Origin of the sequence: Mucilaginibacter kameinonensis (genome assembly GCF_003675385.1) — a bacterium.
Taxonomy (GTDB): Bacteria; Bacteroidota; Bacteroidia; order Sphingobacteriales; family Sphingobacteriaceae; genus Mucilaginibacter; species Mucilaginibacter kameinonensis.
Genome location: NZ_RCWZ01000001.1, coordinates 1 through 115,343, shown reverse-complemented (window position 1 = coordinate 115,343; position 115,343 = coordinate 1). Strand labels below are relative to the sequence as shown.

The 115,343-nt window shown below is 42.6% G+C and carries 100 protein-coding genes, 1 tRNA gene and 1 riboswitch (1 of these 102 running past the window's edge); of the genes, 54 read left to right on the top strand and 47 right to left on the bottom strand.

Translation table 11 applies throughout. From position 1 onward, the window contains the following. The 5 genes from EAH55_RS00485 to EAH55_RS00465 form a co-directional block, all read left to right on the top strand. On the top strand, positions 1-155 hold the final stretch of the coding sequence (locus EAH55_RS00485; RefSeq protein WP_121808043.1) for a helix-turn-helix domain-containing protein. Its footprint begins 724 nt before the window's first position; 155 of the gene's 879 nt are visible here — the last part of the coding sequence; its start codon lies beyond the left edge, outside the window; its stop codon occupies positions 153-155. Between the two features lie 93 nt (positions 156-248). Further along, entirely contained in the window at positions 249-1,292 is a 1,044-nt protein-coding gene (locus EAH55_RS00480; protein ID WP_121808042.1) for an NAD(P)-dependent alcohol dehydrogenase, read from the top strand. Between the two features lie 389 nt (positions 1,293-1,681). Next, positions 1,682-2,857 carry an ROK family transcriptional regulator gene (locus EAH55_RS00475; protein ID WP_244228065.1) on the top strand — a complete coding sequence of 392 codons (1,176 nt, stop codon included), beginning with the start codon at positions 1,682-1,684 and terminating at the stop codon, positions 2,855-2,857. A gap of 111 nt (positions 2,858-2,968) precedes the next feature. After that, on the top strand, positions 2,969-6,028 hold the full coding sequence (locus EAH55_RS00470) for a SusC/RagA family TonB-linked outer membrane protein (RefSeq protein WP_244228064.1): 3,060 nt from the start codon (positions 2,969-2,971) through the stop codon (positions 6,026-6,028). A gap of 31 nt (positions 6,029-6,059) precedes the next feature. Then, positions 6,060-7,976, top strand: a complete 1,917-nt coding sequence (locus tag EAH55_RS00465; RefSeq protein ID WP_121808039.1) for a SusD/RagB family nutrient-binding outer membrane lipoprotein — start codon at positions 6,060-6,062, stop codon at positions 7,974-7,976. A gap of 125 nt (positions 7,977-8,101) precedes the next feature. On the opposite strand, the gene EAH55_RS31475 is transcribed toward EAH55_RS00465, so the two are convergent. The 5 genes from EAH55_RS31475 to EAH55_RS00440 all read right to left on the bottom strand — a co-directional run bounded on the left by EAH55_RS31475 (position 8,102) and on the right by EAH55_RS00440 (position 12,518). Continuing rightward, positions 8,102-8,365, bottom strand: a complete 264-nt coding sequence (locus tag EAH55_RS31475; RefSeq protein ID WP_394339729.1) for a 3'-5' exonuclease — start codon at positions 8,363-8,365, stop codon at positions 8,102-8,104. 62 nt (positions 8,366-8,427) lie between these two features. Then, positions 8,428-9,561 carry an SIR2 family protein gene (locus EAH55_RS00455; RefSeq protein ID WP_121808037.1) on the bottom strand — a complete coding sequence of 378 codons (1,134 nt, stop codon included), beginning with the start codon at positions 9,559-9,561 and terminating at the stop codon, positions 8,428-8,430. Between the two features lie 36 nt (positions 9,562-9,597). Further along, positions 9,598-10,680, bottom strand: coding sequence for a hypothetical protein (locus EAH55_RS00450; RefSeq protein ID WP_121808036.1), 1,083 nt, complete (start codon positions 10,678-10,680; stop codon positions 9,598-9,600). 170 nt (positions 10,681-10,850) lie between these two features. After that, positions 10,851-10,924, bottom strand: a tRNA-Ala gene (locus EAH55_RS00445). A gap of 79 nt (positions 10,925-11,003) precedes the next feature. Next, on the bottom strand, positions 11,004-12,518 hold the full coding sequence (locus tag EAH55_RS00440; protein ID WP_121808035.1) for a cryptochrome/photolyase family protein: 1,515 nt from the start codon (positions 12,516-12,518) through the stop codon (positions 11,004-11,006). 122 nt (positions 12,519-12,640) lie between these two features. Continuing rightward, positions 12,641-12,840: riboswitch (cobalamin riboswitch) on the top strand. Between the two features lie 102 nt (positions 12,841-12,942). Here EAH55_RS00440 and EAH55_RS00435 point away from each other — a divergent pair. From EAH55_RS00435 to EAH55_RS00420, 4 genes are read left to right on the top strand one after another with little or no spacing between them, the layout of a single operon-like run. Continuing rightward, entirely contained in the window at positions 12,943-15,027 is a 2,085-nt protein-coding gene (locus EAH55_RS00435) for a TonB-dependent receptor plug domain-containing protein (protein ID WP_121808034.1), read from the top strand. Positions 15,028-15,029: 2 nt separating this feature from the next. Further along, positions 15,030-16,172: a YncE family protein gene (locus EAH55_RS30770; protein WP_162996700.1), complete on the top strand. Its 1,143-nt coding sequence runs from the start codon at positions 15,030-15,032 to the stop codon at positions 16,170-16,172. 33 nt (positions 16,173-16,205) lie between these two features. Next, a complete protein-coding gene (locus EAH55_RS00425; RefSeq protein ID WP_121808033.1) occupies positions 16,206-17,093 on the top strand; it encodes a cell surface protein in 888 nt (295 codons plus the stop codon). 45 nt (positions 17,094-17,138) lie between these two features. Then, complete coding sequence (locus EAH55_RS00420; RefSeq protein ID WP_121808032.1) at positions 17,139-18,251, top strand: DUF5074 domain-containing protein; 1,113 nt, start codon at positions 17,139-17,141, stop codon at positions 18,249-18,251. 61 nt (positions 18,252-18,312) lie between these two features. Here EAH55_RS00420 and EAH55_RS00415 read toward each other — a convergent pair whose 3' ends face one another. Continuing rightward, the gene (locus EAH55_RS00415) at positions 18,313-18,561 is read right to left on the bottom strand and encodes a hypothetical protein (protein WP_112575717.1); all 249 of its coding nucleotides are present in this window, start codon (positions 18,559-18,561) and stop codon (positions 18,313-18,315) included. 697 nt (positions 18,562-19,258) lie between these two features. On the opposite strand from EAH55_RS00415, the gene EAH55_RS00410 reads away from it, so the two are divergent. The 7 genes from EAH55_RS00410 (at position 19,259) to EAH55_RS30755 (ending at position 23,985) form a co-directional block, all read left to right on the top strand. Further along, positions 19,259-20,470, top strand: a complete 1,212-nt coding sequence (locus EAH55_RS00410) for an MFS transporter (protein ID WP_208644764.1) — start codon at positions 19,259-19,261, stop codon at positions 20,468-20,470. 200 nt (positions 20,471-20,670) lie between these two features. Continuing rightward, entirely contained in the window at positions 20,671-20,847 is a 177-nt protein-coding gene (locus tag EAH55_RS30765) for a hypothetical protein (RefSeq protein WP_162996699.1), read from the top strand. Positions 20,848-20,889: 42 nt separating this feature from the next. Then, a complete protein-coding gene (locus EAH55_RS31385; RefSeq protein ID WP_262707295.1) occupies positions 20,890-21,018 on the top strand; it encodes a hypothetical protein in 129 nt (42 codons plus the stop codon). A gap of 41 nt (positions 21,019-21,059) precedes the next feature. Next, complete coding sequence (locus tag EAH55_RS30760) at positions 21,060-21,224, top strand: hypothetical protein (protein WP_162996698.1); 165 nt, start codon at positions 21,060-21,062, stop codon at positions 21,222-21,224. A gap of 242 nt (positions 21,225-21,466) precedes the next feature. Beyond that, on the top strand, positions 21,467-22,891 hold the full coding sequence (locus tag EAH55_RS00405; RefSeq protein WP_121808031.1) for an inorganic phosphate transporter: 1,425 nt from the start codon (positions 21,467-21,469) through the stop codon (positions 22,889-22,891). 9 nt (positions 22,892-22,900) lie between these two features. Continuing rightward, the gene (locus EAH55_RS00400; protein WP_121808030.1) at positions 22,901-23,722 is read left to right on the top strand and encodes a universal stress protein; all 822 of its coding nucleotides are present in this window, start codon (positions 22,901-22,903) and stop codon (positions 23,720-23,722) included. Positions 23,723-23,817: 95 nt separating this feature from the next. Then, the gene (locus EAH55_RS30755; protein ID WP_162996697.1) at positions 23,818-23,985 is read left to right on the top strand and encodes a hypothetical protein; all 168 of its coding nucleotides are present in this window, start codon (positions 23,818-23,820) and stop codon (positions 23,983-23,985) included. A gap of 135 nt (positions 23,986-24,120) precedes the next feature. On the opposite strand, the gene lpxB is transcribed toward EAH55_RS30755, so the two are convergent. From lpxB to acs, 7 genes are all read right to left on the bottom strand, one after another. Continuing rightward, positions 24,121-25,242 (bottom strand): lipid-A-disaccharide synthase, encoded by a 1,122-nt coding sequence (lpxB, locus tag EAH55_RS00395; RefSeq protein WP_121808029.1) that lies wholly within the window; start codon positions 25,240-25,242, stop codon positions 24,121-24,123. After that, positions 25,242-25,508: a hypothetical protein gene (locus EAH55_RS00390; protein ID WP_112575721.1), complete on the bottom strand. Its 267-nt coding sequence runs from the start codon at positions 25,506-25,508 to the stop codon at positions 25,242-25,244. The genes lpxB and EAH55_RS00390 overlap by 1 nt, the downstream gene beginning before the upstream one ends. 4 nt (positions 25,509-25,512) lie before the next feature. After that, positions 25,513-26,289, bottom strand: coding sequence for a 5'/3'-nucleotidase SurE (gene surE, locus EAH55_RS00385; RefSeq protein WP_121808028.1), 777 nt, complete (start codon positions 26,287-26,289; stop codon positions 25,513-25,515). Between the two features lie 53 nt (positions 26,290-26,342). Continuing rightward, on the bottom strand, positions 26,343-27,683 hold the full coding sequence (locus EAH55_RS00380) for a dienelactone hydrolase family protein (protein ID WP_121808027.1): 1,341 nt from the start codon (positions 27,681-27,683) through the stop codon (positions 26,343-26,345). Positions 27,684-27,769: 86 nt separating this feature from the next. Then, positions 27,770-27,955: a CsbD family protein gene (locus EAH55_RS00375; protein WP_091208858.1), complete on the bottom strand. Its 186-nt coding sequence runs from the start codon at positions 27,953-27,955 to the stop codon at positions 27,770-27,772. A gap of 118 nt (positions 27,956-28,073) precedes the next feature. Continuing rightward, the gene (locus tag EAH55_RS00370) at positions 28,074-28,574 is read right to left on the bottom strand and encodes a hypothetical protein (RefSeq protein ID WP_162996696.1); all 501 of its coding nucleotides are present in this window, start codon (positions 28,572-28,574) and stop codon (positions 28,074-28,076) included. Positions 28,575-28,709: 135 nt separating this feature from the next. Beyond that, positions 28,710-30,611, bottom strand: a complete 1,902-nt coding sequence (gene acs / locus EAH55_RS00365) for an acetate--CoA ligase (RefSeq protein WP_121808025.1) — start codon at positions 30,609-30,611, stop codon at positions 28,710-28,712. Positions 30,612-31,236: 625 nt separating this feature from the next. Here acs and rpmB point away from each other — a divergent pair. The 6 genes from rpmB to bshC all read left to right on the top strand — a co-directional run bounded on the left by rpmB (position 31,237) and on the right by bshC (position 36,351). Further along, positions 31,237-31,470 carry a 50S ribosomal protein L28 gene (rpmB, locus tag EAH55_RS00360; protein ID WP_022830076.1) on the top strand — a complete coding sequence of 78 codons (234 nt, stop codon included), beginning with the start codon at positions 31,237-31,239 and terminating at the stop codon, positions 31,468-31,470. 82 nt (positions 31,471-31,552) lie between these two features. Then, positions 31,553-31,735 (top strand): 50S ribosomal protein L33, encoded by a 183-nt coding sequence (rpmG, locus tag EAH55_RS00355; protein WP_022830075.1) that lies wholly within the window; start codon positions 31,553-31,555, stop codon positions 31,733-31,735. Positions 31,736-31,830: 95 nt separating this feature from the next. Beyond that, a complete protein-coding gene (locus EAH55_RS00350; RefSeq protein ID WP_022830074.1) occupies positions 31,831-31,995 on the top strand; it encodes a DUF4295 domain-containing protein in 165 nt (54 codons plus the stop codon). A 194-nt stretch (positions 31,996-32,189) separates the two neighbouring features. Further along, entirely contained in the window at positions 32,190-33,155 is a 966-nt protein-coding gene (gene ftsY, locus EAH55_RS00345; RefSeq protein ID WP_114939285.1) for a signal recognition particle-docking protein FtsY, read from the top strand. 111 nt (positions 33,156-33,266) lie between these two features. Continuing rightward, a complete protein-coding gene (gene rimO / locus EAH55_RS00340) occupies positions 33,267-34,601 on the top strand; it encodes a 30S ribosomal protein S12 methylthiotransferase RimO (protein ID WP_121808024.1) in 1,335 nt (444 codons plus the stop codon). Positions 34,602-34,734: 133 nt separating this feature from the next. Next, positions 34,735-36,351 (top strand): bacillithiol biosynthesis cysteine-adding enzyme BshC, encoded by a 1,617-nt coding sequence (gene bshC / locus EAH55_RS00335; protein ID WP_121808023.1) that lies wholly within the window; start codon positions 34,735-34,737, stop codon positions 36,349-36,351. Positions 36,352-36,609: 258 nt separating this feature from the next. Here bshC and EAH55_RS00330 read toward each other — a convergent pair whose 3' ends face one another. From EAH55_RS00330 to EAH55_RS00295, 8 genes are all read right to left on the bottom strand, one after another. Beyond that, a complete protein-coding gene (locus EAH55_RS00330; protein WP_121808022.1) occupies positions 36,610-36,927 on the bottom strand; it encodes a 2Fe-2S iron-sulfur cluster-binding protein in 318 nt (105 codons plus the stop codon). Positions 36,928-36,929: 2 nt separating this feature from the next. Beyond that, a complete protein-coding gene (locus EAH55_RS00325; protein ID WP_121808021.1) occupies positions 36,930-37,940 on the bottom strand; it encodes an NAD(P)/FAD-dependent oxidoreductase in 1,011 nt (336 codons plus the stop codon). 77 nt (positions 37,941-38,017) lie between these two features. Then, entirely contained in the window at positions 38,018-38,917 is a 900-nt protein-coding gene (locus tag EAH55_RS00320; protein WP_223818033.1) for a LysR substrate-binding domain-containing protein, read from the bottom strand. Positions 38,918-39,021: 104 nt separating this feature from the next. Then, positions 39,022-39,561 (bottom strand): DUF4199 domain-containing protein, encoded by a 540-nt coding sequence (locus EAH55_RS00315; protein WP_121808020.1) that lies wholly within the window; start codon positions 39,559-39,561, stop codon positions 39,022-39,024. Positions 39,562-39,672: 111 nt separating this feature from the next. Then, entirely contained in the window at positions 39,673-40,140 is a 468-nt protein-coding gene (locus EAH55_RS00310; RefSeq protein WP_121808019.1) for a response regulator transcription factor, read from the bottom strand. Between the two features lie 341 nt (positions 40,141-40,481). After that, positions 40,482-41,483 (bottom strand): STELLO glycosyltransferase family protein, encoded by a 1,002-nt coding sequence (locus EAH55_RS00305; protein ID WP_114939277.1) that lies wholly within the window; start codon positions 41,481-41,483, stop codon positions 40,482-40,484. Continuing rightward, positions 41,471-42,388 (bottom strand): hypothetical protein, encoded by a 918-nt coding sequence (locus EAH55_RS00300; protein ID WP_114939276.1) that lies wholly within the window; start codon positions 42,386-42,388, stop codon positions 41,471-41,473. The genes EAH55_RS00305 and EAH55_RS00300 overlap by 13 nt, the downstream gene beginning before the upstream one ends. A 454-nt stretch (positions 42,389-42,842) precedes the next feature. After that, positions 42,843-43,214, bottom strand: coding sequence for a hypothetical protein (locus EAH55_RS00295; RefSeq protein WP_121808018.1), 372 nt, complete (start codon positions 43,212-43,214; stop codon positions 42,843-42,845). A gap of 166 nt (positions 43,215-43,380) precedes the next feature. Between EAH55_RS00295 and EAH55_RS00290 the strand changes: the two genes are divergently transcribed. Further along, positions 43,381-45,324: a DUF1800 domain-containing protein gene (locus EAH55_RS00290; protein WP_121808017.1), complete on the top strand. Its 1,944-nt coding sequence runs from the start codon at positions 43,381-43,383 to the stop codon at positions 45,322-45,324. Between the two features lie 18 nt (positions 45,325-45,342). Next, a complete protein-coding gene (locus EAH55_RS00285) occupies positions 45,343-46,614 on the top strand; it encodes a DUF1501 domain-containing protein (RefSeq protein ID WP_121808016.1) in 1,272 nt (423 codons plus the stop codon). A gap of 107 nt (positions 46,615-46,721) precedes the next feature. Here EAH55_RS00285 and EAH55_RS00280 read toward each other — a convergent pair whose 3' ends face one another. Next, positions 46,722-49,295: a TonB-dependent receptor gene (locus EAH55_RS00280; RefSeq protein WP_121808015.1), complete on the bottom strand. Its 2,574-nt coding sequence runs from the start codon at positions 49,293-49,295 to the stop codon at positions 46,722-46,724. Between the two features lie 253 nt (positions 49,296-49,548). Between EAH55_RS00280 and EAH55_RS00275 the strand changes: the two genes are divergently transcribed. The 3 genes from EAH55_RS00275 to EAH55_RS00265 all read left to right on the top strand — a co-directional run bounded on the left by EAH55_RS00275 (position 49,549) and on the right by EAH55_RS00265 (position 52,712). Next, positions 49,549-50,049 (top strand): RICIN domain-containing protein, encoded by a 501-nt coding sequence (locus tag EAH55_RS00275; RefSeq protein WP_121808014.1) that lies wholly within the window; start codon positions 49,549-49,551, stop codon positions 50,047-50,049. Positions 50,050-50,065: 16 nt separating this feature from the next. Continuing rightward, positions 50,066-51,493 carry a PQQ-dependent sugar dehydrogenase gene (locus EAH55_RS00270; RefSeq protein WP_121808013.1) on the top strand — a complete coding sequence of 476 codons (1,428 nt, stop codon included), beginning with the start codon at positions 50,066-50,068 and terminating at the stop codon, positions 51,491-51,493. Positions 51,494-51,890: 397 nt separating this feature from the next. After that, positions 51,891-52,712 carry an alpha/beta fold hydrolase gene (locus EAH55_RS00265; RefSeq protein ID WP_121808012.1) on the top strand — a complete coding sequence of 274 codons (822 nt, stop codon included), beginning with the start codon at positions 51,891-51,893 and terminating at the stop codon, positions 52,710-52,712. A gap of 93 nt (positions 52,713-52,805) precedes the next feature. On the opposite strand, the gene EAH55_RS00260 is transcribed toward EAH55_RS00265, so the two are convergent. From EAH55_RS00260 to EAH55_RS00250, 3 genes are all read right to left on the bottom strand, one after another. After that, positions 52,806-53,642, bottom strand: coding sequence for a glycosyltransferase family 92 protein (locus EAH55_RS00260; RefSeq protein ID WP_121808011.1), 837 nt, complete (start codon positions 53,640-53,642; stop codon positions 52,806-52,808). 63 nt (positions 53,643-53,705) lie between these two features. Then, positions 53,706-54,614, bottom strand: coding sequence for a glycosyltransferase family 2 protein (locus EAH55_RS00255; protein WP_121808010.1), 909 nt, complete (start codon positions 54,612-54,614; stop codon positions 53,706-53,708). A 29-nt stretch (positions 54,615-54,643) separates the two neighbouring features. After that, positions 54,644-55,471: an acyl esterase gene (locus tag EAH55_RS00250; protein WP_121808009.1), complete on the bottom strand. Its 828-nt coding sequence runs from the start codon at positions 55,469-55,471 to the stop codon at positions 54,644-54,646. 408 nt (positions 55,472-55,879) lie between these two features. Between EAH55_RS00250 and EAH55_RS00245 the strand changes: the two genes are divergently transcribed. From EAH55_RS00245 to ftcD, 8 genes are all read left to right on the top strand, one after another. Beyond that, positions 55,880-56,881, top strand: a complete 1,002-nt coding sequence (locus EAH55_RS00245; RefSeq protein WP_121808008.1) for a glycosyltransferase family 2 protein — start codon at positions 55,880-55,882, stop codon at positions 56,879-56,881. A 56-nt stretch (positions 56,882-56,937) separates the two neighbouring features. Then, positions 56,938-57,513: a Crp/Fnr family transcriptional regulator gene (locus tag EAH55_RS00240; protein WP_121808007.1), complete on the top strand. Its 576-nt coding sequence runs from the start codon at positions 56,938-56,940 to the stop codon at positions 57,511-57,513. A gap of 74 nt (positions 57,514-57,587) precedes the next feature. Next, positions 57,588-58,481, top strand: coding sequence for an SDR family oxidoreductase (locus EAH55_RS00235; RefSeq protein WP_121808006.1), 894 nt, complete (start codon positions 57,588-57,590; stop codon positions 58,479-58,481). Between the two features lie 516 nt (positions 58,482-58,997). Beyond that, positions 58,998-59,507 carry a MarR family winged helix-turn-helix transcriptional regulator gene (locus EAH55_RS00230; protein WP_121808005.1) on the top strand — a complete coding sequence of 170 codons (510 nt, stop codon included), beginning with the start codon at positions 58,998-59,000 and terminating at the stop codon, positions 59,505-59,507. Next, complete coding sequence (gene hutH / locus EAH55_RS00225) at positions 59,500-61,059, top strand: histidine ammonia-lyase (protein WP_121808004.1); 1,560 nt, start codon at positions 59,500-59,502, stop codon at positions 61,057-61,059. Before EAH55_RS00230 ends, hutH begins: the two co-directional genes overlap by 8 nt. After that, positions 61,037-62,710 carry a urocanate hydratase gene (locus EAH55_RS00220; RefSeq protein ID WP_121808003.1) on the top strand — a complete coding sequence of 558 codons (1,674 nt, stop codon included), beginning with the start codon at positions 61,037-61,039 and terminating at the stop codon, positions 62,708-62,710. Before hutH ends, EAH55_RS00220 begins: the two co-directional genes overlap by 23 nt. 142 nt (positions 62,711-62,852) lie before the next feature. After that, positions 62,853-64,073: an imidazolonepropionase gene (gene hutI, locus EAH55_RS00215; RefSeq protein WP_121808002.1), complete on the top strand. Its 1,221-nt coding sequence runs from the start codon at positions 62,853-62,855 to the stop codon at positions 64,071-64,073. A gap of 68 nt (positions 64,074-64,141) precedes the next feature. Further along, positions 64,142-65,830 carry a glutamate formimidoyltransferase gene (gene ftcD, locus EAH55_RS00210; RefSeq protein ID WP_121808001.1) on the top strand — a complete coding sequence of 563 codons (1,689 nt, stop codon included), beginning with the start codon at positions 64,142-64,144 and terminating at the stop codon, positions 65,828-65,830. Positions 65,831-66,044: 214 nt separating this feature from the next. On the opposite strand, the gene EAH55_RS00205 is transcribed toward ftcD, so the two are convergent. From EAH55_RS00205 to EAH55_RS00180, 6 genes are all read right to left on the bottom strand, one after another. Then, the gene (locus EAH55_RS00205; RefSeq protein ID WP_162996695.1) at positions 66,045-66,974 is read right to left on the bottom strand and encodes a hypothetical protein; all 930 of its coding nucleotides are present in this window, start codon (positions 66,972-66,974) and stop codon (positions 66,045-66,047) included. Positions 66,975-67,036: 62 nt separating this feature from the next. Beyond that, positions 67,037-67,963: a hypothetical protein gene (locus tag EAH55_RS00200; RefSeq protein ID WP_121807999.1), complete on the bottom strand. Its 927-nt coding sequence runs from the start codon at positions 67,961-67,963 to the stop codon at positions 67,037-67,039. Between the two features lie 83 nt (positions 67,964-68,046). Next, the gene (locus EAH55_RS00195) at positions 68,047-69,237 is read right to left on the bottom strand and encodes a M20 metallopeptidase family protein (protein ID WP_121807998.1); all 1,191 of its coding nucleotides are present in this window, start codon (positions 69,235-69,237) and stop codon (positions 68,047-68,049) included. Then, complete coding sequence (locus EAH55_RS00190; protein WP_121807997.1) at positions 69,230-69,691, bottom strand: SPOR domain-containing protein; 462 nt, start codon at positions 69,689-69,691, stop codon at positions 69,230-69,232. The genes EAH55_RS00195 and EAH55_RS00190 overlap by 8 nt, the downstream gene beginning before the upstream one ends. Positions 69,692-69,817: 126 nt before the next feature. Further along, complete coding sequence (gene secA / locus EAH55_RS00185; RefSeq protein ID WP_121807996.1) at positions 69,818-73,126, bottom strand: preprotein translocase subunit SecA; 3,309 nt, start codon at positions 73,124-73,126, stop codon at positions 69,818-69,820. Between the two features lie 327 nt (positions 73,127-73,453). Next, positions 73,454-74,026: a hypothetical protein gene (locus EAH55_RS00180; protein ID WP_121807995.1), complete on the bottom strand. Its 573-nt coding sequence runs from the start codon at positions 74,024-74,026 to the stop codon at positions 73,454-73,456. A gap of 78 nt (positions 74,027-74,104) precedes the next feature. On the opposite strand from EAH55_RS00180, the gene purD reads away from it, so the two are divergent. After that, positions 74,105-75,379 carry a phosphoribosylamine--glycine ligase gene (gene purD, locus EAH55_RS00175; RefSeq protein WP_121807994.1) on the top strand — a complete coding sequence of 425 codons (1,275 nt, stop codon included), beginning with the start codon at positions 74,105-74,107 and terminating at the stop codon, positions 75,377-75,379. 192 nt (positions 75,380-75,571) lie between these two features. Here purD and EAH55_RS00170 read toward each other — a convergent pair whose 3' ends face one another. Then, positions 75,572-77,209: an ABC transporter substrate-binding protein gene (locus tag EAH55_RS00170; RefSeq protein WP_121807993.1), complete on the bottom strand. Its 1,638-nt coding sequence runs from the start codon at positions 77,207-77,209 to the stop codon at positions 75,572-75,574. A gap of 136 nt (positions 77,210-77,345) precedes the next feature. Between EAH55_RS00170 and EAH55_RS00165 the strand changes: the two genes are divergently transcribed. After that, entirely contained in the window at positions 77,346-77,906 is a 561-nt protein-coding gene (locus tag EAH55_RS00165) for a hypothetical protein (protein ID WP_121807992.1), read from the top strand. Positions 77,907-77,988: 82 nt separating this feature from the next. Here the strand turns inward: EAH55_RS00165 and EAH55_RS00160 are convergent, their stop codons facing one another. Continuing rightward, on the bottom strand, positions 77,989-78,582 hold the full coding sequence (locus EAH55_RS00160) for a glycoside hydrolase family 19 protein (RefSeq protein ID WP_121807991.1): 594 nt from the start codon (positions 78,580-78,582) through the stop codon (positions 77,989-77,991). A 216-nt stretch (positions 78,583-78,798) separates the two neighbouring features. Further along, entirely contained in the window at positions 78,799-81,687 is a 2,889-nt protein-coding gene (gene uvrA, locus EAH55_RS00155) for an excinuclease ABC subunit UvrA (RefSeq protein WP_121807990.1), read from the bottom strand. 505 nt (positions 81,688-82,192) lie between these two features. Between uvrA and EAH55_RS00150 the strand changes: the two genes are divergently transcribed. The 8 genes from EAH55_RS00150 to EAH55_RS00115 all read left to right on the top strand — a co-directional run bounded on the left by EAH55_RS00150 (position 82,193) and on the right by EAH55_RS00115 (position 90,073). After that, positions 82,193-82,777 (top strand): RNA polymerase sigma factor, encoded by a 585-nt coding sequence (locus EAH55_RS00150; protein ID WP_112575763.1) that lies wholly within the window; start codon positions 82,193-82,195, stop codon positions 82,775-82,777. A gap of 263 nt (positions 82,778-83,040) precedes the next feature. Further along, positions 83,041-83,235, top strand: coding sequence for a hypothetical protein (locus EAH55_RS00145; protein ID WP_091174692.1), 195 nt, complete (start codon positions 83,041-83,043; stop codon positions 83,233-83,235). A gap of 251 nt (positions 83,236-83,486) precedes the next feature. Further along, positions 83,487-84,242, top strand: coding sequence for an endonuclease III (gene nth, locus EAH55_RS00140; RefSeq protein WP_121807989.1), 756 nt, complete (start codon positions 83,487-83,489; stop codon positions 84,240-84,242). Between the two features lie 164 nt (positions 84,243-84,406). Then, positions 84,407-85,426, top strand: coding sequence for a recombinase RecA (gene recA, locus EAH55_RS00135; protein ID WP_112575765.1), 1,020 nt, complete (start codon positions 84,407-84,409; stop codon positions 85,424-85,426). Between the two features lie 203 nt (positions 85,427-85,629). Beyond that, on the top strand, positions 85,630-86,745 hold the full coding sequence (gene cfa / locus EAH55_RS00130; protein WP_121807988.1) for a cyclopropane fatty acyl phospholipid synthase: 1,116 nt from the start codon (positions 85,630-85,632) through the stop codon (positions 86,743-86,745). Between the two features lie 128 nt (positions 86,746-86,873). Next, the gene (locus EAH55_RS00125) at positions 86,874-87,230 is read left to right on the top strand and encodes a Bor/Iss family lipoprotein (protein ID WP_121807987.1); all 357 of its coding nucleotides are present in this window, start codon (positions 86,874-86,876) and stop codon (positions 87,228-87,230) included. Between the two features lie 6 nt (positions 87,231-87,236). Further along, positions 87,237-88,745, top strand: a complete 1,509-nt coding sequence (locus tag EAH55_RS00120; RefSeq protein WP_121807986.1) for an FAD-binding protein — start codon at positions 87,237-87,239, stop codon at positions 88,743-88,745. Continuing rightward, on the top strand, positions 88,730-90,073 hold the full coding sequence (locus tag EAH55_RS00115) for a hypothetical protein (protein ID WP_121807985.1): 1,344 nt from the start codon (positions 88,730-88,732) through the stop codon (positions 90,071-90,073). The genes EAH55_RS00120 and EAH55_RS00115 overlap by 16 nt, the downstream gene beginning before the upstream one ends. Here EAH55_RS00115 and EAH55_RS00110 read toward each other — a convergent pair. After that, positions 90,070-90,549 (bottom strand): DinB family protein, encoded by a 480-nt coding sequence (locus EAH55_RS00110; RefSeq protein ID WP_121807984.1) that lies wholly within the window; start codon positions 90,547-90,549, stop codon positions 90,070-90,072. The genes EAH55_RS00115 and EAH55_RS00110 overlap by 4 nt on opposite strands. 151 nt (positions 90,550-90,700) lie before the next feature. On the opposite strand from EAH55_RS00110, the gene EAH55_RS00105 reads away from it, so the two are divergent. From EAH55_RS00105 to EAH55_RS00095, 3 genes are all read left to right on the top strand, one after another. After that, positions 90,701-92,425 carry an ArnT family glycosyltransferase gene (locus EAH55_RS00105; RefSeq protein WP_121807983.1) on the top strand — a complete coding sequence of 575 codons (1,725 nt, stop codon included), beginning with the start codon at positions 90,701-90,703 and terminating at the stop codon, positions 92,423-92,425. An 11-nt stretch (positions 92,426-92,436) separates the two neighbouring features. After that, a complete protein-coding gene (locus tag EAH55_RS00100) occupies positions 92,437-93,462 on the top strand; it encodes a hypothetical protein (protein ID WP_121807982.1) in 1,026 nt (341 codons plus the stop codon). A gap of 157 nt (positions 93,463-93,619) precedes the next feature. Beyond that, the gene (locus tag EAH55_RS00095; RefSeq protein ID WP_121807981.1) at positions 93,620-94,345 is read left to right on the top strand and encodes a DUF2490 domain-containing protein; all 726 of its coding nucleotides are present in this window, start codon (positions 93,620-93,622) and stop codon (positions 94,343-94,345) included. Between the two features lie 220 nt (positions 94,346-94,565). On the opposite strand, the gene EAH55_RS00090 is transcribed toward EAH55_RS00095, so the two are convergent. From EAH55_RS00090 to EAH55_RS00060, 7 genes are all read right to left on the bottom strand, one after another. Beyond that, a complete protein-coding gene (locus EAH55_RS00090; protein ID WP_121807980.1) occupies positions 94,566-95,405 on the bottom strand; it encodes a DUF2911 domain-containing protein in 840 nt (279 codons plus the stop codon). Positions 95,406-95,455: 50 nt separating this feature from the next. Beyond that, on the bottom strand, positions 95,456-96,478 hold the full coding sequence (locus tag EAH55_RS00085) for a proline iminopeptidase-family hydrolase (RefSeq protein ID WP_208644763.1): 1,023 nt from the start codon (positions 96,476-96,478) through the stop codon (positions 95,456-95,458). Between the two features lie 216 nt (positions 96,479-96,694). Next, positions 96,695-97,438 carry a head GIN domain-containing protein gene (locus EAH55_RS00080; protein WP_121807978.1) on the bottom strand — a complete coding sequence of 248 codons (744 nt, stop codon included), beginning with the start codon at positions 97,436-97,438 and terminating at the stop codon, positions 96,695-96,697. 213 nt (positions 97,439-97,651) lie between these two features. Continuing rightward, on the bottom strand, positions 97,652-99,316 hold the full coding sequence (locus tag EAH55_RS00075; protein WP_121807977.1) for a M1 family metallopeptidase: 1,665 nt from the start codon (positions 99,314-99,316) through the stop codon (positions 97,652-97,654). 12 nt (positions 99,317-99,328) lie between these two features. Then, entirely contained in the window at positions 99,329-100,999 is a 1,671-nt protein-coding gene (locus EAH55_RS00070) for a M1 family metallopeptidase (RefSeq protein WP_121807976.1), read from the bottom strand. Positions 101,000-101,017: 18 nt separating this feature from the next. Further along, the gene (locus tag EAH55_RS00065) at positions 101,018-101,641 is read right to left on the bottom strand and encodes a M949_RS01915 family surface polysaccharide biosynthesis protein (protein ID WP_121807975.1); all 624 of its coding nucleotides are present in this window, start codon (positions 101,639-101,641) and stop codon (positions 101,018-101,020) included. 203 nt (positions 101,642-101,844) lie between these two features. Further along, entirely contained in the window at positions 101,845-103,701 is a 1,857-nt protein-coding gene (locus tag EAH55_RS00060; RefSeq protein ID WP_121807974.1) for a CocE/NonD family hydrolase, read from the bottom strand. A 273-nt stretch (positions 103,702-103,974) separates the two neighbouring features. Between EAH55_RS00060 and lpdA the strand changes: the two genes are divergently transcribed. The 3 genes from lpdA to EAH55_RS00045 all read left to right on the top strand — a co-directional run bounded on the left by lpdA (position 103,975) and on the right by EAH55_RS00045 (position 106,546). Next, the gene (gene lpdA, locus EAH55_RS00055) at positions 103,975-105,378 is read left to right on the top strand and encodes a dihydrolipoyl dehydrogenase (RefSeq protein WP_121807973.1); all 1,404 of its coding nucleotides are present in this window, start codon (positions 103,975-103,977) and stop codon (positions 105,376-105,378) included. A gap of 105 nt (positions 105,379-105,483) precedes the next feature. Next, positions 105,484-106,104 (top strand): TlpA family protein disulfide reductase, encoded by a 621-nt coding sequence (locus EAH55_RS00050; RefSeq protein WP_121807972.1) that lies wholly within the window; start codon positions 105,484-105,486, stop codon positions 106,102-106,104. 1 nt (position 106,105) lies between these two features. Beyond that, a complete protein-coding gene (locus EAH55_RS00045) occupies positions 106,106-106,546 on the top strand; it encodes a sterol desaturase family protein (protein WP_121807971.1) in 441 nt (146 codons plus the stop codon). Between the two features lie 2 nt (positions 106,547-106,548). Here EAH55_RS00045 and EAH55_RS00040 read toward each other — a convergent pair whose 3' ends face one another. Then, complete coding sequence (locus EAH55_RS00040) at positions 106,549-107,448, bottom strand: tetratricopeptide repeat protein (protein WP_162996694.1); 900 nt, start codon at positions 107,446-107,448, stop codon at positions 106,549-106,551. A gap of 111 nt (positions 107,449-107,559) precedes the next feature. Here EAH55_RS00040 and EAH55_RS00035 point away from each other — a divergent pair, with 111 nt between their 5' ends. Together EAH55_RS00035 and EAH55_RS00030 are read left to right on the top strand one after the other, a co-directional pair. Beyond that, positions 107,560-108,540 (top strand): glycosyltransferase, encoded by a 981-nt coding sequence (locus EAH55_RS00035; RefSeq protein ID WP_121807969.1) that lies wholly within the window; start codon positions 107,560-107,562, stop codon positions 108,538-108,540. Between the two features lie 32 nt (positions 108,541-108,572). After that, entirely contained in the window at positions 108,573-110,240 is a 1,668-nt protein-coding gene (locus EAH55_RS00030) for a glycosyltransferase family 39 protein (RefSeq protein ID WP_121807968.1), read from the top strand. Positions 110,241-110,505: 265 nt separating this feature from the next. Here EAH55_RS00030 and porD read toward each other — a convergent pair whose 3' ends face one another. The 4 genes from porD to EAH55_RS00010 form a co-directional block, all read right to left on the bottom strand. Then, entirely contained in the window at positions 110,506-111,399 is an 894-nt protein-coding gene (porD, locus tag EAH55_RS00025) for a type IX secretion system protein PorD (RefSeq protein WP_121807967.1), read from the bottom strand. Beyond that, the gene (coaBC, locus tag EAH55_RS00020) at positions 111,396-112,598 is read right to left on the bottom strand and encodes a bifunctional phosphopantothenoylcysteine decarboxylase/phosphopantothenate--cysteine ligase CoaBC (RefSeq protein WP_121807966.1); all 1,203 of its coding nucleotides are present in this window, start codon (positions 112,596-112,598) and stop codon (positions 111,396-111,398) included. The genes porD and coaBC overlap by 4 nt, the downstream gene beginning before the upstream one ends. Before the next feature lie 120 nt (positions 112,599-112,718). Continuing rightward, positions 112,719-113,051, bottom strand: a complete 333-nt coding sequence (locus tag EAH55_RS00015) for a DNA-directed RNA polymerase subunit omega (protein WP_112575789.1) — start codon at positions 113,049-113,051, stop codon at positions 112,719-112,721. A 30-nt stretch (positions 113,052-113,081) separates the two neighbouring features. Next, on the bottom strand, positions 113,082-114,008 hold the full coding sequence (locus tag EAH55_RS00010; protein WP_112575790.1) for an outer membrane protein assembly factor BamD: 927 nt from the start codon (positions 114,006-114,008) through the stop codon (positions 113,082-113,084). A gap of 870 nt (positions 114,009-114,878) precedes the next feature. Between EAH55_RS00010 and EAH55_RS30750 the strand changes: the two genes are divergently transcribed. Continuing rightward, positions 114,879-115,061 (top strand): hypothetical protein, encoded by a 183-nt coding sequence (locus EAH55_RS30750; protein ID WP_162996693.1) that lies wholly within the window; start codon positions 114,879-114,881, stop codon positions 115,059-115,061. The last annotated feature ends 282 nt before the right edge of the window (positions 115,062-115,343 follow it).

Sequence of the window (115,343 nt, the reverse complement as noted above, 5' to 3'; positions counted from 1 at the left end):
TGGCTAAGGCAAAAGAAATGTTAACGGCCGATATGGCGGTAACGGATGTTTGCTATTCGCTTGGATTTGAAAACCTTGCTCATTTTTCGCGCCTTTATAAAGCCCACCACGGTTGTTCTCCATCGGCACATCGCCCAACCGTACAAATGCAGTAAAGTGATTTGGACAGAATAGTCAAATAACTTGAACTTTATAAAATAACGCCCGCTTATTATAGTCCGCATCTTTGTATCATAAAACATTTTAATATGATACAAACAAAAGCATACGCTGCACAAACCAAAGACACAGACCTTGCACCATGGACTTTTGATCGCCGCGAAGTTGGCCCTCATGATGTTCAATTCGATATTTTATTTTGCGGTGTTTGCCACTCCGACCTGCACCAGATTAAAGACGAATGGGGTGGTTCAATATTTCCGATGGTTCCCGGACACGAAATTGTGGGCCGTGTAGTTAAAGTAGGCGATCATGTAAAGAAATTCAAAGTAGGCGATTTGGCCGGTACCGGTTGCCTTGTTGACTCTTGCCGTGTTTGTGATAACTGTAAAGATGGCCTGGAGCAATATTGCACCAACGGTCACTCTCAAACTTACAATGGTTATGAGCAAGACCATAAAACACCAACTTATGGTGGTTATTCAAACACTATCGTAGTTCACGAAGATTTTGTTCTCCGTATATCTGATAAGCTTGATCTGGCTTCAGTTGCGCCATTGCTATGCGCCGGTATTACCACTTACTCGCCACTACGTCACTGGAATATTGGCAAAGGCCATAAAATAGCTGTTGTAGGTTTGGGTGGTTTAGGCCACATGGGTGTTAAATTTGGCGTAGCCTTTGGCGCAGAGGTAACTGTATTAAGTACTTCAGCTAAAAAAGAAGAAGACGCTAAAAAATTAGGCGCTCATCACTTCGTAGTAACTTCAGATCCTGAACAAATGAAAGCTGTTGCCGGTACTTTTGATTTTATCCTGGATACAGTTTCTGCCGAACATGACCTGAACGTATATCTTGGCCTGTTAAAAACCAATGGTACACACGTATGTGTTGGCGTACCTACCAAGCCAGCCGAAATTGCTGCATTCAGCATTATTGGCGGCCGTAAAAGCCTTGCTGGTTCTATGATTGGCGGCTTGCCCGAAACTCAGGAAATGCTTGATTTCTGCGCAGAGCATAACATTGTTTCGGATATCGAACTAATTGATATGAAAGATATCCACGCAGCTTATGACCGTATGCTTAAAGGCGATGTGCGTTACCGTTTCGTAATTGATATGGCAACTATCTAATTCGATAGTGTAAGGTTTAACAAAAGGCGATGGCATGATGTCATCGCCTTTTTTATGTTTTTTACTGTCTGAAAAGGGGCTTTGCGGAATTTCGCAGGGCTTTTCCGTTTTCAAAACTCTCCATAAATCATCCAGCTCAATTAAATTCTGGCTGTTTGTAATTGTTTTGCCCTTATTTCTTGTCTTGCTTCAGGGTTGAATCAATTTTTATCCCAATTGTGTTTAATGTGTTGATTTTAAGTGTTATATGTTTTTAAATGCTTTTAAAAAGGTGTTTAATCTTTGATATTAAAAAATTAACTCTTTAAATCTTTTTAAAAAAATTATAAAGTTTTAAGTTTTTTTTCAAAAATATATTTAAGTTTAGCCAATCAATTATGAGCGTTCAAATGAAGCAGCAATTACTGCGCAACGAACTGATCAAGTTTTTTTATTACGACAACAGGCTTACGTTGGCCGAATTAAGTCGTAGGTCGCACAAGAGTTTGCCCTTAGTAACCAGCACGGTTAACGGGCTTATTGAAGATGGTTATATACAGGATAATGGCCTGGCAGCTTCTACGGGAGGACGAAGGGCTTCATCATTCCAGTTAAATGCTGACAAACAGCGCTATATAGTTGCGGTGGCGGTAGATCAGATGGTAACCCAGGTGGTTATTTATGATCTGATGAACAATGTTAAGGTTGGGCTTCAAAAAAAGGAACTTGTGTTGCATGATAACCCGGCCCTGACGGAAACGTTCATTGACTTTTTAAAGGATTATATATCCGGTTCGGGGATTCCGCCGAGCCAGATACTGGGGATAGGGATTGGTATGCCGGGCTTTGTAAGCGCTATAAAAGGTGTAAACCACACTTTTTTTAAGCTTGGGGGCAGTATAACTTTAAAAGACCACCTGAGCAAAGAGCTGGGTTTGCCGGTTTTTATCGACAACGACTCCAGCTTAATTGCTTTGGCCGAGCTGAAGTTTGGCGCAGGGAAGGACCTAAAAGATGTGCTTGTTGTTAACATTGGCTGGGGCATTGGTTTAGGGATGATTGTTAACGGCGGCCTGTTTAGGGGACATAGCGGGTATGCAGGTGAGTTTAGCCATATCCCTTTATCGCAAAGTAATAAAATGTGCTCATGCGGAAAAAGAGGGTGTTTGGAGGTGGATAGCTCGCTGGTGTTTATGATTGAGCGGGCCAAAGCCGAGATGGACTCGGGCGCAAGTTCAAGCATGGAGCAGGTTTATAAAACAACCGGGAAGTTACCGGCCGATCTGTTTCTAAACGCGGCAAAATCGGGTGATCCGCTGGCTGTTTCTGTTCTTTCTGATGCTGCTTTTTTGGTTGGTAAAGGGATCTCAACTTTGATCCACATTATGAACCCAATGCTTATCGTGTTAAGCGGGAGAGGAGCTGTGGCCGGAAAGATACTAATGGCACCCATTCAGCAGGCGATCAATGAGTTTTGTATTCCCTGGCTGGCAGAGCAGACAGAGATCCAGGTATCAACAGTAGCAACAAACGCAGAGCTTTTAGGAGCGGCTACCCTTGTAATAGAGAACTGCGACTTTAATTAGGATTTAAAACAAAATCAACATAAAACCAACACAATTTCTATACTTAAAACAAAACAAATGAGACAAATCTACTTAAGGTGTTTCGCTTTCTTGTTGTTTAGTGTGATCACAATGACAGCGTACGCACAAAAAACAGTTACAGGGACAGTAACTGAAAAATCCGGCCAGGTATTACCCGGTGTAAGTGTTGCCGAAAAAGGCACCGCTAACGGAACAACCACCAATGCCGATGGTAAGTACAGTATTAGAGTTAAGCAAGGCGCGGTACTTACTTTTTCATTCATCGGTTTCAAATCAACCGAAGTAACTGTAGGCACGCAAGGCGCAATTAATGTTACGCTTGATGAAAAAGAAAATGCCCTTACCGAAGTTGTAGTAACGGCCCTCGGTATCAAAAGAGAGAAAAAATCTTTGGGTTATGCCGTTCAGGAGGTTAAAGGTGAAACTTTAGCAGCCACAAAAGAATCCAACTTTGTAAACGCATTATCAGGTAAAGTTGCCGGTTTGCAAATTACCCGCTCAGGTAATGGTCCGGGTGGTTCTTCAAAAATTACATTGCGTGGTAACAACTCGTTAGGTGGTTCAAACCAGCCGCTGATTGTAGTTGACGGTATTCCGTTGGATAACTTTACAGGCGCAGCAAATAATGATTACTACAATCCGTCGCTGGATATGGGTAACGGTTTGTCGGATATCAATGCTGAGGATATTGAAAGCATGAGCGTTTTGAAAGGCCCTTCGGCAGCGGCTTTGTATGGTTCAAGGGCAGGTAACGGTGCCATTTTGATCACTACAAAAACAGGTAAATCACAAAAAGGCCTGGGCATTACCATTTCATCATCAATAGGTGTTGAAAGCATTTTTGCGCGTCCGGGTTTACAACAAGACTTTGGGCAGGGAACCAACAATGCTTATCAAAGCACCTTAGCCAGCAGCTGGGGCCCTAAGGCTACCGGTCAGGAGGTAAAGAAATGGGACGGTACTACAGCGCCATTGCATACTTATGATAACATTGCAAACTATTTTTCTAAAGGTTTAAGCTCAAACCAAAGCATTTCGTTCCAGCAGCAATATAAATCAACATCTGTTTATACCTCGTACAACAGGCTTGATGATAAAAGCATTATCCCCGGTGCTAAACTGATCAGGAACAACTTAACAGGCCGTACCGTAAGTAAATTTGGTGAAGGTGATAAATGGACTGTTGATACTAAAATACAGTACATTAACGCTACTGCCCTTAACCGCCCGCAGGGAGGTGCAAACAATAGCAATACCTTTAATGCATTATCATTATTGCCAACATCTATTGATGTAAGGGATTTTAAAGGCCGTACCGATAACGCCGGTAACATGCTTTGGTGGCGTCAAAACAACGAAATTAACCCGTACTGGGCTGCTAAATATAACCTCAACCAGGATATCAGGAACAGGTTTTTACTTAACGCGTCTATCAAATACCAGTTCAACAGCTGGTTAAACGCTGAGTTAAAAGGTGGTGCTGATACTTATACCACCAATACCGAAAGCCGTACTTATGCAGGTATTACACCAACATCAACGGGCTCTTATGGCTTAGGCAAAAGCAACTTTACCGAAACTAACTACAGCGGTTTATTAACAGCTAAAAAAGATAACATTTTTGGTAAATGGGGTGGTACAGCTACATTGGGTGGTAACTTGATGAACCGTCAGGCATCTTCACTGAGCGCAAATGCAAACCCGCTTCAGGTTCCTAATTTGTTTTCTATCAACAACGGCACAACCAGCCCTACTGTTAGCCAGAGTGTATCTAATCATGATATTTATTCAGTTTACGGTTCGTTAGGTTTAAATTATGATGGATACTTCTTTCTTGACGGAACATTCAGAAACGACTGGTCATCGGTATTAAATGCTGCTAACCGCTCTTATTTCTACCCGTCAGTTAGTACCTCCTTCCTGTTTACCGAGCTGATGACCAAAAATGGCAGTACATTGCCGTCATGGTTAACCTATGGTAAAATCAGGGGATCATTTGCTTCTGTAGGTAATGACATGGATCCTTACCAGTTATATAATTCTTATACCATTGGTAAAGATCCTAACGGAAATACAACCGCAAGTCGTGGCGATGTGCTTTTTGATCCTAATGTACGCAGCGAGCTGATCAAATCATACGAAGCTGGTTTGGAAATGCGCTTCTTTAACAGCCGTTTAGGTTTTGACTTTGCTGTATACAAATCAAACGCTACAAGGCAGTTAATTAACTTGCCAATGGATGGTTTAAGTGGTTACACATCCAGGAAAATCAATGCTGGTGATATCCAAAACAAAGGTTTAGAGTTAATGGTTGACGGCAAGATACTTACTGGGCCGGGCTTCAACTGGAATACCACTGTCAATTTCTCTATCAACAGAAATACTATTAAATCTCTTACCGCGGATGTTAATCAATATGCTTTGGGTGGCTTTGATGATTTGTCTGTAGTTGCTCAAACTGGTGAACTTTACGGCGAAATAATTGGCTCGCGTTTATTGAGGGTAAAAGATGCAAGCAGCCCTTACAATGGTCAATTGTTATTGGATGCTAATGGCTTACCACAGGTAGATCCGGTAAAAACCAAATTAGGCAATCAGCAGGCATCAAGCTTATTGGGTGTTACCAACACATTCTCTTACAAAAACTTTGACCTTTCATTCCTGGTAGATGCCCGTTTTGGTGGTCAGATATTTTCTGGAACAATAGCACATATGGAGGCTACCGGTACATCTAACAAAACAGTTGTAAACGGCGACAGGCCGGAAATGTTAGTTGATGGTGTTGTGTTAAATTCAACTACCAATCAGTACGAAAAGAATACTGTTAAAACTTCTGCGCAAAACTACTGGGCAGTAGTAGCGGGTCATGGCAACATGGGTGTATCTGAAGCTAACCTTTATGATGCATCTAACATCCGCCTCAGAAACGTACAATTAAATTACAACCTGCCACAAAAATTTGCGCATAGTATCGGCATGCAAAGGGCAAGAGTAGGTATATCTGCCAATAACGTATGGCTTATTTCAAGTCACATGAACGGCATGGACCCTGAGTCCTCATACGCAACCGGTACCAATGCAACCGGTTTTGAAAACGGTAGTTTCCCTACAACCCGTACCATTTTATTCAATTTAACGGTAGGTTTTTAATTTAACAGGTAAGAATAATTCATAACAAAATATGAAAACGATATTAAAAAAATCAAGCCTGATGGTTGCAGCTGCACTGCTTGCCGCGTCATCATGCAAAAAATTTGATGATCTTAATACTGATCCGCTCAAAGCAAATGGTGATCAGGTACAAACCGAATACTTTATCAATAATTCCATCATAGGCGCACAGCAGGATCCGGGATTATCCGAGCGTGTATTTATCTTGTATTGGATAGTTGGTGGTCACGGTTTACAGGATGAGGATGGCGAAACATTTTCGCGCGGTTCATACAGCGACGATTGGACATCTGAATACTACAGGCAATCATCACAATGGATGAATGCCGCTAATAGCGCTATTCAAATTGGTAACGATCAGATAGCTAAAGGAACGTCTAAAGCTTATACTAAAAACCTGATCCAGGTTGCAAGGATCTGGAGAGCTTATTTAATGAGCGAGTTCTCTGACAGCTTTGGCCCTATGCCTACTGATGGTTTTCAGGGTGTAAATCCGGAGTTTAAGGATGTTAAAACAGTTTATTACTTTTTGCTTGACGAGTTAAAAGACGCAAGTGCAAAGCTTGATCTATCAATAGTAAACCCGGCAAATGTAATTAATGAGGATCCTGCATATAAATACGATTATGCAAAATGGCGTAAGTATGCTAATGCTATGCGTATGCGCTTGGCTATGCGTTTGTCTGAAGTTGATCCGGCTAAAGCTAAAGCCGAATTTGAGGCTGCTGCCGCTACCAATGATTTCATTACCGATGCTTCCCAAACCTTCAGCGTACAGGAATCACACGGATGGGACCCGTTGGCAAGTGTGTTCAGGAAAGAATCATCATGGATGGGCCTGCCTATGTCAGCAACCTATAACAACCTAGTATTTGGTTTAGGTAGTGTAAAGTCTGCCGATCAGCTTGATGCATCATTCGCTTCAGCTATTAAACCAGCCGATTGGATGGGACAGCGTTTCTTCGATCAGTTTGCAACCAAGACCAATGATCCGGCTGCCGGATACTGGTTTAATGGTTTGCCAAACACCATCGACCCTCGTGCCTACAAAATATTTAGTATCCCGGGCAACATTACCGATCCTAATTATCCGGCCATAGGTGGAGCCTTTACCGCAACACAAGAAGATTTGAAGGATGCATCTGGTAAAGTAGTTAAAACACTTACTTCAACCAACACCTGGAACACCAAGGCTGATGGTAACTGGGGTGCCAAAGCATCTATGAATGATGCTATAACTACCAATGGCTTTAAGCCGCTGTTGAACCTGGTGTATAGGAACGGTAATAACAAACGTGTATTCTTTGGTCCGTGGGAAACTTATTTCCTTTTGGCAGAAGCTGCAGTACGTGGCTGGACAGTACCTGTTGACGGCAAAACGGCTTATGAAACCGGTATTGCAAAAAGCTTTGAATACTTTGGTACTACAGCAAATTTAGCCACATACCTTGCTTCAACCGATTATAACAGGGTTGGTACCTCGGTTAATTGGGGGCATACCACTGAGCCGGCTGCGTCACATACTATGAACTATGAAGATGGTTTGACCGGTGCGGCAGGAACTGTAGCGATTAACTACCCTAAAAATGATCTTTATAAATCAGGTACCGTAAGGAACGATCAGCTGACCAAAATCATCACTCAAAAATACCTTGCGCAGTTGCCATGGTTGCCATTGGAAACCTGGAATGATCACAGAAGGCTTGGTTTGCCATTCTTTGAAAATCCTGCGGTTGAAGATATCATGCCAGACCTTCCTGCTTTAACCAGCGGAAATTACATGACCAGCAGCGTTAAGTTCTTCCCTCAGCGTTTGAAATATCCATCAACCCTGAGCAATAGCAATATTACCGGTTACAACCAGGCAATATCAGCCCTTGGTGGTGCCGACGCTGTGTTGACCCCGCTTTGGTGGGCTAAGCACTAAAATGTGGAAGCCGATTAAATAATTGGTTCTAATTGTAAAAGGGAATGAGTTTATTGCTCATTCCCTTTTTTGGATAAAGTCTAAAAATTTAAGTCCAGGACAATAGGATAAGGAGATCTTTTATACTATTGTTTGCTACCACAATAAGGACAAAAGGAAAAAAGCTTTTCTAATTGACTATCACAATTCAGGCAAATAATGCTCTCGTTCCTGACCGATTTACCGTGCATAAAGGTTTTCATGGTAAAGCTTTCCGGAATCTCTTTTAAAAAGCTGGACTCATTGCCTTTTTCTGTGATTAAAAATAGCTTATCCCTTGCTCTCGTTATTGCAACGTAAAATAGCCTTCTTTCTTCCTCCATTAATAAGTCATGGTCGGCTTTTTTTATTGTTTGAAAAACTCTGTCTTCGAGCCATATATCCGGAAACCCTCCATTACCAGTAAAATTTGCTACAATTGGATCGCTTCAGTTTTAGGATTAAGTTGGCGAATATGCTTATGTTCAAAAGGAAATTCCAAACTAGGGTTGATATGGATGACCTCCGAGATATGAGGTAGAGAACTTTCAATAACCCGATTGATGTGCTCGTCTTGAAAAGAATACCCGACTACGATTAACTGATCTGATGCTGGTAGATTTTGCTCTAAATTTTGATAAATGGTTTGGTACATCTTATCATTTTGGATAATATCAAATTTATTATCGCCAGTAATGAAACGAGGTAAAATACTCGGTGTTATTTTTTGAACCGGGTTGCCTTTTTCGTCCACATCTATTGCACCATGTTTCGTATGGTAATCCATCGTTTTGAAATAATCATAGCCCTTGTGCCTATTGCTTTCTTCTATATAGGTGTATTTATAAACATCGATAGAGCCGTGTAACTTCAAGAGATTGATACGCCCGCCAAAGCTCCCGTCAAAAACGGGAACGCGTTCTTTATTATCGTAATCCATTAAAAAGTTGAGTTTAACGGAAAATCCATCGTCGTAATTGATATCACACTTGTTAAATATACGCTCTAGCAAAAGATCATGATTCAGGGTATAGATATTAAAACTGTGATCTTGATTAAGAAAGTAATCAAGATACGGTCGGTATGATTTGTAGATCTCTTCGAAAGACTTTCTTACCCAAAGCATATCATCGACCAAATGATAAAAGCATGAGAATATCCAACCATCAGTCATTCCCTCGAAATTGTAATCCCTAAATTGAAACCGATCTTCGTAATCTTTTTGTACGGATAGCTTTATTGCCCGAAAACGGTCGTAATCGTTATTGCACATATCTACCAAATACTGGTAGAATTTCTCGTAGTTTAATTCATCTTTATGTGTTTCAGATAAGTATAGACGGATAAACTTTTCCAATACCATCGCAACAGGTATGTGCTCATTCGGTAAAATGCCGTTTTGCAAATCGGGTGTAGATGCCCACTCTTTCCATTTCCATTCTGTTGAACCAAAACAAAGAACCTGCTCAAACAATGGCGATTTCAAAAATCTCGCAGATACGCCTGAAACCACAGGCAGTCCAGCACTGTAAGAAAATCCTGCACCTAAAATAAGGGACACACGCATCGCAAAAGATATAGAAGATTAAATATAAGCAGTAAATCAAATTCGACCAGTATGATAGTCTTCCATTTTTTCAAATCCCAGCACACTCAAATTAAGCCCGCCTTCTTCTGTATGAGTTAAGTTAACCCAGTATAGGGTAACCTGTTCACTGTCTTCAAAATCATGTAGACCATGCTGCTGATTGATAAACCAACTACGACCGGTCCAAAATTCACGATCTTCCAGCATATCGATTTCATGAGGCCTTAGTTCAGCGTAACCTGAGCCATCTTGCCCGTATATTTTTACCAAAGAATCAACCAATTGAATTGCATCGGCTATATCCCAGGATCTAGTAGTTTGATAAGTAACTAATAGTGATTTTACGCTACCTAATGAACGTTTTTCGCCCATCGTGCGAATCTTGATGACATCGAATAGGCGCAGTTCCGGGGGATCTACCTTAAACCCATAATCCGTGAACTTTACCAAGCCATCTTCAGTAATGACGGTAGCAAAATCTTCAGTCCGCTCAAAAACCTCATTAATGTTATGTTGTAACAAGTTGATCAAGGTGCCGTTATTGCGAGTTTTCGTATCAGGCTCTTTTTCCGCTCTATTTGTTACGATAAATACTAGTTGCCCTAATGGTTCTAACTTATAATTCAAAGTAAAGCTGAACCCATCGTTACCCCAATAGTGCAATATCTCGTCATTCAAATTATCATATCGGCCTTGCGATAACGATCTAATTTTTCCAAAATCTTCAAACGAGGAAAATTTGGGTTGGTGATGAATGCCCGTGCCAAGTTTGGATTTGATTTGCCCGTAAAATTCGGCTACTTTATTTGCGTCGGTTACTGTTTCGTTGAACATTAATCTAACTTCCCCGTCATCATGATGCTTAACTACCAGGCTTCTGAATAAATCGAAAAATAAGTGATCCAATATTACCTCCACTTGATTTACGCCGATGGCGACATCTCCTGGATTATCTAAAATTTGCTGCTGAGTAGCATAATGTACCTCATTAGACTTGATTTGCAAAGTCCCCAAATAGTCCCATGGCTTGCTATTGGTAGAATTTAGAAAGGTTTCTAAAGTTGTCGGATGTTGACTTTTGAAAAAACGCTCGAACATGATAAAGGTGCAGATTAATGTTTATGTAAAATTAAACAATAATTCTCAGGCACTTAAAAAATAAACGATGTGATTTGGTTATAGGTAATTTCGAACCCTTTTTAACTATTTTATGTTTTACTTGAAATAAAAAAGGCTTTACAAATTTTTGTAAAGCCTTTTTTATCAAGTGGAGAATATCGGAGTCGAACCGATGACCTCTTGCATGCCATGCAAGCGCTCTAGCCAGCTGAGCTAATCCCCCGTATCGGGTCGCAAATATATCATAAGTTGCAAACATTTAAAATATATTTTTGGAAAAAGTGAACAAGGTATGTAACTGATCATCTGGAATCTTGTTTGTCAAGCTGATGCAGATACTTTTCGGCATTATTTAAATGTATGTTTTGCTTTTCTGCGGGCATTTTGTCGAATGTTTTTACCAGCATACCTAAACGCGGATTTTGTAAAAAGAAATTTCGGTGCACATGCATAAATCGCCAGAATAAACCGTCCCAGGTTTCCTGCCACGGGCCCTTTGCCCAATCGCCCATTTTTAATAGATAGTTGCTGCCACTAATGTAGGGTTTGGTCATCATTAGGCCGCCATCGGCAAATTGGGTCATGCCGTAAGTGTTGGGTACCATTACCCAGTCGTAAGCATCTACATACATTTCCATAAACCATTGGTAAACGCCATCGGGATGGAATTCGCACAGTAAGAAAAAGTTGCCCATAACCATTAAGCGCTCAATATGATGCGTATAGCCAGTGGCTAAAACTTTTTTTATTACAACATCAACCGGGGTTATACCTGTATTGCCTTTCCAAAAAGATGCGGGTATCCGGCGTTTAAAACCCCAGTAATTTTTCGTTCGTTGCGTTACGCCTTCACGTTCATAAACAATGTGGATAAACTCGCGCCAGCCCATGATCTGCCGTATAAAACCTTCTAATGAGTTTAGGGGGATTTCAGAATCTGTAGCTACATCCAGCGCTTTATTAATTATCTGCTGTGGATTAAGTAATCCAATATTCAGCATTGGAGTCAATACCGAATGATATAGAAAGCTTTCATTGGCAACCATGGCATCTTCATAAATGCCAAAATCATAAAGGCGTTGCTTCAAAAAATCTTCGAGCCAATGTTCTGCTTCGTCATAAGTAATTGGATAAAAGCCACCAAGGTTGCCAAACGGAGATGCGGTATTGCCGTAATTATTGGTAAAATATTTATCTACGTAAGAACGCGCTTCTTTTAAATACTCATTTTCCTCCGGAACATTTAGCAAAGGTACAACCGCGCCCTTAGGAAATTTAAGGCGGTTTTCACTATCATAAGTCCATTTACCACCTATGGGCTTTCCATCGCGTTCAAGTAAAATATTGCGTTGTTTGCGCTGATCTATGTAAAAATCTGTTTGAAAATAAGTTTTCTTTTTGTCGAAGAAATCGGCCACTTCTTCAATATTGTTAAGAAAATTAGGGCTACGATGCTTGTTGAGTTGTATTTGGTGTTTTTTAGCATTGTGTGTCAGTCTTTTTTCTAACCAGTTATCGGCAGTATCCGTGTAGTAAATATGTTTGATACCTTGTTTTGCTAATGTTGTTACCAGTTGTCGCACATCTGCATCAGGGTCTTTGGCCTCTATATAGTCTACTTCTATTTTATGGGTGGATAAGTGATGGGCATAAAACTTCATCGAAGCCCTGTGCAATACCAGTTTCTTTTTATTGAAATTGTATTGGTTAAAAAATAACGTTTCTTCCACGAGATAAGCTTTACGGGATTGCTTTACCGATGGATGGTGTTTAAATAGCTGATGCGGGAAAATAAGTGTTACGCAGTCTTGTTCCATACATAAACAATAAAATATGATTAACTATGTTTGAAGTTTCCTCGTCTCAGTTTTATCTATCTCATTAGCGGTGTATTATTTGTTTTACAAACTATCACTTGATTAATTAAACTTTTAATACATAAATTTGCCTCGCTTTTGGTTCACGGATAATTAACGCCCGTGATTAAAAGGGAACCCGGTGTAAATCCGGGACTGTCCCGCAGCTGTAAGCTCCATAACGCCGAAGCCCATTCTTATTGTCACTGTTAGTCGTTTGACTGGCGGGAAGACAGGGCCGGGGGGAGTAAGTCAGAAGACCTGCCACCAGCACATATTAATTCATAGCTTTCGGGGATTGAAGCTGGAATGAGGATACCTTTCGTGTATTTCATTTTTTGTAATTCGTTCTGTTTGCTGTGAGGTTTTTTAACCCACAACACTCATGAAATTAACGGTGCGCCATGCGTTCGCAACGCGTTATGGCTGTATTAAAGGTTTTCTGTGGCTTGTTTCCTTTGGGATAACAACTGCTTGCTGTTGCTTACAGGTTTCAGCGCAATCTCCGGTTCGTAAGAAAGATACTACCCAAACAGATTCTACCAGGATCACGCATCTTAATCAGGTAGATATTCGTGCTGCCAAAACGGATCTTCCCAATACCTCGCCAACACCGGTACAAATATTGAAAGGCGAGCAATTACAGCGCCTCAACAGTTTTTCGGTGGCTGATGCCTTGCGCTTTTTTACTGGCGTACAGCTTAAAGATTATGGAGGAGTTGGTGGCTTAAAAACGGTTAATGTACGCAGTTTGGGTGCCAATCATGTTGCTGTATTTTATGATGGCATACAATTGGGCAATGCGCAAAATGGGCAGGTTGATCTTGGCCGGTTCTCGTTAGATAACATTGAAGAGATAGATCTTTATAACGGCCAGCGAAGCGAGATTTTTCAATCTGCCAAATCATTTTCGGCGGCAAGCACTATATATCTTCAATCGGCCAAACCTAAATTTGAGCCGGGCGAACATACACACATTCGCCTTAATTATAAAACCGGCTCAATGGGGTTGGTGAACCCATCAATGCTTTGGCAGCAGAAGTTAAGCGATAAAATAAACAGTACTGTTAGTGCTGAATATATCCAATCAAATGGTCGCTATAAATTCAGGTATACTAATGGCGTGTATGATACAACCGCGGTACGCAATAACGGCGATATTGAAGCTTACCGGATAGAGGCCGGGCTTAGAGGAAGTACGGTCGACAGCGCCGCGTGGTCGGTTAAGGGATATAGTTACATTTCAAACCGTGGTTTGCCGGGAGCCATCGTAGCCAATAAATTTAACTATTCGCAAAGGCAATGGGATCGTGATCAGTTTATCCAGGCTAATTATGAAAGCAATACACGTAGCCGTTATAGCTTTAAAGCGATTGCTAAATACAGTGATAATTACGAGCGTTATCTTGATCCTGAATTTGTAACCACCACAGGCTTCCTGGATAATCGTTTTTATCAGCACGAGTTTTATACCTCCATCGCAAATCGATACCGTATTTCGCCGGTTTGGGATGTGGCGCTCTCTGCCGATTTTCAATTGAATAACCTCGACGCTAATCTATATCGTTTCCCATATCCAACCCGCTATACCGAGCTGGTTTCATTTGCTTCCCGACTTAAGTTAGGTCGACTTAACCTGCAAGCGTCCTTATTGGGCACTTTTGTTAATGATAAGGTGAAGGAATACACAGGTGCCGGGCGTAAAACGGCTTATACCCCAACTGTAACGGCGGGATGGCAAGTGTCGAATAATGGTGATCTGATGCTTCGCGCTTTTTATAAAAATATTTTTCGGCTGCCAACCTTCAATGACTTGTATTATACACTGATTGGCAACACTCAGCTTAGACCGGAATATGCTAAACAATACGATGTTGGCTTTACCTATAATCATCAGTTTAGAAAACATGTGTTGCAATCATTATCGGTACAGGCCGATGTTTATTATAACCAGGTAAACGATAAAATTGTAGCTATTCCGGGGCTCAATTTATTCAGGTGGGTGATGTACAATGTTGGTGATGTACATATAAAAGGAGGGGAGCTTAATGTACAATCCGGTTGGAATGTAGCTGATGAAGTGGTTGTCACAGCCGGACTTAATTATACATATCAGCAGGCATTTTATAAAGATGGAGGGATCACCTATCGCTATAATATTCCGTACGTACCTATGCACAGCGGTTCCTTTACTTTGGGGGCCGATTACCGCAGGTTTCAATTCAATTACAGCTATATCTACACGGGGCTCAGGTATAATGAGTTGAGCGACGATACTAATCATGGGTACAATACTGTAGCGCCCTGGTATACGCATGATCTTTCAGTCGGCTATTTCACCAAAATATATCGGCACAAAACCAGGTTTGGCATTGAGGTAAATAACCTGCTTAACCAGGATAGGGAAATCATTTCCAATTTTCCGATGCCCCGTCGTTTTTACCGCTTCAAAATAAGCTACAATATCTAACCATGAGAAAAATAAAAATAGCCCTATATCTACCCGTTGCCCTGTTTATGGTATTGCTTGTGGCATCATGCCGCAAGGCGCCGCAGGTAATACCCGAACAGGTTGAAACAATCTTTTCACCCGATCCCTCAAGCGCCATTAAAGGTATGTACCTGCTTAACGAGGGGAATATGAACATGAATAAGGCTTCGCTGGATTTTGTAGACTTCCGTACCGGCGTTTACAAGCGTAATATTTATAACGAGGCCAATCCATCGGTCACCAAAGGTTTGGGCGATGTTGGTAATGACATTGGCATTTACGGCTCGAAAATGTATGTGGTTGTTAACATCTCCAATAAGGTAGAAGTACTGGATGTTAAAACGGCAAAAAAGCTGGCCCAGATAGATATTACCAATTGCCGTTACGTAACCTTTCATAAAAATAAGGCATATGTTAGCGCATACCTCGGTAAGGTTGGTGACCCCAAAGCCCCCAATGGTATAGTTGCCGAAATTGATACTGTCAGCCTGCAAATTGAACGAAAAGTTACCGTTGGCCGCCAGCCCGAAGAGATGGCTATTGTTGGCGAAAAGCTGTACATAGCAAATTCAGGCGGTTATAGTCCACCGGATTATGAGCGTACAGTTTCTGTAATTGACCTGGCATCGTTTACGGAGCTTAAGCGGATAGATGTGGCTATCAACCTGGATAGGTTAAAGGCCGATAAATACGGCGATATCTATGTTACCTCCAGAGGCGATTACTATACCATCCCTTCTAAGCTATTTGTTATCGATACCCAAACCGACGCTATCAAAAAAACATTCGATATAGCTGCAAGCAACCTTTGGATAGATGACGACACGGCTTACATCTACAGTACCGAGTGGAGCTATCCGCAGCAAAAAAATACCATTAGCTATACCATGCTCAATGTAAAGGACGAAACTGTTTTGAGCAGCAGGTTTATCACCGATGGTACGGACAAGAAAATTGTAGTTCCTTATGGCATATCCGTTAACCCGATCTCCAAAGATGTTTTTGTGACCGATGCAGGTAACTACGTGGCCTCAGGTACACTTTACTGCTTCGACAAAAATGGCCGCATGAAATGGCAGGTTCAGGCAGGCGATATCCCCGCCCACATGGCCTTTGTTTACTAATCCAATTCAAATTTCAAATACAATCAAATCTTTATGAAGAAACAACAACTTAAACCATTATTACTATTAGGGGCCCTTTGCGCTTTTACCTGGGCATCCTGTAAAAAAGATAAAGTTACCGATGCTGGTCCGCAGGAGGCGCCTATTCGGCCAACAACTGTATCAAGTAATGCATATGTAACCACACTTTTTGATTTTAATCCGGCCCCCGGGCAATTTACCAATACAGGTTTGGGTGATACCACAGCCGCAAAAGGAACACTGAAAACCGATCAGGGGCTGGTAAGTCTCGGCGGTTGGGGAGGCTATATTGTTGTAGGTTTTGACCATACTGTATTAAATGCTGATGGCAAAACCGATTTTGTTGTTTATGGCAATGCCTTCGCTCAATTTGCCGAGCCTGGTGTGATTTGGGTGATGCAGGATAAGAATGGCAACGGCTTGCCTGATGATACCTGGTATGAGATCAAAGGCAGCGCTTTTTATAAAGATGGTTATACGCGTAATTATTCGGTAACCTACACTCGTCCGGCATGCGATACCTGTAGTGTGCCATGGAAGGATAGCAAAGGGAATACCGGGGTAATTCAGACTAATATGTTCCACTCGCAGGCTTATTATCCTATCGGTCTTAAAACCAATACTTATACTTTAACAGGAAGCTTGCTACCATCAAGTAATATCAATATGGATGATCCTACTTACATCACCAGCGCATCGTTTGATTATGGCTATGCCGATAACACAGGTGGCGGCGACAAAATTGACATCAGCAGCGCTATAGATGATAAAGGCAATAAGGTAAATCTGAAGGGTATCGACTTTATAAAGGTTCAAACGGGTATCCTGGCCAATATGGGCTGGCTGGGCGAGCAATCTACGGAGTTTATCGGCGCCGCCGATCTGAGTCTGCTCAAATAATCTACTACGCACAATCAAATAACTATTATAAAAATCATCATCATTATGAAAAAAACAATTACAACTAAGCTTGGCGCGGTTGCATTTTCGTTACTGGTTTTATTGGCTTCGTCATGTAAAAAAGATGGGGTAGGGGTTAACAATAGCAAGTCGCTCAAAACCCAGTCCTTAGGTAAATATGATAACGGCTTCTTTTTAATTAATGAAGGCTGGTATGGTCACGGAACCGGGAGCGTAAGTTTTTACAGCTTTGCTACTAATACCAAACAGGATAGCATCTTCACTAAAGAAAATCCGGGTAAAACGCTTGATCCGGCTACTTCAACCTTAGAGTATGGAACCATATTCAATAATAAGCTGTTCCTGGTATCAAAGGTTGGCGGACCGGTTGTAGTTACCGACCCTTACTCGCTTAAAGAGCTTGGTCGCATTGCTGCCGTTGGTGGTAATAACTGGCAAGCTTTTGTTGGTATTGATGCAACTAAAGGTTTATTGAGCTCGGCAAGTGGTATCTTTCCGTTTGATTTAACTAACTATACAACCGGCGCCAAGTTAACCGGTGTAACAGGCAGTGTTGGCGATATGATCAAAGCTGGCAATTATATTTTTGTACTGTCGCAAAGCAAGGGGGTAGTGGCACTTAACGCAAGCGATTATTCAGTTGCTAAAACTATATCGGGCATGGTAGTAGCTTTTACCAAAACTCCTGATGGTTCGGTATGGGCTGCGGGTGGCACTTCATTGATCAAGATCAATCCTGCTACTTTGGCTGTAACAACCGTTACCCTGCCATTTACAGCAAACAGCACCTGGTTTGCATGGCATCCGGGCTCTATTACTGCGTCAACACAAAATAACACGGTTTACATAGCTAATAACGGTACGTTTAGCGGAGCTACTACCATTTACAGGTATATAGATGGCAATGCGACCTCATTAACAAGTCCGTTTATTACTATCCCGGCGGGTAAAGAGTTATATGGTTCTGGCATTGGTTACGTGCCGCAAACCAATCAACTGGCGGTCACTACGGTAAAATCGGGTTTTGGCGTAAATTATGGTGTTAACGACCTGTATTTTTATGATCTGAATGGTACACAGGTTGGCGATCTGAGTTATTCGGGTTATTACTTCCCGGCAATACCGGTATTTCATTAATATTGGAAGTTTATAAAACAGAAGAGCTTAGGTCATGATCTAAGCTCTTCTGTTTTACTGTTTATTCTGCGTGTTTCTTCATGATATGATGCAGCTCCAGTATGTTACCTGAAGATACAGTATTAACAAGTTCCCATCCCTGGCCCGACATATAATTTAACGCATCTACTACGGATGTGAATTTTGTAACCGTTTCAAATTCCTGGCTGAAGTTAATATCCATGCCGTAGTCGGTGGTGACATCAACCTTGTTTGAAAATGCATGTTTTATGGTTTTAATAATACAATATCTGTTTGGGGAAGATGGCATAGGTGAGGTTGTATTTAAAATGGTTTAGTTATATAAATATACAACGTCTGCTGAATTGAAAAGAATGTTTGCAGGCGATTAAATGAAAAGCTTATAAAAAAGTAAAGCCCCTGATGGGCAGGGGCCTTTACTAACCAATTATAAACCTAAATTATGAGAAGACTATTTTATGTGGTGTTATCTTTAACACGGTGTAAAAGTAACACTAAGTTTTGATATTCGGAAAATATTTTTTGTAATTTTTTTGTAAGTTTAATCAATTACTTTCCTGTCCGATATCTTATTGTCAAAAATAAGAATAAATCATTAAAAATTTACTAATTTTTTGAAAATCATTTTTAATAATTACTTACTACTGATTTTTCAATAAAAAAATTGACGTTTTTGCTTTTAAAGTTTACGAAAAATTAATTTTAAGTGATTTTTAAATTAAAATTAAGGTTTAAAGCGGCTTTGAAATTAAAAATTGGACAATAAAATCCTCTAAAAGTCAATTTGTGGTTTGTTTTTTGATAAAAACAAGAAAAATTGATGCGATTTTTCTATTTAACTTGTCTTTTAAACTGTTTAAAGAACTTTTGATTGCTAAATCAATTTATCTCCTAAACGTATTAGCGTTATAAAAATTACTTTACAAAGGCTTTTTTTTAAAGATGCTTTGGCACTTTTGCAGCAAAAATACACTGCTCATTAAAATATGTCTTCAACACATACTGCAAAACAACATCCGCACCTTACGCCATTAACCCTATGGATCATGACCATAGCTACCGGTTTAGTGGTTGCAAACATATACTACAACCAACCTTTACTGGCCGATATGGCGCACGATTTTGGCGTAAGCGACAAAAAAGCGCAGCAAATATCGCTTTTTACACAGATAGGTTATGCTACAGGACTATTATTTATAGTGCCCCTGGCGGATATGCTTAAGCGTAAGCGACTTATTTTGATAGATTTTGTATTGGTGATCTTGTCTTTATTAGGCAGCGCCCTTGCTCCGTCGGTAACCATAGTTATGATAGCCGGTTTCTTGGTAGGTGTATCATCTGTAATTCCGCAGTTGTTGATCCCTATGGCTGCGCATCTGGCTAAACCGCACGAACGGGGAAAGAAGATAGGCTTTGTGATGAGCGGATTGTTGATAGGTATTTTGCTTTCGCGCACTTTAAGTGGTTTTATTGGCGAACATTTTGGCTGGCGAAGCATGTATTATATAGCTGCGGGCTTAATGCTGCTTATTTGGCTGATGATATTTTTGTTTTTGCCCGAATTGGAACCCGATTATAAAGGAAATTACGGCAAATTGATGAAATCATTAATTCATTTGGTGAAAACTCAGCCTAAATTGAGGCTTGCCGCCTTTAGAGGTGCTTTGTGCTTTGCCTGCTTCAGCGCTTTTTGGACAACGCTGGTATTTTTGCTAAAAGAGCCGCAGTTTAACGAAGGGAGCGCGGCAGCAGGGATGTTTGGCCTTGTAGGTGCCTTCGGCGCGGTGGCCGTTGGTTTTATGGGAAGGTTGAGCGATAAAATGGATGCTTATAAACTATCTATCTATACGCTGTCCCTCATCCTGATCTCATTTATTGTATTCTATTTTTCAAGTCATAGCATAGTAGGCCTAATTATCGGAGTTATTTTGCTGGATATGGGTGTACAGGCTACGCATATCTCCAACCAGTCTATCATTTTTGCCTTAATTCCCGAAGCCCGTAACCGGATCAATACAGTATACATGGTGTCTTATTTTATAGGCGGGGCTTTAGGTACATTTTTCGCCAGCCTGGTTTGGAAAAACTATGCCTGGAATGGGGTGTGCGCTATAGGTGTAGTACTATCGGTAATAGTGATCATAGTGCATTTGTTAAACTACAGGAAATCGTCCGCTGATGTAACTGATGTTCGCTAACGCATACCTGTTTATGAGCGTCCAGTGGCCGTTTTGATTGGATCGATCAAAAAAAGTAGAAATTTTTATAAAAAAATTAGTATTGAATTTCAGGTATTTACATTTTATTGTAAAATAAATCTGAGGTTTTAATGACTTTTTGCGCCCCTTGACAAAAGTTTGGCATTGATTTGGAGAAGTACTAATCAAACGCAGCTGTTATGAAAGCAAAAGACAAAGCAGTTAAGCCTGAGGAAGAGAAGGAGTGGGAGAATCCGGCGGAGCCGACCAAGACTTCAGACCCGCGCGACGAGGAACAGATGTTGAGGCAGTACAAAGAAGCTAAACGCCGCCACGACAATCTTACCGAGAACGAGGACGAAGAAAAGAAAGACTAAAACGAAGACATTAAAATATTAAAAACATCAAAAGCCTACAACATGAAAACGCAAAAACAAACATCAACCACCAAACTGATAGCAAGTTTTGATAACGCGCTTAAAAATATCATCATGAGCGATTTGAAATCTATTAAAGCTAAAACACCATACTTAACACCGGCTGCTTAAACTAAACATAAACCCTACACCACCTACAAAAACATCTACCTATGAAAGCATATAAACCAACACCAGCAATATCTAAATTACTTGCACGCTTTGACGCCGAATTATTGGAGCTGTTAAGGGAAGATTTAAAAAACTACAGGGCTAAAACCCAATTCATGAGCAACAACAAGCAGGTAGCAGCACAGCAAACGCTGTCTGCCGCTTGATCAACATATATCATATCTACCTATCGAGTACTAACATCACCTATGAAAACGTAGAGCCCTGCAATAAACAGGGCTCTTATTTTTTTGCGGTTTGCCCGATGCCTGTTTAATGTTGTGTTAAGTTTGTATGTTATTAAATAATAATATGTTAACATTTGCATCACTTAAAGGAAATGCCTGAAACGGTTCTTTGAAACTAAAGCGGCAGGCGAAACTTAATCGCCGGTCATAAACAAAGTTTTATGCATTTTTCAATCCCCGCGGTTATTCTCCCCTTCCTTGGCCAGGTGGATCTGAGTGGTTACCTGTTCACTGTTTTTCTTCTTTGTATCCTGGCAGTTATTGGTTTTGAGTTTGTAAATGGCTTTCATGATACAGCCAACGCCGTAGCTACGGTGATTTATACCAAAGCTTTGCGCCCGGTTTATGCTATTCCATGGTCCGGTTTTTGGAACTTTTTAGGGGTTTGTCTTGGCGGTGTTACCGTAGCTATGGGTATTTTAAAGCTGGTGCCTTTAGATACGCTGATGACCCTGCCAGTAAGTGTTGGCGCCTGCCTGGTCCTTGCCGTGCTGTTGTCATCTATTGTTTGGAATTTGGGTACCTGGTATTTGGGGATCCCATGTTCAAGCTCACATACTATGATTGGCGCCATGATTGGCGGCGGACTTGCTTTCACTTTATATTATAATGGTCCGGGTGTAAACTGGAGCAAAGCCGGTGAGATAGGTTCATCGCTGATCCTGTCGCCAATAATTGGTTTTGGCGCAGCGGCATTACTGATGTTGTTTCTGAAACATGTAACCAAATCGCATGCGTTGTTTCATATCCCCAGCGGCGAAAACGACAGGCCGCCTATACATATTCGCCTTTTACTGGTTACTACCTGTACGCTGGTAAGCTTTTTTCATGGCAGTAATGACGGGCAAAAAGGCGTTGGCTTATTTATGCTGATCCTGATTGCTTTTTTACCTGCACGTTTCGCGGTAAATCATGCGGTGCCGGATGCTAAAGTTTTATCAACGTTAAATCAAACAGAGCAGGTTGTTAATGCCCGGCTCGCCAATAACAGCGAAAAGAAACCCGTTTTAACCGAACTGAAGACCGCTATTGATCAAACCAAAGCATCCCTGGCCGAAAAAAATGAAAAAGAGGTAGCAAAAACTTACCGTTACCGTAAACAGGTTGAAGGCATTATTAAAGATATAAGAGCGGTAATTAAAGATCCGGCGGCAAGCCTTGAAGCTAAAGATAAAGAAGTGCTTACCAGCGCGGCTAATGAACTTGAGCATGTAACAGATTTTGCCCCGGTGTGGGTTATCGCTATTATCTCGCTATCGTTGGGGGTGGGTACTATGATAGGCTGGAAAAGAATTGTAGTTACCATTGGCGAAAAGATAGGTAACGAGCATTTGAACTATGCGCAAGGTGCAACCTCGGAGATTGTAGCCGCATCAACCATTGGTTTAAGTACAGGCTTTGGCTTGCCGGTAAGCACAACGCATGTGTTATCGAGCGGTATAGCCGGGGCCATGGTTGCATCAGGAGGGAAAGGAAATTTAAATAATGGTACGCTTAAAAACATCGCTTTAGCATGGGTGCTTACTTTGCCGGTTGCGATAATTTTAGCATTTTTATTATTCATGCTTTTTCATTTGTTTATATAATACAGTAAAATGAAACAGATACTGGTAGCCACCGATTTTTCAAAATGCGCCGCGAACGCGATGGCTTACGCCATGGAACTGGCCAGCATATTAGGCCGTGAAGTTTGCGCTATACATGCCATACACCCAACCGAAGGTATCAACAACAGTACCTATAACGCCATTTTTATTGAAGACTACTACAATAACAAACGCGAGGCATTAAAAGAATGGGTAAGTACTTACACTACAGATAGCAAGTATCAAAATGTAAAGGTAACTACCCTTTGCGATGTAGGCTTTCTAAAAGCGGTGATAACCCGTTATGTTGAAAAGCATGAGGTTGAATTGCTGGTGATGGGTATTATGGGCGCTACCGGCATTACCGGCATAGTGGGTAGTAATGCCAGCATGGTGGTAACTAAAATAAAGATCCCTACGCTGATTGTACCGCTGGAAAGCAAGTTTGATAAGGTGCCGATGATAACGCTTGCTACCGATTTTGAGACACGCCTTTCTGCTATAGACGTTAATGCGCTTAATGAAATGGTCAAGGCGTTTGGCTCGGCTAAAATGCAGGTGCTTTATGTGGCTGAAAAAACCGACGAACAACAGGTGCAGGTTTGGGAGGCGCGTTTACGCGATTTGATCAAGCATACTGAGCTTGAATTTAATTATATACCTGATAGCAGTGCATTGAACGGCATTATGAATTTTATCCAGTCGCATGAAACGGATATGCTTTGTTTGGTTAAACATCATCATAATATTGTGTACCGTTTGTTTACACGTAGTACGGTTAACCAGGTGATGAATAAATCGGTTAAGGCGATATTGATATTGCACGAGTAAAAGCTAAAAGCAGAATGCCTAAAGCTAAAGGCTGATGTCCGCATGGATTTATTGCCATCTGTGAAATTAATATACGCTATATAAATACAAACATTATGGATCAGGTAAATTATCCCATAGTAATCATTGTAGTTATTGCCGTTATTATATTACTGGTATGGATCATCAGGCGAAACCGGAAAGATGAAAAGCAGCTGGAAAAGGACATCATCCAATCTGAACTGAAGCCGGAAGAAAATAATGATAAAGAGATAAAGTCCTGAAGTTACCTGAAATTGCGATTTATAAAAACGTCATTGCGAGGAACGAAGCAATCCCCGATTTGCAGATACGCTCTGTATAGTTTGGGATTGCTTCGTGCCTCGCAATGACGTCTTTTTTTAAAGTTATTGAATCAGCTACGCTTTCTTACCAGCCTCAGCGTACTTAACAATCAACCCCGCAGTTTTGGCCGATGCTCCCGGCTGTCCCATACGTACATCAAGTTCATCGTAATTGTTAAGCATGGTTTGGCGGTAAGCCAAGTTGTTGACAAGCTGATCAAGCTCGCTACTGATCTTTTCCCCAGTGCATTCTTCCTGGATCAATTCTTTTACTACGCCTTTGTCCATAATCAAATTGACGAGGGATATAAATTTCAGTTTTACCAGCATGCGGGCTATGGCAATGGTTAGTTTACCGCCTTTATAAACCACTACCTGCGGTACGTTAAACAAAGCGGTTTCAAGCGTTGCGGTGCCGGAAGCTACAATGGCCGCGTGAGCCTGGTTTAACAAGTCGTAAGTGGCATTGAATACAATCGGGATATTTGCTCCGTTTAAATAAGGTACATAATAATCAGCCTCAAAAGCCGGTGCGCCGGCAATTACAAATTGATATTCAGGAAAATTGAACGATGCTTTAATCATGTCGGGCAATAACCGGCTAATTTCCTGCTTACGACTGCCTGGTAATAATGCGATTATTTTTTTACCGTGAAAATTATCCTTTTGAAGAAAGCTGGCATCGGGTTTAAACGCCGAAACGGCATCAAGCAACGGGTTGCCAACATAATCAACATCCATTCCCCATTCTTTATAAAATGCTACTTCAAAAGGCAGAATGCAAAACAAATGATCTACAATCCGTTTGATCTTGAGTACCCGTTTTTGGTTCCATGCCCAAACCTTTGGCGAAATATAGTAGCAAACCAAAAGTCCTTGGGCTTTGGCGTACTCGGCTATTTTAAGGTTAAAACCAGGAAAATCTATCAGGATCAAAACATCTGGCTGGTAAGCGCTGACATCCTGTTTGCACGATTTCATGTTTTTAAGGATGGTCTGCAAATTAGCTACCACCTCAACAAAGCCCATAAATGCCATATCGGCATAATGTTTTACCAGGGTGCCGCCTTCAGTCTGCATCAGGTCGCCGCCAAAAAAGCGAAAATCAGATTGGGGATCAAGCGCTTTCAGGGCTTTCATTAAGTTAGCTCCGTGCAAATCGCCCGAAGCCTCGCCGGCTACCAGGTAATATTTCATTATAAGGATTGCAGTTTAAAAATGAAAATGGCCAGCATAAACAAAAGCGAAATCATGGCGATGCCGTTCCCGGTTTTCTCGGCCCCTTTACCATAAAAGTAACGGATAATAAACAGGTTGATGGCAAAAGCAACAAAGTAGGGGATGCCCGGCTTGTGCATAAAAACAACCTGGTTTTTTAGCAGGAAGCCAAAAACAAGCAGGCTAATACCCGGTAGTATAGCACCAATGAGCAAGCCCGCGGCTATGTCGTTTTTGTTTAGCATGAGATTATATGTTGAACTTCCAGTTGTTTAAGTAAGGGATAACGTGGTGGGCCGTCATATCAAACTGTACAGGCACAACCGAAGCATAACCCTGTTCTAACGCCCAAACATCAGTATCCTCGCCGCCATCATTAAGTTGAAAGACACCTGTAAGCCAGTAATAAGGCCTTTTATGCGGATCAACGCGCTCATCAAATTCTTCGGCCCATTTGGCTGCTGCCTGCCTGCAAATTTTTATGCCTTTGATGTGTTTTGTATTTGGGAAGTTTACGTTTAACAAGCTGGCCTGCGGTAAGCCATTGGCCAGTACCTGTAAGGCCAATTCTTTTACAAACCTGATGCAGGGTTCAAAATCGGCCTGTAATGTATAGTCATCTAACGAAAAACCAATTGATGGAATACCTTCAATTGCCCCTTCAACAGCCGCCGACATAGTACCCGAGTAAAGCACATTAATGGAGTTATTCAAGCCGTGATTGATGCCCGAAACACAAAGATCCGGCTTTTGGCCTTTAAAAATCTTGTTAACCGCAAGCTTCACACAATCAACCGGTGTTCCCGAGCAACGATACATTTCAATACCCTCGTAAATGTCAACCTGATCGAGCCTTAATGGTTTGCCGATGGTAATGGCATGGCCCATGCCCGATTGCGGACTGTCGGGAGCAACTACTACAACACGGCCAATTTCGGCCATGGCATCCATCAGGGCTTTGATGCCCGGCGCGGTAATGCCATCGTCATTTACTACAAGTATGGTTGGTTTGGTAACTTTCACCAGGCAAAGTTAACAATCCTCAACAATGTAGTTGGTAATAATAGTTTGGCTGCGGGTTATTCTACATTTACTTTAATTGAGTTTACCCAAATGGCTTCCCTGTCAAAATTGCTTTTAAATCCTTGCAGCATAAAGGTTTTATCAGCAGTAACTCTCCCTGAAAATGCCTGCTTACCGTTGATGTTAATAATGACTGGCTTTTTGAGGTCGACAATGCGAGGGCTGATCAATATCTCCACCTTAGTGATGCCGGAAGTTCGGATATAGAAAATGTTATTGGCAACAGTTCCTTTAATAGCTGCGCTTTTATTTAAATTGTAGTATTGAAAGGGGTACCAATCTTTGGTGTGCTTGTTGTACGATTTGAAGTTAAATGGCTTATGCCATGGCGCGGCAGGTAATTCAGTATCAACGCCTGTTACTTTTAACCAGCTACAGCTATTGTAAATATTAGTGCTGTTTAGCTCCCAATAAATCGAATCTTTAAATGTTTTACGGTTAACGCTATCAACAAAGCGGGGAATAAGCGGTAATTCCTTATCTAAATGTTTGTCATAGTGTTGATAACCTGCATATTCTTTATAAGCCAACTGTCTGTCGATTTTTCTTAGTGCTTCAACTATCAAGCGTGTTTCCTGAACAGGACGAAGGTCATCAAGTTCGGAGTGAACCAGGTACAGAGGGGTGTTTACAATATTACGAATGTAAAAATCGCGGGCAAAGGTATTATTGAGCATAGAATTGTATGCTATAATTCCGGCAAACTGGTTGGGTGTGTACACGGCAAGTCCAACGCTCCCGTCTGATCCATCAGAGTGTCCAACTGCAAATACCTTGTTGTCATCAATATTAAGCATCGTTTTTACCGATGTGGTCAATTTATTTAAGGTATTATAAACTGGATTTGCGGCTTCCCTGTCAAATGTGTTCACAACCCAACTGAATTTCTTTGTGCGTTCGTCAGCCACGGGTCTGATGACTATATATCCTTGTTTACTGATAATATTGAAAAGGATATCATCATTAAATTTATCCAGACTATCGATATCAGCAAAAGTCATGCGGCCGACTGCACCGTGAAGCAATAGTATGCACGCCGATTTGTGTTTGTTATTGTAATTGGCTGGCACAAACACCCTGAAGGGAACCTTGCCAAAAAGTGAATCGGTATAATAAAAAACATAATCCTTGCCACCTTTTACATCGGTATAGTTATTCCAGTGGTTAATGAATTTGAATGCTGAATCGGCATTGATTTTATCGTTAGCCTGAACCTGATCAATGGTTTTAACGGCGTTGGATATGGATTTTTCAAAGATGTTTTCTTGTGCAAATGATGCAGATGAAAAAGCAAAAAATAAAATAAAGATGATTAGCTGGCTAAGGTTTGGTTTCATGCTCTATAGATGTGTCAATAAACGACAGATAGGCATTAAGATAGTTGCATATAAAATAAAAAAGAGGCATTTGCCTCTTTTTTATTTTATAAACTGTTTATCCATTTCACCAGCTCATCACGGGTTTTGCCCGTTTTTTGCTGAAGCTTGCCAAGTGTTTCATCGTCTTTTCCTTCCTGCCAGGTAAGGTCATCGTCGGTAAGGTCGCCGTAAGCTTGTTTGATTTTCCCTTTCAGTTCGTTCCAGCCGCCTTTTATTTCTAATTTATCCATGATGTTTTTATTTAGATGTATTAGAGTAACGGATGGGAGGGAGGATGGTTTTGAAGAGAAGCAAGAAGTCAAGAGTTCGGAATCAATAAAAAGTTTGTGGTTCCAGCTAAATAACAAGTTACTCTTCCTTAAAAGCCTTCAATGCTTTTCTTCTCTTATCCTCTCCCGGCCAAAGGGTGATCTTATAATGATCAGTTCCCTCATCTTCTTCGGGGTTCACATTTTTAATGGAATAGGAGTAAATGCGCACCCGGTATCGGCCCGGGGTAACAATAGCTTTCAGCATGATTTTAGTATCCGGAAAGTTCAGGATCTCCATAATGCCCGAACTTAATTTTACGCTGCCTTCCACAACGTGATCGTATTTGCTAAAATCTTTTTCGGGGTCGGGGGTATTAAATACGTCAAGCTCTGCCTTGATGTGGCCATAGCTGGCTGTCTTTATGCCGATAATATCTTCGGTAGTACCAAGGCGTGCGTTTTGGGCGTCGCTGTTCCAGAAGGTGGTATCACCTGTAGTGCCGGTAAAAGCCGAATCGCACAGGTAAAACTGGTTATGAGTGGTGAAGAAATCAAGATTGTACCTGCCGGAAAAAAAGACAGAGACCCAAGAGATCAAGAATAAAGAACCAAGAAGGAAAATGTATCTTCCTGTCTTGATTCCTGATTCTTGACTTCTTGCCTCTTGATGCTTAAGGTTCCTGGCTTCCTGCCTCATTCATCTTGTTTTTTGACTCTAAAAGTCTTGCTTCTATTACAAAGCTCCTGCCTTGATCTCATCAACTACTGATGGATCAAGCAGCGTGCTGGTATCGCCCAGGTTTGAAGTATCTCCTTCAGCAATCTTGCGCAAAATACGACGCATGATTTTGCCCGAACGTGTTTTTGGTAAACCGGTTACAAACTGGATCTTATCCGGTTTGGCTATCGGGCCAATAATACGTGATACCGTCATGATAATATCCTTGCGGGTAATCTCTTCGTCGCCATGTTTATCCGGACTAACCACATAGGCATAAACGCCCTGCCCTTTAATATCATGCGGATAACCAACTACGGCCGATTCAACTACACTGCTATGCATATTGATGGCATTCTCTACTTCGGCCGTGCCAATGCGGTGGCCGGATACGTTTAATACGTCATCCACACGGCCGGTAATGCGGTAGTAGCCATCCTCATCGCGGAGGCAACCATCGCCGGTAAAGTACATGTTTTCGTATGTAGCAAAGTAGGTGGTACGGCAACGCTCGTGATCGCCATAAGTGGTACGCAGCATGCCTGGCCATGGGAATTTGATACAAAGGTTTCCGCTAACGCCATTACCTTCAATTACTTTTCCGTTTTCATCAACCAAAACCGGTTGTACGCCCGGCAAAGGCAATGTAGCATAACCTGGCTTGGTAGGGGTAATGCCTGCTATAGGAGAGATCATGATGCCACCATTTTCGGTTTGCCACCAGGTATCAACAATAGGGCAGCGGTTTTTGCCGATGTTATCGTCAAACCAGTGCCATGCTTCCTCATTGATAGGCTCACCCACTGAGCCTAATTTTTTAAGTGAGCTGAGATCTTTGTTCTTAACCTGATCCAGCCCGAAACTCATCAGCGAGCGAATAGCGGTTGGCGCGGTATATAATATGTTTACTTTAAACTTATCAACAATCTCCCAGAAACGACCGCAATCAGGATAGGTTGGAATACCTTCAAACATCAAAGTGGTAGCCCCTTGCGAAAGCGGACCGTATACAATATAAGAGTGACCGGTGATCCAGCCGATATCGGCAGTGCAAAAGTAAACTTCACCCTGGTTGTATTGGAACACATTGGCAAAGGTGTAGCCCGCGTAGACCATGTAACCACCGCAAGTATGTACCACGCCTTTAGGTTTACCGGTAGAGCCGGATGTATACAGGATAAACAGCATATCCTCGGCATCCATCACTTCGGCAGGACAGGCAGGGTTACCTTGTGTTTCAACTTTCTTGATCTCATCTTCCCACCAAACATCACGGCCTTTGATCATGGATACCGGTGTACGGCTGCGGGTAAGTACAATTACTTTTTTAACCGAACGGCACTGTACCAAAGCATCGTCAATAACGGTTTTAAGCGGAACTTCTTTATTGCCACGTTTACCGCCGTCGCAGGTGATTACGATATTACACTCGGCATCATTGATCCTGTCGGCAATTGATTGGGCCGAAAAGCCCCCAAACACCACCGAATGGATGGCGCCGATACGCGCGCAGGCCAAAACAGCAATAGCCAGTTCGGGGATCATGGGCATATATATACAAATACGGTCGCCTTTTTTTGCACCATTGTTTTTAAGTACGTTGGCAAACTGGCAAACTTTATCGTGCAGTTGGCGATACGTTAATATACGATGATCTTCTTCCGGATCGTTTGGTTCCCAGATGATAGCTGGTTTATCGCCCAGGGTTTCGAGATGGCGATCAAGACAGTTTTCGGTAATGTTGAGTTTTGCCCCCTGGAACCATTTGATTTTAGGCTCCTTAAAGTTCCAGTCGAGTACGGTATCCCACTTTTTTTGCCATAAAAAATTATCGGCAATGCCGGCCCAGAATTGCTCAGGTTGCTCAACACTTTGCTGGTAAACTTTTTTGTACTCTTCAAATGATGTAATTTTCATCGGTTGGTTGGTGTTTGGTTGATGAAGCTGTTACGTGCTCAAATTGTTTGTTTCTTTTAGCTTATAACGCTTTCATACGGGTTTAAATGGTGGGCGTAATTTAATAATTTATGTGTGATGAATAAACTAAAATCGCACCTTTTTAAATTTTTTTAAAAAGTAATTATTGGACGAAATAGGGGTTGGGGGTGTACAGGGCGCGTTAGGGATAGAAGTGGAAAGCCCGCAGCGCGCGAAGGAATGGTGTAAAGCCTAAGCGAGGACTTGGAACGGATAGCCCGGCCGAAGGCAACGCCCGAATTCTGATCCGGGATTTGGGGAAATTATTCGGATTAATGGAATATTGTCTGAACCCGAATTAAACGAATTAAGGAATTCGTAAAATTTGCTTAGTATTCTGTTAATTCATACAATTCCATAAATTATGGTTCAGACAACGAACCTGCCTTATTTTATTACTGATAGTAATTTAAAAATAACCTGTTATTAGCTAATTAGATAGGTGTTTGATATCGCTGCAAATCTTTTTTAAAAATTTTTCAAATCACTGTTGAATATTTGATTTAAAAGTCTGATATTTGCAAACTCTTTTTGGATAAAGGGTTGATAATTAAAAATATTTGTCATGTCAAGAATTTGTGATCTAACAGGAAAAGGATCTATTGTAGGTAACAACGTTTCAAACTCAAACGTTAAAACAAAACGCAGATTTCATCCTAACTTGAAACTTAAAAAGTTTTATATTCCTGAAGAAGATAAATGGATTACCTTAAAGGTATCTACTTCTGCTGTGAAAACTATCAGCAAAAACGGTATTACCGCCTGCATTAATAAATTTGTTAAAAAAGGCTACATTTAGTAGTTGGCTTTCAAGTTTAGCAGTATAATAAAATTGAAAAATTACGTAAGCCGTGAGGTGACACGTACAACATAAAAATAAAATGGCAAAAAAAGGCAACAGGGTTCAGGTGATTTTAGAGTGCACCGAACACAAAACAAGCGGTATGCCAGGCATGTCTCGCTATATCACCACTAAGAACAAGAAAAACACTACCGAAAGATTAGAGTTGAAAAAATTCAACCCTGTTTTAAGGAAAGTTACTGTTCACAAAGAGATAAAATAATTGGTTGATGAAGTTGATTGGTTGATTAGGTTAACATGCTAACAACAATTAACTTGCTAATTAAATCATTCACTAATTCAAAAAATTAACAAGAAATGGCAAAGAAAGTAGTTGCAACCCTGAAAGTAGCAGGTAAAGGCAAAGAATATTCAAAAGTGATCACTATGAATAAATCACCTAAAACTGGTGCTTATTCATTCAAAACCCAAATTGTCCCTAACGATTTAGTTAAGGATGCAATTGCTGGTAAAACTATATAATCACTCTTTGATTAAAATATTAAAGCCGTCTTGTTTTTACGAGAGGGCTTTTTTTGTTATGTCAGAACCGGAATTAAACGAATTAATAGAATTGTCAGAATAAAACAATTCTGGCTGCAAATTCTTAGAATTCTATAAATTCGGGTTCAGACAAAAATCTGCACATCTGTAATCTAAAATCCGCACATCGTAACATGGGATTATTTGATTTTTTTAAGAAAAAGGAAAATACGCAGCAGGAACAGCAGGCGCTTGATACCGGTTTGGAAAAAACCAAGGATAACTTTTTTTCAAAGATCACCAAAGCCATCGCCGGTAAATCAACCGTTGATGATGATGTGCTTGATGATTTGGAAGAAGTATTGGTTACCTCCGATGTTGGCGTAAGCACTACCCTCAAAATCATCGACAGGATTCAGGCCCGCGTTGCCCGCGATAAATATGTAAGCACCAACGAGCTGAACACCCTGCTAAAAGATGAAATTCAGCAGTTACTTGCCGAAAATAACAGTAACGATTTCCGCAATTTTGAATATGGCGATCATAAGCCATACGTAATTATGGTTGTTGGTGTTAATGGCGTGGGTAAAACCACTACAATAGGTAAGCTGGCCCACAAGCTAAAGCAAGCGGGTAACCAGGTGGTTTTAGGCGCCGCCGATACCTTCCGTGCTGCCGCAGTTGATCAGATCAAACTTTGGGGCGAGCGTGTTGGGGTAAAGGTTGTTGCCCAGGCCATGGGTTCAGATCCGGCTTCGGTTGCTTATGATACCCTACGTTCGGCAGTGGCCAATGGCGATGACGTGGCTATTATAGATACCGCCGGTCGTTTACACAATAAAGTTGGTTTGATGAACGAGCTAACCAAGATCAAGAATGTGATGCAGAAGGTGATCCCCGGAGCCCCACATGAGATTTTGCTTGTACTTGATGCTTCAACCGGCCAAAATGCCATTGAGCAATGCAAACAATTTACCGAAGCTACTAACGTGAATGCCCTGGCGCTTACCAAGCTTGATGGCACAGCTAAAGGCGGTGTGGTGATTGGTATATCAGATCAGTTTAAAATTCCCGTTAAATATATAGGCGTAGGTGAAGGCATGGATCACCTGCAGTTATTTGACAGGCAGGCATTTGTAGATAGCTTGTTTAAGCAATAAGGAAAATAAATTAGTGACGTCATTGCGAGGCATGAAGCAATCTCCGATAAGCAGGTTCGCCCTGTATAGTTTGGGATTGCTTCGTACCTCGCAATGACGATTTTATAGCGTATGAGGACGAAAGAATTAGATAAGCCCCAAAAGGTAGCCAAACCCCGTGTAAACGTGGTTACATTAGGCTGTTCGAAAAATATTTACGATTCGGAAATATTGATGGGCCAGTTGAAGGGCAACCAGTTTGATGTGGTGCATGAGGCCGAGAAGGTAGGAAAAAATGATATTATAGTAATTAATACCTGTGGCTTTATTGATAATGCTAAACAGGAATCAATAGATACCATCCTGCAATACAGCGAACTTAAGGAGCAGGGTAAGGTGGGCAAGGTGATTGTAACGGGCTGCCTGAGCGAGCGCTACAAGCCGGAGCTTGAAGCAGAGATCACCAACGTTGATGCCTACTTTGGTACCAACGATCTGCAAAACCTGCTGGCTACTGTAGGTGCAAATTATAAGCATGAGCTAATTGGCGAACGTTTGCTTACTACTCCTTCACATTTTGCTTATTTTAAAATTGCTGAAGGCTGTAACCGTCCGTGCTCATTTTGTGCTATTCCGCTGATGCGGGGTAAACACCTGAGCTCACCTATTGAACAATTGGTTGAAGATGCTAAGAAGCTGGCTAAAAACGGCACTAAAGAATTGATTCTGATTGCGCAGGATTTGACTTATTACGGTCTCGACCTTTATGGCAAACGTAACCTGGATGAATTACTTCGTCGTTTGTCTGATGTGAATGGTATTGAATGGATCAGACTGCAGTATGCTTATCCTTCAGGTTTCCCAATGGAGATCCTGGATGTGATGAACGAGCGTGAAAACATCTGCAAATACCTGGATATGCCGTTGCAGCACATCACCGATAATATGCTGAAATCGATGCGCCGCGGTATCACCAAGCAAAAAACCATTGATATCGTAAATGAGATTCGTGATAGGGTTCCGGGTATCGCTATGCGTACTACGCTGATCACCGGTTATCCGGGCGAAACCCAGCAGGATTTTGAAGAGATGGTGCAATGGGTTGAGGATACCAAGTTTGACCGTCTGGGCTGTTTTACTTACTCACACGAGGAGAAAACCCATGCCCATAGTTTGGTTGATGACGTGCCTGAAGAAGTAAAACAGGAGCGTGCCGATGCCATTATGGAAATTCAGCAGGGGATCTCTTTTGATAAAAACCAGGAGAAGATAGGCAATACTTATAAAGTGCTGATTGACAAAAAGGATGGCGGTTACTTTGTTGGCCGTACAGAATTTGATTCGCCTGAGGTTGATAACGAAGTTTTGATTGACGCCAGCATTGATTATGCTACCGTTGGCAGCTTTGTTAACGTGAAGATAGACAGCGCAGAGGACTTTGACCTTTATGGACAAATTGTAAAATAATGCTAATTTGCAGTCTGCTGTAAAGCGATTTGCGATTTATAATCTAATTTCGACATCAGCATTTAATTTTATTTGCTGATGTTTTGTTTTAGGCCCAAATCCGAAATCGAACATCAAATCCGAAATCAACGAAATGGACGCATCCTGTATAAGTTATAAAGACACCGGTTTCTTTTCACACACAGTTGCCGAATACATCGACAATAAACCAGAACTACAACCTTTTTATGGCTACCGCCCTGATATGGCCGGTTTTGCCGATTTTTTGAAAAACAAAAAGGTTGTTGCCGACCGCGAGGTGCTGGTGCGTGTTTTAACTAAGCAATACGAATGTTTAGGTAAGGAGCCCGGTAAATTATGTACTTACTCAACTGCCCTTACAGCCCAAAATCTGGAGCTGTTAAAGCAGGATAATACTTATACCATTACAACCGGACACCAGCTAAATATCTTTGCAGGTCCGTTATATTTCCTTTATAAAATAGCTACGGCCATTAAACTGGCGCAACAATTAAAAGCCACTCACCCGGATAAAAACTTTGTACCTGTTTACTGGATGGCCAGCGAAGACCACGACTTTGCCGAGATCAACTATACCAACATTGGCGGTAAAAAAGTACACTGGTGGTATGAAGCTTCGGGAGCAACCGGCCGGATCGACCCGGTAAGTATACGCCAGGCGCTTAACCAGTATAAAGGCGTTTTGGGAATGGAAGGCCACGCTACCGATCTTGCCGAAATTGTTGAAACAGCTTATACCAAGTTTGATAAGCTTGCGGATGCTACAAGATACCTGGTGAACTCTTTGTTTGGCCAATACGGTTTGGTGATCATTGATGCTGATGACCATGAGTTTAAAAAAGAGTTCGCGCCAATTATTGAGCAGGATATCATTGGTCAGCATAGCTTCAAAAATATCAGCGAAACCAATCAGAAATTGCATGAGCTCGGTGTGCATATCCAGGTTAATCCGCGCGAGATCAATTTCTTTTACCTGAAGGATCAGCTGCGCGAAAGGATAGTTTTTGAGAATGACAGCTATAATGTGCTCAATACCGAAATCAGGTTTACTGAAGCCGAACTAAAAAAAGAAATAGCTGAATACCCCGAGCGTTTTAGCCCTAACGTGGTAATGCGCCCGCTATACCAGGAATGTATTTTACCTAATATAGCTTACATAGGTGGTGGCGCCGAGGTGGTTTACTGGCTCGAGCTGAAATCGAATTTTGATCATTATAAAATTGATTTCCCGATCCTGATCCTCCGTAACTCGGCGTTAGTGATCAAGAAGGAGCAAGCTGCTAAAATAACACGGATGGATTTGGATGCCCTTTCCTTATTTAAAGAAAGTGATGCCCTGCAAACCTACTGGATTAAAAAGCACAGCGATCATAACCTGAGCATAGCCGAAGAATGGCGCGAAATGGAGAGCCTGTTCGAGAAGATAAAGCTGCGTGCTTACAAGATAGATCCTACACTTTCTCCATCGGCAGCCGCTGTACAGGCGCGCCTTAAAAAGGCCATGGATAACCTGGAAAAGAAACTGATCCGCGCCGAAAAAAGAAATTATAGCGTACGTTTAGAGCAATTAACTGCCGTTAAAGCCGAGCTATTCCCGAAAGATAGCCTGCAGGAACGCTCCGAAAACTTTGGCCTGATGTACGTGAAATGGGGGCAGAGCTTTATTGATGAGCTTATCCGTCTGTTTGAACCATTGGATTTTAAGTTTACGGTGCTGACGGAGAAGTAAAAGCCATTTCCACCACGTTATTGCGCGGCACGAAGCAATCGCGAACTGTACAGGGAGACTTGCATTTTCGCTCTGCTAATAGGGGATTGCTTCGTGCCTCGCAATGACGTGTGTTTTATTGCTTCCTTATGATAACAACATAACCCCGCTGCCGGAAAGAAAAATAGTAAACCGGCAACAGGGCTCGCACACAAAACACAAGGATTTTAACCCGACCTAAGAATTGAACTCAAAACTTAGGACTCTCGACTTCAAATTTTACTCTTCCCCAACCAACTTAAACACCATCCCATCCATATTTTTCGTAATCCTGATCTGACAAGCCAAGCGACTTGCAGGAAGGGCATAGGGTAGGGTATCTAATACATCCAGTTCGGTATCGGTGGCTGTAAAATATTCTTCAGGGCCTTCTATCACCTGCACATGGCAGGTGGCACAAAGCGCCATTCCGCCGCAAGTGGCCAGGATATCATATTCAGATGCTTTCAGCACTTCCATCAGGCTCAGGTTAATACCCTCAGGAATTTCGACTGGCCTACTACCGCCGTCGCGGTCAATTATGGTTAAATTTATCATGGCTAAAAAGCGCTTACACCGTAAACGGTGGTATATTTAAAACTCAGTTTTTGCTCGGGGAAAACATATTTGAAAGCGCTCTGCGCCATCAATGCACTCTCGTGGAAGCCGCACAATATCAGCTTAAGCTTGCCCGGGTAAGTGTTGATGTCTCCAATGGCGTAAATGCGCTCGATATTGGTGCTGTAATCAACTGTATTTACCGCGATAGCCGATCTGTCTATGTTCAATCCCCAATCGGCGATGGGGCCAAGTTTAGGGCTAAGACCGAAGAGTGGAATAAGGTGATCGGCCTCAATGTGGCTAACCTGTTGGTCGCGGTCAAGCAGGGTGATCTCGCGCAGACGGTCATCGCCCGTTAAGGCAACTACGTTTGATTTCAGGATCAGGTCAATCTTGCCTTCCCTGGCCAGATCAAATACTTTTTCGGCGCTGTCAGGCGCTCCTCGGAAGGTATCGCCCCGGTGAACCAACGTAACCCGTTCGGCTACATTGCTCAGAAAAACGGCCCAATCCAACGCTGAATCTCCTCCACCGGCCAATACCACTTTTTTATCACGGAAATGTTCGGGGTTTTTCACCATGTAGGCTACACCCTTACCTTCAAAATCTGTAAGGCGGTCAATTTCCGGTTTGCGGGGCTCAAAACAGCCAAGTCCGCCGGCAATTACTACCACCTGGCAATGAACAACGGTGTCATCATTGGTAATAATATTGTATGAACCGTCTTCATTCCGTTGCAGGTTTTCTACCCGTTCGCCTAAACTAAAGGTTGGATGAAACGGAGCTATCTGCAGCATAAGGTTATCCACCAGTTGTTGTGCGGTAACATCGGGATAGCCCGGAATATCATATATAGGTTTATGCGGATAAATTTCAGAAAGCTGACCGCCAACCTGCGGCAGTACGTCAATCAAATGACAGCGCATTTTGAGCAGCCCGGCTTCAAAAACGGCAAATAAACCAACAGGCCCGGCGCCTATAATGCAGATATCGGTAGTAATGTGTTCCATGCGTGATTACCTTTTGTTCGGTACTCAAATCTGGAACTAAACCAGCTGGTAATCAAATGATATAAAGTAATATGCGATTACTTTAAGTTATAATTGGCGAGGCAAAAACGTTTAAATAATTCAATCAGTTTGCTGTGTTTCCCATGCAGCTGAATGAATTGAAACGTGCGGAAAATCTCTAATCCTTTAACGTCAATAATACTAAGCTCGTTGTATTTCAATTCGCTCACTACGGATTGAATGGAAAGAAATGTAGCTGTTTCTGAGTATAAAAGGTATTGTTTTATGGCGATACTGCTCTCCAGCTGAATCTCTATATTAAGGTCTTTGGGATTGATCTGTATGGCCGCCAAGGCATTGAAAATAACATCCAGCGTACCCGATCCGGCTTCCCTTAAAACCAGCGGAATAGCGGGTAATTGTTTTGGGGAGATTTCGGCCTTTTTGGATAACTTATTGTTAGCGCTGGTCACCAGCACAATCTCGTCCTTGATGAAATCGGTATAAGATAATTGCGGCGAATGTGCCGCACCTTCAACAATAGCGATATCTATTTTTTCGGCAAGTACCAGTTGCGAGATCTGATCCGTATTGGCCTGGATAAAGTTAAAGGTGACTTTGGGATATGTTTTTTTAAACATAGCCAGCAGCTTTGGCAAAATGGTTTGGGCTACGGTGGTACTGGCGCCAATATGCAGGGTGCCGGCTTCTAAATTGTTAAGCTGTGCCAGTTCAGTTTCGAGCTCGGTATAAGTCTGAAAAATCTTTTCGGCATATTTTTCCAGGATCTTGCCGGCGGTAGTGAGGGCGATATTATTGCCGTTACGTTTAAACAGCTGCACGCTAAGCTGCTGTTCAAGTTCCTTGATATGTTTGGTGACAGCAGGCTGGGTAATAAACAGCTCGGAAGCAGCCTTGGTAAAGCTTAAGCGCTGTGCAACTGTATAGAAAACCTTCAGCCTGAAATCAAATATCATTGAGCCAATTTAGGAATAAATAGTTGAGATTAATTACTTCCGATTTTTATGTCATTGCGCTTCACTCGCAATGACATAAAATTACACCAACCTGTATAGGTACTTTAATTGGTAGCTAATTGTGGATTGGCGTTTTTGCGTTTCAGGATCAAAGCTGCTATCAGCGCAATCACCAGGCCAACGGGCAATATCTCCATATAAGTAAGTACAATAACGCCAAAAGGGTTTTTATACATGTTAACATAACCGGCCATACTTGCCTCCTGCTGTTTAAGTTCGGCATCCGTTGCGCCGTGGGCTTTGGCTTCCCTTAAAACATGGGCTACATACTTGGTCATGAAATCCGGATAGAAATTATAGAGTTCGATAAGCCATACAATCACATAAACCGTTGATGTGATGAGCACAATATAAAGACCAATCATAAAAGCTTTGCCGAAACTGATCACGCCTTCATTGTATTTATCGCGGTAGTTTTTAATAGCTACAAATATCAGTGAGAAAGCCAGTAGCATGGAGCCGTAGCCTACCCACATATTGCCCTGAAAGTTGGGATTGTTATAACACAGGGCCCCAGAAATTCCTCCGGTTGCGGCAATGATCAAACCGGAGATTGATCCAAAAACAAGTACATTCTTTTTCATATCGTTTTATGTTTTGATAGAACAAATTTGGCTTGTCAGAAACTTTCCGGGCTCATACTTTAGGGTGATTTTGAAAAATGTGCCGCTTTTAGTGCCAAAGTATGATGCCGGTTAAGGAATAATGCAGAGTCGTTTGCCCATTTCAACGGCTTGTGTACGGCGTTTTACCTCCATTTTTTCAAACACCTTTGCCGAATGCGTTTTGATGGTATTTAACGATACAAACAAGCGCTCTGAAATTTCCTGGTTGCTCAGCCCTTCAGCCATCAATTGTAAAACATCCAGTTCGCGTTTGCTGAGGCCCAGTTTTTCTACCTCGGCCTGGTTAACAGTAAACTCGGGGCCGTTATTTACGTAAACCTGCTTTTCTACTATTACTGTTTTGGGCTTGGTAAGTTTTAATGCCAACCAGATACCGAGCGCGGTAAAAAATACAGCAATGGCACCCATGTATACTTCATAGGCATTGTTAACTATTACCAGCTTTAGTTCGAGCCATTTTAGCAAAAGCAATAGCACAGCAAGGCATAGCCCATACAGTATGGTAAGTTTGTTTTTTGCCAGCAGGTTTTTTGCCATCTTTTAATAACCGATTTATCTTAAAAATAGGATATTTTATACAAAGCCCGAAAGGTGTAAAAACAAAAAACGGGAGAATATCCACGAATGGTCGGAAAAAATTTCGGCCATTTTTATGTTTTAAAAAAACGGCCGGGGTGTTCCGCAAGAGTAAGAAATTTATTGATAAGCGCTTTCTTAAGTATAATGTCTAAACCACCGCCTTTGGTGGTAGATCAGTAGTGGAGGTTACGCCAGAAACCGTATACATAGTTTTGAGTGAATACGATTGCTTCTACTATGTAGTAAATAGGATATTTACCCCCACCTTAGGTGGTGGAGGACTAAAAAGCAAATCGTTCTTACAGTAAACAGGCTATATCATCCAGCCAATGATCCAGGTTGAGTAATTCCTGCGCTGTTACGATGCCTTTTTTATGGAGGGCCTGGTAGGCATCCTGTAAATTTTGCGACATCGAACGGGACGATGAAATAACTGCTTCGACCGTTGGAATAATGTCTTTGCAATATTTATACATCGGCATTTCAGATTCCAGGTCGTCCACGAAATTGTGCGGATTGCGTTTTTGCACAACATTTGCGCCTGTGAAGCCGAGCTGGTAGCCATAAAGCCACATGATGGGCTGGGCAATCAGTCCGCGTAAGATATCTGTGAACCTGAATGTAACGTAGGTGGGCAGGTAAAGTAATGGGAACAGATCTTTTACAATCAATGTGTTTTGCGTGTTGAACGGCGCTATAGTGCCCTTGTCGAGAACCACAGGTTTTGCGTCATTAAACGTGATCAGTTTATTTAAGGTCAGCCGGTAAATGGCGTCCACATCGGGGTCTTCATCAGCCAGTCCCTGCCAGATACCAACTTTGCAGGTCTGGGTCTCGACGTTTTGATGAAGTTCGAAATCTTTAAGCAGCAAATCCAGCGGCAAGCCGCGCGGCCAAACATGCTGATCTGTAAACCATTGGTAGATATTTATAAAGCCCTGGTTTGCATTGAGCAAACTATGTTTGCCTTCGGTTTTCGGGAAACACCAGTTTTCGTTAGGGTAATTATCGTCGTCAGTATCGATGATATATCCTGCGCCGTTTTTAATGGCTTTTAAATAACCGAGCATTTTGCGGCAATAATGATTATAGGGCAGTGCCTTTGCCAATTTGAAATCGAGTAGCTCCTGATCCCGTACCGAAAGATATTCTGCCCCCTGACAGGCCCAGCCGGCCGGCGTTTTTTTATCACCAACAACAATCAAATGGTGATCAGGCATTTTTGCAAAGGCTTCAACAGCCAAAGTCGGCTGAAAGATGGATGTGATAACGATGGCTTTGGTTTTGTTTACTGATTCCATTTCGAGAGCTTGATAGGGTGTATGTAGAGGGTTTGCTCCGGAAAGTTCTGCAGCAAATTGTTCAGGTTTTGATTGTAAGGTTCCAGAAACTTAAAATCGGCCGGCGTCCATAAAGTACGGCCTTTAAGCGGAAGGTCATTTTCGGTAATTATTTTATCTGCTGCGAGCACCATAGACGTTGGCAGGCCGACTTCGACGAACAGGCGCGTAACAGCGGTTACACCGCAATAATTAACAAAGGATGCAATGGCATCGGCGCTAACAATAAAAATATCCGAGTATGCTGCAACCAATGGGTATGCAAGCTGATGCTGCTGATTAAGCAGGCGATTTTTTAAATAACGGATAAGATGTTTTTTGGGCATACTGAACCAATCGCCCAGTGATTGAGGCGTTGGCCATATCTGGCTGAATTTTAACGGTTTCAGGTCTAAGTTGAACTTTTTAAAAGCCTTGCGAGACGTTTCATTATCCGGCCAAAAACTTGTTGCCTCAACACCAACCTGTTTGATGTTCCAGTAAAAGGCATCGGCAACCCTGTGCCACGGTCTGGGCCCCTGAACATCATGAAGATTGGAGAAGCCCGGTATAAAGCAAGTGGTATCGTCTACCTTAAAGTACTCCCTGTAATTATCCTGGTTGATTTGCGGATGCAGTAGCAGATCATCGGCTACAAAAAAGTAATGTTTATAAGTCGATTTATAGAAACTCTTAAAAGCCTGCGCAACGTAGCCCTGAAAATAATACGAATTTTCATACACCGGAATCACGTTACTTTCATCACCGGTATAAAAAGGAACAATGTGATAAATATTTGTGAAGCGACCGTTGTAGAGTTTTTCAAGTATTTCAATGTTACTGTTATATTGATGGTTGTAGATAATTATTAAAGCAACCTCGTCCATATATCTAATGTGTATGAGAGTTTCAGTTCGGGTATGCAAATTAATCAAAAATTCCTACTCGCTTGCGTACTCATTGCAAATGCAGGCTTAGCCGGATATTTGTGCTGATTAAAGCAAGTCCGCCTTTATCGTCTTAACCGATTTCCGCACTCCAATAAATTAAGCTGCATCCATTGGCTGTACTGTTGCTCCATCAGTCGTTCGGTTTGCACGTTCCAAACAAAGCTTTTTGTTCTCCAACTGCTACCGTCTATTAGACCGTGCCTGCACATTCGCTGATGAAAATGCCGAGGTTGTTTCCGGTCACTATCATGGTTGCCGACGGGAGCGTGCCGTTCAGATCGCCGGTTTTGTTTTCCAGCACTTCGATCTCGATGCTGGGCTTGGAGAATATCCCGTTTTTAAATTAGTTTATTGCATCAAGGAAATTCCCCAAATCCTGAAAATCACGGTTTTATTGAGCCGCTTTTTTTACCGCATCTTTTTTAGCTTTCTTTTCGGCTTTCATTTCAGCATAAGCTTTTTTCTGCTCAGGGGTAAATATTTTGTCGAGTTTATCGGCCGTCTGTTTTTTGATCTTCTGATCGGCCAGGTGGCTCGTCTTTTTATCTTCCTTTAACTTTTTCAAGCTATCAATGCTTGTGGCCTGCGCCAGCAAAACCGCGTTTACTTTTTTAGTTTGATCAGCAGTAAGTTTCAAATGTTTTTCCAGATGCTCGGTTTTATTGCCTGCTTTTTGAGCCGGCGTTTTTTCAACTTTTTTTTGCGCGCTTGCAGTGAAGCTTAGTCCACCGGCCAGGGCCAGTATCATCAGTAATTTTTTCATGGTTCGTTATTTTTTCAGATAATTAATGCTATTGACAATATAGCTGGGTTTTAGTTTAAATAGCTAAATATTTAAGTTTGTTTTACAATTAAATTAAACCACGCCGTCTTTTTGTGGTCATACTATAGCATGTAAATTAAATTTTTTAATTAATAACCCGGATACTATGAAAAAGGCTGTTAAGTACTGGTGTGGCTTTGTTTTGTTGTTGTGTGTGTTTACCGTATTTACTGCCTTTTTGCCGGGCTATTCTGCCTACTCCGATTTAAAGTTTCCTTATAAAAAAGCCGGTTTAACTTCTGAACAGGCTGCCGCTCATTTACTAAGTCGTTTTACGTACGGTGCAACACCCGGCGAAGTAGAAGAAGTAGTTAAAGTGGGCCCGGAAAAATGGTTCGCGGCGCAACTTGATGCCCAAATGCCTGATGATTCTTTAAATCAGTTTCTGGATAAATACGATGCGCTGAAGCTCAGCAATACCGAAGTTGTAGCACAATATCCTAAAGGGGGCCAGGTTTTACGGATGGCGGTAAAGGATGGTGTGGTTAACAAAGATTCGGTAAAAACTGATAGAAAAGCCTATCGCGATCAGCTGCAAAACTATATGCAGCAAAATGGCTTGAAACCCGAGCAGGAGTTATTGCGCCAATTCATCAATCAAAAAATATTAAGGGCTGCTTACAGCAATAACCAACTACAGGAAGTGATGACCAGTTTCTGGTTTAACCATTTCAACGTGTCGGTTGTTAAAAATGATTGCTCGCAGTTTATTCCGGCGTATGAGCGTGATGTAATCAGGCCCAATGCTTTAGGGAAATTTAACGACCTGTTGCTGGCCACCGCCAAGTCGCCAGCCATGTTGTATTACCTGGATAATTTCAGTAGCTCGGGCAATAACGATAATATGCAGGCCGGCAATGGTCAGGCTCGCCGCCGTTTGGCGTTGCAAATGCAGAACACTGATACCGCGCGTTTCGCCAATATGCCCAAGTTAAATAAGGCAAAGAAAACCCAGGGACTAAATGAAAATTACGCCCGAGAGGTAATGGAACTGCATACTCTTGGGGTAGATGGCGGCTATACCCAGCAGGATGTTACCCAGGCGGCAAAAGTACTTACGGGTTGGTCGGTGTATCCGATGGAGGCCTATGGAAACGCCGGTCAAAAATTGATGAACCGTATTGGTGACGACAAATTGCAAAGCCGGGGTTTTATACATGAGGGTGATTTTTTGTTTAACCCCAACAAGCATGATAATGGCGAAAAAACAGTATTGGGCCATCAGTTTGCTGCAGGTGGTGGCTATGATGAGGGCGTACAACTGCTTACCATGCTGGCACATCAACAAGCTACAGCGAAATTTATCTCAAAAAAATTAGCCACCCGTTTTGTGAGTGATAATCCTCCGCAAACCCTTATTGATAAAATGGCCCGCACCTTTATCAATAAAGATGGTGATATCAAACAGGTATTGATCACCATGGTTGATGCGCCCGAGTTTTGGAGCGCTGCGGCTGTGCGGGAAAAAACAAAATCGCCGTTTGAGCTGGCCATTGGTTCGGTGCGTGCACTGCATGCCGATGTTAATCAGCCTTACCAATTGTTTAACTGGATCAATAAAATGGGCGAAAAAATCTATTATTATCAAGCTCCTACAGGCTTTCCTGATAAGGGGCAATACTGGATTAACACCGGCGCATTGCTAAATCGCATGAACTTTGGCCTGGCGCTGGCCTCAGGCAGGATTCCCGGGGTAAAGGTTGATCTGGCCGCGCTCAATAACCATCATGAACCCGAAAGCGCCCAGGCGGCACTTACCATATATAGTAAATTGATATTGCCGGGGCGTCCGCTTGATGAAACCATCAAAAGGCTTACCCCAATGCTTAATGATCCAAAACTCATGGAAAAGGTTGACGAAGCCAGTGCCAAAACTCCTGTTGCAACTATGGCACCGGAAAGCAGCAACGAAATGATGGATCAACAGACAGGCTTGAAAGGCAAGCGAAAAAATAATTTTACGGCAATGCAAAGCACAGCGGGTAATAATTCCATGCTTGCACAGGTGGTTGGGGTTATCATTGGCTCGCCCGAATATCAAAGGCGTTAACAGCAGGAGGATTTAAAAATGGTATCAAGAAGAGGATTTTTAAAATCGGGCGGACTTGCCCTTTTAGGCGTAGGCTTGTTAGGTGGTATTCCCGGCTTTTTGGCTGAGGCTGCCGCAAGCGAAAAGATTTTCTCCCCCTATAAAAAGAAAAAAACGCTGGTGTGCATTTTCCAGCGTGGCGCTATGGATGGGCTGATGGCTGTTACTCCCTTTACCGACGATTATTTAAAAACAGCCCGGCCAAACCTGTTCATGTCGGCAGCAAAAAGTGGCACAGGTACTCCGCTGATTGATCTGGATGGTCGCTTTGGATTGCACCCCGCCATGAAAGCATTTGAACCTGTGTTTCGTGAGAAAAGATTAGGCATAGTGCATGGTATAGGTTCGCCTAATAATACCCGGTCGCATTTTGATGCCCAGGATTATATGGAATCGGGTACGCCATTTAGCAAAGGTACATCAAGCGGTTGGCTTAATAGGGCGGTTGGCTTGCTCGGTCATGATGCGCTTACACCATTTACAGCAGTGAGCATGACATCGGCTATGCCGCGTTCTTTTTATGGCGATAACCCATCGGTAGCCATCAGTAACCTGCAGGATTTTACCATCCAGATGCGCGGTAATCCTACCGGAGCTAATATGGCCGCCAAAAGCTTTGAAGACCTGTATGATCAAACCGCGTCGGGCTTGTTGAAACAAACCGGGAAGGAAAGTTTTGAGGCCATGAAAATGCTCCAGAAAACCGATGTTAAAAATTATACCCCTGCCAACGGTGCCGTTTATCCCAACTCGGCATTGGGTAATTCGTTAAAGCAAATTGCCCAGCTTATTAAAATGGATGTGGGCCTGGAAGTAGCCTTTGCCGAATCTAACGGCTGGGATACTCACTTTAACCAGGGCACCGAAAACGGGATCTTTGCCCGTAACGTGGCCGACCTGAGCAGCAGCATGATGGCTTTATGGACAGATCTTGGTACCTATCAGGATGATGTAACCGTAATGACCATGACCGAGTTTGGCCGAACTGTTCATCAAAACGGAACCGGTGGTACAGATCATGGCCGGGCTTCCTGTAATTTTATTTTAGGGAATGATGTAAACGGTGGCTTAATTTATGGCGATGTAAAGCCATTAGCTATCGAAAACCTTGAAGATGGCCGCGACCTTGCCGTAACTACCGATTTCAGAAGCGTATTTAGCTCTGTAGCTGATAAACACCTTGCCATAAATAATGATCACATTCTTTTCCCGGATTGGAAAGGGGATAGGGTGAATGTGATGAGGGGATAAAGTAATTCTTTAATGCTGCCGCGGGTTTAGCGATGGCGTGCAATTGTGCTCTTAAAGACTTACGAAGTTTTCAAAACTTCGTAAGTCTGAAACGAAAGGAAAAACAACTACATAATAGTATAAGTAAGCGTAGTATAATAAAAACCGCCAATTGATGGGCCGCCTAAAAAGGAGTTATAATATTTATTGGTGAGGTTGCTGGCACCCAGTTTTACGTTAAGCTTTGTTTTCAGGAAATCATAATTAACCTGCGCGTCAAAAGTACCGTAATGGTCAACATTACCATTTACTAAGAAAGATTGCCAGTAATAGCCGCTTTGCCACTTATAGGTTACATTAAACCCTAAGTTACCAGCTACACGGTTACCCCCGAAAGAGAAATTAGTGATCCATTGCGGTGTGTTGAAACCATCTTCAAGGGCATCCTCGTTGGTTGTGCGCTGCAACTTGGCGTATGATGCATTGCCCGATAATTGCAGGTTGGCTGGTAAGTGATAGGTGAGCCCAACGCTGCCCCCAATATTGGTAACCTTACTTTGCGAATTGGTCCATACCCGGTAGCGGGCCTGCTTATTTTTATCATTCAGATAGTAAGGGATCGAATCGGCCTTTTGGGTATTAGGTACATTGATCTCTACCTGGGCAATAAAGTGATCGTATTTGTTGTAGTAAAAGTCCGCGTCGGCACTCAGTTTCCCATCAAAAAATAATGCCTTGTAACCAGCCTCAAACGAGTTGATATGCTCAGGCTGCAAATAGGTATAGGGGTTCTTTTTCAGCAGGCCTTTTTCTTTTTCGATGGCCGCGTTTGTTGATGTGCCCTGGTTAAAATCATTTTTTACAGCGTTTTGGAATGCATCTATCGACGTACGCAGATAGGAGTTTTCAAAAATGCCGTTTGATACCACGCGCAAACCGCCAATACGTTTAACCCCGCCGCTGTTTACGTTAGAAAAAGCTTCAAAAATACTCGGGAACCGGTAACCGCTCTGAAATGATACCCGGATATTATGCTCAACAACCGGCGAAAATACCAATGTAAAACGAGGGTTTAGCTTCAGGTCGAAGTAATCATTCCTGTCGCCGCGCAGTGTGGCCGATAGCTTGAGCTTATTGTCCCAAAGCTCTTTTGATGCCTGTATAAAGCCACCCGTTTTGCTGTAATCCAAATTGCTGAACTCCTTGCCGGGTACATAGTTGATGAAGTAGTTACCATCGGGATGGATGATATAAGTACGGTGGTCAAATCCAGCAAGCAGATCTAACCCGGTTTGTTTGATAAAATCTTTGGAGATGGCTTTTGAAATATCTGCCTGTCCTTCTATGTGAAACAGATCATCTTTAACGCGCAGGGCCGAACCTACATCCCAGTTGTTAATATCAGCAAGTTTGTTGAGGGTGGCATTAAAGGCCGGGGTTCCGGGCTGATATCGGCCTGCATCGGCAAACTGGCGGGCTTCGTTCAGGGCTTGTTGCACATTGGCGCCTGCCGAAGTGGCATTGTTGAAACCTTTGGTAAAATCGGCATACCAGTCGTTATCACTTTTAAAGTTGCGGTCCTGGTTTTCACCGGCAGAGCGCAGATTGTATGATTTGCCGGTATTTTCGATAGTGAGGTAAGTGCGTACCTGGAAAATATCATTCTTCAATTCCAGTGCATGTTGCTGCAGCGTATAGCCTTTTAACCTGAAGCGGTTGGCTCGCTGATAAATATTATCAAGATCGCCAAAACGGAAGGTATAGGTAAGTTGTGTTTTAGCATTGAATTTATAAGCCAATGCTGCGTCTAACTTCACGTTATGCAAACCATAGCTGGTAAGATCTTTTTCAGCATATCCCGTACGGGCAACCGAATACTGTTTGCCGCCGAGGGTAATTGTTTTCCTGTCGGATGATTCATTACCATAACCGTTAATGGGGTCATAGGCAGGGTTTTGCGGCCCGCCCGGGATGCCCAGTTTGGCGTTGGCCGCGGCGTTTTGATCAGTTGTATTGTCGGCTATCCAGTCGTACCCAGTGGTATAAGTGCCATTCAGTTTAAAGGCAAATTTAGGCGAAAGTACCTGAGCTATCCTGAAACTGGTTTCTGAAAAACCTTTTACGCCGGTTTCTTTATCGCCTACGTGGTTAATGCCCGTTTTTTGTTGAATGGTAATACCGGGCGAAGTAAATGGATCTTTAGTGATAAAATTTGCGAGCCCGTTTATCGCGTTCAGGCCGTAAAGCGCGGATGCAGTACCGGGGATGATCTCTACGCTTTCAATATCAAGATCACTTGGCCCCAGCGCGTTGCCGATAGGGGCACCTAAATGGGGTGCCTGGTTGTCAACACCATCAACCAATTGGGTAAAGCGAACGTTGGTGGTATTGGCAAAACCGCGGGTGTTAATGATCCTGAAGCCAAGGCTTGGAGTAATAAGCTGAACGCCCTTTACATTTTCCAGGGCATCAAAAAAAGAGGGTGCTGCCGAAAGCTTAAAGGCAGATGCCCTGATCTTTTCGATACTTACCGGCGAGCGTAAAATACTTTCGCTGATGCGGGATGCGGAGACAACTACTTCCTGCAGTTGCTTCTTTTTAATGGCTGTTGTATCGGCCTGAGTTTTCTTGAGCGTGTCTTGCGCTTTAGCGGCTAAGCACGTGCCCGATAGGGACAAAATTAAAAGTAGTTTTTTGTTCATGTGGTTTTTTAGGTTGCGACCCTTAAAGTGAAATGTAAAAATAACGTTATGTTTTATAAAACATAACGATGATGGCGGAATTGGAATTTTCATGGTTTATGCCGATGGTCAGGGTTTTGGCGTCTTAGTCGGCCTTGTTGATAAAACCTTACACAGAATTTGCTTGCTTTGATACATATCGACTAAAAACTGAACCGATTTGTATAACAGCTGTTTATAGTTTGTATATAAATTTGTTTAAACCGATATACCTATGAAAAGATTTGCCTGGTTGTTATGTTTCCTGTTGCCTGCTCTTGTCGTTTCGGCCCAACAAATTAAAGGGACTTACGCCATTAAAAATGAGCAAACCGGAATGCTGCTACGCGTTAAAGACGCGCAGTCGGCAAATGGTACTCCGCTGGTGGCTTATTACCCCGAAAACTGGAAATGCATGACCTGGGATTTTCAGCATGTAGAGGGCAATACGTATAAACTGAAGAACCTTTTCACCAGCAAAACTTTTCAGCCCGTAGCAGAAGCCAATGTCGGAGTAGCTTTGGAAGAACAACCACTTAATGCAGATAATGCTATACAGCAATACGAGTTTGAGCCAATAGATAATGACACCTTCCTGATTAAACTGAAAGGTACCGACCTGTACCTTACCCCATCCGACAAAAAAGGCAGTATAAACTCAAAGATTATCCTCGCTAAAAAAACTAATACAAAGGATCAGTACTGGGATATCTACCAGCAATCGCCTACCATGTAAAATAAAATTCCTGCTTATGAAATTAAGGACGGTTTGTGTTATTGCCCTGTTGTTTTGCGCCTTAGTGATAAGCGCTTTTATCAGTACAAAGAAAGCCGCTGATCCTGATACGGCAGTCATTTTTAAAATAGATACCTTGGTAACCAATGTTATTGTTCCATGGCAAATTACGTTTTTGCCTGATGGTGCTATGTTATTTACAGAACGTGCCGGTAGGGTAAGAATTTATAGGAACAATAAACTTTTGCCTAAGCCGGCGTTTACCGTTAACGATATTACGCTCGATAAAAAGACCGGCTTACTGGGTATGTGCCTGCACCCGGCTTTTGCGCAAAACAAGTGGATCTACATTGCCAGTAATTATACTGAGGATAACCATATCAGGGTACGTGTGGCCCGTTACGAATTCAGGAACGATTCGCTCATTAATCCATTTACTATTATTAAGGGCATTCCCGGTAACCAAAACCATACTGGCTGCAGGCTGCTGTTTGGCCCGGATAAAAAACTTTACATTACCACAGGAGATGCCGACCAGCCAGCCCTGGCGCAAGACCTGAAAGCCTATAACGGTAAAATACTCCGGGTAAACGACGACGGGAGTATCCCTGCTGATAATCCATTTACTAAAAATGATACTGCACACAAGGAGATCTGGACCTATGGGCATCGAAACCCCCAGGGCCTGGCATTTGAACCCGGCACCGGCGTCTTGTTTAACTCGGAACATGGGCCAACCGGTGGCGATGAGATCAATATCATTAAACCTGGCCAAAACTACGGCTGGCCGGTAATCCATCACCAGGATACCCGGGAAGGGATGATCTCGCCTTTGCTGGAATATACTCCGTCCATCGGCCCTTCGGAAGCTGTGTTTTATAACGGCAACGCCTTTCCGGAGCTAAAAGGAAATTTGCTGGTAGCGTGTTTACGTGGCGAATCCATTTTGCGCATAACACTAAACAACGATAAACCGGTAGTACAGGAGGCCTTACTGAAAAAACAATACGGCCGGATCCGGTCGCTGGTTGTTGGGCCCGATGGTTATTTGTATATGTCAACCTCGCACTATGACCCTCCGGAAGGTAAAGGTGAACCGCCTTTTGACATGATCTTACGATTGAGGCCATCTAACGAAAAAGTTAAACAGCAGGTGCAAAGTATTGCCATCAATAAAAAGACTACTGTGAAAAAGCAAACGCCGGCGTTTATGTTTCAGCAGTTGTGCGCCGCCTGCCATGGGGATCATTTGCAAGGTACCGAAAAAACCAAAAGCCTGCTTGGCCGCAATTTTGCTCACGGAGCCGATAAGGCATCGATAGTTAAAAATATCACTAATGGCATAACTGAAAAAGGAATGCCTGCCTGGCGTGGCGCAATCAGTGCTGCTGATATTAATAAAATTGCTGATTACGTTTGGGCAACATCTAAACGGAAGAAATAAAAAAGGATTTAATGCAGCTTTAAATTATTGATTTTAGTGTTTTAAATGTTTTTTATATTCGGTTTGTAGTTTCTTTAAAACCGCGCTTAGTTAAAAAAATCCTGGTTTATGATGAAAAGATCAGGCATTTTCCTGCATCGGCAGCTAAGTAGTCGGTAATTGATAGGCCACTTCAAGTCATGTGTCAAAAAAATGATTGGTTTATCTTACCAGGGTAAATTTTGGAAGGATTTTTACTGACTGAGCCTCAATTAGGTACTTTTATAGTGTAGATAATAAGCTTTTGGTTTCTTATTCTTGCAGCCTTTAAAAGCATAAAGATATTATATGGATAACGTTTTGTTAAAAACGGCCCTGCATCTTCAGTGTTTATTAATCACCATAATTGAAAAACGACATGAGTAAAATTACAGTAAAAGACGGAACCGAAATTTTTTACAAGGATTGGGGAACCGGACAACCATTGGTTTTCCACCACGGCTGGCCTTTATCTGCCGATGATTGGGATGCCCAAATGTTTTTTTTCCTTGAGCAAGGCTATCGGGTTGTAGCCCATGACCGCCGCGGCCACGGCCGCTCAAGCCAAACAGCAACCGGTAATGAAATGGACACTTATGCAGCTGACGTTGCTGAGCTTGTTGAAGCACTTGATTTGAAAGATGCTATCCATATCGGTCACTCTACTGGGGGCGGTGAGGTTATTCATTACGCTGCCAAATATGGTAAAGGCCGTATTGCTAAGGCTGTGCTGATCAGCGCGGTTCCACCGATTATGGTGCAAAACGAGAGCAACCCGGATGGCGTTCCGCTTGCTGTGTTTGACGATATTCGTGAAAACACCGCCACTAACAGGAATCAATTTTACCAGGATATCACCTTCCCGTTTTATGGCTACAACCGTGAAGGGGCTAAAGTATCAAAAGGTATCCAGGATAACTGGTGGCGCCAGGGCATGATGGGCGGCATAAAAGCTCATTATGACTGTGTTAAAGCATTTTCAGAAACAGATTTCAGGGAAGACCTTCAGAGTGTAGACATTCCGGTACTTGTTATGCACGGTGAGGACGACCAGATTGTTCCGTTTGCAAACTCGGCGCTGAAGTCAATCAAATTGCTGAAAAACGGCAAACTAATCTCTTACCCAGGTTTCCCGCATGGTATGCCTACAACTGAGGCTGCAACCATAAACAAGGACCTTTTGGCATTTATTAAAGAGTAATGCAAACTCAGGCACTTATTTAAAGTGCGGTAAATAAAAAGCGGTTGTCTCTTTCGGGACAATCGCTTTTTATTTGAGGTTATTATACCGGAGTTATACAACCGGTTCCATTTTTAATTGATCCTGTGTTTTGGTTTTTATTATCTCCAATATAAGGGTATCTTCTACAATATTGGTTTCATCATTATGCTCGTGAAAGTCGTCCATCTTTCGCACCCTGACCGAGTCGCCTGCGCCGCGGGTGATTTTTTCCAGGTACTCTTCTTCCGACCGGCAGTAATAATGATTTATCAGGATCTTATCCACACTCACATCTGAAAATGCGTCTACCACGGGCTTGAAATTTTCATTAACCGCGAATTTGTTGTTCTTGTAATTAAAGTAATGCGGGTTATGGCAACTATCGGCAAACTTTGGCTGTATAATACATTTGGTGTGCCGGTTTTTATAAAAGTTTGTTTCCGAGCGTAATATAAAGCTCTCCAGTTGTGGTTTATTGGTCCGTTTTTTATGACCGCTTGAGCCAAAAACAGCCCAGTTGATATTAATGCCTCCATAATCTTTATAGTCTTCAAGAAAATCGGGCAGATTGTAAGGGTATATTTTAGGAACTATATACTCGTCTATATCTATAAATGCTATCCATTGCGCAGATTCACCATATCTTTTAACGCAATCGTTATAAGCATTCATTTGTTGGGCTTCGCCTCTTATTTTTCGAACGGTTGCATACTGTGCCAGGCCAAGCGCTTTTAAAGTAGTTTTAACAGGGACTTTACTTTCATTATCATACATGAAAAAATGTTCAACCCCTATCAATAAATGATATTTTATCCATTCTTCAAGATAAGCATTTTCATCCCTGATGATGGCGCAAATAGCGAGTTTGTAGTTCTGTTTGGGCTTTGAAAAATATTTTAACACGCGCATATGGTACAGGTTAGTTGGTGAATAAGGTTTGGTTAACCTTTTGCCTTACAGCAAATTCTTTTATCAGACATTGTGCTTCATGGCAAATCGCCTGGCAAAATTTATTTTGGATAAGCCTTTACGCTCCTTCGCCAGCGAAAATAAATCATCATAATCGGCAAGCATTATTTGAAACAGCGGAAATGAATATTTATTACGTTTGGTTAATAAAGCCTGGTATAATTTTTCAATATAATCTTTGTCGGCAGGCTTCAAATGGTGATATTCCCGGAAAACAGAAAGATGGGTACACATCAATTCATAGTGATAATTAGCTAACTGGCCCGGACTTAAGGTGGAATTACTGGTTACAGCGTTGGCATGAAGCCGGTAATGGGTCAGCACCTGGTCAACGTAGGTTATTTTTTTATAGTAAAAGGCAACAAACCCCATCCACCAATCATAAAAACCAATTTTTGGAAAGGGCAAGGCGTATTTTAACAACTCCCGTGAAAACAGCACAGTATGGCCGGTAACAAAATTATTTAGCAACAGGGCCTTAAAATTTCTGTGCGATAGAGAGAAATTATTAAGCAGGTAGCGATCTGTAAGGGAGCCATCGGCGCTCATATACCTTGAGTTTGAACAGATCAGCCAGGAATTCTTAATATGGTTGGCCAATACCTGGATTTTATTGGGGAGCCAGATATCGTCCTGATCGCTGATGGATATATACTGCCCGGTAGTTAAAGCAATGGCTTTTTCGAAATTTTTGTTGAAGCCCAGGTTTGCCTCATTTTTGAAACATTTAATCCGCGGATCACGCTCCTGGTAGCTTTTGACAATATCAAACGTGTTATCTGTCGAGCGGTCATCAACTATAATAATTTCTAAATTTTTATACGTTTGATTAACAATGCTTTCAAGCTGGTCACCAATGTATTTTTCGCCATTATATGTGCAAAGCGCAATTGATATGAGCGTGTTTTCCATCCAAATATGATAATTGACCGTCTGGTATTTTACTTAGCACGGTTAAGCTTAGCCTTTATTTCTTCAAAAGTTTTAATTACTCGCCTGAACAGCCTCGTATTAAATATCGCGTTTTTAATAGGCGAGCCCGAAAGGTAGAAACTTGCAATAGTAGTATTAACGTATCTGCTCCTTAAAAAATGCGTGTATCTGTTTTTTACTACTTTAAATGAGCGTTTGAAGGTTTCATCTACATTACCCAGGCTTTTGTGCAGCAATAAAAAATCAATCACGTAGCATGTATACCCCCTAAATTCGGCCCCCATGCAAATGTCAAGACCATAAAAATGAAATCCCCCAATGTCCGAAGACAATGAAAGATTAGCACTTTTTTTAATTACGATAAAATTTTCATCAACGCTACATACCTTTTGCGGCAATTGGCCTTTAATGTCAATTTTTCCGTTGGGGTAGGCTATCTTAAACACATTCCGTTTATACAACCTGTCAACTGCACCTGCATTCCCCAATACAGCCCATTTAGGGTCAAGCTCGGTCATTTCAGCAATACGCTGACCCAATAGCTGTTTGCTTTCTTTATTGATCAGCAATATATCCTGATGGCACACAATAATATACTCGCCTTGTGCATCTTGCAGGAACAGGTTTATGCCATCATATGCATCTGCCGTATTTCCTTCACTGTTATTGATCATCAGGTACTCGCAGATATCAGTATCGAAGCCAGCCTCAATAAATGAATCTAACATTTCAGCATATTCTTCGTGCCGGGTAACCAGTGTGCAAATAGTGTACCTGAACTTATAAGCTGATGGCCGGATGTTTTTTACAAAAGTGGACAGTATGGTTGTAGCCATTGTTGATGGAAAAATATATCGCCTGGTTATTACTTAGGCAGCAATGTCCTGTTTTTGAAGCAGGAAACTATAAATACTGATTTAGTGGGACTGGCAGTTGTTTGTAACACAAATATATTGTTGAGTATAAATCAATATGCCTCAAAGATACAAAAACCATACAATAGTATATACAGCTGGCTTGTGATGTTATCAGTTACTGTATCTGGTAACGCCTGTTTATCTGTTGGTTACGATGGATAAATGATTTGCTGGTAGAAATGCGGCATCAATATTGTGCCGGTATCCTTTAAGGATATATCGTATAGGTTAACACTCAAATGTTAAAAATGTTAAAAAAGGAATGTGCTGTAATTATTCGTTAAAAGTTTACGTTAATACAATGTAATGAACAAAAGTTTACTACCTATGACAGATAACGCTCTTGTTTCTATTGTCCTTTGCACATACAACGGAGAACAGTACCTGCGTCAGCAGTTAGATACGTTGATTACACAAACCTATCAAAACATCGAAATTATTGCAGTTGACGACTGTTCATCAGACAATACCTATGATATTTTGCAGGAATATGCAGCATTATATCCCCGGTTTCATGTTTATAGAAATGCCCGTAATGTTGGCTTTGCAAAAAACTTTGAAATAGCTTTTGGGTATTCAAAAGGGAAACTCATAGCTTTTTGTGATCAAGACGATTTGTGGCACCCCGAAAAGATAGAATTGCAGGTGAAAGCAATAGGCAACAATCAGCTGATCTATCATGATTCGGAGTTTATTGATGAAAACGGACAGCGGTTTTCCTACTATAATTCGGATGTTGTTAATGAAGAGGGTAGCCATTACAATTATAAAATGTCTGATGTTTATAATTTCTACAAGGGGAATGATCCCGAAGTTTTCCTGTTAGAAAATTGCGTTTCTGGACACGCTATTATGGCTCAGCGCGATTTGCTGAACCACGCGCTGCCTTTTAATAAAGATCTGTATCACGACTGGTGGTTAAGCTACGTTGCTTTAAACATCGGCACCATTGATTTTATTCCGAAGTGCCTGGTTAAGTATCGCCGCCATGCCGAAAGCAGTACCGTAAAAGAAAAAAAGGAGGAGACAAAAGGCCTGAAACTAAAACAGGACATTAAGTGGATTGCTCATTGCTTAAAATTTAAAGGAAACAAAAACCCTCAATTTGTAAAACAACTATATGACCTTTACAATGGTTACACCAGCCATTTTTTGTCGCTACGCTTGTGGTGGCTGCTAAAGAAGAATGCACATAAACTATACTACCTCACCAAGCGGAGCCAGGTATCACAACAACGCGATGTTAACCGCTTTATCTGGGGTGTAAAGGCGCGTGATTTTTGGTACAAGAACATCAAAAAGAAGCCCGAAAAAGTATTTAATATTTAAGTGTCATGTTTTTACAGTGCCCGGCTTGCTATTGAAATGTTTATTATTTTTGGATAATGCATCCGGAATTTGAAACATATCTTAGAGCAGGAAACATTGCCGAAGAGGCCATCCGACGGATCAGCAATCTTGCTGTGCAGCGCACATTACGCCGCAACGAGATTCTTTTTAGTGCGGGTGAAGTTTGCCGGCATAAGGTTTTTATTGCAAGTGGGTTCCTATATACATTCAATATTTCTGCAGATGGAAACCAGCATATCCTCCAATTTTCGCCCGAAAACAGCTGGACACTGGATGTTGAAAGCTACGACAAGCAAATACCATCGGAAGTAAGTATCGCGGCTCTTGAACCAAGCACAATACTCTGTTGGCAGAAAAATGATTTTGAGATGTTACGGGCGGAGATTCCGCAATTGAAAAAATTTGCTGAAGATCTTATAGCCCGCAATACCCATTACAGCCGTAAACGTATACTGCTTTCATTGGGCGCTACTCCCGAAGAAAAATACGAGGATTTTGTACAGACATTTCCCGGCTATTTATCCCGGTTGCCCTTGCGCATGATTGCCGCTTATCTTGGCATCTCTATAAAAACACTTACCCGTATCAGGCACGCACAGCTTCAGCGCTAATTGTAATTATGGTCACATGACCACCTTTAGCAGGATTTTATTGGAGAGTTTTGTATCAAATAAAATCATTGAATATGCGTGTATTTGTAACCGGAGCCTCAGGGTTTGTAGGCTCAGCAATAGTAAAAGAACTTTTAGGAGCAGGTCACCAGGTACTTGGCCTTGTCCGTTCAGATAAGGGGGCCGAACAGGTAACAGCAGCAGGAGCTGAAGCATACCACGGCGATATAAACGACCTTGAATTTATTCAGAAAGGCGCTGCAGCTTGTGATGCCGTGATCCACACAGCTTTTAACCATGATTTTTCCAGGTTTAAAGATAATTGTGAAGATGACCGCAAAGTAATCACTGCTTTGGGCGATGTTTTGACGGGTACAGATAAACCTTTGGTGGTTACATCAGGGGTAGGGCTTTTAAATTACGGTCGCCTGGTAACCGAAGATGATGTGCCTCCTGCTACATCAAATGTTAATCCGCGGGTAGCTACAGAAGAAGCCACTAAAGCCGTTGCCGAAAAAGGTGTTAAAGCTTATTTAGTACGCTTGCCGCCAAGTGTACACGGCGAGGGAGATCATGGTTTTGTGCCCATCATAATCAATACAGCGAAAGAAAAAGGCGAATCGGCCTATATTGGCGATGGCAATAATTTTTGGCCGGCCGTTCATCGTTCAGATGCGGCAGTTTTATATCGATTAATAGTAGAAAAACAGCCCGACCTTCGTGTACTCCATGCGGTTGATGAGCAGGGTGTTGCCTTCAAGGATATTGCCGAGGCCATTGGCAATGGTTTGAATTTGCCTGTACTCAGCAAGTCGGGCGATGAGGCGGCGGCTCATTTTGGCTGGTTCCTGCATTTTGCATCTATGAATTGCCCTTCAGCCAGCGAAAAAACTCGTGCAACTTTAGGTTGGCAACCCAAAGCAACCGGCTTGATCTTCGATATTAAAAATGCCGGTTATTTGAAATAAGGTACTATTCATATTCTGGTTAACAAAGCCATTTTGCTATTGCGGAGTGGCTTTGTTGCGTTTTAGCCAATTCATAACAACAACTGTCATTCTGAGCAAAAACGAGGTATAACAAATTGGAAAACGAGTTTTTCGTCAGCAGGTAAGCTTCGGGTGAAATCCGGCGGAACAATGGTGGGTAGTGCGGTTGCAGGGCATAGCAAGTTTTTGCAGAAGAAGCGGCAGTGCGGGGCGAAGCGGGGCAAAATAATTGCAGCCGTGGTTCTGCCTGATTTGCAGGGCAGAGGCCGGTAGGGGCCGTGGACGGGTTGAGCGAAAAGAAGCCTCCCTGCTGACTTGATTTTTTGGTTACTTTTTTATCAAGAAAAAAGTAACTGGCCCGCGCGCGGCCAAGAGCGCGACGATGTAACTTGTATCTACAAAGTCCATTACTTACCCGTTGGGAGTTGAAACGTAGAATTTTCGGATGAATAAAATAAAATTTGCAATTATATAAGCACTTATATAAATTGCATCATGAATTTATATCAAAGTTTGGGCTACCTGGTTTTGGGCAGTCGCTTAAGGCGATTGAGTGAAGCTTTTTTAGCCGAGATTAACAAAGCTTACCAAAACGCGGGGATTGATTTTGATGCCAGCTGGTTCCCTGTATTTTATCTGTTATCAAAACATGATGCTTTATCTATCAAAGAATTAAGTGAACAGATAGAGGTGTCGCATCCGGCTGCAAGCCAGCTCATCACCAATTTAAAAAAACGTAACCTGGTTACCAGCGATACTTGTAGCGATGACGGTCGCCGCCAGTTGGTAACGCTTACAGAAAGCGGTCGCGAATTGTTAGTGCAAATCATGCCTGTTTGGGATGCCATTAGCGAAGCCATGACGCAGCTGGTTGAAGGCGACGAAACTGCCCAACAGTTACTACCTGCTGTAACCGCGCTTGAAAAAACTTTCCGCCAAACTAAACTGGCCGATAATATCGTTGAAAAATTAAATACCAATTTAAAACCCGCCGGCAATGACTAATCTATTTAATTACGGCACCGATCACCTGACTATTGGTACCTGCCTTGACATCGCCTCAGGCAAAACCAAAGGAGTTATTAACAATGAAGCCGCGGAAATGATCCGTACTTCCTGGCGGGAGGTGGAAAAGATAGTACACAGCCATCACCCGGTTTACGGGATCAATACCGGTTTCGGTCCGCTTTGCGATACCCGGATCTCGGAGGAAGACACCGGTTTGCTGCAAAGTAATATCCTGAAAAGTCACAGCGTAGGCGTGGGAAAGCCCATCCCTCAGGAAATTGCCAAACTGATGATGATCACTAAAGTGCACGCGTTGGCGCAAGGCTATTCGGGCATTGCATTAAATACGCTTGAGCGGATCATCTGGCATATCGACAATGATTTTATACCCGTAGTTCCTGAAAAGGGTTCGGTGGGGGCATCTGGTGATCTTGCACCGTTGTCGCACCTGTTTTTGCCGCTGATTGGATTAGGTTATGTATCTGAAAACGGAGAAAAGATAGCTACCGGATCGGTGTTAAATAAACATGGTTTAAAACCACTATCCCTTGGCCCAAAAGAAGGTTTGGCTTTAATCAACGGGACGCAGTTCATCCTTTCATTTGCTATAAAAGCTGTACAACGATTGGACGACGCGTTGAACCGTGCCGATTTGATTGGCGCCATGTCATTAGAAGGATTGATGGGCTCTATCCGTCCGTTTGATGAGCGGCTTCACCAAATCCGTCCGTTCAAAGGCACGCGCATGGTAGCGCATCGTTTGTTTACCTTATTGGGCGGCTCCGAAATTAACTCATCGCACGTTAACTGCGATAGGGTGCAAGACCCTTACTCGCTTCGTTGTATGCCACAGGTGCATGGAGCATCGCGCAACGCCTGGTTACATTTGAAGGAGCTTACCGAAATCGAGCTTAATTCGGTTACCGATAATCCGGTTATTTTTAATGCCGATGATACCATCAGCGGGGGCAATTTTCACGGCCAACCTCTGGCCTTACCGCTTGATTATGCCACCACTGCGGCCGCTGAAATTGGCAACATTGCCGACAGGCGCTGCTACCTCATGAGCGAAGGGCGTTATGGTTTGCCAAAACTGCTTACCCATGATGCCGGACTTAATTCGGGTTTGATGATTCCGCAGTATACTACAGCAGCTCTTGTAACCGAAAATAAAACCCTATGTTTCCCGGCCAGTGCTGATAGTGTGCCTACTTCGTTGGGGCAGGAAGACCATGTATCCATGGGATCTATCAGCGGGCGTAAACTACACCAGGTAATTGATAATATCGAGCATATACAGGCCATCGAACTGCTTTACGCGGCACAGGCCATGGATTTCCGTCGACCGTTAAAGTCAACTCCGGTTATCGAAGCCTGCCATAACCTGGTAAGGCAGCATGTTGAATTTATACAGGACGACCGTGTTTTTGCTGATGATATCAACAGCCTGTACCAACTAATCACCGATGGCTTGTTGCTGAAAACAGCTAATGATGCCGCTATTGCTCACCAAATAGATTTAAGTCATGACGAGTTCGGAATTTATTAACACCTACGCCAACCACCCGGTGTACAAAGCGCCGCGTGGCATGCGGCTTCATGCCAAAAGCTGGCAAACCGAAGCCCCGCTCCGGATGCTGCTGAACAACCTTGACGGTCAGGTTGCCGAAAACCCCGACGAACTGGTGGTTTATGGTGGTATAGGTCAGGCAGCCCGCAACCCGGAAGCGCTCCGCAAGATAATTGAACTGCTGCTGGAATTGGATGAATATCACTCACTGCTCATTCAATCGGGTAAGCCTGTTGGGATCATCCGTAGCCACCCGGAAGCACCGCGGGTTTTAATAGCCAACAGTAACTTGGTGCCTGCCTGGGCTAATTGGGAACATTTTAATGAGCTTCGCGAAAAAGGCCTGATGATGTACGGGCAAATGACTGCAGGTAGTTGGATCTATATAGGTACCCAGGGCATTTTACAGGGCACTTATGAAACTTTTGTAGAGTGTGGCAACCAGCATTTTAATGGTGATTTGGCCGGTAAGCTTATTGTAAGCGCCGGCTTAGGCGGCATGGGCGGAGCTCAGCCCTTAGCTGCAACGATGGCTGGTGCCGTGTTTTTAGGTGCCGATGTGGATGCGTCAAGGATTCAAAAAAGGGTCGATACCAGATATATCGACCGGATGACGGAATCGTATGATGAAGCTATCCAGTGGGTAAAAGAAGCTATCTCCAAAAAAGAAACACTTTCTGTTGGCCTAGTAAGCGACGCAGGCGATCTGCTCGAAAAGCTGTTGAAAGATAATCTCATCCCGGATATACTTACCGATCAAACTTCGGCACATGATCCTCTGAATGGTTATGTACCTAATGATCTGTCATTAAATGAGGCGGTTGCTTTGAGAAAAGATGATGCGGTGGAGTATAAACGACGTTCGCTGAAAAGTATGGCCAGGCATGTAGGCTTAATGCTGGAGCTGCAAAAACAAGGCGCGGTAACTTTTGATTATGGCAATAACCTCCGCGAGTTTGCCCGACAGGGTGGCGAAGCCGATGCTTTTAACTTCCCGGGTTTTACACCGGCTTATATTCGTCCGCTGTTTTGTGAGGGTAAAGGCCCGTTCAGGTGGGTAGCCTTATCCGGCGATCCGGAAGATATTTATACAACTGATCAGGCGTTGATGGAAGCTTTTCCGGAGAATAAACCATTAATTACCTGGCTTAAAAAGGCGCGTGAAAAGATAGCGTTCCAGGGGCTTCCTGCCCGCATTTGCTGGCTGGGCATGGGCGAGCGGGAAAAAGCCGGACTGATCTTTAACGAATTGGTACGTACAGGCAAAGTAAAAGGGCCGATAGTGATCGGTCGTGATCATTTGGATTGCGGTTCGGTAGCATCACCAAACCGTGAAACCGAGACAATGCTTGATGGATCAGACGCGGTTTCTGATTGGCCCTTGCTTAACCTGATGGCCAATGCCTCTGGCGGCGCAACCTGGATCTCGTTCCATCATGGTGGTGGCGTAGGTATGGGCTATTCGCAACACGCCGGTATGGTAGTACTGGCCGATGGCACCGACCGCGCGGCAACTTGTTTGAAGCGGGTGCTGCATAACGATCCGGCCATGGGTATTTTCAGACATACTGATGCAGGGTACGATAAAGCTGCCGAATGGGGGGATAAGTTTGGGTTAAAGGTTTGGTAGCACTAATAGTAAAACGAAGGATATAAAACTACGTCATTGCGAGGCACGAAGCAATCCCTAACTGTACAGAGAGGTTTGCATAGCTGCCCTGCTTATAGAGGATTGCTTCGTACCTCGCAATGACGCTTCGGTAAAGGAACTCATGAAAAAACTAATTGGTCCGTTTACACAAATATTACCTTTAACGGGGTTGCCTCTTAAGGGGGCACTCAAAGACGAGCAATTACAAATCATTGCCAATGGCGGTGTGTTAACTGAAGATGGCGTTATCATTGCTGTTGATGATTTTGAAAAGCTCAGCAGAAATTATCCATCGGCGGATATTGAAGAAATTACCGGCGACCATGTACTGCTGCCCGGCTTTGTTGATTGCCACACGCATATCTGTTTTGCCGGGAGCAGGGCTAAGGATTATGCCATGCGTAACGCTGGTAAAAGCTATTTGGAAATAGCCGCCTCGGGTGGCGGCATTTGGGATTCCGTTACACAAACCCGTGCAGCTACCGAAGCAGAGTTAACTCACTTGTTGGTACAACGGATCAACAGGCATTTATCAGAAGGTGTAACCACCATTGAAATTAAAAGCGGTTATGGCTTGTCGGTAGCGGAAGAACTAAAACAGCTTAAAGCCATTCATCAGGCGGCCAATAAAACACATGCTCATGTTGTATCTACGTGTCTTGCGGCTCATATCAAACCGAAAGATTTTAACGGGGATGAAAGCGAATATCTTAAGTATTTGTTGAACGATCTGTTACCGAAGGTGAAACAACACGATTTGGCCGGCCGCATGGATATTTTTATCGAACAAAAAGCTTTTAATGCCAGTGATGCTTTGTTTTATCTGAGCAGGGCCAAACAGATGGGTTTTGAAGCCACAGTTCATGCCGATCAGTTTTCAACCGGTGGCAGTGAAGTGGCCGTTAAGGCAAGGGCCGCCTCGGCCGATCATTTGGAAGCCAGCGGCGATTATGAGATAAAATTATTGGCCAATTCAGATACCGTTGCTGTAACTTTACCCGGTGCTTCGTTGGGTTTGGGCATGGGTTATGCACCCGCCCGAAAGTTACTTGATGCCGGGGCTTGCCTCGCTATTGCCAGTGATTGGAACCCTGGCTCCGCGCCAATGGGCGATTTGCTGATGCAAGCTTCCGTAATGGCAGCAACTGAAAAACTAAGCACTGCCGAAGTTTTTGCAGGCTTAACCTATCGGGCAGCACAGGCACTGAAACTGAATGATCGCGGTGTATTAACTAAAGGTAAGCTTGCAGATATGCAGGCCTATCCATGTAACGATTACCGTGAAATACTATATCACCAGGGAAAACTTAAACCGACCAATGTTTGGACGGTCGACCATTGATTCGAATGATTTCGCTGATTATTTATAAATAAAAACTAACCTCTGATCTCTAACCTCCAATCTCTCCAATGAAACTAATAGAATGCGTACCCAATTTTAGCGAAGGTGTAAACCTTGATATCATTAAACAGATTACCAATGCCGTGGAAACTGTTGACGGTGTAAGGCTCTTGAATGTTGACCCCGGTAAAGCCACTAACCGCACCGTGGTAACTTTTGTTGGCGAACCCGAAAAGGTGATTGAGGCAGCATTCCGTGCTATAAAGAAGGCTGGTGAGCTCATCGATATGAGCAAACAGAAAGGCGAACACCCAAGGATGGGCGCGACGGATGTTTGTCCGCTAATCCCGATCAGTAATATTACTATGGAAGAAACCGCCGAATATGCAAAGCAATTGGCGAAACGGGTGGGCGAGGAGTTACAGATCCCGGTTTATTTGTACGAGGCGGCGCAGCCAAACAAAAGCAGGAGCAATCTTTCGGTAATCAGGGCCGGTGAGTATGAGGGCTTTTTCAAGAAGATTAAACAACCGGAATGGGCTCCCGATTTTGGTCCGGCGGAGAATGATGTTAAACGAGGTGCAACCGTGATTGGGGCCAGGGACTTTTTGGTGGCTTACAATGTTAACCTGAATACTACATCTGTACGCAGGGCAAATTCCATTGCTTTTGATGTGCGTGAGGCTGGTCGCACCATGCGCGAAGGTGACCCGATAAACGGCAAAATAATATACGACGAAAATGGCAAGGCCAAAACCATTCCCGGATCGTTAAAGGCAGTAAAAGCTATTGGCTGGTACATTGAAGAATATGGTGTCGCCCAAATCTCCATGAACCTGACCAATATCAATATTACCCCTGTACATAAAGCATTTGATGAGGTTTGCGATAAAGCAGCAGCCCGCGGCATCAGGGTAACAGGTAGTGAACTGGTAGGATTGATCCCGCTAAAAGCGATGCTTGATGCAGGCAGCTACTTTTTAGAGAAGCAGCAACGCTCGGTAGGTGTAAGTGAAAAGGAACTGATCAAGATTGCCATTAAATCGATGGGGCTGGATGAGCTTTCGCCGTTTAAACCTGAAGAGCGTATTATTGAATACTTGTTAAAAGATAAAGCCGATAGCAAGCTCATTAATATGAGCCTTACCGATCTGGCCGACGAAACAGCCAGTGAAAGCCCGGCTCCGGGAGGTGGTTCAATTTCAGCAGCAGTTGGTGCCTTGGGCGCATCGCTGGCTACCATGGTGGCTAACCTGAGTTCGCATAAAAAAGGTTGGGACAGCCGTTGGCAGGAATTTAGCGATTGGGCGCAAAAAGGGCAGCAGTTTAAAAATGACCTTCTGGCATTGGTAGATCAGGACACCACGGCCTTTAACCAGATTATGCAGGCCTTCAGTCTGCCAAAATCAAACGACGAAGAGAAAGCAACCCGCGATAAGGCTATCCAGGATGCTACCCGCTACGCCATCGAAATCCCATTCAAAGTAATGGAGACTGCGCTGAATAGCATGGAGGTAATAAAAGCGATGGTTTTAACCGGTAATCCAAATTCAATAACCGATGCCGGTGTAGCCGCCCTCTGTGCCCGCACGGCAGTATTGGGTGCTTTTATGAATGTGAAGATCAATGCTTCCGGCTATAAGGATAAAGCTTACGTGATTGATATTATTTACCGCGGCAACGAAATTGAGCGGAAAGCTATTGCTCTGGAAGCAGCGATCATTGAATTGGTGAATGGGAAGATTGGGGTGGAATAATAGTTGCAACTAACAACTACCGCGGGTTTAGCGATAAACAGGAAGAAATAAAAATCATGTCATTGCGAGCGAAGCGCGGCAATCGCACGGAAGCAGGGTCGCCCTGTATAGCATGCGATTTCTTCGTCGTTCCTCCTCGCAATGACATTTTTTGTCGGTTATATTGTCTTCTGGTTGAAAATTTCTCGGAGGGTAGATGTTTGAGAAAAATTAATTAAGAATCTTGTCCTATATAACAATCCACACGCACTTTAATACCCTTCGCTTCGAGATCTGATTTTAGCTGTTGCCAGTGTTTGTTCTTTAATGTGCCTCCGGGAAACGCTTTGTTTTCAAAATTGTTGGTAATGATTCGTAAAGCTATCGGTATTTTTGATGACGATTGATCAATTACTATTTCTCTGATGTTTGAAAGGGGATATTCAGCTCGGAACCAAAATCTATCATTGTTCCGGATCAGTAAATGATCATCAGACAAACCAAAATAATAGAAACCAGCCGATAAATATACGTAAAACAATAAAGAAGGGAACAGGAAAGTAATACCCAGCCCGAGTTTATTAGTTAAGATAGATTGCGATACGGGAACTAAAAAAATCAGGATCATAAACCATTTCGTAAGCGAATCGAAGCTAAGAAATGGGTTCCCTTTGTAATAAGTTACCGTGCCGGATAAAGAGCTGTTACTATAAATATGCGTTATTTGTCCTGGATATCCACTCTTTTTGATAGGATAATTTATAGCATGAATAATTCCTTTATTGAGCACATTATCATTGATAAAGGTTTTTATTTGGGCTGTATTGGCATACATATCATCGAAAAAGCATAATTCCGGAAGACCGGTAAACTTGAGTGTAAGAGCTTCTTTATCTTGAACTATAAGCAAAAACTTGAAATATTTCTTTCCGGTTAATTCTATCTTTTCAATATCATTCCAGCTGTAAGTTTCTTTTTTGTCGATACTAATTGTTTTATTGTTGAGGGAGATCGATGGGACGTTTTTATAAAAACGTATTGGCGTGTAAACTGTCATGAAGATAAGTACTCCGCACATCAATAGCATGATTACTTCGCCTGTTTTAGAATTTGCATGGCCATAAAGAGCCCCCACCAACGATGCCAGTAATAAGAAAAAAGCCATTCTGGCAAGGATGGCTAAGTAAAAATTGGTATAATGCCTTTCAGAATGTATATTGTCCACTTCTACTCTCTCTTATAATCCTTATGCACAATCAAAAAGCTGGCGCGTTCTTCTTTATGAAAAGGGATGTTCCAGTTGCCCTGGTAGGTAATTTTGGTTGGTAGTGGCTCGCCATCAAAATTGTTGAGCTCAATGTTCATCTGCACATTAAAATCAAAGAACATATTGCTAAACTTCATATCAATATAGCGGCCCAGGATCTGGAAAGTGCGCTCATCAAAAATGGTGGTCATTTCCTTGATCATGGTATCGCTATCGGATGTGCTGGGCTTGCATCTTACCTTAAAGCGATAAACCGGAATAGTATCAAGGTATTTACCACGTGCAAACTCATAGTAATAGTACTGGCGCATATCACTGCCAAATATTTCGGTTTTACTGCTGATGAATGGGATGCCATTCACCTTACGCCCCGGGGTAAAGATCAGCGTTTTAAGCTTGCTTTTGTACGATTCATTTTTGCCTCCCGAACCTGGCAGGGCGTCGCCCTTGGTAAAATCGGAATTGTACGCGTTCATGAAAATAAAATCGAACATCTCAACCGTGTATAGCTGGTACTTGCCGTTCTTCTTGTAAACATCGCCGCTATCCTTTTTGGCTACGTATTCAATTTTATGTTTACCGGCTGCGTCACTATGTAGTATTTTACGGTAGATACGGCCGTTTACCTTATTCTTATTATCATAAGTAAAAATGCGGTTTTCGGCAGTAAAGCCGAACTTTTTCATGTTTTGGAATGCCTTGTAAAAGCCGGTATCTGCTAATACGGCATCAATAAAATCCTGGGCGTTGAGTTTGTGCGAGCGGATATCAACCAGCGAATCGATCACAATGGTGCGGATAGTATCCGGGTTAAAGCGATTGATCTGTTGTGCTTTTACAAACAGGCTGGCAGTAGTAAGGATAAGGATCAGGAGGAGTTTTTTCATAGTAAATTAGGTAAAAGGATAAAGGCGAAAGGTCAAAGATAGCTGCACCTTTTGCCTTTCGCCTTTTACCTTTCAGCTCAAAATTAGTTTCCCAGTTGCTTAACCGCCAAATACGCCATCAAACCTGTACTTACTTTAAACGCGTCTTCTTCCACGTCAAAGGTAGGTGTGTGCACGGATGAGGTAATGCCACGCGCCTCGTTACGGGTGCCGAGGCGATAGAAGCAGCTATTGGCAACCTGCGAGTAATAGGCAAAATCTTCAGCAGCCATCCAGATGTCGAGGTCAAGTACATTTTCTTTACCAAGATAATCTTCGGCGTGACCACGGGTGGCGTGGGTTAGTTTTTCTTCGTTGATCAGGAATGGGTAACCACGCATGATATTAAAATCACAGCTTCCGCCCATGCTTTCGGCAATGCCTTCGGCCATTTTTTTCATGCGTTTGTGAGCCTCATCGCGCCATTTTTCGTCCATGGTACGGAAGGTGCCTTCCAGGTAAACCTCATTAGGGATCACATTGGTTGCACCGTTGGCAGTCACTTTTCCAAATGATAATACCGACGGACTTTTAGGATCTGCAAAACGGCTAACCACCTGTTGCAGGGCAGTCAGGATATGAGCGGTTATAATTACCGGATCAATATTTTGTTGCGGTTGTGCACCGTGGCCACCTTTACCTTTAACCGTAACATAAAGTTCATCGGTTGAGGCCATGTATTTACCCGCACGGAAACCTACTTTACCGGCATCAATTAAAGGCATTACGTGCTGACCTAAAACCGCGGCAGGTTTAGGATTTTCCAACACACCTTCTTTGATCATCAGGCTGGCGCCGCCAGGCAGTTTTTCTTCAGCCGGTTGAAAGATCAGTTTCACTGTACCTGCAAACTGACTTTTTAGCTCAGTTAATATTTTAGCTGTACCCAATAATGATGAGGTGTGCGCGTCATGACCGCAGGCATGCATTACGCCCGCGTTTTGCGACTTGTACGGAACATCATTAGCTTCCAGTATCGGCAACGCATCCATATCGGCACGCAGGGCAACTACGTTAGCTGCATCTGATGGTTTTTCGCCTTTAATGAGGGCTACCAGGCCTGTATCGGCCATTTTATGGTATTCCAAGCCAAGCTCCTCTAACTTGCGGGCAACATATGCCGAAGTTTGAATTTCATGAAATGAAAGCTCTGGATTGGCATGCAGGTGGCGGCGGTTGGCCACTACCTCGCCGAATATTTTTGCGGATAATTCCTGTATTTGCTCTTTAATCATTATTGGTATCCGTTTTAGGAAGATTTATTTTTTCGGGAATGATGAATATGCTTGTAAACGACTGCCGCAGGTCCTGTACCAGTTTTTCGGCTTCAAGACGGGTACGAAAATCGCCAGCCTTTACTTTAAAATTAGGATCGCGGTAGGTGATATACGTTCGCAGTTCGGGATGTTGTTGCTGCAGACGGTTTTGCGCATTGTACGCATCCTTACGGTTGGAGCCGCTAAAAAATTGCACCCGGTAACCGTAAGATGCCCCGGCAGCGTCTGTACCGGTTGTGCCATTAAGCGAAAAACGTTTGGCTATCAGCGTGTCAAGCAGCGGATCTTTTATTACCTCAACTTTGCCACGGGTTTGAGCAAAGGTCTGGCTTGATGCCAGGAGTAATAAAACAAAAAAGCAGTATCTGATAACGGCTGGTTTAGCTTGATGATCAAATACTGCTTTTTTCATTCTCTTTATTCATTAATAAATGTTGTCATGCCGAACTTGTTTCGGCACCCCACGAGCATAGTCGGCTTCATGCTGGCGACCTGTCCTGTGAGATCCCGAAACAAGTTCGGGATGACGTTCAAGAAATTAATTCTGCCCTACGCCGTGGCAGTTTTTATATTTTTTACCGCTACCACAAGGGCAAGGATCATTACGACCAACTTTATTTTCAGCCCTCACCGGGGTGATTTTTTGTGGCTCCTGAAATTCATCCATAGGCACGCCGTTGCTTTCGCTAACTACTTCGGCCTTGGTTGTTTTCATTTTGCGCAGGTCAAGCTTTGGTTCAGGCTTTGCTTCCCTTACCTCTTCGGCCTGTTGCTGAACCGGGATACCACCGCGGAACAAGAAGCTTACAATTTCCTTATTCACATTGGCCAACATGCCCCTGAACAATTCAAACGCTTCAAACTTGTAAACCAATAACGGATCCTTTTGCTCATAAACCGCGTTTTGCACCGATTGTTTTAACTCGTCCATTTCGCGCAGGTGCTCTTTCCAGGCATCGTCTATCAGGTACAGGGTAACGTTTTTCTCGAAAGATTTAAATACCTCATGACCATGATTTTCAACAGCCTTTTTAAGCGGAACAGCTACCTGGATACCGTGGATACCATCGCTGAACGGAACAACAATGTTTTCAACATACTGACCACGGGTTTCGTAAACGTCTTTAATAACAGGGTAAGCCTGTTGTGCAACAGCTTCCTGTTTGCGTTTGTAGAAATCCATTACCGTTTGGAAAGTTTGATCGGTAAGCGCGGTAGCTGATTTTGAAGCAAACTCGTCGGCGCTAAGCTCGATATCAACAGAGAACAAGCGGATCACCTCTAAAGTGAAACCTTCGTAGTTGGCGCTTTCTTTATATTCGGTAACGATATCCTCAACCACATCAAAAATGGTGTTGCTCAGGTCAACGTCTAAACGCTCGCCAAACAAGGCATTTTTACGTTTAGTGTAGATAACCGTACGCTGTGAGTTCATCACGTCGTCATACTCCAATAAGCGTTTACGGATACCGAAGTTATTTTCTTCTACTTTTTTCTGTGCACGCTCAATTGATTTGGAGATCATTGAGTGCTGGATCACCTCGCCTTCCTCAATACCCATACGTACCATCAGGCTTGAGATACGCTCTGATCCGAATAAACGCATCAGGTTATCTTCTAATGATACGAAGAACTGTGAAGAACCCGGATCGCCCTGACGACCAGAACGACCGCGTAACTGCCTGTCAACACGACGTGACTCGTGACGCTCGGTACCCACGATTGCTAAACCGCCTGCATCTTTAACGCCTGGGCCTAATTTAATATCCGTACCACGACCAGCCATGTTGGTAGCAATGGTCACCGTACCTGCCTTACCAGCCTCGGCCACAATATCGGCCTCTTTCTGGTGCATTTTGGCATTCAGTACGTTATGTTTGATACCGCGCAGTTTAAGCATACGGCTCAATAATTCAGAGATCTCAACTGATGTAGTACCTACCAGTACCGGGCGACCGGCCTGGGTAAGCTTCACAATCTCTTCGGCTACTGCATTGTATTTTTCACGTACGGTACGGTAAACCAAATCCTGGCGGTCGTCACGTACAATACCCGAATTGGTTGGAATTTCAACCACATCCAGTTTATAAATTTCCCAGAACTCACCGGCTTCAGTAACAGCAGTACCGGTCATACCGCAAAGCTTGTGGTACATCCTGAAGTAGTTTTGCAGGGTAATAGTAGCAAAGGTTTGGGTTGCATCCTCAACCTTAACATTTTCTTTAGCCTCAATAGCCTGGTGTAAACCATCAGAGTAACGGCGACCGTCCAATACACGACCGGTTTGCTCATCAACAATTTTTACTTTGCCTTCGTCAAGGATGTATTCGGTATCCTTTTCAAACAGGGTATAAGCTTTCAATAACTGGTTAACCGAGTGGATACGCTCAGATTTGATAGAGAAGTCGCGCATCAGCGCGTCTTTATGGGCAATCTTATCTTCTGCGCTTAATGCTGATTTTTCAATTTCAGCAATTTCGGTACCTACGTCAGGCATTACAAAGAAGTGCGGATCTTCGCCTGAAGCGGTGATCAGCTCAATACCTTTTTCTGAAAGTTCAACCGAGTTGTTTTTCTCGTCGATAACGAAGAAAAGCTCAGAGTCAACCTTTGGCATTTCTTTGCTTTGATCCTGCATGTAGTGGTTTTCAACTTTTTGCAGGATGGTGCGGTTTCCGCCTTCGCTCAGGAATTTGATAAGCGCTTTGTTTTTAGGCAAACCACGGTAAGCGCGCAATAAAGCTAAACCACCGCCTTCAACATCGGCATTACCATCGTTAATAGCTTTCTTAGCTTCATTCAATACGCCGTTGATGTAGTTTTTCTGCGCATTAACCAAACGCTCGATGCGCGGTTTTAACTCATAAAACTCATGCTCATCACCACGTGGGATAGGGCCTGATATAATTAAAGGTGTACGGGCATCGTCAATTAAAACGGAGTCAACCTCATCCACCATTGCGTAGTGTAGTTTGCGTTGTACCAGCTCTTCAGGGCTGCGTGTCATATTGTCACGCAGGTAGTCAAAGCCAAATTCGTTATTGGTACCAAAAGTAATGTCTGCTAAGTAGGCGGCGCGGCGCTGCTCAGAGTTTGGCTCATGTTTATCAATGCAATCAACGGAAAGGCCGTGGAATTCATACAACGGGCCCATCCATTCGCTATCGCGTCGGGCCAGGTAATCATTCACCGTTACGATGTGAACACCCTGACCTGCAAGTGCGTTAAGGTATGCAGGCAGTGTAGCTACCAACGTTTTACCTTCACCCGTTGCCATCTCCGATATTTTACCCTGGTGCAATACGGTACCGCCAATAAGCTGTACATCATAGTGAACCATGTTCCAGGTAACTTCGTTACCGGCTGCAATCCAGGTGCTGCTATGAAAAGCTTTATCGCCTTTAATAGTAACGTTTGGTTTGCGGGCAGCCAGTTCGCGGTCAAACTCGGTAGCGGTAACTTCTAATGATTTATTGGCAGAAAGGCGGCTTGCTGTTTCTTTAACTACAGCAAACGCTTCCGGCAATATATTCATCAATATATCTTCAAGTTCTTTGTTACGGTCTTTTTCGAGTTTATCAAGCTGAGTATAAAGCTCAACTTTTTCGGCTACATCCATATCAAGCTCGTTTTCTGTACGATCTTTAATGGCTTGTATCTCACTGTCGATGCCTGAAAGGCCTTCGGCAATGGTCTCTTTAAAATATATGGTCTTAGCCCTAAGCTCATCATTACTCAGGGAGCCAAGCTTAGCATATTCAGCCTTAATTTTCTCAACTATAGGCTGTATACTTTTTACATCCCGTTCTGATTTGCTTCCGAAAAGCTTACTGATAAAATTTAACATATTATTTTATTATGATTCAACCGGGTTCAACAATTGCGCCATAGCGGCCAATAGAGCCAAATTGACAGGCAAATGTAAGATTTTGTGCCGAATGCCGAAAGGTTTAAGGCCTAAAGCACTGCCGCCGGATGAAAGATTGACATTGAACTGTTTGTATTTGTTTTTAATTATTGAATTATGCGGTGTTATTAAATGTCTGAACTCGAATTTATCGAATTAAGGGAATTGACAGAATGCTTAGCAAGTTCGATAAATTCTTAATTCGATAAGCTCAACAAGAAAAATCCGAAATTGAACATTCGAAATTCGAAATCAAAATACCCTGGTTTATTTATCGTTGTTGTTTTTGTCGTCATCTCCGTCCTCGTCATAGCTATCGTCGTCATCCAGGTCTTCAAAATCGTCTATTTCCTCGTCATCCTCGTTAAAATCGCCAAAAAACCTGTCCTCATCAAACATAAGTTCTTCCAGCTTTTCCTGCTCAGGTGTGCTGGTATCAAAGCGGATGGCCCAGTTATCTGGAATATCATAGGTTTTATCAAACCCGCGGATCCAGTCAACAAACACAAGCCGGAACTCTTCTATCTTGTCGCGCATTAAGTTTACATAGTCTTCCTGGTTAATTTTAACCATCGATGCAAAAGAAACAGCATTGAACATATCCTGCACGGCCAGTTTAATGAGCACGGCGTTCTGCATCCGTAGTGAATAAAGACTACCACCTTCGGCGCCGGCAATTTTTGCCTGGATTAGCGCGGCATTGCTGCACATCTGCACTGCCAGATGTTCTTTCATACTGTCCTCTTTTAATGATTCGGCAATTACATCTGCCAGGTCAAACAGTTCCTGTGATTTTTGATATACCGGAAGCTTTTCAAACTTTTCAAGTCTACGGGCCATGTGGTAAATTTACTACTTATAACACAAGTAGCCTCATATATAGTATCAAAGCCTTGTTAAAAAAACTATCTTTGCCGCATGAATATCCTGATTCTTGGTTCGGGTGGAAGGGAAAGTGCCTTCGCCTGGAAAGTAGCTCAAAGCCCGAAATGCGAAAAACTTTTTATTGCTCCCGGTAATGCCGGTACTACACAGTATGGTACCAACGTAAATATTAAGGTTACCGACTTTGAGGGCATTAAAGGACTTGTCTTAAAAGAGGGGATTGATCTGGTGCTTGTTGGGCCGGAAGAGCCGTTGGTAAAAGGTGTTCATGATTTTTTCCTGGCCGATGAGCAATTGAAAAACATCCCGGTTGTTGGTCCGCAGCAGGAAGGTGCACAGTTAGAGGGTAGCAAAGATTTCTCCAAAATATTTATGGAGAAGCACAACATCCCAACGGCCGCCTACAAAACTTTCACTAAAGATAGCCTGGAAGATGGCCTTACCTATTTAGCAACAGCCGGTTTACCAGTAGTGCTTAAAGCTGATGGCCTTGCCGCGGGAAAAGGTGTATTGATTTGCCTTACTTTAGAGGAAGCTCAAACTGAATTGAAAGCGATGCTGGCCGATGCCAAATTTGGCGAAGCAAGCTCACGCGTGGTTGTTGAACAGTTTTTAACAGGTATCGAGCTATCGGTATTTGTTATGACCGATGGTAACAGCTATAAGATATTACCCGAAGCCAAAGATTATAAACGTATAGGTGAGGGTGATACCGGCTTGAATACCGGTGGTATGGGTTCTATTTCCCCTGTTCCGTTTGCCGATGCTGATTTTATGAAAAAGGTAGAGGAGCGCGTGATTATCCCGACTGTTGAAGGTTTGAAGAAAGATGGTATACCTTATAAAGGCTTTATTTTTATCGGCCTGATGAACAGCAACGGCGAGCCATGGGTTATTGAATACAACTGCCGCATGGGCGATCCGGAAACTGAAAGTGTAATGCGCCGTATTGATTCTGACTTTGTTGATCTGTTATTAGGCGTTGCAGAAGGAAATCTGGATACGAAGGAATTAACCATCAGCCCTAAAACTGCTGCTACTGTAGTAATGGTAGCCGGCGGCTATCCGGGCGAATACCTGAAAAATAAAGTGATTACCGGTACCGAAAATGTACGCGATTCCATCGTGTTTCACGCGGGTACGGCTATGGATGGCGAGGACGTAATTACTACCGGTGGTCGCGTATTGGCTATTACTACTGTGCAGGATAATATGTTCAGCGCGTTGCAGCAGGCTACCGCCGATGCCAGCCGGATTTATTATGATGGAATGTACTTCAGAAAAGATATTGGGTTTGACCTTTTATAGGAATTAGGCCATTTGACTTGCTATATGAAAAAATAAATGCTGCCGCTCGGCTCCTGCCGAGTGGCGGTTATTCCCAGGCCTCTGGCCTGCTACTCCGTCACGGCGGCCGGAGGCCGTGAAATAGTTGCCACTCGGCAGGAGCCGAGCGGCGTTTTTGAGCTGGCCTAATCTCTAATCACCAGCCTCTAATCTCTATAACCCCTTCACCACTCGCTTCAGCACCAGTAAATTTTGGCCATTTAAGCTGTAACCGCTGATGTTATTCTGATAAAGGTTCACCAGTTTATCGTAATATAACACCACAACCGGCGATTGCTCCATCATTAGGTTATCCATCTGGCGATAGATGGCGAAGCGCTTTTCATCGTCTTTTACCTGGTAGGTTTGTTCAAAAAGTTCGTCGAACTTTTTATTGTTAAAGCCGGTGTAGTTTGGGCCAAACGGGATCTTATTTTTAGAATAGAATACCGAAAGATAATTTTCGGCATCGGGATAGTCGGCTATCCATGAACCATAAAAAAAGTTGATGCCGTTTTTGGAAATCAGTTCACGCAGACTGGCCCCTTGAGTGATCTCTACGTTTGTTTTTATCCCTACACGTTCCAGCTGTCCTTGCACATACTCTATTAAACTACGATAGCCAATGGTGGTAGCCAGCGTAATTTCGGGCATGTTTTTACCATTAGGATAACCGGCATCACGAAGCAAACAGCGGGCTTTTTCCGGGTCATAAGTATAGCCTTTGACACCGGTGCCGTTAAAGCCTGGCATACCTTCGGGCACAAAGCCCTCATAGCCCGGTGTACCCATACTGTTACGCAGGTATTTGATCATTTTTTCGCGGTCGATGGCATAGTTAATAGCCTGCCTTATCTTCAAAAGCTTTAAAGGCGACTTTTTTACGATGGGCAAGGTTGTATCAACCAGCATACCAAGGTAAATGGTATTTAAATAAGGGGCAGTATTCAGGATGAACTTGCCCTTGTATTTTTGCGTGATTTTGCCCGATTTGGTAAGGATATCATCGCGGTAGCTGCCATCAATATCATTCAAAAAGTCGATATTCTTTTTTACAAATTCTAAAAAGGAGGTCTGTTTATCGGCAATAAAAGTGGAACGGATGGCATCGAGATAGGGGAGACGGTTGCCTCTGTTGTCTTTTTCCCAGTAATGTTCGTTTTTTAGAAATACCAGTACTTCGCCTTCTTTCCAGTATTTAAACCTGAAAGGGCCGGTGCCAACGGGGTGACTCCTAAAATCTTTACCATAAAATTCAACTACCTCTTTTGGCACCACCGAGCAATACTGCGCGGTGAGCAGACTTAAAAATGGCGCAAACGGCTGTTTAAGCCTGATCTGGAACGTGCTGTCGTTAGGCGCGAGGAAAGCGCTTTTATCTTTTACCTTATCGCTAAAGATCCATGACCCGGATGAGGCTACTTTCGGATCGATCAGTCTGCCAAAGCTGTAAGCAAAATCTGAGGCTACCGTTCTGCGCCCTTTGCCGCCCACGAAATGCGGATCGTCGTGAAAATAAACATCATTGCGCAGGTGGAAGGTGTAAAGCAAACCATCGGCAGATGTTTCCCAGCTTTTAGCTATGCAGGGGATGGTTTTTAAACTATCATCAATTTGTACCAGGCCGTTATAAAGCTGATTATCCATCCAGATGGTATAATGGTTACGGCAAAAAGCCGGATCAAGCGAGGTTAGGCCTTCTTCAAGGTTAATATTAAAAACCGTTTTATGCTGATTGGAAGAAGTATCGGTATGGCAGGAGCAAAGCTGAATAGCAAACAATAGAAAGAGGTAAGTGATCAGCTTATTCATTCAGGCTAATATATCAATTATCGGTGAGCGTTATGAATGGAGGGCTGATTATTACTTAAGAATGAAATATGAGAGATCCCGTTGTTTTTCGATTAGCTTGCTTTGTTATATTTGATAAAATATTACCTGAATCTGAATGGTCACAAAAGAAGATCTGCAGCATAAATACCGGCAGTTTACAACCGAGAGGTTATTGGAAATAATTGATAACCCTGCCAACTACACTGAACTTGCGGTAGATGTTGCTATTGCTGAATTTAAAAGCAGAAATGTGTCCGAAGAAGAGATGACAGCCTATCATACTAAACAGATAAATAATAAGGTTTGGGCATTTAAAACTTATATAGAGAGAAATATCAACATTGAGCTCAATTTTTTTCAGAAGCTCTTTTTTTTCTTCTTTTTCCTTCCTCCGCTTAACTTGTCAATCAAATTAGGATACAGAAAGGAAGAATTCAGGCTTAAACTAAGGCAATCAAATTATTATTCATTGATAGGCTTTGTATCATTAATGCTTGTAGTTGTGGTGGTTGTAAATTTTAATCTGGATATTTCCGATGCTACTACATTAGGTATCTGGATGATATTTTTTATTCCTGCATATCTGCTCGATGGCTTCTTTAACAGAAAGGCAAGAGTTAAAAAAACAAAAAAGATTTTGTGGGAAAATGGGTTCGAATTAGAGGATGTAGAGTAGGGGTGAGTTAATTGCCAATACTTATAAGTAACAGCTCAGTTGCCCGGAGCAGAAGACTTCGAACAACTGAGCTTAATTTCTTTTACGCATCAATTCCAGTCAATCCCTTATAGAAGTTTTTGGCATATCCGGCTATCAAAGTATCGCAGTCGTTGCCGTTAATGATGCGGCGGGCGTTTATCCAGTCGGCATGGGTGTCATCAAAATATTTACCTAAGCCAACGCCGGTAAACATACCTTTGGTCATGCCGTCAATCATGATCTTTGCGGCTATATCTGGTTGTAAGGCCAGTTCGGGATGGTTAAGCAGATCGACGTTTAGATGTTTGCCAATGGCGTCGTAGTTTTCGTACCAGGTCAGCTGTACAAAGCCGCGACCGTAATACAACTGATCGGGCGTGGTATAAGGTACCCGGTGACCGGGACCGGACTCCATTTTAAATTTTTCGCCATAAGGATGGCCTTTGCCCTTGCCGTTTTCATTTACCGGTTGCATGGTACCGGCGCATTCATGGTAAACAGTGCCCAGCATATAGGCTACCTTACGCTGATCTGTCATGCCAGCATTTGCGGCAGCGCTCAAAATGGTTTCAATGCCATCAACCTGGCTTTGTGAAAGGTGACCTTTAAATACAGTGTCACGAATGGTGTCATAAAATTCTTTTGTTCCTGGCATAGCCTTAAAATTTAGGTTTTAGAAATATATAAAATACTGTAAACGAACGTTTCAGATTAAATAGGTGTGAAGAACTGAATAAAGGTAGATATTCGTGTTTGGAATATCAAAGTTGATTTTCAAAGACTTGCGAGGGATTCGCGTTCGTGTTTACAGGCGAAATATACCTGTCGGGGGAATTATAGAGCACCCGCTTTTAAACGGGTGCTTTGAGTTTTAGAACCGGTCTTTTAAAAACTTACCAGTATAGCTTTCTTTTTGTTTTACAAGGTCTTCGGGAACGCCTTCAAATACAACTTTACCGCCACGGTCGCCGCCTTCGGGGCCGATATCTATTACCCAGTCGGCACATTTGATCACATCCATATTGTGTTCAATAACAATAATGGTATTGCCATGATCAAGCAGGGCGTCAAATGATTTCAGCAGCTTTTTAATATCAGCAAAGTGAAGGCCGGTGGTAGGCTCGTCAAAAATAAACAGCGTTTTGTTGGTGTTGTTGCCCTTCACCAGGAATGATGCCAGCTTAATACGCTGCGCTTCACCGCCTGATAGGGTATTTGAGGATTGGCCTAACTGAACATAACCCAAACCAACATCAACCAGTGGTTTTATTTTAGCTATGATCTTTGGCTCTTTGGCAAAAAACTCAACGGCCTCATCAATGGTCATATTCAGGATGTCCGATACGTTTTTTTCTTTGTATTGGATATCTAATATATGTTGTTTAAAACGATGGCCACCGCAGGTTTCGCAGGTTAAGAAGATATCTGCCATAAATTGCATCTCTATCTTAACCTCGCCTTCGCCCTGGCAAACATCACACCGGCCGCCCTCAACATTAAATGAAAACGCCGAAGGTTTTAAGCCTGCTGCTTTAGCGGCTGGTTGGGCAGCATATAGGTTACGGATCTCATCCCAGGCTTTTACGTAAGTAACCGGGTTGGAACGCGACGACCGACCGATAGGGTTTTGGTCAACCAGTTCAACCTGTTCAATTTTGCCGTAGTCGCCGTCAATTGCATCGTATGAGCCTGTTTGCTCACCTGAGTAATTGCCCAAAGCTTTTTGAACGGCAGGCGCGAGAATGCGTTTCACCAAACTGGTTTTGCCCGAACCTGATACCCCGGTAACAACCGTAAGTACACCTAATGGGAACTTAGCATTTACATGTTGAAGGTTGTTTTCGCGCGCGCCTTTTATTTCAATAAAATCATGCCATTTACGACGACTTGCCGGGATTGCTATTTCTTCGCGGCCGCTCAGATATTTGCCGGTTAAACTTTTGTCGTCCTTTATTATTTCATCATAGGTTCCGGTAAATACCAGCTCGCCGCCATGTGTACCGGCTTCCGGGCCAATATCTATGATATGGTCGGCAGCTTTCATAATTTCTTCTTCATGCTCCACAACCAGTACGGTATTGCCAACATCGCGGAGAGATTTTAACACGGTAATTAACCGCTGAGTATCGCGCGGGTGCAGACCAATACTTGGTTCATCTAACACATAAACCGAACCCACAAGGCTGCTGCCTAATGACGTGGCCAGGTTGATACGCTGAGATTCACCTCCTGATAAGGTATTTGATAAACGGTTAAGCGTTAGATAACTTAAGCCTACATCATTTAAAAAGCCAAGTCGATTGGTGATCTCCATCAGCAGGCGTTTACCGATTTTGGCATCGGTTTCGTTCAGTTCAAGAGATTTGAAAAATTCAAACGCTTTATCCAATGGCATTAATACCACATCGGTGATCGACTTTTCGCTGATCTTCACATAAGAAGCATCTATCCGTAAACGACTGCCCTTACACTCCGGGCAAGTAGTTTTGCCCCTGTATCGCGATAGCAAAACACGGTACTGGATCTTATACGTTTGCTCCTCCATCTCCTTGAAAAACTCATCAAGGCCACGGAAAAATTTATTGCCCGTCCATAACAGGCGCTGTTCTTTTTCGGTTAGCTGGTTATATTGACGATGGATAGGGAAATCGAATTTTAGTGCATGCCTTACCAGGGCATCATTCCATTCGCGCATTTTTTCGCCTCGCCACGGAGCGATAGCACCCTCATAAATAGATTTGCTTTTATCGGGGATAACCAGATCTTCATCAATACCAATCACCTTACCATATCCTTCGCACTTTTTACAAGCACCGTAAGGATTGTTAAAGCTGAAGAAGTTTGGCGTAGGTTCTTCAAACTTAAGCCCGTCCAGTTCAAAGCGATCGCAGAAGAAACGTTCGTGCTCTGTTTCGCCATCAGGCTCCTGGAAACGGACAAAGCAATCACCTTTGCCTTCAAAAAAAGCAGTCTGTATCGAATCGCCTAAGCGGCTAACGGTTTCATCCTCTTCGTTTTTGGTAACGCGGTCAACAACTATACGTACAGCGGTCTGCTGATCGGCTTCAACAGTTTCCGCTGCAGCTTTTTTTGCTTTCGTTTTTTTGATCTCGACTACCGGTTCGGCTGCCATTAAAGGAACGTTTTCTACTGTTTCGTCCTCTAATAAAGACTCGATGCGCGAAAGTTTGCCATTGTATTCCACACGTACAAAGCCTTTTTGCATTAAAACGGCCAGCTCTTCTTTAAGGCTTCTGTTGTTATGGGGGTGTAGTGGAGCCAGAATGGTTACCTGGGTTTCATTGGGCAATGACAGCACAAAGTTTACCACATCGGTAACCGAATCTTTTTTTACGATGTTGCCGGATATAGGCGATATGGTCTTACCAATACGCGAGAACAGCAGTTTCAGGTAATCATAAATTTCGGTTGATGTACCAACTGTCGAGCGCGGATTTGAGGTAATTACCTTTTGCTCAATAGCTATTGCAGGTGCAATACCTTTAATGTAGTCGACATCGGGTTTGTTCATACGGCCCAAAAACTGGCGGGCGTATGATGAAAGGCTTTCCACGTAACGGCGTTGACCTTCGGCATACAAAGTATCGAAAGCGAGCGATGATTTGCCCGAGCCCGACATGCCGGTAACTACCACCAGTTTGTTTTTGGGGATAGCCACATCAAGGTTTTTAAGGTTATGCACCCTTGCGCCTTTTATGATAATATGTTTTTGCGGATCTTTTTCTGCTTCTTTACTCATTATGTTGCATTAGTGCATAGTTCATAGTTGGTAGATCATAGCCTGTTTTGTGTGGTTTACAACAAATAAAATACCATGAACTATGATCTGTTATCCATGAACTTTTTGCGAATGCAAAAATCCTAAAATATTTAGCAGAATCCAAATGAGTTTTACTTGTTTATTGGATTAAACTACGTGAAATATTGGAGTTTACAGTTTGTTGACTTTTTAAAGTTTAATGTTGTTTTAACAACTACTTTTTAAAAAATTTATTTTGGTGAATGATTAAACCTTCGGTATTAAAAGTCAGTCTAAAGGAAGCTAACCAAATAAATGATTGTTTAATGAGTGGTTTTGCCGATTAAATAGTAAAGTTGAGCTTTAAAAAAAAATTTTATTTGTTTTTTTGTCAATAATTTATTTTATTTGAGGAAACAAATCTTTAACCCCTAAGGAGCAAGCTATAGAATACACTTTACTTTAAAAGGTTTTAACTAAAAATTAAGTTTAAGTAGTACTTTCTATGGATTTTCAATTGAAAAGTGATCAGGATCTAATCCATCTATACGTAGCCGGCGACGAAGCAGGCTTAGTAGAATTGATAAGGCGTTACCAATCAAAAATATACACTTCTATTTACCTGCTGGTAAAAGACGAATACCTTGCTGAAGATATTTTTCAGGATGCTTTTATTAAAGTGATCAATACACTTAAAGCCGGCAAATATAACGAGGAGGGTAAATTTTTACCTTGGGTAACCCGTATAGCGCATAATCTGGTAATTGACCATTTCCGAAGGGAAAAACGTGCGCCAATGATCAGTAATGGCGATGATTTTGACATTTTTGAAGTGCTTGGTAACTACGACGAAAGTACCGAGGATAAAATGGTCAGGGATCAAACCCATAAAGATCTTAAAGCGCTGATCCAGTTGCTTCCGTCCGAGCAGAAGGAAGTATTGATCATGCGTCACTTTGGCGATATGAGCTTTAAAGAGATTGCTGATATTACTGAGGTTAGTATCAATACCGCGCTTGGCCGTATGCGTTATGCGCTCAATAATCTCCGCAAAATGATGCAGAGCAAAGAGCTTAGCCTTAAAAATTAAGGTTAACTAAACCTACATAGAAGGTTAGAATATTATTGTTTAGGTTAAATTGAACAATAATATCCTAACCTTATTTTTTACCCTAAATTTTGATAAGTTTTCATTAACTGTTGATATAAAGTCGCTTACTGTCGCAAAAGCGTGATCCCAGTCTCTCAGGCCTGAATTTCTCGAAATAAAAATTTCATTTAATTTTCATTTAACAAAATATTATCTTTAAGCCACCGTTATAAACCATATAAAAATTATAGTAAAATAAGCTTATGGATGAAACCTTTACAAAAACGTTGAATGCATTAGCTAACGAAGCTGAAATGAACAGGAATGTACAAGAAAATCTGGATGCCGACGAAGTGATTTTTTACAATTCAATTCGTGCTGATTTGGACCTGCTGATCAGGAAACCCAAAGTGCAAACCATACACCAGATCCTGGACTATTCGAAGAGCTTACGTTAGTAGTTATTGCGGATTCCCCCCACTGGTTCATAGATCATGATTGTTGAAAAGGTTGCCGATGCGAATCGAAAAACCGAAACCCAATAAGTGATTTATGAACCTTTCTATTTTAAAGGCAGCCTATAGTTGATAGATCATAGTTCATGGTTTTTTATTGCGTTAATATCTATACTTTTGGAAATGGATTATGATTGCAGTAAGCATGAAGTGTTTTTGCTATGATCCATGAACTATCAACCATGAACTAAAAAATGCTAAAAGCCGAACGCTACCGCCATTTTGTTGAATATTTTTCTAAAAATCAGCCTAATCCCGTTACTGAGCTGCATTATAACAACCCGTTTCAGTTGCTGGTAGCCGTAATCCTTTCTGCTCAATGTACCGATAAACGTATTAACCAAGTAACCCCCGCATTATTTGAGCGTTTTCCTACGGCACAAGACCTGGCCGCGGCAACATCCGACGAGGTTTTTTCTTATATCCGTTCTGTAAGTTATCCTAATAATAAGGCCAAACACCTGGTAGGGATGGGTAAAATGTTGATAGATGTTTTTAACGGCGAAGTACCATCAGGGATAGAAAACCTGCAGAAATTACCCGGTGTAGGTCGTAAAACGGCAAACGTAATTGCTTCAGTTATTTTTGAAGAGCCGGCCATGGCTGTTGATACCCATGTGTTCAGGGTAGCTAACCGCATCGGTTTAACCAATAATGCGCGTACGCCGCTGGCGGTTGAAAAGCAGTTGGTTCAAAATATCCCGAAAGAATACATAGCCGTAGCACATCACTGGCTGATATTGCATGGCCGGTACATTTGTCTGGCGCGCAGCCCCAAATGTGATGTTTGTCCGCTAACATGGTTTTGCCGGTACTATGAACGTAACAATACTGAAGCCGCGCTGCAAAGGGCAGAAGCCGCCAAGGTTAAAAAGGCTAAGGAAGCAAAAAAGAAAAAGGCACTTAATACTATAAGTAAGGAACTGAAGAAGAGGAGTGTGGAGAATTAGTTGATTAAGTGAATGGTTGACTTGGTGAGTAGTTATTATATTTACTTAATTAATGTAACCTAATCAACCACTCACCCAATCAACTACGCACATAAAATAATAAATTACTAAAAAAATTAGTAATTGTAAAAAATGTAATTATATTTGCTGAAGAAAATAATACGATGGCTACTACAGATAAAAATAGCGATAAATTAAAGGCATTACAGCTTACGTTAGATAAGCTGGAAAAATCATACGGTAAAGGCACCATCATGAAACTGGGCGAATCCGTAGTTGAACAAACCGAGGTGATATCAACCGGCTCTTTGGGGCTTGATATAGCTTTGGGTGTTAACGGCTTGCCTAAAGGAAGGATCATCGAGATCTACGGTCCGGAATCATCAGGTAAAACAACTTTGGCTATTCATGCCATTGCTGAAAGCCAAAAAAACGGTGGTATTGCTGCCTTTATTGATGCTGAGCATGCTTTTGATCGTTTTTACGCTAAAAAGTTAGGTGTAGATGTTGAAAACCTGTTGATCTCTCAGCCCGACAATGGTGAGCAGGCGCTGGAAATTGCCGACAACCTGATCCGCTCGGGGGCTATTGATATATTAGTTATTGACTCTGTTGCCGCATTGGTTCCTAAGGCTGAGATTGAAGGCGAGATGGGCGATTCAAAAATGGGTTTACATGCGCGTTTGATGTCACAGGCTTTGCGTAAGTTAACCGGTACCATCAGCAAAACCGGATGCTGCTGTATCTTCATCAACCAGTTGCGTGATAAGATCGGTGTTATGTTTGGTAACCCTGAAACTACAACTGGTGGTAACGCCTTGAAATTTTACGCTTCGGTACGTTTGGATGTACGCCGTATTTCACAAATTAAAGATACCGACGAGGTTTCAGGTAACCGTGTAAAAGTGAAGATCGTTAAAAATAAAGTTGCACCTCCATTCCGTATAGCCGAGTTTGATATCCTGTTTGGTGAAGGTATTTCAAAAGCAGGCGAAATCATTGACCTGGGTGTTGAATACAACATTATCAAAAAAGCAGGTTCATGGTTCAGCTATGGCGAAACCCGCTTAGGCCAGGGCCGTGATGCTGTTAAACAATTGATCCTTGATAACCCCGAACTGATGGAAGAATTGGAAAGCAAGATCAAGGAAACCGTAACCGGCGAAAGCATGGAAGAAGTATAACCTCGATCGAGTATAATATTTTATAAGTGATTTAAATCTATCTATGAGACGAGCCTCCCGAAAGGGGGGCTTTTGTTTTTTTAATTATAAATACGATAACTGCCGCGGGTTTAGCGCAGCGCAACCCGTGGCAGACATGCAGTTTTCCAATTTTCCGCAAAAAGAATATCTTTATCACCGCATAAATCGGGAGATAAGAAATTATGGGATCATCAAAAGAGATTGTTACGAACACGTTTGCCGCAGGAGGAATAACCATGAATGGTTCCAATCCCTGGGATGTACAGGTACACAATCCTAAATTGTATGATCGTCTGCTGGCCGGTGGTTCATTGGGCTTTGGTGAAGCCTACATGGAAGGCTGGTGGGACTGCGAAGCCTTGGATGAATTCTTTTTCCGTGTGCAATATCACCGGGTTGATAAAGCCATTCCCCGCGATTTAAATACACTTAAATATTTTCTTAAAGCGAAGTTTAGCAACCAGCAAACTAAATCAAAAGCTAAAGAGGTTGCTTACAAGCATTATGATATCGGGAACGATCTGTTTGAGCAGATGCTTGATAAACGGATGATGTACTCTTGTGCTTATTGGGAAAATGCTGAAACTTTAGATGAAGCCCAGGAGGCCAAGCTTGATCTGATCTGCCGTAAATTAAAACTGGAACCCGGCATGCGCATGCTGGAGATTGGCTGCGGTTGGGGTGGTTTTGCCAAATTTGCGGCTGAGAAATATGGCGTGTCTGTTGTTGGTTTAACCATTTCTAAAGAACAAGCGATACTTGCACGCGAAATAAACAAAGGCTTGCCGGTGGAGATCAGGCTGGATGACTACAGGGATGTAAATGAAAAGTTCGACAGGGTGGCGTCCATTGCTATGCTGGAAGCTGTGGGTTATCGTAATTACCGAACCTACATGGAAACCGTTGCCAGAAACTTAACCGATGATGGTATTTTTCTGCTGCATACCATCGGCGGCAACTATTCTACCAAAGTTACGGATCCCTGGATTGATAAATATATCTTCCCTAATGGTATGTTGCCGTCTGCCGCGCAGCTTTCAACAGCATGGCAGGGCTTATTTGTTCTTGAAGACTGGCATAACTTCGGTGTGTACTATGACCGCACCTGCATGGAGTGGCTCAAGAATTTTGAACAAAGCTGGCCTAACCTGAGCGCCAAATACGGCGATACATTTTACCGTATGTGGCGTTACTACCTTAGTGCCAGTGCCGCATCGTTCCGTTCAAGAAAAAATCATTTGTGGCATATTGTATTAACAAAGCCTAAACATTTGGGCCTCTATAAATCAATAAGATAAGCAGTTTTTTATGTCGATTTATAAAAAACGTAAAAATACGTAATCAATAAACGTGTTTTTACTTACTTGGAAATCAAGTATTTGGATTTACTTTAGTTTATTTCAGTAAAATCCTAAATACTTGCCTTATGCTGCCATCATCTTTAAAGCGACCTGCCCGTTTTTATCGGAACGGTGTATCCGCCCTGCTGCTTTCGTTAGTATTAAGCAGTTGCTATACCGCCCGCGTCGAAACCAAAGCGCAGGCCGGTTCTGAGGTATCCCATCAAAATGTCAACTTCTTTTTTTGGGGAGCTATCCAAAGCCCCAAGCGGATAGTTACACCTATATGTGATTCTCTTGGGAGTAACGGTATGGCCGAAGTTACAGTGAAAAACAACTTTGGTTATTCATTGCTCACCGTTGTGACCCTGGGGATCTGGAGCCCGGCAAGAGTGGAGTGGAAGTGTGGTAAACCCTGTGCCAAGGAAGGCACTATAAAATAGGCGGCTATGAAAGTTATCAAAACAGGAGTTAGCAGCTGGGAAAATCGCCACGAAACTTTTATTGAACAGATAAAAGATCTGTACGAATTAGGTAACGAAGACAACCTCGACGCGCTTGATAGTTATAACGATGCTACCAAAGGGCTGCAAAAGCTGATTCAGGAAGCTATTGAAACCGATACTCCATTACGCTCGTTAGGCGCGGGTTGGTCCTGGACAAAGATCGCCACAGTTAAAGACGGCGTTATGCTGGATACCAAACCGCTTAATACAAGGTTTACGGTAGCAGAAACAGCGGTTAACCCGGCTTATGCAGGTAATAAAGATCAATTACTTTTTGCCCAGAGCGGCAACGGTATTTGGGAACTTGGCGCGTTTCTGAAAAACAGGGGGTTGTCGCTCAAAACTTCCGGTGCCAGTAACGGGCAAACGATAGCCGGGGCAATGGGGACGGGGACTCACGGCTCGGCCTTTGACTTTGGCGCAGTGCCGGATTTTGTGGTAGGCTTACATATTGTAGTAAGTCCGGATAGGCACATTTGGTTGGAAAGAGCTTCGGCTCCCGTAGTTGCGCAACGCTTTGTTGATCTGCTGCAAACTGAACTTGTGCAGGATGATGAACTTTTTAATGCTGCAGTGGTAAGTTTCGGCAGCTTCGGCATTATTCACGGGGTATTGATGGAAACAGAGCCTTTGTTTTTGTTGGAAACCTATGTACAGCGATTGCCCTATAATGCAGAGTTGCAGGGTATGATGGAAACACTGGATTTTAGCAATACCAGTAAGCTGCCATGTGGCAACGAACGTCCGTTTCATTTTTCGGTACTGCTTAACCCTTATGATCTGGATAAGGGAGCTTTTGTAACCACCATGTATAAGCGGGCATATCGTACTAACTACCAGCCACCGGTTGATAACGCAGCAGGGATTGGTCCAGGAGATGATGCAGCCAGTTTTATAGGCACTATTACTGATGCCATACCTGCGCTGATTCCTGTAGTAGTAACCAAGGTGCTAAACACCAGCATGACAACTAATACTGACCCTCACTTTGGTACATTGGGCGAAATTTTTAGTAATACTACTCTAAGAGGCAAATTATTGAGTTCCGCAATCGGTTTTCCGGCCGAACTTTCGCCAAAGGTTGCCGATCTGATGCTGAAGATCAATAAAGATATTGGCCCTTTTAGTGGTGTGTTTTCATTCAGGTTTGTTAAGCAAACCAAAGCAACATTGGGTTTCACCCGGTTTGGGTATACCTGTATTATGGAGTTAGATGCGCCACTATCGGACAAAGCATACAACTTTTATACCCAGGTTTGGCTGATGCTCGAGCAAGAAAATATTCCATTTACTTTTCATTGGGGCAAAGCCAACGAGGTTACACCCGCACGTATTCAAAGGATGTACGGGGATGCCGCCGCCCGCTGGATCAACGCCCGGAAAACGCTGCTCAATGCCGATTGCCAAAAAGTTTTTACCAACCAAATTACGCAGGAATGGGGGCTCGCCTGACATATGTGCGCTTCTTAAAAGCTGTATTATGCTGCCTGCTGTTTTCATGTGGGCTGATAGTACGGGTACAGGCGCAAACCAGCGGGCAGATTATCGATGAGATCCGGGCTATAAACCTTAAAGTAACCAATTGGCCAAACAGCGGGGGGCAGGGGATGCTGATCTCTAACAAAGCCATGAATATTTTCCTGTCCAATAAAGTAAGTTCTTACCTCTCGGGTAATGAAGATCTTTCGCTTTATAAAAACTATGTGAACATTAACGCGGCCGAAGGGATGATCAGCATCAATCATAATATTCACCAGCCGGTAGATAGTGATGATTGGGTAAGATCTTTTGTAGTAGTAGGCGCGCGTGTAAATATCGCTAACGCTTATGCAGCTAAGCTTGTGAATAAGTATTACGATAACCAATTGGGCTTCGCTATTCAAAAAACGTGGATGGGGAAGCCGCGAACTTATTATGCCGCGAACGGCGATTTTAAAAAGCAAATGGATGCTGCCCGGGCTTTAATGGTAAACACGCTTGCCCAAAGCATTAATAAAAAAGCCGAAGCGTTTGAACAATCACTCAATGCTTTGAAACAGGATGAGGTACCGGGACAAAATCTGAATGAAGTAAAAAGCAAGCTCCGGAAAAATTTCTATGCTTCGCTCAGGGCAGATTACCTGCAGCAGTTTTCCGAACAGCAATCGGAACTAATGGTAAACACTGCCAATTTTAACCTCGTTGCCGATAATTGGACAACCTTAGGCATTTACATTCCTGTTATCCCGCAAAAGTTTATGATAAGCAGCGATGTTAATACACCTGTTGATAAACATTATAATTATCCGTTCGAGTTATTTATAAGCCATACCCGCTTTTGGGAAAGCCCCAAATTAGGTAGGATCTTTTTAACTTTTGCAGGCAAAGGTTTTGTGAATAATTCGGTGGCGGGCGGCTCGCTTTGGAATGCCTATGTGAACTGGCAACAGGGGCAGGACGGCATAAATACGGTTGTAATAAATAAAGGCGACCGGTATATTGGCCAGTATAAAAACTTTATAACACCAGTGGCCACGGGTAAGGTGGTATACATTCCATCAACCTCGCATGTGGGTGTCAGTTTTCGGATAGAAAAAAATTGGGGAACTTACAAGGCCCTTAACTCCATTATAGGTATCCCCATTGTTTTGATTGATAAAAAAGGCGTGCCGGCTATCAATTTTGAAGCGCAGCTTTTGCTTCAGGATATGAATAACTTTTTAAAAGATACCCATCTGCCATACAATAAAACTGCAATAGGTTTAACGGTAGGCATACCCTTTAGCAAAATAGTTTATTAAACAGGGTTGCTCATTTCTTCCAAAACCGCCCTTTTTAAGGCCATGATGTAGCCGGTATGCAAGCCATCGTGAAATGGCACAAAGCGGATAGCCTCTTCAATATTGCTTAACGTAACGCCATAGCGGGTAGTCATGGGTTGATAATTAGCAAAAATACCTGTATGATAATCTTCCTCAAATTTATCAATAGTTGAAATAAGCAGCTCTTTTACCTCGGCTATTTCATCTGCATTAACAAAATCCTGCGGTTTGGTTTCGGGGCGGTACGGGGTATAATATTTATCATCTACCACAATTGGTACACCCGCACGGGTATAGCAGATGCCTTGCTGGCCCGAAATCATATGCGCCAAGTTCCAGATCAGGTTGTTAATATATCCGGCCGGGATATGATTAAGTTGTTCGGGAGAAAGGTCTTTAACAACATTAAGCAGCGTCAGACGTGTTTTTTTGATAACCTCAAATTCTTGTTTCATGTTATATTAAGGTAGATTAAAGCTTTACAGCTATGCTAAATTATGAAGATTGTGGTATAATTTCGTCAAATTATCATATCACTGCTGCCTAACGTTTTATGGCTTATATCTTTTATCATACCTTTGCCCATTCATTTACTCATCCATTTTAATGCAGGATACCTCTTTAAATAGCACGCCGGTAAAATATAGCAAGCCAATAATTTATTTTTTACTGTTGTGGGCCTTACTGAATGCCGTACAGGCATTTACGCTTGAGATTCATGCCGATGAAGCTTACTACTGGGTTTATTCACGTTTTTTAGATTGGGGATACTACGATCATCCGCCTATGGTGGCCCTTTTTATTAAGATGGGCTATAGCTTGCTGCATAATGAATTTGGGGCAAGGCTTTTTACGGTGATAGGTACCACAGCATCCATATACCTGATGTGGGTGATGCTGAAGCGATATAAGGTTGATGCCATGAACTTTGTACTGGTAATATCGGGCATCTTTGTATTCCATATTTATGGTTTTACCACTACGCCTGATGCGCCGCTACTGTTTTTCACGGTGCTGTTTTTTTATTTTTATCAGCAATATATTGAAAAGGACAGCTTTAAGCTTGCTGCTATATTGGGTGTTGTAATTGCTTGTCTGCTGTATAGCAAGTACCACGGTATTTTGTTGGTTGTTTTCACATTGGCATCAAACATCAAATTATTAAAGCGAGGATCTTTTTACTCTATTGTACTACTGGCCCTGGCTTTATATGCACCGCACATTATTTGGCAGGCTAACCATGGTTTCCCGTCATTAAGTTACCACTTGTCCGAACGCTCAAATGAGCAGTACAACTTTGAGTATACTTATGTATACCCGCTGGGACAATTGCTGATGGCTGGTCCGCTGATTGGCTGGTTGTTGTTTTATAAAGGGTTCACTGCAAAAGTTCAGGATACTTTCACCAGGACATTGTTGGTTAATGCCATCGGCATCCTGGCATTCTTTTTCCTTACCTCGTTCAAAGGCGAAGTTCAGCTGCACTGGACGCTTATCGCTTACGTGCCGCTGGCCATGATGGTACTTATCCGTTTTACGCAACCTGGCGCAAAGCCCCAATGGTTCAATCGTTTGGCAATCATCAATATTGCCATGATAGTTATTTTGCGTGTAGCTATCATTATCGCTTTTCCGCCATTGTTAAAAGTCGACGCCATCCGGAGCTTTTTTGGTTTTAAAGAGTGGGCGCAGCTTATTCAAAAAAAGGCAGGGAATAATTATGTGATTTTTAACGAGGGTTTCCAGAACCCGTCGAAATACAATTTCTATAACAGTACCACACACGGGTTTGATTACGATGCCCGCTACTATCGCCGTACACAATATGATATCTGGCCTATTGAAGATAGTATCCAGCATAAAAAGGCTTACGTTGTAATAAATGGCGTGTGGGATCCTGCCATCACTACCGATACCCTTAAAACCTATGCGGGTGACTGGTACGGCGGCTGGGTTGATGATATCCGCACCTATCAAAAAATTGATTTCCAGGTATCTTCTTATAAAGAAAGCGTATCGCCTGGTCAGAAGAAGGATTTCGATCTCACGTTTACCAACCCTTATCCTTTCCCAATCAGTTTTACAAATGTTAATCAAAAGCACAAAGTGTTTTTGGAGGCCTGCTTTTTTAAGAGCATCTACCAAGTGGGCATGCAAAAATCTGATGATAGCTTCAACAATATTTCATTAAAAACCGGGGAGACCGGGCACTTTAAATTTAACGTGACCATGCCGGCGAAACCGGGTAAGTACGAACTGATCTTTTCCATCCGTACCGAACCGTTTCCGGGAGGCCGCAACAATAAGATCATCAATATTACAGTAGAATAATACAATCAGCTATGTTTAAACGGATATACCTTTTAGTCCTTTTTTCGATCATAACAACTACCGCCGCCCTTGCACAGGGTAGCCTTGATATCCATTTTAACGGTTTAGGTTTTATGGATAACCGCGAGTACAAAGATTTTGTAGCCCGCTCACGTACCTACTCGGGCGTGCGTACCGCACTTGACCTGGGCCTTAACCTTGATAGTGTGAACCACTTTATTGTGGGTGTTAACGGCATTCATGAATTTGGTGCAAAGCCATACTTTTTAAAAGTTAACCCTGTTGCTTATTACAGCTTTACCGGCAAAAACTGGCTGTTTAACGCAGGCGCATTCCCGCGCGAAGGCTTGCTGGATGATTATCCACGCGCTTTATTAAACGATACTTTACGCTATTACCGTCCCAACGTGGAAGGGTTGCTTACCCGCTTTCATAACGATCACTTTACCGAAACCGCCTGGATTGACTGGGTAAGCCGCCAAACCGTTACAGATCGTGAGCAATTCCTGTTTGGTTTCTCAGGTAAGTATAGGCCAAGTTTAACTGGCCCTTTTTATGTATCACACTACTTTCTGCTGATGCACGATGCTGGTGCCGAAGTACTGTTGCCTAACGACCATATCCAGGATAATGGCGGCGGACAAATAAGATTAGGTTTAGACTTCAGTCATAAAACCATTTTAGATTCGTTATCTATTGAGGCTGGTGCTATGACATCATTTGAGCGGGTACGTGGGGTGGATGGTTTCAGGACCCCGACCGGCTTTGTGGCTAACGCTTATTTAAGCTGGAAACGCTTTGCTTTATTTGACGAGTTTTACAAAGGGCAGGGCAGCCATATTATTTATGGCGACGCGTTTTTTGAAAAGAAAACTTATAACCGATTGGATATCATTTACACGCCGTTTCTATATAAACGCGTAAAAGGGCAGTTTATATTGAGCCTGCACCAAACACCGGGCTACAGCAGCAACCAGGAAGCCTTCAGGGTAACGGTTGATCTTGGCCGCCGGACTTTGGTAAGGTTTAAAGATTAGTGAATGGAGAGTAGGTTGATCAGGTGAATGGTTGCCTGTCAGCTATTGCTTACAAATGTTTTCCTGGGCAGATCCTGCAACTTTCTGTCGCAAAAAGAGACGCATGTAATGCGTCTCTACAATAAATGTTAACCTTTATAACACACATATATCATCCATGCAATTAAAAAAACAACTATTAATTTTTGTTGTACTGTTGCTCGCGGCACCTGCAAGGTTGCTGGCTCAGGACAACCAGTTTTCGGGTTGGGCGGCTATATTTCATAGCCATAAACTATCCGAGCATTGGGGCTACTCGTTCGACGGGCAATTGCGCTCGCACGATGAGGTAAGTTACCTTAAGCATATCCTGCTTCGTCCTTCAGCAAACTATTATTTTGCCAAGAACAAGGTAGGGGCTTTAGGCTACGCTTATATTGCTACTTATGGCCGTACTCCGAGCAACGAAACAACATTTCGCCCGGAGCACCGCATTTGGCAGCAATACACTTACACTCATAAGCTGACCAAACATGTACAGCTGGCACATCGTTTACGACTGGAGCAACGCTTTTTAGGAAACACGGCGGAGAACAAAAACGACCGCTATTTCGCCCAGCGTTTCAGGTACTTTGCCCGCGCGGTGATCCCGATGAAACCAGACTCTGACGTATTTACGGAAGGAACATTCCTCGCCCTGCAAAACGAGGCCTTTGTAAACGTGCAAAACAAAAACAAAGTAAATAAACACTTCTTCGATCAAAACAGGGCTTATGTAGCGGTGGGTTACCGTTTCAGCAAGTCATTTGATGCAGAAGCCGGTTATCTTAATCAATATATTAAACAAGCCGATGCTTATGTGGTAAACCACGTAGCGCAAGTGGCTTTTTATACAAGGTTTTAAGCTCTCCTAAGAAGATCCCCTCTTGAAAAGGGGCGCGAAGGAATGTGTGGTAGCAGGGGTGTGTTTCTGCGATTGATTTGTGAAAACAGAAACACACCCCTCCACCCCTCTCAAGAGGGGAATCGCGCGATCCCCGGCTTTTTAAAATCTTGCTTAAAACAAAAAAACCTTGCCAATATCACTGGCAAGGTTTTTTTATGCATGATGAGAGATTAAATAATCATTTCTTTGCTTGTGCTATTACTTCGTTATTTAAACGTACATACTCATCCGTTTTCATCTCGGTAGCCATTTTTACGCCTTCCTGAGCTGTTGTTATAGCAGCGGCTTTATCGCCTTTTCTTAATAATATGCGGGCTTTCCATAGTTTAGGTACAAACGGTGGAAAGTTCTTATCCTTTTCCAACTCGGTTGCCCAGGCTAAAGCTTTGTCCATATCTTTATTATTGTTGTAATAGTAGATCAAGGCCTCATAGTATGGCTTTTTATCGGTTTTCATGGCCGAATCGATGCGTGCCATTACTTTGGCGTCAATATCGGTGGTCATGTGGATAGTGAAGCCGCTGTGTTCCCACATCATTTGTAAATCGCAGGAAGTAGGCGCTACGTTAGTAAAAGCGAGGGTCATTGTTTCTGTTAAAGCTTTGAGATGCTCAGTTTTAACTTTGAAACGTAAAAAATCATCGGCTTCTTTATACAAATACGCGCCCCATTGCTTAGGCTGTTTGCTGAGGATGATCGTCCACTCGTTTTCGCCGGGGATACTGAACAGGCCATACTCGCCCGCCGGAACCTTGTTACCTTCCAAACTTACCTCGTCGGTAAATTTTATTACTGTTGCCGAATTTGCGCCCGTACGCCAAACGGCTCCGTAAGGTTCCATTCCTCCGAATATTTTACGACCTTTTACATCGGGACGTGAGTAAGTGAGGTTGATTTTTCCAAGACCAAAATCCTGCACAACACTTTGTGTTGAACTGGGTTGTGGTGTTAACTGCGCATAAGTACTTGCCGCAGTAAAGGTCATCATGGTGATGACGCTGATGAGTAACTTCTTCATGATTTTTAGTGTGGTGGTGAGATATAAAATACAGGTATATAATTGGTGTGCTATTTTTTATCCGCAGTAAATGTGCCCGCGTCAACATCTTTCAAAAAGGCGATGAGGTTTTTGAAGTAGTTTTGCTGATCATCATACATACTCATGTGGCTGCCATCCGGGCATAGATAGGTGCGGCTGTTAGGTAGTAAACGCCCCTCTTTTTTCATGTCTTCAGGGTTCATTTCGTCATGCATGCCACCTAAAACTAAGGTTGGTACTTTGATATCCTGGAGTTTATCCCAAAATTCCCATCCTTTAAAATTGCCGGTTACGTGAAATTCATCAACGCCCTGCATTTGGATGTAAATGGTATGGTTAGCTTTTTTAAAGGCGCGCCAAAGCGGCTCGGGCCAGTTTTCTATCGGGATCCGGCAGATTACCTGGGTATACAGCTTGTTCATCAACAGGTCATTGTATTGCGGCGAATCATATTGTTTAAGCCTGTCTAACGAGTCAAATACTGCGATATCCCGAGGGGTGAAAAACTTCTTCTTTAATTCGGCGGCATAGGCAACATAGCCTTTGATGCCCGCTGTCATGTTTGATAATACGGCCCCTTTAACATGCGATTGGTATTTGTGCAGGTATTCCATCGCCAGCATGCCTCCCCAGGAATGCCCGAGGATATAAAAATTATCGAGCCCTAATCCCTTACGCACTTCTTCAACCTCTTCAACGTAACGCGGAATGTTCCATAACGAGGTATCGGCGGGAGCATCAGAATTGCCGCAGCCAAGCTGGTCATAGTAATAAATTTCCATTCCTTCTTTCGGCAGGAAATCGTCAAAGCACTCCATATAGTCATGCGAAAATCCAGGGCCACCATGGAGCAGCAATACTTTTATTTTGCCATCGCCAACTTTCTTCGTCCATACGTTGTACTTTCCGGCAACCTTGATGAGCTTGTTGCCACCTGTTTTAACTTCGTAAGGCTTGTTTGACGCTTCGGCCGATGTCTCCGCCGTTGGTTTTGATGGATTATTGCATGCACAAATGCAGGCAGCAATCATGATAAAAAATAGCTTTTTCATGTTAGCGATAGGAATGGTGGATTGTTATCTTTTATATAAAGATACTAAGAAGACCATTAAAATTAGTTTGTTAATAACATACAAAAAAACGCTATTGCACCAAACGAAACAATCCCCGATTTATACAGGTAAACTGTGAAAATCGGGGATTGACTTGCGTACAATACCGCTTCTGCCTGTTTGGAAACAGACCTTTCTATCCGAAAAAATAAGCTATTATATCCGCTCTATATCGCCGCTGCCAGCTTTTGAGCTCGAAATGTTTTTAGCGCCGCCGGTATAATGAACATCGCCTGAGCCGCTTACTGAGGCGTCAATTTTATTGCTGGCGTTGATGGTAGCATCGCCTGAACCGGCTATGTGAACTTCGGTATTAACGGTGATCAGATCGCGGGCGGTAAAGTCGCCTGAACCTACAACGTTTACTCTTGAATTATCGGCACGGCCTGAAAGTTTCATATCGCCTGAACCCGAAATGCTGCTGTCCAGGTTTTTAGTATTTACCTTGCCCAGCATATCACCAGAACCTACCACTTTTAGTTTTAACGAGGTAGTGGTGATACCTTCCTTAAAATAAACATCGCCCGAGCCGGCAACGTTAATGCTGGTCATATCTTTTGCAACAACATGAACAATCATTTTGCGACTACGGCCAAAGCTCCAGCTATCCCAGTTGGTACCTTTTTTACTGTAGATCTTTAATACGCCGCCCTGAACTTCGGTAATGATCTTGTCGATCACATCAGATGGAGCTTCAACTTTTACTGATTCGTTTGAGCCCTGGGTAAAGTAAACGTCGAATGAGCCAGCCAGGTCAATAGCGCTGAAGCCCGATAAATGGCGGTCTTGGGTAGTTTGATCAGCATGTTTAACAATTGGATTTACCGGTTTTGCAGTGCTGTAGCTTGTAGTTCCTGCTGCAAGTACGGCGGCTAATAATATTTTTGAAATTGATTTCATGACGGTTGTTTTAGTTTCGTTTCAAATTAGACGCCGGTAGGGTGAAGAAAGTTGCACCGGATTTGGTTTTTTGTGGTTGTTTTTTAAGTGAGTAGTTGATTAGGTTGATTGGGTGAGCGGTTGGTTTTATTAAGTGAGTAGTTGAATAGGTTGATTGAGCGAGTGGTAAACCATTCACCCATCCACCTAATCAACTACTCACCTAATCAACCATCACTCAACCTTAATATAAAAATTGAAAGTATCTACCTCCACATTGTCTTTGGTGATACCGTCAATTTTAACTGGGGTAAACTGGGTAGTTGGTTTAATAAATATATAACCGCCGCCTTTAACGCGCACCTTTACAGGCATGTTGAAACCTTCGGCATTGGCAATCCATTTGGAGTAAAGCTTACCGTCTTTAACCACAAATTGCAGGGTTGGGATATCTTTATAGTGCAGGTACTGGTCAAATACCGGGGCCAGGTTCATGCCAGCCTGTTTGCAGATGTAGCCTACAATGTCATCATAAGTAACGGTTTTATGATAAAATGTTTTGTTAAGTCCGCGGAGGATGCTGCGCCATTTTTCATCGTTGTTGATAATGGTGCGAACCATGTTTAACAGGTTACCGCCTTTATAATACATATCTCCCGAACCTTCCATATTTACACCATACGGGCCTACAATAGGCTTATCATTACGAATGTTTTTACGGGTTCCGTTCACATACTCTTGTCCAGCTTGTTTCCCATAATAAGTTTCAATGAATAGGGACTCGGAATAATTGGTGAAACTTTCGTGGATCCACATGTCGGCCACATCTTTTGAGGTAATGTTATTCCCAAACCACTCGTGCCCGCTTTCGTGTACCACAATAAAATCCCATTTTAAGCCCCATCCGGTACCCGAAAGGTCGCGGCCCAGGTACCCGTTTTTGTAATGGTTGCCATAGGCCGTACCGCTTTGATGCTCCATGCCCAGGTGAGGGGTTTCAACCAGTTTGTAACCATCTTCATAAAAAGGATAGGGGCCGAACCAGTATTCAAATGATTTGAGCATCCGTGGCGCGTCAAGCTCCCATTGCTTTTTAGCTTTGTCAACATTGTAGCTTAAAGGCCAGTAATCAAGCGTAAGCGGACCTTTTTCGCCCTGGTAAGTGCCTTCAAAGTGGGCATAGTCGCCAATGTTGGCTTCTATATCATAATTGTTGATAGGGTTTGCCACAAACCAATCGAACCGGGTATAACCATTGTTCAGGTCGGTTACCTTGCGCAATCTACCGTTTGAAACATCTTTTAAACCATTAGGAGCGCTGATACTGATCAGGGCACTGTCTACCTCATCATATTGATGATCTTTAGTAGGCCACCAGATGCTGGCGCCAATACCCTGGCAAGCGGTTGCCACCCACGGCTTCCCAAGCGAGTCGGTGGTGTAAACAACGCCGCCATCCCATGGGGCACGCTTGGCTATAGTTGGATTACCTGAATAATAAACGGTGAATTCATCCTTGCTGCCCTTTTTTATGGTTTTTGGGAAGGTGACAAACACCGCGTTGAACTCTCGGGTAAAAGGTATTTCGGCACCTTCATATACTACCTTTTCTATCTTTAAATTGGCAAACAGGTCAAACTGAAGCTTAGTAAAATTTTGAGTAGCCGTGAATTTGAACAGGTTGCTGCCGCTGATAAATTTTTTATCAATATCAAATTTCACATCCAGGTGATAGTAATTGATATCGTAACAGGTGCGCAGTGGCGTTAAACCACCGCGGAGTGAATCGGCGCGGGTAAATGTTTGCTTATTGGTGCCCAACTGTGCCTGGGTTGGTGCTATACCAGCTATGGTAAGCCCCAAAGCAACCGTAAAAATATTTAAGAACTTGTTTTTCATTTGTATTTGGGATTAATCAAGAAGTGAACCTACGTAGTAGTTCAAATAATCAATTTCGATATTGTCTTTGGTAGCTCCCGCAATTTCAACAGGGCTCATTTGTTTTGTTGGAGTGATGAATTTATACTCGCCGCCCTTTACACGCACCCTGATTGGCATGTTGAAATCTTTGGCCTCGGCTATCCAGCGGCAATAAAGTTTGTTTTCGTGACTGGTAAATTCCAGCACAGGAAGACTGCGGTAGTGCAGGTACTGATCAAAAATAGCCGAAAGGTCCATACCCGATTGCTGGTTGATAAAACCTACCACATCATCATAAGTAACCGTTTTGTGGTAAAAAGTTTTGTTAAGCCCGCGCAGGATGCCGCGCCATTTTTCATCGTCATTAATAATAGTGCGGATCATGTTCAGGAATACTGCGCCTTTAGAGTACATGTCTCCTGAGCCTTCCTTGTTCATGTTATAAATGCCAACTATAGGGCCCTCGTTATTAATGGTGAGCCTTAAGCCGTAATTATACTCCTGTCCGGCTTTTTTGCCCCAGTTATCCTCTACAAAAAGCGATTCGGAATAGCAGGTAAAGCTTTCGTGGATCCACATATCGGCCAAATCTTTATCGGTTATATTATTACCAAACCATTCGTGCCCGCTTTCGTGAACGATGATATAATCCCATTTACTGCCCCATCCGGTGCCTGATAAGTCATAGCCCATATAGCCATTCATGAAATGATTGCCATAGGCCACGGCGCTTTGGTGTTCCATGCCCAGGTGCGGGGTTTCAACCAGTTTGTAGCCATCCTCATAAAAAGGGTAGGGGCCAAACCAGTGCTCAAAGGCTTTAAGCATTGGTTTTACATTGGCGGCAAATTGTTTTTTTGCTTTTTCCAGACTGGTTGGCAGTACCCAATAATCGAGGGTGAGTTTGCCTTTTTCGCCCATATAAGTATCTTCAAAATGAGCGTAGTCGGCAATGTTGGCGGCAACGTCATAGTTGTTGATTGGGTTGGCTACAAACCAGTCGAACCGGGTATAACCATCCTTAAGTGGGGTTACCTTGCGCAGGCGACCGTTTGAAACATCCTTTAAACCTTTAGGCACGCTGATGCTGATCATCATGCTGTCAACTTCGTCGGCCAGGTGATCTTTAGTTGGCCACCAGATGCTTGCACCAACGCCCTCGCAGGCTGTTGCCACAAATGGTTTTCCCAATGAATCTTTTTTGAATACCAGGCCACCATCCCAGGGTGCATTTTTGGCAACGGTTGGATTACCGGAATAGTAAACGGTAAACTCATCTTTACTGCCTTTGCTTATAGTTTGCGGAAAGTTGAGGAACACCGCGTTACCATCGCGGGTGAAAGTGAGTTCTTTACCTTTGTAAACAACTTTGGCGATATTAAGATTGGCAAACAGATCGAACTGAAGTTTATTAAAATCCTGCGTAGCAGTGAATTTAAACTGGTTACTGCCGCTGATAAACTTTTTATCGATATCAATTTTAACATCAAGGTGATAGTAATTGATATCATAACAGGTACGCAAAGGTGTAAGCATTCCGCGCAGCGAATCGGCATGGGTGAATTGCTCTTTTTCTTTCAGGAGCTGCGCCTTCGCCGGCAGGGCAATTGTTGCAGCGCATAGTAAGGTAAGCGCTGCAAGATATAATTGTTTTATTTTCATGTACTTAAGTGTATCAGGTTAAAAGGTGTCCATAATGTTTTTCTTCCAGGTATCGGCAGCATACTTCCGGAATGTAGGCGGCGCAGTTTTAAAGGCAGCGTCAAAAGTATAGGTGCCACCAATAGTTTCCTTTTCGGATACCTTTACCTTGCTCTCGCCGCGCATTGCGTATTTTTTATTGCCTTCGTGCATGATTAATTTCATAACACTTGGACTTATATCTCCGCGGCAGGCGGTGCGATAAACCAACCAAACTTCCGCAAATCCATTGTTATCAACGTCTGTAACCGCAAACCCATCAGAAGCATAATCTGCTTTTACATCAAGCGTGCAATCCGAAGAAAAATCATTGGTTTGCCAACTTAGTTTAAACTTGCCATCCCCGATGATAATATAATCGTATGCATACAGGGCGGCAGCTCTAAAGTTCTCGTCTTTGGTGGCTTTTTGTTGTGTTATGCCCGTTTCTGTAGTGATAACAATGTGGTCGCCTGTTTTATCAGTGTATTTAACCGCATCTATGATATGCCCTTTGTAGACAATAGATTCAGGGATATCGGTTTTGCTGAGTTTGGTAACTTTAATTTGGGCAAATGTTATTTGTGCAATGCTTAGTAGAATAGTAATGGTAAACAATTTCATAAACTAATTTAAAGCAAAAAACGCATTAATGATAAACGCAAAATGTCATTTCGATAGAGCAGTTAGGGGTTATCATGTGGGGGCGAAAGAGAAATCTTATACGCCCTGTATGTTCGCTTTGCATACTTGCTTGCTGCGCGTATAAGATTTCTCCCTGCAGTTGAAATGACATCGGAGGTGGTTAACCTCTAATCACCAATCTCTTACTTCAGCACCTGCACATCAATATAGCTATCGTTGTAAACCGTTTCAGTTGCTTTTATATAATCGCTTTCATCGGCTTTATACGGGTTTTCCACAAACTTTTGCGGGTTACGTGCTACTATCGGGAACCAGGTACTTTGAACCTGGATCATGATGCGGTGACCTTTTTTAAAGGTATGCAGCACATCCTGCAAGCGGAAATTCACATCTGTTTTTTGATTGGCTACTAAAGCTTCCGGTTTTTCAAAGCTATTGCGGAATCGTGCCGGCATTACTTCCGAACGTACCATTTGCCAGTAATTGCTCAGGATAATGTTTTTGTTTGGCATGTACGGGTTGTTAGGTTCGTCGGCCGGATAAACGTCAATCAGCTTTACAACAAAGTCTGCATCGGTGCCAGTGGTAGCAATTTTAAGATGCGCCATGATCTCGCCGCCAAGGGTAACATCGTCATTTAATATCTCGCTTTGGTAAACCAAAACGTCCGGGCGGCGACCTGCAAAGCGCTGATCCTCGCTCATGTAATTATGCGGAGTAAAGCCCATAGTGGTGGTATTATCTTCGGTATACGGAACCGGTTTAAGCGGGTCGCTGACATATGATACGGAACCTGCTGTTGCCGGTTGAGTATTAGCAAGCTTGCCATCGGCACCTAAAAACATTTTTTCGTGTACAGCATTGGCAGCAGGCCATTTGTCAAAAGTGGCCCATTCTTTTTTACCGGTGTTAAACATATAGGCATTGGGTAAGCCTGAGTTTTTGTCGCCATTACCTTTCAGAAAGTGGTTGAAGAATTTAGCCTCGATATTTCTTTGGTAGAAGGTAGCCACGCTATCGCCAAAATATACATTGCTGTGCATGGTATGCCCGGTTTCGCGCGACCAGCGGCCATGACCAAACGGCCCCATCACAATGGTATTATAGGCGTTTGGATCTGACTTGTTAATGGTTTTATAAATAGCCAGCGGACCGGTTAAGTCTTCGGCATCAAACCAGCCGCCAACCAGCATCACGGCAGGTTTCACTTTACCATAGTGTTTCAGCAACCCACGTTTTTGCCAAAACTCATCGTAGTTAGGATGATTGATGGTTTCCTGCCAAAAGAAGTTATCATGGTAAAACTTATCGGCATTTTTAAGCGGGCCAAGATCTAACAAATACTGATAACCATCTTTGCTATCAGGTTTTAGCATGGTATACCAGGCTTTGCTGGTAGTGTCGGTTTTTTGAACACCAAATACCGGGAAGGTGAAAAAGTAACCTTCAATGAAAGCACCGTTATGGTGAAAATCATCAAAAAAGAAATCGGAAATAGGGGCCTGCGGTGATGATGCCTTAAGCGCCGGGTGGTTGGAAAGGATACCTGCAGCGGTATAAAAGCCAGGATAGGAGATACCATACTGGCCAACTTTGCCATTGTTGTTAGCTACGTTTTTAACCAACCAGTCTATGGTGTCATAAGTGTCGGAACCTTCGTCAACATCTTTTTTGCTTTTTTTATTATCGATAACCGGGGTCATATTGGTCCAGGTGCCTTCGCTTTTCCAGCGGCCGCGCACATCCTGATAAACAAAAATATAGCCCTCTTTCATCATAATTTCAGAGGGGCCGAGTCTTGCCGGGTATTTATCCTCGCCGTAAGGGGCAATGCTGTAGCAGGTACGCTGCATCATCATCGGATACTTATTTTGCGAAGATGCATCCTTTGGGGTATAAATTGAGGTAAACAGTTTTACACCGTCGCGCATGGTGATGTACACATCTTTTTTGGTAAAATGCTCCTTTACATAATTGCTTTGGGCATTAGCGCCGGTATATAATAATACCAGCACAAAAAATAAATTAATTTTCTTCATGAGATCAGTCGTGTTAATTGGGCTAATTTAATAAACAGTTCAGGATAAACCGATTTATCAATTGTTCTGTTACAAAATGTGGTAAAATGCTGTTGGTTTGGGATAAATCTCAACCATGATTTGTGGGATTAAAAGATTGCCGGGATTTTGCATGAATCAAATGAATATTAGAAATTCATTTAATTTGCCTGGTATTCTGATAATTCCTTAACTCGATAAATTCAGGTTCAGACAATAATCCTTAACTTTGCCCACCATAAAAAACACACTACTATGCAATATGATGTTATAGTTATAGGTTCGGGCCCCGGTGGTTATGTAGCCGCTATCCGTTGCGCCCAGCTTGGTTTAAAAACCGCAATTGTTGAAAAGTATAATACCCTTGGCGGTACCTGCCTTAATGTAGGCTGTATCCCGTCAAAGGCACTGCTTGACTCGTCTGAACATTACCATAATGCTGCCCATGCTTTTAAAACACATGGCATCAACCTTGAAAATCTGACTATCGATTTTGGGCAGATGATCAAACGTAAACAACAGGTTGTTGACGCTAATACCAGCGGTATCAGCTACCTGATGAAAAAAAATAAAATTGATACCCATTTTGGTGTGGGATCATTTAAAGATAAAAATACCATTGTTGTTAAAAAGAGCGATGGTACCACCACTGAGATCACCGCAAAAAACGTGATTATCGCTACAGGTTCAAAACCATCAGCGTTGCCATTTTTGCCTATCGATAAAAAACGCGTTATCACTTCAACCGAGGCTTTAAGCCTGAGCGAAGTGCCTAAACACCTGGTATTAATTGGTGGTGGCGTTATTGGTTTGGAGCTGGGTTCGGTTTATGCACGTTTAGGCGCCAAAGTATCTGTAATTGAATTTATGGACGGCATTATCCCAACTATGGATAAAGGCTTAGGTCGTGAGTTACAGAAAGTATTGACTAAACTGGGTATGGAATTTTACCTGGGCCACAAAGTTACCGGCGCTACCGTAAAAGGAAACGAAGTCACTGTGAGCTGTGATACGCCAAAAGGTGAGAAACTGGAGCTTAAGGGCGATTACTGCCTGGTAGCTGTTGGCCGTATTGCATACACTGATGGCTTAGGTTTGGAAAACATTGGTATCACTGTTGAAGAACGTGGCCGTAAAATTACGGTTGATGAGCACCTGGAAACTAAGGTTAAAGGTGTTTACGCTATCGGCGACGTGATTAAAGGCGCTATGCTTGCCCACAAAGCAGAAGACGAAGGTACGCTGGTTGCCGAGATCATTGCCGGCCAAAAACCACATATTGATTACAACCTGATCCCGGGTGTAGTTTATACCTGGCCGGAAGTTGCCGCAGTTGGTCAAACAGAAGAGCAATTAAAAGCAGCCGGTGTTAAATACAAAACAGGTTCGTTCCCATTCAAAGCAAGCGGTCGTGCCCGTGCAAGCGGTGACCTGGACGGCTTTGTAAAAGTATTGGCCGATGCTGCAACCGACGAAATTTTAGGTGTACATATGATTGGTCCGCGTGCTGCCGATATGATAGCCGAAGCTGTTGTAGCTATGGAGTACCGCGCAAGTGCCGAAGATATTTCACGCATGAGCCATGCCCACCCAACTTATACCGAAGCTATGCGTGAAGCATGTTTAGCTGCTACCGAAAACAGGGCGATACATATTTAATAATTTCGGATATCGGATTTTCGATATCGGATTTTTATGATTTAAAAGCGGTTATCATTTGATAGCCGCTTTTTTAGTTTTAAGTTAGTGGTAAATACCTTCGCTATGAAAGTTGTAACCTATTCCTTATTCGCATTTTTAATTTTGTTCGGCTTCATATGCCATGCACAAACCAAAACCATTAAATCTATACCCGATATTGAAGTTTATGATATCAGCGGAAAACATACTACGCTAAAGCAATTAGGGCAAAGTAAGGTTTTGTTTATTGATTGTTGGTTTGTGCCCTGCCCGCCGTGTTTCCGTGAGATGGGTATGTTGCATAAGCTTTACGATAAGTACAAAGACAATAAGAACTTTTGTTTCATAACATTATGCCAAACCGATAGCGGTATAGTTAAGCGGTTTATTGCACAGGATAAATCAATAGATAATTTTGTTAGAATGTATAAGGATTTTAGTAAGCGGCAGGATTTTAAATTACCGGTATACTTTATACCGGGTTGCAACGAAAAGATCTATACAGGCAAAGTTTTAGCTAAATATACACCCGACGATAAAACCAAATGCCCCGACAGACAGTTTGGCTTTAGGGGATATCCAACGGTTATTATCTTCAATAAGCAAGGAAAGCTGATTTTCAAGAAGACTGGTTATGGGGATAACGAAGATGAAAATACCCTAAAAATGGAAAACCTGATAGCGCAAAATATAGCAGCTAAATGATATGAATGTATTGGCAAACATCGGAATTGTATTATCAACCATGGCGGTTATGGAGCTGATCTCCTGGGCCATGCATAAATATTTATTCCATGGGCCACTTTGGTTTATTCACAAAACGCACCATCAGCAAAGGCACGGCTGGTTTGAGTTGAACGACCTGTTTAGCATCGGCTTTGCTGCTTTTGCTCTATGGTTGATGTGGATAGGGCATTTGAGTTTGGATTACCGCTTTTGGATAGGTACCGGTATCAGTATTTACGGTATTATCTACTTTATTTTTCATGATTGGTTTATTCACAACCGGTTTAAGGCCTTCAAAAGCGACAACCGCTACCTGGCCGGTATCCGCAGGGCGCATAAAATCCATCATAAATCAACGGAGAAATATCCCTCGGAAGAGTTTGGGTTATTGGTGGCCAGCAGGAAGTGGTTCAGCAAGTAAGATTAATGTTTACTGAGTTCGGCTACCTTTTTATCTGCTTTCACTTTCGCTTCCTCGTCGCCATATTGTTTTACAAGTTGGTAGTATTTAACCGCGTTTGGCTTGTTGCCCTGCAACTCGTAGCAATAGGCAATGTTATTTAAAACTATATAGTCATGAGGGGCCAGCTTTTCGGCTTTCAGCAGGGCTTCCAATGCATGAGCATAATCTTTTTTGGTAAGATAGCTGATGGAAAGATCGGACAAACTTACAACGTTATCCGGCTTGTATTTCAAAATGGCGAGAGATACATCGCGGATATAATCCATGTTTTGGTCGCCGGCGTTATATAATTGAATAATGTAAGTCTGGATATTGCTGAGCATAAAATCCTCCGGATTTTCAACGGGCTTACCTTCGCTCCAAAACCATTTGAAACCAATAGTTTGACCATAGTTAACTGCTTTGATAATTTCTTCGGCAAAAGTTTTGTAGTCTTCGGTTTTGCCAAGCAGGTAAACTTTGCCAAAACGGATATCCAGCCTGTTCGGAAATTTGGCTATACCTGCATCAAGATTGTCGAATGCTTTATTCAGATAAGTTGAATTATATGCCGGCCGGCCGCCAAGGTAACCGGCAACCTTGCCGGTACTATCTTTAAGCACAAAGCTTTGACCTGCCGGCTGATCTTTTTGAAGGCTCAAAACTTCGGTTAGGCCTTTTTTTGCATAATAGTTGGCGCTGGCTATGTAAAAATCAGGATCGTTTGTGCCGGTCTTTTGCCAGCCTTGCAATAGTTTAAATGCAGCGGCGGTATCATCTTTGGCTATAAGAGCCTTAAAATCGGCCATGTGGTTCTGGGCGGAAACTGGCCGTGCAAAGCAGACAACAGTCATCAGTAAAAAAGTTAACTTAAGTTTCATTGTGACAGGAATGGATTTTAGAGTGAATATACTAATCTGTTAAAACTATTAATGCATTTTGTTAAACGCTGAAATAGAATAAGCAGATTATTACCTTTGCCCCAAACATCTATGAATATCCTCATCGTAAACAACACTCAAATTCCGGCAACTAAATATGGCGGTACCGAGCGTATTATCTGGTGGCTTGGCCGGGAGTTGAACCGGTTGGGGCATAATATTACGTACTTGGTAGGTGCGGGATCATCATGCCCATTCGCCAAAGTGTTGATCTATGATCCGGCTGTTGATATCAACCAGCAGGTGCCTGATGATATTGATGTGGTGCACTTTCAGTTCCAGGTGAGTGGTTTTACAAAGAAGCCATACATTGTTACGGTGCATAATAACCCGGGAGGTGTTCAGTTAGATATTAATTCGGTGTTTGTATCAGCTAATCATGCGGAACGTCATGGCTCAACGGTGTTTATACATAACGCTATAGATACCGCCGATTATCAAAAGCCCGATCTTGATCATAAACGGACACATACACACTTTTTAGCTAAAGCCGCCTGGCGGGTAAAAAACGTGAAAGGGGCTATTGATGTTGCCACCATGAGCGGAAACAAGCTAATAGTACTTGGTGGCTCCCGCCTCAACCTAAAAATGGGTTTGCGCTTTACACCTAATCTAAACGTTCGTTTCAAGGGGATGGTTGGTGATGAAGCAAAGTCGGTAGTGATGAATAGCTCAAAGGCATTGCTTTTTCCGGTACTGTGGCATGAGCCGTTTGGGATAGCTGTTGTTGAAAGTCTTTATTTTGGCTGCCCGGTTTTCGGCACGCCCTACGGCTCGCTGCCAGAGCTCGTACCTGCTGAAGTTGGCATGCTATCGGCAAGTAAAGCTGAATTGGCCGCCGGACTTAAAAACGTTGAAAGTTTTAATAAACAATATTGCCACCAATACGCGGCCGATAATTTCAATATCGGTAAAATGGCCACAGTATATTTAGCTTTATACGAACAGGTATTGAATGGACTACCGCTAAATAAAGCTCGGCCGGCGCTTATCAGCCAAAACCAACCCAAATACCTGCCATGGAATAATTAAAATTCAACTATTTTTGGGCATAAATATTTTTAGTGGATAGTTCAGCAGCTTCAATTTTTTCATCGCAAAAACGGCCTTATTTTATAGTGCTGCTATTAGCCATCGTGCTTAATATTGCAGGTATCGGCATCAAATTCTTTACTGATGACGGGGCTCTATATTCGGCCCTTGCCAGGAGCATGGCGCACAGTAATAATTTCACTGATTTGATGTATCACGGGAGCGACTGGCTCGATAAACCCCATTTTCCTTTCTGGGTTATCGCTGTCAGCTTCAAAATCTTCGGCGTAAATACCATTGCTTATAAGCTGCCTGCATTGTTGTTCTTTTTTATGGCGGTGGTTTACACCTATAAGCTGGCCAAAAAGTTTTATGGCGATGAAACAGCTATTATCGCTATACTGATATTACTTACTGCCCAGCACAGCGTAATGTCGAACACCGATGTACGTGCCGAGCCTTATATTATGGGCTTGCTCACGGGCGCTGTTTATCATTTTTATAAAGTAAAAGAGAAATTCAGCATAGCGGATATACTACTGGCATCCATATTTACAGGATGCGCGGTGATGACTAAAGGCATTTACCTGCTTATCCCGATAGGAGCATCTGTTATTGGCGATTATCTGTTTAAAGGAAATATCAAGGGCGTTTTCCATTGGAAATGGCTGCTCTCGTTTATCCTGGTTGTGATATTTACCCTACCCGAAATCTATTCGGTATATACCCAGTTTGATCTACACCCGGAGAAAATTGTTTTTGGTCGCACAGGAATTTCCGGCATCCATTGGTTTTTATGGGATAGTCAGTTCGGGCGTTTCAACAATAACGGTTACATCACCAACACCCATGGCGATAAACTATTTTTTGTGCACACCCTGCTTTGGGCTTTTGCGCCATGGGCTGTTCTCCTGTTTTATGCGCTTTATGCAACCATCAGGAAAATGGTTAAACGAATAGCTCAACCCGAATACTTGTGCATTTCAGGCGGGGTATTGATGTTGCTGATTTTCTCGGCCTCTAAATTTCAATTGCCGTTTTATACCAACATCTTGTTCCCGTTTTTTGCAATTATTACCGCGGTTTTAATCAGGTCGTTAAAAGTTGGTGCCGAGTTAAAGTTTTTTAAAATTTCGCAATACCTTATTACGGCGCTTTTGCTGATAGCTGTTATCGCGCTTAACTTCGTTTTCGCACCCGAATGCTGGCTGGTGTTTGTTTTGTTAATAGCAGGATTTGCAGGATTCGCTATCTACATTTACAGAAGGCCAACAACAGTTTATCAACCTGTATTTTTATTTACCTGCGCTGTGTCAATCCTGGTAAATGCTTACCTGATTACTGTTGCTTATCCAACAATAGTCGCTTACCGTGGAGACCTTTCGGCTGCCGAATATCTCAATCAAAACTATCCGCAGCAAAAGGTAAGCGCGGCGGTTTTATCCAATACGTTCGATTTTTACTACAAAGGCGAGGCGACTTATACTAACGTTGATGCCATCTTAAAAACCGATAGCCTAAAAAACCGGATTATAGTAGCCGATGAAAAAGCGGTAGCAGAATTGAAGGGCAAAGGAATTGACTATAGTGTTGTTAAATCTTTTCAGGATTTTCCTCATGAAAACCTGAGCCTGCCTTTTATCATCAAAAAGAAGAGGGCCGCTACTTTAGATCAGTTTTATCTGATAAGGATCAGGTAGGGTCGACTATAGTCTTGAGTCTAAAGTTCTGAGTTCTAAGAAGCTGTTCAAAAATATATAGAAGCCGTCATTGCGAGGTACGAAGCAATCCCCAATAGGCAGGGGGGCTATGAAAGTCTACCCTGTAAAGTAGGGGATTGCTTCGTACCTCGCAATGACGCGCACGATATAGCAGTTTTATTAACCGTTTTTAAACGCTTCCAAGTAAAAAGAACAAAACCTGACTAAAGACTCAAAACCTTCGACTACTGGCTTAAAATGGTGATTACTTCTGCAAAGTTTGATATTTATTTCCGTTAGCCGGGTCAAGTTGTAAAAACAGGTTCATGGCGGTTAGGCGCTCCTGATTATCAGCCTTGCTGTAAATAGAAACCAGCTCATCACTTTTTGCGGTATAAAATATAAGCGGCAGCATTGCGCCCACGCGCTGGCGGTCTATCTGTTGCAGCAGGGGTAGCAGGCCGTCAATAGCTTTTCGACCTTTGTTTACATTGTCAGACATGATATCGAGGCCGTTTCGGTGATAATCATATAGGAAGCTGCGTAGCGGGTTATATATTTTATTGTTCAGGTTTTCGGATAACCAGTAACGGTTCACGTTTCCGTCAAACGCTTTCCAACCGCTGTATGACGATGTTTGCGCATTGGTTACAATGGTTTGAGCTGCCAAAAAATAAGGTGTGCCGCCAAATTTCGAAAACGTATCGTAATCAACTCCAATAATAATGTTGGCATAAAAAGCCATGATGGAACTCAAATTACCCTGAAAGTTTTGATCGGTATAATCAATCGTCTGGCCTTCGGTATAACTAAAGCTGATATCTTTATCATTGAGGTTTAATAGGGTAGAGGTATAGGATGAACCATACACAGGCCTTGATGATTGTACCTGCAACTCTCCTGTAAAATTGCTGCTGCCATCCCAGTTGGTAATGTTCAGCACAAAATTACAATCTATTCTTTCCTGTGGCAAGATCGGGTCGGCGCTCCACTTGCGGCCATTCAGAAAATCTTTCATGGCGGTTTCCAGGGTTTGGAAAACACGTTTATTGGCAACCTGGATCTTGGGCGATAATACCTGTACACGGGCATTCAGGTCCTGGGCAATAGCCTGGCAACAAAGGAACATCAGCACCGTGTAAAGCAGCAGTTTTTTCATCCGTTTATCAGTTGGGCAACTTTATCGCAAATATCGCGGGCAACAGCCTCCTTGCTTTTTAAATCGAAAGAAGTTTGTTTAAGCTCTCGATCAATAATGGTAATCTTATTGGTATCACCCGCAAAACCAGCACCCGCGTCATTGAGCGAATTTAGCACAATAAAATCAAGGTTTTTCTTTTGCAGCTTGGTTATTGCGTTCATTTCCTCGTCGTTGGTTTCCAACGCAAAGCCGACCAGTGTTTGCCCTTCGCGTTTAGCCTCGCCCAGGGTTTTTAGTATATCGGTGGTTTTCTTCAGTTCGATAGTAAGGTCGCCGTCTTGCTTCTTGATTTTTTGAGTAGCCACATTAGCCGGGGTATAATCGGCCACGGCAGCACTCATGATACATGCTTTCGTATCGCTATAAACAGCGAGGCAAGCCTCAAGCATTTGCGCCGCAGACGTAACGTTTACTCGTTTTATATTTTGTTGCTTGCTTGTTTGTGCAGTAGGACCGGTAACCAAAGTTACGTCAGCACCCATCGAGGCCAATACATCCGCGATAGCGAAGCCCATTTTACCAGATGAATGATTGCCGATAAACCTAACCGGGTCTATGGCTTCATACGTTGGTCCGGCAGTTACCAGTACTTTATGACCGGCTAAAAGAAGTTTTTTTTTTGATTCGGCTTCCAGAAAGGCAACAATCTCTTCAGGCTCGGCCATCCGCCCTTCGCCATAAAGTCCACTGGCCAGCTCGCCGGTTCCCGGCGAGATCATGATATTACCAAAAGACTGTAACCTGCTTATGTTTTGGCGGGTAACCGGGTGCAGCCACATATCCAGGTCCATAGCCGGGGCAAAATAAACCGGACATTTGGCAGACAGGTATACAGCATTAAGCAGGTTATCGCAAAGCCCATTGGCCATTTTAGCAAGGGTATTGGCTGTAGCGGGAGCAATGATCAGCAGATCTGCCCAAAGACCAAGTTCAACATGGTTGTTCCATTCGCCGGTATCGGCTTTAAAATACTCAACCAGTGTTGGATTTTTTGAAAGGGTTGAAAGTGTAAGCGGAGTGATAAAATGCGTGGCATCGGTAGTCATCACTACTTTAACGTTGGCGCCAGCTTTAACCAATAACCTTACCAGTAATGCAGCTTTGTAAGCGGCAATACTACCACAAACTCCTAAAACAATGTTTTTATCTTTAAGCATAAGCTCAGGTTCACCTACAGGCGAAAGAATAAATATAGGCTAAAATAGAAAAAACTCCCGATAGGGGAGTTTTTTCTATTTTATAAATAATTTCCTGCTTCTCGTTTGGGAGCCGGGAAACTAAACTTCTTTAGTTGGGTTACGATAGTAAACTTTACCATCTAAGAACTCCTGAACTGCAACCAATGATGGTTTAGGAAGTTTTTCGTAATGTTTTGAAATTTCAATTTGCTCACGGTTTTCAAACACTTCTTCAAGGTTATCATTTGATGACGCAAATTCAGAAAGTTTCTGGTGAAGCTCTTCTTTTATGTTATTCGAGATCTGGTTAGCCCTTTTTGACATAATCACAAGCGACTCATAGATGTTCTCGGTTTTGGTATCCAGCTCGCGTAAATCGCGGGTTACAGTGCTGCTGGCTGCTGCTGGTTTATTACTGTTGTTAGCTGTCATATCTTAATTTAACTCTTTAATATATCTTAATTAATATGGTATTTTTTGCGGCTGATTTTTCTCAGACGGCGCTGTTGTTGTTACAGTATCTTTTTTAGCAAGCTTTTTAGCAAGCTTTGAGTTGGTAGTAGCTTCGGCAATAAGACGTTGGGCTTGTTTAATGCCTTGCTGGCTATCTTTTACATAAACCTGTGTTTCGTGCAAGTATTTGCTGTTCGGATATTTTTCAGAAAACTGGTCGGCGTAGGCTATTGCCTGGTTAAAACGCTCTTCCTGCTTGGTTTCAAAGCTATGGTAAGCATATTGATATTGTGCTTTAACAATAAGGTATTCCATTTCCTCGCCGTATTTGGTATCAGGGTAATCGCGCAGCGCGTTGTTGAACGCAATCACTGCCGATTGATAATCGCTGATAGTTAAATAAAGTTTGGCGTTGGCATAAGCTTTAGTTTCCAATTTGTCGCGCAGATTCTGGATCAGCTTGCTGGCCTCAGCCACACGATCGCTTTTTGGATAAAGGTTAATGAACAACTGTAAAGCGTCAATTGCTTTTAACGTATTATCCTGGTCAAGTGAATAAATCGGCGAATCAAGATAGTAGCAATAAGCCGAAAAGAAGCGGCACTCCTCAGCCCTTGGGCTTGAAGGATAGGTATCCGCGAATGTTTTAAAGTGATACCTGGCCGATGTATAGTCTTTTTGTTTGTAGTACGTAAACGCGTAATAGTAAAAAAGATCCTCAGCACCTTCACGGCCGCGGTAACGTTCAACCAGTACCTCAAATAGTCCTAAAGCTTTGTTATAGTCCTTTTTATTATAGTACTTAATAGCCTCCTGGTATTTTTTGGCGTAGTCGTTACTGGCTTTTAACTTTTCGTATTTGCTTTTACAACTGCCAAGCGTAATAATTACGATAGCTAAAACACTGGCTAATAACGTTAGTTGCTTTTTAAACATTCTGCAAAGATAGATTTTTAATATAAATCAGTCAATTATTTATTTAGCCGCTAATATATAACGAGGCATTGGCTCGGGGCTTATATACATTATGTATTTAACATCTTTTAACTATTGGCGGTTTTTAACGTTTGAGTTTTAAAATTAACATCAATTAAGCTTGATTTTGTGTGTTGTAAAAGTGGGATGCACAAACACTCATCTTAGTATAGATTTATTAACGTCAATTAAGAAGATTCTGTATCTCGAGACAATGCTATTATATAAGGTATGGATTCGGGTAAAGAAGGTAAGTGTGGTCAAGATTAAATTACTTGACAATAGTTGAGAGAATAGCCATAGTTCATCCATCTCTATAAAAGAAATCTTTACCTCTGGGAAATCTATAAATCAAGGTTCAGACAAAAGGGGTAGAAGTTAAATATATAGTTTCCGGTTTTTCTAACTGCTAACTGCCTGCTCACAACTGTCAACCGAATGAGGGCGTTCCCGTCAGTTGACGGACGGGCTATCCGCTGCAAGTCCTCGCTTTGCCGGCGCCCGAGGCCAATGCGCGCTGTGGGCTTTACGCTGCTATCCCTAACGCGGCCGCAGTAGTCAGTAATGTACATTCGTTAGTAACTATATCCGGTTGCTCAAAACATATAGTATATATATGTTAAACAAGGATAATGTAGTGTTGGAGTAAGCAATTGGGAATGTAATGTCGATGTTTTTAACTATTGTTCTAACTTTTTCTCGTTGAGGAATAGGGAGTTAAATAAAGTGCAGGGCGAATGCTCAGAAATAATTTGGAGGTGGGTAAAAAGTGACTACCTTTGCAGCCCGCAAACGAGGAAGCGGGGTTTGTTCTTTAAAGGTTGAAAGTGAATGAGGAAGGGAGAAAAAAGATTGTTAAAATCTTTTGTGGAACTGGAAAATAATTCACACCTTTGCAGCCCGCAAACGAGGAGAGAAGAGAGGTTGAGCGGGGCCAAAACAAAAAGAAAAAAAAGTTTTGGAAAAGAGAAAAAGGTTGTTACCTTTGCAGCCCCAAGTGGGACGGAAGTTTAAAAGCTTCTAAAAGAAAGAGGATGAGGGCTTTAGGTCATCGGAATCAAAACGGAAAGAGAGCGATTCTCGCCGGATAAACTGACAAATCAAAACGGTTAATACCGAAAGATTATATAGCTGAACTGAGAAGGGAAGCGAGCAAGTTCTTTTAAGAAATGGAAATCATGTAGCGTAACGGGAGGCGCGTAAAGGCTAAGGCCAATACAAGCTGAAGAGTTACAAAAAAAGCAAGCGAACTGTATAAAGATATAATAATACAGATTCTATTAATTAATAATAGGG

What these genes read in the sequence shown, in the direction of transcription:
- EAH55_RS00480 (WP_121808042.1), top strand. Translation starts at nt 249, where the DNA reads ATGATACAAACAAAAGCATACGCTGCACAAACCAAAGACACAGACCTT.
- EAH55_RS00475 (WP_244228065.1), top strand. Translation starts at nt 1,682, where the DNA reads ATGAAGCAGCAATTACTGCGCAACGAACTGATCAAGTTTTTTTATTAC.
- EAH55_RS00470 (WP_244228064.1), top strand. Translation starts at nt 2,969, where the DNA reads ATGACAGCGTACGCACAAAAAACAGTTACAGGGACAGTAACTGAAAAA.
- EAH55_RS00465 (WP_121808039.1), top strand. Translation starts at nt 6,060, where the DNA reads ATGAAAACGATATTAAAAAAATCAAGCCTGATGGTTGCAGCTGCACTG.
- EAH55_RS00455 (WP_121808037.1), bottom strand. Translation starts at nt 9,561, where the DNA reads ATGCGTGTGTCCCTTATTTTAGGTGCAGGATTTTCTTACAGTGCTGGA.
- EAH55_RS00450 (WP_121808036.1), bottom strand. Translation starts at nt 10,680, where the DNA reads ATGTTCGAGCGTTTTTTCAAAAGTCAACATCCGACAACTTTAGAAACC.
- EAH55_RS00440 (WP_121808035.1), bottom strand. Translation starts at nt 12,518, where the DNA reads ATGGAACAAGACTGCGTAACACTTATTTTCCCGCATCAGCTATTTAAA.
- EAH55_RS00435 (WP_121808034.1), top strand. Translation starts at nt 12,943, where the DNA reads ATGAAATTAACGGTGCGCCATGCGTTCGCAACGCGTTATGGCTGTATT.
- EAH55_RS30770 (WP_162996700.1), top strand. Translation starts at nt 15,030, where the DNA reads ATGAGAAAAATAAAAATAGCCCTATATCTACCCGTTGCCCTGTTTATG.
- EAH55_RS00425 (WP_121808033.1), top strand. Translation starts at nt 16,206, where the DNA reads ATGAAGAAACAACAACTTAAACCATTATTACTATTAGGGGCCCTTTGC.
- EAH55_RS00420 (WP_121808032.1), top strand. Translation starts at nt 17,139, where the DNA reads ATGAAAAAAACAATTACAACTAAGCTTGGCGCGGTTGCATTTTCGTTA.
- EAH55_RS00415 (WP_112575717.1), bottom strand. Translation starts at nt 18,561, where the DNA reads ATGCCATCTTCCCCAAACAGATATTGTATTATTAAAACCATAAAACAT.
- EAH55_RS00410 (WP_208644764.1), top strand. Translation starts at nt 19,259, where the DNA reads ATGTCTTCAACACATACTGCAAAACAACATCCGCACCTTACGCCATTA.
- EAH55_RS30765 (WP_162996699.1), top strand. Translation starts at nt 20,671, where the DNA reads ATGAAAGCAAAAGACAAAGCAGTTAAGCCTGAGGAAGAGAAGGAGTGG.
- EAH55_RS31385 (WP_262707295.1), top strand. Translation starts at nt 20,890, where the DNA reads ATGAAAACGCAAAAACAAACATCAACCACCAAACTGATAGCAAGTTTT.
- EAH55_RS30760 (WP_162996698.1), top strand. Translation starts at nt 21,060, where the DNA reads ATGAAAGCATATAAACCAACACCAGCAATATCTAAATTACTTGCACGC.
- EAH55_RS00405 (WP_121808031.1), top strand. Translation starts at nt 21,467, where the DNA reads ATGCATTTTTCAATCCCCGCGGTTATTCTCCCCTTCCTTGGCCAGGTG.
- EAH55_RS00400 (WP_121808030.1), top strand. Translation starts at nt 22,901, where the DNA reads ATGAAACAGATACTGGTAGCCACCGATTTTTCAAAATGCGCCGCGAAC.
- EAH55_RS30755 (WP_162996697.1), top strand. Translation starts at nt 23,818, where the DNA reads ATGGATCAGGTAAATTATCCCATAGTAATCATTGTAGTTATTGCCGTT.
- lpxB (WP_121808029.1), bottom strand. Translation starts at nt 25,242, where the DNA reads ATGAAATATTACCTGGTAGCCGGCGAGGCTTCGGGCGATTTGCACGGA.
- EAH55_RS00390 (WP_112575721.1), bottom strand. Translation starts at nt 25,508, where the DNA reads ATGCTAAACAAAAACGACATAGCCGCGGGCTTGCTCATTGGTGCTATA.
- EAH55_RS00380 (WP_121808027.1), bottom strand. Translation starts at nt 27,683, where the DNA reads ATGAAACCAAACCTTAGCCAGCTAATCATCTTTATTTTATTTTTTGCT.
- EAH55_RS00375 (WP_091208858.1), bottom strand. Translation starts at nt 27,955, where the DNA reads ATGGATAAATTAGAAATAAAAGGCGGCTGGAACGAACTGAAAGGGAAA.
- acs (WP_121808025.1), bottom strand. Translation starts at nt 30,611, where the DNA reads ATGAAAATTACATCATTTGAAGAGTACAAAAAAGTTTACCAGCAAAGT.
- rpmB (WP_022830076.1), top strand. Translation starts at nt 31,237, where the DNA reads ATGTCAAGAATTTGTGATCTAACAGGAAAAGGATCTATTGTAGGTAAC.
- rpmG (WP_022830075.1), top strand. Translation starts at nt 31,553, where the DNA reads ATGGCAAAAAAAGGCAACAGGGTTCAGGTGATTTTAGAGTGCACCGAA.
- EAH55_RS00350 (WP_022830074.1), top strand. Translation starts at nt 31,831, where the DNA reads ATGGCAAAGAAAGTAGTTGCAACCCTGAAAGTAGCAGGTAAAGGCAAA.
- ftsY (WP_114939285.1), top strand. Translation starts at nt 32,190, where the DNA reads ATGGGATTATTTGATTTTTTTAAGAAAAAGGAAAATACGCAGCAGGAA.
- rimO (WP_121808024.1), top strand. Translation starts at nt 33,267, where the DNA reads ATGAGGACGAAAGAATTAGATAAGCCCCAAAAGGTAGCCAAACCCCGT.
- bshC (WP_121808023.1), top strand. Translation starts at nt 34,735, where the DNA reads ATGGACGCATCCTGTATAAGTTATAAAGACACCGGTTTCTTTTCACAC.
- EAH55_RS00330 (WP_121808022.1), bottom strand. Translation starts at nt 36,927, where the DNA reads ATGATAAATTTAACCATAATTGACCGCGACGGCGGTAGTAGGCCAGTC.
- EAH55_RS00325 (WP_121808021.1), bottom strand. Translation starts at nt 37,940, where the DNA reads ATGGAACACATTACTACCGATATCTGCATTATAGGCGCCGGGCCTGTT.
- EAH55_RS00320 (WP_223818033.1), bottom strand. Translation starts at nt 38,917, where the DNA reads ATGATATTTGATTTCAGGCTGAAGGTTTTCTATACAGTTGCACAGCGC.
- EAH55_RS00315 (WP_121808020.1), bottom strand. Translation starts at nt 39,561, where the DNA reads ATGAAAAAGAATGTACTTGTTTTTGGATCAATCTCCGGTTTGATCATT.
- EAH55_RS00310 (WP_121808019.1), bottom strand. Translation starts at nt 40,140, where the DNA reads ATGGCAAAAAACCTGCTGGCAAAAAACAAACTTACCATACTGTATGGG.
- EAH55_RS00305 (WP_114939277.1), bottom strand. Translation starts at nt 41,483, where the DNA reads ATGGAATCAGTAAACAAAACCAAAGCCATCGTTATCACATCCATCTTT.
- EAH55_RS00300 (WP_114939276.1), bottom strand. Translation starts at nt 42,388, where the DNA reads ATGGACGAGGTTGCTTTAATAATTATCTACAACCATCAATATAACAGT.
- EAH55_RS00295 (WP_121808018.1), bottom strand. Translation starts at nt 43,214, where the DNA reads ATGAAAAAATTACTGATGATACTGGCCCTGGCCGGTGGACTAAGCTTC.
- EAH55_RS00290 (WP_121808017.1), top strand. Translation starts at nt 43,381, where the DNA reads ATGAAAAAGGCTGTTAAGTACTGGTGTGGCTTTGTTTTGTTGTTGTGT.
- EAH55_RS00285 (WP_121808016.1), top strand. Translation starts at nt 45,343, where the DNA reads ATGGTATCAAGAAGAGGATTTTTAAAATCGGGCGGACTTGCCCTTTTA.
- EAH55_RS00280 (WP_121808015.1), bottom strand. Translation starts at nt 49,295, where the DNA reads ATGAACAAAAAACTACTTTTAATTTTGTCCCTATCGGGCACGTGCTTA.
- EAH55_RS00275 (WP_121808014.1), top strand. Translation starts at nt 49,549, where the DNA reads ATGAAAAGATTTGCCTGGTTGTTATGTTTCCTGTTGCCTGCTCTTGTC.
- EAH55_RS00270 (WP_121808013.1), top strand. Translation starts at nt 50,066, where the DNA reads ATGAAATTAAGGACGGTTTGTGTTATTGCCCTGTTGTTTTGCGCCTTA.
- EAH55_RS00265 (WP_121808012.1), top strand. Translation starts at nt 51,891, where the DNA reads ATGAGTAAAATTACAGTAAAAGACGGAACCGAAATTTTTTACAAGGAT.
- EAH55_RS00260 (WP_121808011.1), bottom strand. Translation starts at nt 53,642, where the DNA reads ATGCGCGTGTTAAAATATTTTTCAAAGCCCAAACAGAACTACAAACTC.
- EAH55_RS00255 (WP_121808010.1), bottom strand. Translation starts at nt 54,614, where the DNA reads ATGGAAAACACGCTCATATCAATTGCGCTTTGCACATATAATGGCGAA.
- EAH55_RS00250 (WP_121808009.1), bottom strand. Translation starts at nt 55,471, where the DNA reads ATGGCTACAACCATACTGTCCACTTTTGTAAAAAACATCCGGCCATCA.
- EAH55_RS00245 (WP_121808008.1), top strand. Translation starts at nt 55,880, where the DNA reads ATGACAGATAACGCTCTTGTTTCTATTGTCCTTTGCACATACAACGGA.
- EAH55_RS00240 (WP_121808007.1), top strand. Translation starts at nt 56,938, where the DNA reads ATGCATCCGGAATTTGAAACATATCTTAGAGCAGGAAACATTGCCGAA.
- EAH55_RS00235 (WP_121808006.1), top strand. Translation starts at nt 57,588, where the DNA reads ATGCGTGTATTTGTAACCGGAGCCTCAGGGTTTGTAGGCTCAGCAATA.
- EAH55_RS00230 (WP_121808005.1), top strand. Translation starts at nt 58,998, where the DNA reads ATGAATTTATATCAAAGTTTGGGCTACCTGGTTTTGGGCAGTCGCTTA.
- hutH (WP_121808004.1), top strand. Translation starts at nt 59,500, where the DNA reads ATGACTAATCTATTTAATTACGGCACCGATCACCTGACTATTGGTACC.
- EAH55_RS00220 (WP_121808003.1), top strand. Translation starts at nt 61,037, where the DNA reads ATGACGAGTTCGGAATTTATTAACACCTACGCCAACCACCCGGTGTAC.
- hutI (WP_121808002.1), top strand. Translation starts at nt 62,853, where the DNA reads ATGAAAAAACTAATTGGTCCGTTTACACAAATATTACCTTTAACGGGG.
- ftcD (WP_121808001.1), top strand. Translation starts at nt 64,142, where the DNA reads ATGAAACTAATAGAATGCGTACCCAATTTTAGCGAAGGTGTAAACCTT.
- EAH55_RS00205 (WP_162996695.1), bottom strand. Translation starts at nt 66,974, where the DNA reads ATGGCTTTTTTCTTATTACTGGCATCGTTGGTGGGGGCTCTTTATGGC.
- EAH55_RS00200 (WP_121807999.1), bottom strand. Translation starts at nt 67,963, where the DNA reads ATGAAAAAACTCCTCCTGATCCTTATCCTTACTACTGCCAGCCTGTTT.
- EAH55_RS00195 (WP_121807998.1), bottom strand. Translation starts at nt 69,237, where the DNA reads ATGATTAAAGAGCAAATACAGGAATTATCCGCAAAAATATTCGGCGAG.
- EAH55_RS00190 (WP_121807997.1), bottom strand. Translation starts at nt 69,691, where the DNA reads ATGAAAAAAGCAGTATTTGATCATCAAGCTAAACCAGCCGTTATCAGA.
- secA (WP_121807996.1), bottom strand. Translation starts at nt 73,126, where the DNA reads ATGTTAAATTTTATCAGTAAGCTTTTCGGAAGCAAATCAGAACGGGAT.
- EAH55_RS00180 (WP_121807995.1), bottom strand. Translation starts at nt 74,026, where the DNA reads ATGGCCCGTAGACTTGAAAAGTTTGAAAAGCTTCCGGTATATCAAAAA.
- purD (WP_121807994.1), top strand. Translation starts at nt 74,105, where the DNA reads ATGAATATCCTGATTCTTGGTTCGGGTGGAAGGGAAAGTGCCTTCGCC.
- EAH55_RS00170 (WP_121807993.1), bottom strand. Translation starts at nt 77,209, where the DNA reads ATGAATAAGCTGATCACTTACCTCTTTCTATTGTTTGCTATTCAGCTT.
- EAH55_RS00165 (WP_121807992.1), top strand. Translation starts at nt 77,346, where the DNA reads ATGGTCACAAAAGAAGATCTGCAGCATAAATACCGGCAGTTTACAACC.
- EAH55_RS00160 (WP_121807991.1), bottom strand. Translation starts at nt 78,582, where the DNA reads ATGCCAGGAACAAAAGAATTTTATGACACCATTCGTGACACTGTATTT.
- uvrA (WP_121807990.1), bottom strand. Translation starts at nt 81,687, where the DNA reads ATGAGTAAAGAAGCAGAAAAAGATCCGCAAAAACATATTATCATAAAA.
- EAH55_RS00150 (WP_112575763.1), top strand. Translation starts at nt 82,193, where the DNA reads ATGGATTTTCAATTGAAAAGTGATCAGGATCTAATCCATCTATACGTA.
- EAH55_RS00145 (WP_091174692.1), top strand. Translation starts at nt 83,041, where the DNA reads ATGGATGAAACCTTTACAAAAACGTTGAATGCATTAGCTAACGAAGCT.
- nth (WP_121807989.1), top strand. Translation starts at nt 83,487, where the DNA reads ATGCTAAAAGCCGAACGCTACCGCCATTTTGTTGAATATTTTTCTAAA.
- recA (WP_112575765.1), top strand. Translation starts at nt 84,407, where the DNA reads ATGGCTACTACAGATAAAAATAGCGATAAATTAAAGGCATTACAGCTT.
- cfa (WP_121807988.1), top strand. Translation starts at nt 85,630, where the DNA reads ATGGGATCATCAAAAGAGATTGTTACGAACACGTTTGCCGCAGGAGGA.
- EAH55_RS00125 (WP_121807987.1), top strand. Translation starts at nt 86,874, where the DNA reads ATGCTGCCATCATCTTTAAAGCGACCTGCCCGTTTTTATCGGAACGGT.
- EAH55_RS00120 (WP_121807986.1), top strand. Translation starts at nt 87,237, where the DNA reads ATGAAAGTTATCAAAACAGGAGTTAGCAGCTGGGAAAATCGCCACGAA.
- EAH55_RS00115 (WP_121807985.1), top strand. Translation starts at nt 88,730, where the DNA reads ATGGGGGCTCGCCTGACATATGTGCGCTTCTTAAAAGCTGTATTATGC.
- EAH55_RS00110 (WP_121807984.1), bottom strand. Translation starts at nt 90,549, where the DNA reads ATGAAACAAGAATTTGAGGTTATCAAAAAAACACGTCTGACGCTGCTT.
- EAH55_RS00105 (WP_121807983.1), top strand. Translation starts at nt 90,701, where the DNA reads ATGCAGGATACCTCTTTAAATAGCACGCCGGTAAAATATAGCAAGCCA.
- EAH55_RS00100 (WP_121807982.1), top strand. Translation starts at nt 92,437, where the DNA reads ATGTTTAAACGGATATACCTTTTAGTCCTTTTTTCGATCATAACAACT.
- EAH55_RS00095 (WP_121807981.1), top strand. Translation starts at nt 93,620, where the DNA reads ATGCAATTAAAAAAACAACTATTAATTTTTGTTGTACTGTTGCTCGCG.
- EAH55_RS00090 (WP_121807980.1), bottom strand. Translation starts at nt 95,405, where the DNA reads ATGAAGAAGTTACTCATCAGCGTCATCACCATGATGACCTTTACTGCG.
- EAH55_RS00085 (WP_208644763.1), bottom strand. Translation starts at nt 96,478, where the DNA reads ATGAAAAAGCTATTTTTTATCATGATTGCTGCCTGCATTTGTGCATGC.
- EAH55_RS00080 (WP_121807978.1), bottom strand. Translation starts at nt 97,438, where the DNA reads ATGAAATCAATTTCAAAAATATTATTAGCCGCCGTACTTGCAGCAGGA.
- EAH55_RS00075 (WP_121807977.1), bottom strand. Translation starts at nt 99,316, where the DNA reads ATGAAAAACAAGTTCTTAAATATTTTTACGGTTGCTTTGGGGCTTACC.
- EAH55_RS00070 (WP_121807976.1), bottom strand. Translation starts at nt 100,999, where the DNA reads ATGAAAATAAAACAATTATATCTTGCAGCGCTTACCTTACTATGCGCT.
- EAH55_RS00065 (WP_121807975.1), bottom strand. Translation starts at nt 101,641, where the DNA reads ATGAAATTGTTTACCATTACTATTCTACTAAGCATTGCACAAATAACA.
- EAH55_RS00060 (WP_121807974.1), bottom strand. Translation starts at nt 103,701, where the DNA reads ATGAAGAAAATTAATTTATTTTTTGTGCTGGTATTATTATATACCGGC.
- lpdA (WP_121807973.1), top strand. Translation starts at nt 103,975, where the DNA reads ATGCAATATGATGTTATAGTTATAGGTTCGGGCCCCGGTGGTTATGTA.
- EAH55_RS00050 (WP_121807972.1), top strand. Translation starts at nt 105,484, where the DNA reads ATGAAAGTTGTAACCTATTCCTTATTCGCATTTTTAATTTTGTTCGGC.
- EAH55_RS00045 (WP_121807971.1), top strand. Translation starts at nt 106,106, where the DNA reads ATGAATGTATTGGCAAACATCGGAATTGTATTATCAACCATGGCGGTT.
- EAH55_RS00040 (WP_162996694.1), bottom strand. Translation starts at nt 107,448, where the DNA reads ATGAAACTTAAGTTAACTTTTTTACTGATGACTGTTGTCTGCTTTGCA.
- EAH55_RS00035 (WP_121807969.1), top strand. Translation starts at nt 107,560, where the DNA reads ATGAATATCCTCATCGTAAACAACACTCAAATTCCGGCAACTAAATAT.
- porD (WP_121807967.1), bottom strand. Translation starts at nt 111,399, where the DNA reads ATGAAAAAACTGCTGCTTTACACGGTGCTGATGTTCCTTTGTTGCCAG.
- coaBC (WP_121807966.1), bottom strand. Translation starts at nt 112,598, where the DNA reads ATGCTTAAAGATAAAAACATTGTTTTAGGAGTTTGTGGTAGTATTGCC.
- EAH55_RS00015 (WP_112575789.1), bottom strand. Translation starts at nt 113,051, where the DNA reads ATGACAGCTAACAACAGTAATAAACCAGCAGCAGCCAGCAGCACTGTA.
- EAH55_RS00010 (WP_112575790.1), bottom strand. Translation starts at nt 114,008, where the DNA reads ATGTTTAAAAAGCAACTAACGTTATTAGCCAGTGTTTTAGCTATCGTA.
- EAH55_RS30750 (WP_162996693.1), top strand. Translation starts at nt 114,879, where the DNA reads ATGAGGAAGGGAGAAAAAAGATTGTTAAAATCTTTTGTGGAACTGGAA.